This is a genomic window from Pantoea sp. E2023-21 (assembly GCF_051302795.1).
Classification (GTDB): Bacteria; Pseudomonadota; Gammaproteobacteria; order Enterobacterales; family Enterobacteriaceae; genus Pantoea; species Pantoea ludwigii_A.
Map to the genome: position 1 here is coordinate 1887848 of NZ_CP195344.1, position 115343 is coordinate 2003190.

109 protein-coding genes and 3 tRNA genes (1 of these 112 cut by a window edge) are annotated in these 115343 nt (G+C 54.5%); 33 read left to right on the forward strand and 79 right to left on the reverse strand.

Going from position 1 to position 115343, the window contains the following annotated elements:
* The 3 genes in view from nrdA to yfaE are tightly spaced (at most 53 nt apart) and all read left to right on the forward strand, a layout consistent with a single transcriptional unit that may run on beyond the window.
* Positions 1–1648: the 3' portion of a class 1a ribonucleoside-diphosphate reductase subunit alpha gene (gene nrdA / locus ACRQ84_RS08890; protein ID WP_064739317.1), read on the forward strand. The gene continues 638 nt to the left of window position 1, outside the view; the window shows 1648 of its 2286 coding nt (coding positions 639–2286); its start codon lies off the left edge, out of view; its stop codon occupies positions 1646–1648.
* 53 nt (positions 1649–1701) lie between these two features.
* Positions 1702–2832: a class Ia ribonucleoside-diphosphate reductase subunit beta gene (gene nrdB / locus ACRQ84_RS08895; RefSeq protein ID WP_483817788.1), complete on the forward strand. Its 1131-nt coding sequence runs from the start codon at positions 1702–1704 to the stop codon at positions 2830–2832.
* A gap of 2 nt (positions 2833–2834) precedes the next feature.
* The gene (gene yfaE, locus ACRQ84_RS08900) at positions 2835–3095 is read left to right on the forward strand and encodes a class I ribonucleotide reductase maintenance protein YfaE (protein ID WP_064739319.1); all 261 of its coding nucleotides are present in this window, start codon (positions 2835–2837) and stop codon (positions 3093–3095) included.
* 37 nt (positions 3096–3132) lie between these two features.
* On the opposite strand, the gene ACRQ84_RS08905 is transcribed toward yfaE, so the two are convergent.
* Positions 3133–4329 carry a nicotinamide mononucleotide deamidase-related protein YfaY gene (locus ACRQ84_RS08905; RefSeq protein ID WP_064739320.1) on the reverse strand — a complete coding sequence of 399 codons (1197 nt, stop codon included), beginning with the start codon at positions 4327–4329 and terminating at the stop codon, positions 3133–3135.
* 144 nt (positions 4330–4473) lie between these two features.
* A complete protein-coding gene (gene elaB / locus ACRQ84_RS08910) occupies positions 4474–4782 on the reverse strand; it encodes a stress response protein ElaB (RefSeq protein WP_007889349.1) in 309 nt (102 codons plus the stop codon).
* 306 nt (positions 4783–5088) lie between these two features.
* On the opposite strand from elaB, the gene ACRQ84_RS08915 reads away from it, so the two are divergent.
* Positions 5089–6747: a glucan biosynthesis protein D gene (locus ACRQ84_RS08915; protein ID WP_483817789.1), complete on the forward strand. Its 1659-nt coding sequence runs from the start codon at positions 5089–5091 to the stop codon at positions 6745–6747.
* A 28-nt stretch (positions 6748–6775) separates the two neighbouring features.
* Here the strand turns inward: ACRQ84_RS08915 and ACRQ84_RS08920 are convergent, their stop codons facing one another.
* The 16 genes from ACRQ84_RS08920 to lrhA form a co-directional block, all read right to left on the reverse strand.
* Positions 6776–7228 (reverse strand): GNAT family N-acetyltransferase, encoded by a 453-nt coding sequence (locus tag ACRQ84_RS08920; RefSeq protein ID WP_483817790.1) that lies wholly within the window; start codon positions 7226–7228, stop codon positions 6776–6778.
* 113 nt (positions 7229–7341) lie between these two features.
* Positions 7342–8688 carry an HdeD family acid-resistance protein gene (locus ACRQ84_RS08925; protein WP_483817791.1) on the reverse strand — a complete coding sequence of 449 codons (1347 nt, stop codon included), beginning with the start codon at positions 8686–8688 and terminating at the stop codon, positions 7342–7344.
* Positions 8689–8807: 119 nt separating this feature from the next.
* Positions 8808–10265 (reverse strand): NADH-quinone oxidoreductase subunit NuoN, encoded by a 1458-nt coding sequence (nuoN, locus tag ACRQ84_RS08930; RefSeq protein WP_064739324.1) that lies wholly within the window; start codon positions 10263–10265, stop codon positions 8808–8810.
* Positions 10266–10271: 6 nt separating this feature from the next.
* Complete coding sequence (gene nuoM, locus ACRQ84_RS08935) at positions 10272–11792, reverse strand: NADH-quinone oxidoreductase subunit M (protein WP_176971191.1); 1521 nt, start codon at positions 11790–11792, stop codon at positions 10272–10274.
* 84 nt (positions 11793–11876) lie between these two features.
* Positions 11877–13712, reverse strand: coding sequence for an NADH-quinone oxidoreductase subunit L (nuoL, locus tag ACRQ84_RS08940; protein WP_064739326.1), 1836 nt, complete (start codon positions 13710–13712; stop codon positions 11877–11879).
* Entirely contained in the window at positions 13709–14011 is a 303-nt protein-coding gene (gene nuoK, locus ACRQ84_RS08945) for an NADH-quinone oxidoreductase subunit NuoK (protein WP_007889334.1), read from the reverse strand. The genes nuoL and nuoK overlap by 4 nt, the downstream gene beginning before the upstream one ends.
* Positions 14008–14559, reverse strand: coding sequence for an NADH-quinone oxidoreductase subunit J (gene nuoJ / locus ACRQ84_RS08950; protein ID WP_064739327.1), 552 nt, complete (start codon positions 14557–14559; stop codon positions 14008–14010). Before nuoJ ends, nuoK begins: the two co-directional genes overlap by 4 nt.
* A 10-nt stretch (positions 14560–14569) precedes the next feature.
* The gene (nuoI, locus tag ACRQ84_RS08955) at positions 14570–15112 is read right to left on the reverse strand and encodes an NADH-quinone oxidoreductase subunit NuoI (protein WP_007889332.1); all 543 of its coding nucleotides are present in this window, start codon (positions 15110–15112) and stop codon (positions 14570–14572) included.
* Positions 15113–15123: 11 nt separating this feature from the next.
* Complete coding sequence (nuoH, locus tag ACRQ84_RS08960) at positions 15124–16101, reverse strand: NADH-quinone oxidoreductase subunit NuoH (protein ID WP_008105140.1); 978 nt, start codon at positions 16099–16101, stop codon at positions 15124–15126.
* Positions 16098–18821: an NADH-quinone oxidoreductase subunit NuoG gene (gene nuoG, locus ACRQ84_RS08965; protein WP_483817792.1), complete on the reverse strand. Its 2724-nt coding sequence runs from the start codon at positions 18819–18821 to the stop codon at positions 16098–16100. The genes nuoH and nuoG overlap by 4 nt, the downstream gene beginning before the upstream one ends.
* A gap of 102 nt (positions 18822–18923) precedes the next feature.
* Positions 18924–20264: an NADH-quinone oxidoreductase subunit NuoF gene (gene nuoF, locus ACRQ84_RS08970; protein WP_196762349.1), complete on the reverse strand. Its 1341-nt coding sequence runs from the start codon at positions 20262–20264 to the stop codon at positions 18924–18926.
* Positions 20265–20266: 2 nt separating this feature from the next.
* Entirely contained in the window at positions 20267–20782 is a 516-nt protein-coding gene (nuoE, locus tag ACRQ84_RS08975) for an NADH-quinone oxidoreductase subunit NuoE (RefSeq protein ID WP_064739330.1), read from the reverse strand.
* A gap of 2 nt (positions 20783–20784) precedes the next feature.
* Complete coding sequence (gene nuoC / locus ACRQ84_RS08980) at positions 20785–22584, reverse strand: NADH-quinone oxidoreductase subunit C/D (RefSeq protein ID WP_007889320.1); 1800 nt, start codon at positions 22582–22584, stop codon at positions 20785–20787.
* Between the two features lie 116 nt (positions 22585–22700).
* The gene (locus tag ACRQ84_RS08985) at positions 22701–23381 is read right to left on the reverse strand and encodes a NuoB/complex I 20 kDa subunit family protein (protein ID WP_007889318.1); all 681 of its coding nucleotides are present in this window, start codon (positions 23379–23381) and stop codon (positions 22701–22703) included.
* Between the two features lie 15 nt (positions 23382–23396).
* Entirely contained in the window at positions 23397–23840 is a 444-nt protein-coding gene (locus tag ACRQ84_RS08990) for an NADH-quinone oxidoreductase subunit A (RefSeq protein ID WP_064739331.1), read from the reverse strand.
* Positions 23841–24501: 661 nt separating this feature from the next.
* Positions 24502–25425 (reverse strand): transcriptional regulator LrhA, encoded by a 924-nt coding sequence (gene lrhA, locus ACRQ84_RS08995; RefSeq protein WP_007889314.1) that lies wholly within the window; start codon positions 25423–25425, stop codon positions 24502–24504.
* A 967-nt stretch (positions 25426–26392) separates the two neighbouring features.
* Here lrhA and ACRQ84_RS09000 point away from each other — a divergent pair.
* A complete protein-coding gene (locus ACRQ84_RS09000) occupies positions 26393–27610 on the forward strand; it encodes a pyridoxal phosphate-dependent aminotransferase (RefSeq protein ID WP_064739332.1) in 1218 nt (405 codons plus the stop codon).
* Between the two features lie 122 nt (positions 27611–27732).
* Positions 27733–28332 (forward strand): 5'-deoxynucleotidase, encoded by a 600-nt coding sequence (yfbR, locus tag ACRQ84_RS09005; RefSeq protein WP_064739333.1) that lies wholly within the window; start codon positions 27733–27735, stop codon positions 28330–28332.
* A 27-nt stretch (positions 28333–28359) separates the two neighbouring features.
* On the opposite strand, the gene ACRQ84_RS09010 is transcribed toward yfbR, so the two are convergent.
* From ACRQ84_RS09010 to yfbV, 3 genes are all read right to left on the reverse strand, one after another.
* Complete coding sequence (locus ACRQ84_RS09010) at positions 28360–29019, reverse strand: sugar phosphatase (protein WP_483817793.1); 660 nt, start codon at positions 29017–29019, stop codon at positions 28360–28362.
* A 14-nt stretch (positions 29020–29033) separates the two neighbouring features.
* On the reverse strand, positions 29034–29528 hold the full coding sequence (locus ACRQ84_RS09015) for a YfbU family protein (protein WP_064739335.1): 495 nt from the start codon (positions 29526–29528) through the stop codon (positions 29034–29036).
* Positions 29529–29679: 151 nt separating this feature from the next.
* Complete coding sequence (yfbV, locus tag ACRQ84_RS09020) at positions 29680–30132, reverse strand: terminus macrodomain insulation protein YfbV (protein WP_064739336.1); 453 nt, start codon at positions 30130–30132, stop codon at positions 29680–29682.
* 338 nt (positions 30133–30470) lie between these two features.
* Here yfbV and ackA point away from each other — a divergent pair, with 338 nt between their 5' ends.
* Positions 30471–31673 carry an acetate kinase gene (gene ackA, locus ACRQ84_RS09025; RefSeq protein WP_064739337.1) on the forward strand — a complete coding sequence of 401 codons (1203 nt, stop codon included), beginning with the start codon at positions 30471–30473 and terminating at the stop codon, positions 31671–31673.
* Between the two features lie 73 nt (positions 31674–31746).
* Positions 31747–33891 carry a phosphate acetyltransferase gene (gene pta / locus ACRQ84_RS09030; protein ID WP_483817794.1) on the forward strand — a complete coding sequence of 715 codons (2145 nt, stop codon included), beginning with the start codon at positions 31747–31749 and terminating at the stop codon, positions 33889–33891.
* Positions 33892–33951: 60 nt separating this feature from the next.
* Here the strand turns inward: pta and yfcD are convergent, their stop codons facing one another.
* Together yfcD and yfcF are read right to left on the reverse strand one after the other, a co-directional pair.
* Positions 33952–34497 (reverse strand): NUDIX hydrolase YfcD, encoded by a 546-nt coding sequence (yfcD, locus tag ACRQ84_RS09035; RefSeq protein ID WP_007889295.1) that lies wholly within the window; start codon positions 34495–34497, stop codon positions 33952–33954.
* Positions 34498–34607: 110 nt separating this feature from the next.
* Positions 34608–35249 carry a glutathione transferase gene (gene yfcF / locus ACRQ84_RS09040; protein WP_483817795.1) on the reverse strand — a complete coding sequence of 214 codons (642 nt, stop codon included), beginning with the start codon at positions 35247–35249 and terminating at the stop codon, positions 34608–34610.
* Positions 35250–35453: 204 nt separating this feature from the next.
* Between yfcF and ACRQ84_RS09045 the strand changes: the two genes are divergently transcribed.
* Positions 35454–36350, forward strand: a complete 897-nt coding sequence (locus tag ACRQ84_RS09045) for a TIGR01777 family oxidoreductase (protein ID WP_483817796.1) — start codon at positions 35454–35456, stop codon at positions 36348–36350.
* Positions 36351–36392: 42 nt separating this feature from the next.
* On the opposite strand, the gene ACRQ84_RS09050 is transcribed toward ACRQ84_RS09045, so the two are convergent.
* From ACRQ84_RS09050 to dalD, 3 genes are read right to left on the reverse strand one after another with little or no spacing between them, the layout of a single operon-like run.
* Positions 36393–37673 carry an MFS transporter gene (locus ACRQ84_RS09050; protein ID WP_064739668.1) on the reverse strand — a complete coding sequence of 427 codons (1281 nt, stop codon included), beginning with the start codon at positions 37671–37673 and terminating at the stop codon, positions 36393–36395.
* 22 nt (positions 37674–37695) lie between these two features.
* On the reverse strand, positions 37696–39165 hold the full coding sequence (xylB, locus tag ACRQ84_RS09055) for a xylulokinase (RefSeq protein WP_483817797.1): 1470 nt from the start codon (positions 39163–39165) through the stop codon (positions 37696–37698).
* 10 nt (positions 39166–39175) lie between these two features.
* Entirely contained in the window at positions 39176–40570 is a 1395-nt protein-coding gene (gene dalD, locus ACRQ84_RS09060; RefSeq protein ID WP_483817798.1) for a D-arabinitol 4-dehydrogenase, read from the reverse strand.
* 195 nt (positions 40571–40765) lie between these two features.
* Here dalD and ACRQ84_RS09065 point away from each other — a divergent pair, with 195 nt between their 5' ends.
* Entirely contained in the window at positions 40766–41713 is a 948-nt protein-coding gene (locus tag ACRQ84_RS09065; protein WP_064739342.1) for a sugar-binding transcriptional regulator, read from the forward strand.
* A 147-nt stretch (positions 41714–41860) separates the two neighbouring features.
* Here the strand turns inward: ACRQ84_RS09065 and hisP are convergent, their stop codons facing one another.
* The 15 genes from hisP to ACRQ84_RS09140 all read right to left on the reverse strand — a co-directional run bounded on the left by hisP (position 41861) and on the right by ACRQ84_RS09140 (position 56062).
* Positions 41861–42634, reverse strand: a complete 774-nt coding sequence (gene hisP / locus ACRQ84_RS09070; RefSeq protein WP_483817799.1) for a histidine ABC transporter ATP-binding protein HisP — start codon at positions 42632–42634, stop codon at positions 41861–41863.
* Positions 42635–42642: 8 nt separating this feature from the next.
* Complete coding sequence (locus tag ACRQ84_RS09075; protein WP_008105190.1) at positions 42643–43359, reverse strand: ABC transporter permease; 717 nt, start codon at positions 43357–43359, stop codon at positions 42643–42645.
* Positions 43356–44042: a histidine ABC transporter permease HisQ gene (locus ACRQ84_RS09080; RefSeq protein ID WP_483817800.1), complete on the reverse strand. Its 687-nt coding sequence runs from the start codon at positions 44040–44042 to the stop codon at positions 43356–43358. The genes ACRQ84_RS09075 and ACRQ84_RS09080 overlap by 4 nt, the downstream gene beginning before the upstream one ends.
* 192 nt (positions 44043–44234) lie before the next feature.
* Complete coding sequence (argT, locus tag ACRQ84_RS09085) at positions 44235–45017, reverse strand: lysine/arginine/ornithine ABC transporter substrate-binding protein ArgT (protein WP_064739345.1); 783 nt, start codon at positions 45015–45017, stop codon at positions 44235–44237.
* Between the two features lie 278 nt (positions 45018–45295).
* The gene (locus ACRQ84_RS09090) at positions 45296–45865 is read right to left on the reverse strand and encodes a UbiX family flavin prenyltransferase (RefSeq protein ID WP_064739670.1); all 570 of its coding nucleotides are present in this window, start codon (positions 45863–45865) and stop codon (positions 45296–45298) included.
* Between the two features lie 116 nt (positions 45866–45981).
* Positions 45982–47499 carry an amidophosphoribosyltransferase gene (gene purF, locus ACRQ84_RS09095; protein WP_064739346.1) on the reverse strand — a complete coding sequence of 506 codons (1518 nt, stop codon included), beginning with the start codon at positions 47497–47499 and terminating at the stop codon, positions 45982–45984.
* Between the two features lie 36 nt (positions 47500–47535).
* Positions 47536–48021, reverse strand: coding sequence for a colicin V production protein (gene cvpA, locus ACRQ84_RS09100; RefSeq protein WP_064739347.1), 486 nt, complete (start codon positions 48019–48021; stop codon positions 47536–47538).
* A gap of 250 nt (positions 48022–48271) precedes the next feature.
* Positions 48272–49021, reverse strand: coding sequence for a cell division protein DedD (dedD, locus tag ACRQ84_RS09105; protein ID WP_483817801.1), 750 nt, complete (start codon positions 49019–49021; stop codon positions 48272–48274).
* On the reverse strand, positions 49011–50276 hold the full coding sequence (gene folC, locus ACRQ84_RS09110; protein ID WP_483817802.1) for a bifunctional tetrahydrofolate synthase/dihydrofolate synthase: 1266 nt from the start codon (positions 50274–50276) through the stop codon (positions 49011–49013). Before folC ends, dedD begins: the two co-directional genes overlap by 11 nt.
* Positions 50277–50460: 184 nt before the next feature.
* Positions 50461–51369: an acetyl-CoA carboxylase, carboxyltransferase subunit beta gene (accD, locus tag ACRQ84_RS09115; RefSeq protein ID WP_007889268.1), complete on the reverse strand. Its 909-nt coding sequence runs from the start codon at positions 51367–51369 to the stop codon at positions 50461–50463.
* Positions 51370–51501: 132 nt separating this feature from the next.
* Positions 51502–52155 carry a DedA family protein gene (locus tag ACRQ84_RS09120; RefSeq protein ID WP_064739350.1) on the reverse strand — a complete coding sequence of 218 codons (654 nt, stop codon included), beginning with the start codon at positions 52153–52155 and terminating at the stop codon, positions 51502–51504.
* A gap of 26 nt (positions 52156–52181) precedes the next feature.
* Positions 52182–52988: a tRNA pseudouridine(38-40) synthase TruA gene (truA, locus tag ACRQ84_RS09125; protein ID WP_483817803.1), complete on the reverse strand. Its 807-nt coding sequence runs from the start codon at positions 52986–52988 to the stop codon at positions 52182–52184.
* Entirely contained in the window at positions 52988–53998 is a 1011-nt protein-coding gene (locus ACRQ84_RS09130) for an aspartate-semialdehyde dehydrogenase (RefSeq protein WP_483817804.1), read from the reverse strand. The genes truA and ACRQ84_RS09130 overlap by 1 nt, the downstream gene beginning before the upstream one ends.
* 101 nt (positions 53999–54099) lie before the next feature.
* The gene (pdxB, locus tag ACRQ84_RS09135) at positions 54100–55224 is read right to left on the reverse strand and encodes a 4-phosphoerythronate dehydrogenase PdxB (RefSeq protein WP_483817805.1); all 1125 of its coding nucleotides are present in this window, start codon (positions 55222–55224) and stop codon (positions 54100–54102) included.
* A gap of 58 nt (positions 55225–55282) precedes the next feature.
* A complete protein-coding gene (locus ACRQ84_RS09140) occupies positions 55283–56062 on the reverse strand; it encodes an AraC family transcriptional regulator (RefSeq protein WP_483817806.1) in 780 nt (259 codons plus the stop codon).
* A 94-nt stretch (positions 56063–56156) separates the two neighbouring features.
* On the opposite strand from ACRQ84_RS09140, the gene ACRQ84_RS09145 reads away from it, so the two are divergent.
* Together ACRQ84_RS09145 and flk are read left to right on the forward strand one after the other, a co-directional pair.
* A complete protein-coding gene (locus ACRQ84_RS09145; protein WP_483817807.1) occupies positions 56157–57062 on the forward strand; it encodes a DMT family transporter in 906 nt (301 codons plus the stop codon).
* Positions 57063–57174: 112 nt separating this feature from the next.
* Positions 57175–58206, forward strand: coding sequence for a flagella biosynthesis regulator Flk (gene flk / locus ACRQ84_RS09150; protein WP_064739356.1), 1032 nt, complete (start codon positions 57175–57177; stop codon positions 58204–58206).
* Here flk and ACRQ84_RS09155 read toward each other — a convergent pair.
* Complete coding sequence (locus tag ACRQ84_RS09155) at positions 58203–58646, reverse strand: rhodanese-like domain-containing protein (RefSeq protein ID WP_483817808.1); 444 nt, start codon at positions 58644–58646, stop codon at positions 58203–58205. The genes flk and ACRQ84_RS09155 overlap by 4 nt on opposite strands.
* Positions 58647–58732: 86 nt before the next feature.
* Here ACRQ84_RS09155 and ACRQ84_RS09160 point away from each other — a divergent pair, with 86 nt between their 5' ends.
* Positions 58733–60169, forward strand: coding sequence for a MocR-like pyridoxine biosynthesis transcription factor PdxR (locus tag ACRQ84_RS09160; RefSeq protein WP_483817809.1), 1437 nt, complete (start codon positions 58733–58735; stop codon positions 60167–60169).
* On the opposite strand, the gene ACRQ84_RS09165 is transcribed toward ACRQ84_RS09160, so the two are convergent.
* Positions 60132–61313 carry an MFS transporter gene (locus ACRQ84_RS09165; protein ID WP_483817810.1) on the reverse strand — a complete coding sequence of 394 codons (1182 nt, stop codon included), beginning with the start codon at positions 61311–61313 and terminating at the stop codon, positions 60132–60134. The genes ACRQ84_RS09160 and ACRQ84_RS09165 overlap by 38 nt on opposite strands.
* Before the next feature lie 216 nt (positions 61314–61529).
* On the reverse strand, positions 61530–62750 hold the full coding sequence (fabB, locus tag ACRQ84_RS09170; protein WP_064739360.1) for a beta-ketoacyl-ACP synthase I: 1221 nt from the start codon (positions 62748–62750) through the stop codon (positions 61530–61532).
* Positions 62751–62904: 154 nt separating this feature from the next.
* Between fabB and mnmC the strand changes: the two genes are divergently transcribed.
* The gene (mnmC, locus tag ACRQ84_RS09175) at positions 62905–64917 is read left to right on the forward strand and encodes a bifunctional tRNA (5-methylaminomethyl-2-thiouridine)(34)-methyltransferase MnmC2/FAD-dependent 5-carboxymethylaminomethyl-2-thiouridine(34) oxidoreductase MnmC1 (protein ID WP_483817811.1); all 2013 of its coding nucleotides are present in this window, start codon (positions 62905–62907) and stop codon (positions 64915–64917) included.
* Positions 64918–64946: 29 nt separating this feature from the next.
* Here the strand turns inward: mnmC and ACRQ84_RS09180 are convergent, their stop codons facing one another.
* The 6 genes from ACRQ84_RS09180 to prmB all read right to left on the reverse strand — a co-directional run bounded on the left by ACRQ84_RS09180 (position 64947) and on the right by prmB (position 69700).
* Positions 64947–65228 (reverse strand): YfcL family protein, encoded by a 282-nt coding sequence (locus ACRQ84_RS09180; RefSeq protein WP_008101252.1) that lies wholly within the window; start codon positions 65226–65228, stop codon positions 64947–64949.
* 30 nt (positions 65229–65258) lie between these two features.
* Positions 65259–65804: an elongation factor P hydroxylase gene (locus ACRQ84_RS09185; protein ID WP_483817812.1), complete on the reverse strand. Its 546-nt coding sequence runs from the start codon at positions 65802–65804 to the stop codon at positions 65259–65261.
* A 67-nt stretch (positions 65805–65871) separates the two neighbouring features.
* Positions 65872–66669, reverse strand: coding sequence for a sulfite exporter TauE/SafE family protein (locus ACRQ84_RS09190; RefSeq protein WP_064739671.1), 798 nt, complete (start codon positions 66667–66669; stop codon positions 65872–65874).
* A 133-nt stretch (positions 66670–66802) separates the two neighbouring features.
* Complete coding sequence (mepA, locus tag ACRQ84_RS09195) at positions 66803–67627, reverse strand: penicillin-insensitive murein endopeptidase (protein ID WP_483817908.1); 825 nt, start codon at positions 67625–67627, stop codon at positions 66803–66805.
* Positions 67628–67635: 8 nt separating this feature from the next.
* Positions 67636–68721 (reverse strand): chorismate synthase, encoded by a 1086-nt coding sequence (gene aroC, locus ACRQ84_RS09200; RefSeq protein ID WP_064739363.1) that lies wholly within the window; start codon positions 68719–68721, stop codon positions 67636–67638.
* 46 nt (positions 68722–68767) lie between these two features.
* On the reverse strand, positions 68768–69700 hold the full coding sequence (gene prmB, locus ACRQ84_RS09205; protein ID WP_483817813.1) for a 50S ribosomal protein L3 N(5)-glutamine methyltransferase: 933 nt from the start codon (positions 69698–69700) through the stop codon (positions 68768–68770).
* A 158-nt stretch (positions 69701–69858) separates the two neighbouring features.
* Between prmB and smrB the strand changes: the two genes are divergently transcribed.
* On the forward strand, positions 69859–70407 hold the full coding sequence (smrB, locus tag ACRQ84_RS09210; protein WP_483817814.1) for an endonuclease SmrB: 549 nt from the start codon (positions 69859–69861) through the stop codon (positions 70405–70407).
* Positions 70408–70563: 156 nt separating this feature from the next.
* Here the strand turns inward: smrB and sixA are convergent, their stop codons facing one another.
* From sixA to ACRQ84_RS09230, 4 genes are all read right to left on the reverse strand, one after another.
* Positions 70564–71046: a phosphohistidine phosphatase SixA gene (sixA, locus tag ACRQ84_RS09215; protein WP_483817815.1), complete on the reverse strand. Its 483-nt coding sequence runs from the start codon at positions 71044–71046 to the stop codon at positions 70564–70566.
* Positions 71047–71241: 195 nt separating this feature from the next.
* Entirely contained in the window at positions 71242–73371 is a 2130-nt protein-coding gene (gene fadJ / locus ACRQ84_RS09220) for a fatty acid oxidation complex subunit alpha FadJ (protein WP_483817816.1), read from the reverse strand.
* Entirely contained in the window at positions 73371–74681 is a 1311-nt protein-coding gene (fadI, locus tag ACRQ84_RS09225; protein ID WP_483817817.1) for an acetyl-CoA C-acyltransferase FadI, read from the reverse strand. Before fadI ends, fadJ begins: the two co-directional genes overlap by 1 nt.
* A gap of 166 nt (positions 74682–74847) precedes the next feature.
* Positions 74848–75144, reverse strand: coding sequence for a YfcZ/YiiS family protein (locus ACRQ84_RS09230; RefSeq protein WP_073991668.1), 297 nt, complete (start codon positions 75142–75144; stop codon positions 74848–74850).
* A 359-nt stretch (positions 75145–75503) separates the two neighbouring features.
* Between ACRQ84_RS09230 and fadL the strand changes: the two genes are divergently transcribed.
* Entirely contained in the window at positions 75504–76787 is a 1284-nt protein-coding gene (fadL, locus tag ACRQ84_RS09235; RefSeq protein ID WP_064739368.1) for a long-chain fatty acid transporter FadL, read from the forward strand.
* A 50-nt stretch (positions 76788–76837) separates the two neighbouring features.
* Here fadL and mlaA read toward each other — a convergent pair whose 3' ends face one another.
* Genes mlaA through ccmA form a run of 10 tightly spaced genes read right to left on the reverse strand, consistent with a single transcriptional unit; the run spans position 76838 to position 84597 of the window.
* On the reverse strand, positions 76838–77605 hold the full coding sequence (gene mlaA / locus ACRQ84_RS09240; protein ID WP_064739369.1) for a phospholipid-binding lipoprotein MlaA: 768 nt from the start codon (positions 77603–77605) through the stop codon (positions 76838–76840).
* 35 nt (positions 77606–77640) lie between these two features.
* The gene (gene ccmI, locus ACRQ84_RS09245) at positions 77641–78852 is read right to left on the reverse strand and encodes a c-type cytochrome biogenesis protein CcmI (protein ID WP_483817818.1); all 1212 of its coding nucleotides are present in this window, start codon (positions 78850–78852) and stop codon (positions 77641–77643) included.
* Positions 78852–79307 (reverse strand): cytochrome c-type biogenesis protein, encoded by a 456-nt coding sequence (locus tag ACRQ84_RS09250; protein WP_483817819.1) that lies wholly within the window; start codon positions 79305–79307, stop codon positions 78852–78854. The genes ccmI and ACRQ84_RS09250 overlap by 1 nt, the downstream gene beginning before the upstream one ends.
* Positions 79304–79861 carry a DsbE family thiol:disulfide interchange protein gene (locus ACRQ84_RS09255; protein ID WP_483817820.1) on the reverse strand — a complete coding sequence of 186 codons (558 nt, stop codon included), beginning with the start codon at positions 79859–79861 and terminating at the stop codon, positions 79304–79306. The genes ACRQ84_RS09250 and ACRQ84_RS09255 overlap by 4 nt, the downstream gene beginning before the upstream one ends.
* The gene (locus ACRQ84_RS09260) at positions 79858–81816 is read right to left on the reverse strand and encodes a heme lyase CcmF/NrfE family subunit (RefSeq protein ID WP_483817821.1); all 1959 of its coding nucleotides are present in this window, start codon (positions 81814–81816) and stop codon (positions 79858–79860) included. Before ACRQ84_RS09260 ends, ACRQ84_RS09255 begins: the two co-directional genes overlap by 4 nt.
* The gene (gene ccmE, locus ACRQ84_RS09265) at positions 81813–82298 is read right to left on the reverse strand and encodes a cytochrome c maturation protein CcmE (protein WP_483817822.1); all 486 of its coding nucleotides are present in this window, start codon (positions 82296–82298) and stop codon (positions 81813–81815) included. Before ccmE ends, ACRQ84_RS09260 begins: the two co-directional genes overlap by 4 nt.
* Entirely contained in the window at positions 82295–82528 is a 234-nt protein-coding gene (ccmD, locus tag ACRQ84_RS09270) for a heme exporter protein CcmD (RefSeq protein WP_064739375.1), read from the reverse strand. The genes ccmE and ccmD overlap by 4 nt, the downstream gene beginning before the upstream one ends.
* Positions 82525–83265, reverse strand: a complete 741-nt coding sequence (locus ACRQ84_RS09275) for a heme ABC transporter permease (protein WP_483817823.1) — start codon at positions 83263–83265, stop codon at positions 82525–82527. The genes ccmD and ACRQ84_RS09275 overlap by 4 nt, the downstream gene beginning before the upstream one ends.
* 58 nt (positions 83266–83323) lie before the next feature.
* On the reverse strand, positions 83324–83983 hold the full coding sequence (gene ccmB, locus ACRQ84_RS09280) for a heme exporter protein CcmB (protein WP_008101298.1): 660 nt from the start codon (positions 83981–83983) through the stop codon (positions 83324–83326).
* Positions 83983–84597: a cytochrome c biogenesis heme-transporting ATPase CcmA gene (gene ccmA / locus ACRQ84_RS09285; RefSeq protein ID WP_483817824.1), complete on the reverse strand. Its 615-nt coding sequence runs from the start codon at positions 84595–84597 to the stop codon at positions 83983–83985. Before ccmA ends, ccmB begins: the two co-directional genes overlap by 1 nt.
* A gap of 243 nt (positions 84598–84840) precedes the next feature.
* Between ccmA and ACRQ84_RS09290 the strand changes: the two genes are divergently transcribed.
* Both ACRQ84_RS09290 and ACRQ84_RS09295 read left to right on the forward strand, forming a co-directional pair.
* On the forward strand, positions 84841–85761 hold the full coding sequence (locus tag ACRQ84_RS09290) for a formate/nitrite transporter family protein (RefSeq protein WP_064739377.1): 921 nt from the start codon (positions 84841–84843) through the stop codon (positions 85759–85761).
* An 87-nt stretch (positions 85762–85848) separates the two neighbouring features.
* Positions 85849–85923 (forward strand) — tRNA-Arg (locus ACRQ84_RS09295).
* Positions 85924–85942: 19 nt separating this feature from the next.
* On the opposite strand, the gene ACRQ84_RS09300 is transcribed toward ACRQ84_RS09295, so the two are convergent.
* On the reverse strand, positions 85943–86194 hold the full coding sequence (locus tag ACRQ84_RS09300; RefSeq protein WP_483817825.1) for a hypothetical protein: 252 nt from the start codon (positions 86192–86194) through the stop codon (positions 85943–85945).
* A 186-nt stretch (positions 86195–86380) separates the two neighbouring features.
* Positions 86381–87250 carry a helix-turn-helix domain-containing protein gene (locus ACRQ84_RS09305; RefSeq protein WP_064739446.1) on the reverse strand — a complete coding sequence of 290 codons (870 nt, stop codon included), beginning with the start codon at positions 87248–87250 and terminating at the stop codon, positions 86381–86383.
* Positions 87251–87430: 180 nt separating this feature from the next.
* Between ACRQ84_RS09305 and ACRQ84_RS09310 the strand changes: the two genes are divergently transcribed.
* Complete coding sequence (locus ACRQ84_RS09310; RefSeq protein ID WP_483817826.1) at positions 87431–88330, forward strand: DMT family transporter; 900 nt, start codon at positions 87431–87433, stop codon at positions 88328–88330.
* A 38-nt stretch (positions 88331–88368) separates the two neighbouring features.
* Here the strand turns inward: ACRQ84_RS09310 and ACRQ84_RS09315 are convergent, their stop codons facing one another.
* Positions 88369–88608, reverse strand: a complete 240-nt coding sequence (locus ACRQ84_RS09315; RefSeq protein WP_007889156.1) for a hypothetical protein — start codon at positions 88606–88608, stop codon at positions 88369–88371.
* A gap of 269 nt (positions 88609–88877) precedes the next feature.
* Here ACRQ84_RS09315 and ACRQ84_RS09320 point away from each other — a divergent pair, with 269 nt between their 5' ends.
* Complete coding sequence (locus ACRQ84_RS09320; protein WP_483817827.1) at positions 88878–90095, forward strand: L-lactate MFS transporter; 1218 nt, start codon at positions 88878–88880, stop codon at positions 90093–90095.
* A 512-nt stretch (positions 90096–90607) separates the two neighbouring features.
* Here ACRQ84_RS09320 and ACRQ84_RS09325 read toward each other — a convergent pair.
* From ACRQ84_RS09325 to ACRQ84_RS09340, 4 genes are all read right to left on the reverse strand, one after another.
* Positions 90608–90889 (reverse strand): membrane lipoprotein lipid attachment site-containing protein, encoded by a 282-nt coding sequence (locus ACRQ84_RS09325; protein WP_064739449.1) that lies wholly within the window; start codon positions 90887–90889, stop codon positions 90608–90610.
* A 253-nt stretch (positions 90890–91142) separates the two neighbouring features.
* Positions 91143–91946 carry a hypothetical protein gene (locus ACRQ84_RS09330; RefSeq protein ID WP_483817828.1) on the reverse strand — a complete coding sequence of 268 codons (804 nt, stop codon included), beginning with the start codon at positions 91944–91946 and terminating at the stop codon, positions 91143–91145.
* Positions 91947–91955: 9 nt separating this feature from the next.
* Positions 91956–92408, reverse strand: coding sequence for a universal stress protein (locus ACRQ84_RS09335; RefSeq protein ID WP_064739451.1), 453 nt, complete (start codon positions 92406–92408; stop codon positions 91956–91958).
* 7 nt (positions 92409–92415) lie between these two features.
* Positions 92416–93201, reverse strand: a complete 786-nt coding sequence (locus ACRQ84_RS09340; RefSeq protein WP_483817829.1) for an IclR family transcriptional regulator — start codon at positions 93199–93201, stop codon at positions 92416–92418.
* A 150-nt stretch (positions 93202–93351) separates the two neighbouring features.
* Here ACRQ84_RS09340 and ACRQ84_RS09345 point away from each other — a divergent pair, with 150 nt between their 5' ends.
* The 3 genes from ACRQ84_RS09345 (at position 93352) to ypdK (ending at position 96261) form a co-directional block, all read left to right on the forward strand.
* Positions 93352–94953, forward strand: coding sequence for an MFS transporter (locus tag ACRQ84_RS09345; protein WP_483817830.1), 1602 nt, complete (start codon positions 93352–93354; stop codon positions 94951–94953).
* 5 nt (positions 94954–94958) lie between these two features.
* Entirely contained in the window at positions 94959–95987 is a 1029-nt protein-coding gene (locus ACRQ84_RS09350) for an HlyD family secretion protein (RefSeq protein WP_064739454.1), read from the forward strand.
* A gap of 202 nt (positions 95988–96189) precedes the next feature.
* Positions 96190–96261 (forward strand): membrane protein YpdK, encoded by a 72-nt coding sequence (gene ypdK, locus ACRQ84_RS09355; protein ID WP_099686956.1) that lies wholly within the window; start codon positions 96190–96192, stop codon positions 96259–96261.
* A 41-nt stretch (positions 96262–96302) separates the two neighbouring features.
* Here the strand turns inward: ypdK and alaC are convergent, their stop codons facing one another.
* Positions 96303–97541 carry an alanine transaminase gene (alaC, locus tag ACRQ84_RS09360; protein WP_064739455.1) on the reverse strand — a complete coding sequence of 413 codons (1239 nt, stop codon included), beginning with the start codon at positions 97539–97541 and terminating at the stop codon, positions 96303–96305.
* A 118-nt stretch (positions 97542–97659) separates the two neighbouring features.
* A complete protein-coding gene (locus ACRQ84_RS09365) occupies positions 97660–98184 on the reverse strand; it encodes a GNAT family N-acetyltransferase (protein WP_483817831.1) in 525 nt (174 codons plus the stop codon).
* A 316-nt stretch (positions 98185–98500) separates the two neighbouring features.
* Between ACRQ84_RS09365 and ACRQ84_RS09370 the strand changes: the two genes are divergently transcribed.
* Positions 98501–100192: a LytS/YhcK type 5TM receptor domain-containing protein gene (locus tag ACRQ84_RS09370; RefSeq protein ID WP_483817909.1), complete on the forward strand. Its 1692-nt coding sequence runs from the start codon at positions 98501–98503 to the stop codon at positions 100190–100192.
* Positions 100189–100914 carry a LytR/AlgR family response regulator transcription factor gene (locus ACRQ84_RS09375; RefSeq protein WP_483817832.1) on the forward strand — a complete coding sequence of 242 codons (726 nt, stop codon included), beginning with the start codon at positions 100189–100191 and terminating at the stop codon, positions 100912–100914. Before ACRQ84_RS09370 ends, ACRQ84_RS09375 begins: the two co-directional genes overlap by 4 nt.
* A gap of 31 nt (positions 100915–100945) precedes the next feature.
* On the opposite strand, the gene glk is transcribed toward ACRQ84_RS09375, so the two are convergent.
* Both glk and ACRQ84_RS09385 read right to left on the reverse strand, forming a co-directional pair.
* Positions 100946–101911 (reverse strand): glucokinase, encoded by a 966-nt coding sequence (gene glk / locus ACRQ84_RS09380; protein WP_483817833.1) that lies wholly within the window; start codon positions 101909–101911, stop codon positions 100946–100948.
* 160 nt (positions 101912–102071) lie between these two features.
* A complete protein-coding gene (locus ACRQ84_RS09385) occupies positions 102072–103724 on the reverse strand; it encodes a thiamine pyrophosphate-binding protein (protein ID WP_483817834.1) in 1653 nt (550 codons plus the stop codon).
* A gap of 214 nt (positions 103725–103938) precedes the next feature.
* Here ACRQ84_RS09385 and mgrA point away from each other — a divergent pair, with 214 nt between their 5' ends.
* Together mgrA and ACRQ84_RS09395 are read left to right on the forward strand one after the other, a co-directional pair.
* Positions 103939–104928 carry an L-glyceraldehyde 3-phosphate reductase gene (gene mgrA, locus ACRQ84_RS09390; protein ID WP_483817835.1) on the forward strand — a complete coding sequence of 330 codons (990 nt, stop codon included), beginning with the start codon at positions 103939–103941 and terminating at the stop codon, positions 104926–104928.
* 159 nt (positions 104929–105087) lie between these two features.
* The gene (locus ACRQ84_RS09395) at positions 105088–105444 is read left to right on the forward strand and encodes a DUF2502 domain-containing protein (RefSeq protein ID WP_064739462.1); all 357 of its coding nucleotides are present in this window, start codon (positions 105088–105090) and stop codon (positions 105442–105444) included.
* A 45-nt stretch (positions 105445–105489) separates the two neighbouring features.
* Here the strand turns inward: ACRQ84_RS09395 and ACRQ84_RS09400 are convergent, their stop codons facing one another.
* On the reverse strand, positions 105490–106731 hold the full coding sequence (locus ACRQ84_RS09400) for an Nramp family divalent metal transporter (RefSeq protein WP_064739463.1): 1242 nt from the start codon (positions 106729–106731) through the stop codon (positions 105490–105492).
* 369 nt (positions 106732–107100) lie between these two features.
* Between ACRQ84_RS09400 and ACRQ84_RS09405 the strand changes: the two genes are divergently transcribed.
* The 4 genes from ACRQ84_RS09405 to ACRQ84_RS09420 all read left to right on the forward strand — a co-directional run bounded on the left by ACRQ84_RS09405 (position 107101) and on the right by ACRQ84_RS09420 (position 111777).
* The gene (locus tag ACRQ84_RS09405) at positions 107101–108291 is read left to right on the forward strand and encodes a NupC/NupG family nucleoside CNT transporter (RefSeq protein WP_064739464.1); all 1191 of its coding nucleotides are present in this window, start codon (positions 107101–107103) and stop codon (positions 108289–108291) included.
* Between the two features lie 192 nt (positions 108292–108483).
* Entirely contained in the window at positions 108484–109572 is a 1089-nt protein-coding gene (locus tag ACRQ84_RS09410; RefSeq protein WP_483817836.1) for an LLM class flavin-dependent oxidoreductase, read from the forward strand.
* A gap of 5 nt (positions 109573–109577) precedes the next feature.
* On the forward strand, positions 109578–110168 hold the full coding sequence (locus tag ACRQ84_RS09415; protein ID WP_483817837.1) for a cysteine dioxygenase family protein: 591 nt from the start codon (positions 109578–109580) through the stop codon (positions 110166–110168).
* Positions 110161–111777 carry a rhodanese homology domain-containing protein gene (locus ACRQ84_RS09420; RefSeq protein WP_483817838.1) on the forward strand — a complete coding sequence of 539 codons (1617 nt, stop codon included), beginning with the start codon at positions 110161–110163 and terminating at the stop codon, positions 111775–111777. The genes ACRQ84_RS09415 and ACRQ84_RS09420 overlap by 8 nt, the downstream gene beginning before the upstream one ends.
* Positions 111778–111922: 145 nt before the next feature.
* On the opposite strand, the gene ACRQ84_RS09425 is transcribed toward ACRQ84_RS09420, so the two are convergent.
* Together ACRQ84_RS09425 and ACRQ84_RS09430 are read right to left on the reverse strand one after the other, a co-directional pair.
* Positions 111923–111998, reverse strand: a tRNA-Ala gene (locus ACRQ84_RS09425).
* Positions 111999–112043: 45 nt separating this feature from the next.
* Positions 112044–112119: transfer RNA gene (locus ACRQ84_RS09430), tRNA-Ala, on the reverse strand.
* A 363-nt stretch (positions 112120–112482) separates the two neighbouring features.
* Here ACRQ84_RS09430 and ACRQ84_RS09435 point away from each other — a divergent pair.
* Both ACRQ84_RS09435 and ACRQ84_RS09440 read left to right on the forward strand, forming a co-directional pair.
* A complete protein-coding gene (locus tag ACRQ84_RS09435; protein ID WP_483817839.1) occupies positions 112483–113271 on the forward strand; it encodes a formate/nitrite transporter family protein in 789 nt (262 codons plus the stop codon).
* 111 nt (positions 113272–113382) lie between these two features.
* Positions 113383–113736 carry a YfeC-like transcriptional regulator gene (locus ACRQ84_RS09440; RefSeq protein ID WP_064739469.1) on the forward strand — a complete coding sequence of 118 codons (354 nt, stop codon included), beginning with the start codon at positions 113383–113385 and terminating at the stop codon, positions 113734–113736.
* A 35-nt stretch (positions 113737–113771) separates the two neighbouring features.
* Here the strand turns inward: ACRQ84_RS09440 and gltX are convergent, their stop codons facing one another.
* Positions 113772–115193 carry a glutamate--tRNA ligase gene (gene gltX / locus ACRQ84_RS09445; RefSeq protein ID WP_064739470.1) on the reverse strand — a complete coding sequence of 474 codons (1422 nt, stop codon included), beginning with the start codon at positions 115191–115193 and terminating at the stop codon, positions 113772–113774.
* Between the last annotated feature and the right edge of the window lie 150 nt (positions 115194–115343).

A 115343-nucleotide genomic window follows, 5' to 3' on the forward strand; every position in this document is an offset into this window, starting at 1 on the left:
CGGCGTGCGTACCCCAACGCGTCAGTTCAGCTCTTGCGTATTGATCGAGTGTGGCGACAGCCTCGACTCCATCAATGCTACCTCCAGCGCCATTGTGAAATACGTTTCTCAGCGCGCCGGTATCGGCATCAACGCTGGCCGCATTCGTGCGCTGGGTAGCCCAATCCGCGGTGGCGAAGCGTTCCACACCGGCTGTATTCCGTTCTACAAACATTTCCAGACCGCGGTGAAGTCCTGCTCGCAGGGCGGCGTGCGTGGCGGTGCAGCGACGCTGTTTTACCCAATGTGGCATCTGGAAGTAGAAAGCCTGCTGGTGCTGAAAAATAACCGTGGTGTTGAAGGCAACCGCGTGCGTCACATGGATTACGGCGTACAGATCAACAAGCTGATGTACACGCGCTTGTTAAAAGGTGAAGACATCACCCTGTTCAGCCCGTCTGACGTGCCTGGCCTGTACGATGCGTTCTTCGCCGATCAGGACGAGTTCGAGCGTCTGTACACCAAATACGAGAAAGACGACAGCATTCGCAAGCAGCGCGTGAAAGCGGTTGAGCTGTTCTCACTGATGATGCAGGAACGTGCATCAACTGGCCGTATTTACATCCAGAACGTCGATCACTGCAACACCCATAGCCCGTTCGATCCAAGCATCGCACCGGTTCGCCAGTCGAACCTGTGCCTTGAGATTGCACTGCCGACCAAACCGCTGAATGACGTCAATGACGAAAGCGGCGAAATCGCCCTGTGTACGCTGTCGGCCTTCAACCTGGGCGCGATTAACAGCCTCGACGATTTGGACGAACTGGCGACCCTCGCAGTGCGTGCACTTGATGCGCTGCTGGATTACCAGGATTATCCAATCCCGGCAGCACAACGTGGCGCCATGGGCCGCCGTACGCTGGGTATTGGCGTAATCAACTACGCCTACTACCTGGCGAAAAATGGTGTGCGCTACTCCGATGGCAGCGCAAACAACCTGACGCACAAAACCTTCGAAGCCATTCAGTTCTATCTGCTGAAAGCCTCGAATGAATTGGCGAAAGAGCAAGGTGCGTGCCCGTGGTTCAAAGAGACCACTTACTCGCAGGGCATTCTGCCGATCGATACCTACAAAAAAGATCTCGACGCGGTGTGCAACGAGCCGCTGCATCTGGATTGGGAAGGTCTGCGTGAGTCCATCACTACGCACGGTCTGCGCAACTCCACGCTCTCTGCGCTGATGCCGTCTGAAACCTCTTCGCAGATTTCGAACGCCACCAACGGTATTGAGCCGCCGCGCGGACATATCAGCATCAAAGCATCAAAAGACGGCATTCTGCGTCAAGTGGTGCCAGAGTATGAGCGTCTGAAAGATCAGTACGAACTGCTGTGGGAAATGCCATCTAACGACGGTTATCTGCAGCTGGTTGGCGTGATGCAAAAGTTCATCGATCAGGCGATTTCGTCGAACACCAACTACGATCCGAGCCGCTTTGCCAATGGCAAAGTGCCGATGAAACAGTTGCTGAAAGACCTGCTGACCGCTTACAAGTTCGGCGTAAAAACCCTGTACTATCAAAACACCCGCGACGGTGCGGAAGATGTACAGGACGATCTGGCGCCTTCCATTCAGGATGATGGCTGCGAAAGCGGCGCATGTAAGATCTAATCTCATCTTGTCAGGGCCGGCAGTGGTCGGCCCTCTTCACATTTGGACTCAAAATGGCTTACACCACATTCTCGCAGAACAAAAATGACCAGCTGAAAGAGCCGATGTTCTTTGGCCAGTCCGTTAACGTTGCCCGTTTCGATCAGCAGAAATATGACATCTTTGAAAAGCTGATTGAGAAGCAGCTCTCCTTCTTCTGGCGTCCGGAAGAAGTCGACGTCTCGCGCGATCGTATTGATTACCAGGCGCTGCCGGAGCATGAAAAGCACATCTTCATCAGCAACCTGAAGTATCAAACGTTGCTGGACTCGATTCAGGGCCGTAGCCCGAACGTGGCGCTGCTGCCGCTGATTTCCATCCCTGAGCTGGAAACCTGGATTGAAACCTGGGCGTTCTCTGAGACCATTCACTCGCGCTCTTACACGCACATCATCCGTAACATCGTGAACGATCCGGCGGTGGTGTTTGACGATATCGTCACCAACGAGCAGATTCTGGCGCGTGCGGAAGATATCTCGAAGTACTACGATGACCTGATCGAGATGACCAGCTACTGGCATCTGCTGGGCGAAGGCACGCATCAGGTGAACGGTAAAACGGTCACCGTTAGCCTGCGCGATCTGAAAAAGCAGCTCTATATCTGCCTGATGAGCGTCAATGCGCTGGAAGCGATTCGTTTCTACGTCAGCTTCGCCTGTTCATTTGCCTTCGCCGAACGCGAGCTGATGGAAGGTAACGCCAAAATCATCAAGCTGATTGCCCGTGATGAAGCGCTGCATCTGACCGGCACTCAGCACATGCTGAACCTGCTGCGCACCGGTGAAGACGATCCGGAGATGAAAGCGATTGCCGCAGAGTGCCGCGATGAATGCTACGATCTGTTCAAGAAAGCTGCCGAGCAGGAAAAAGAGTGGGCAGAATATCTGTTCAGCGGCGGCTCAATGATTGGTCTGAACAAAGACATTCTGTGCCAGTACATCGAGTACATCACCAATATCCGTATGCAGGCGGTGGGTCTTGACCTGCCGTTCCAGACGCGTTCGAACCCAATTCCATGGATCAACTCGTGGCTGGTGTCGGACAACGTGCAGGTTGCACCACAGGAAGTTGAAGTGAGCTCGTATCTGGTCGGTCAGATTGATTCTGAAGTGGGCGAAGACGATTTCGACGGCTTCCAGCTGTAAGCATGAGTCGCTCTGTTATTATTCTGCGCAGCTCCGGCTCCCGACTGGAATGCGCAGAAGATCACCCCAATCTGCTGGCGACGCTGGAAGCCAATAATCTGTGCGTGGAGTTTCAGTGTCGCGAAGGCTACTGCGGCTCTTGCCGCATGCGTTTGCTGAAAGGCGAAGTGGCTTATGCGGAAACACCGTTGGCGTTTGTGCAGCAAGGTGAAATTTTGCCGTGCTGCTGTCGCGCCAAAGGGGAGATTGAAATCGAGTTGTGATTGAGCAGGTCGCCATGACTGGCGACCTTACAGCGCGTTAGTTTTTGACTGTTTCGATAATATCTATCCAGCCGTGTCCGGTGCTGACTTCGCTGCCGTGCAGCCAGCGACGCAGCATGTTCATTGCCATCATCGCCACGACTTTCTGCCGCGTTTCCACATTATGTCGACCATGCGTGAACTTCACGCGCTGGCCCCAACTGGCTTCCGGCGTATGTAGCGCAATCGACACTTCGCCTTCCACTAAATTTCCCACCGACAATGCCAGCGCTGCGCCCTGCTGCTTCGCCCAGTCACGCGTGCGGGCAACCTGTGCTTCCAGTTCTTCAGACTGCGGCGGCAGAATCTCCGCCTTGCTGAGCGCCACATCCGCTGCGGCCAGCTGCCAGTTAAGCAATCCGGCGGTAAACTGCTCGCTCAGTGCCAAACGTAAACCACGATCCTGCAACTCGCGCGCCAGCAGCGCAGGTAAACCTTCAGTGCCTTCAAAGATGGTGCATTCAGCCAGTAACAGTTTTACCTGCTGCCACACTTGCTCCATCGCCACGCGCTGGCGCGCGGGTCCAGTGAGCTTGATTTCAATGATCGGCATCGATGAGCGATAGCCCATCACCACCCCTTCGGGCAGCGGTAACGGCTCCAGCTCGGCGGCAATATCACTTTCTCCGCGACCAAAAGTGGTGAGACGCAAACACAATGGCGGTTCCGGCAGTTCAAAGCGAGCTTTGAGGCGCGGAATGATCTCCTGCTCCACCATTACTTTGAATTCCGACGGTACGCCCGGCGTGAAGAAAATCCAACAGCGATTGAGCTGCATAGCGAAGCCGCACGCGGTGCCGACAGGATTATCCAGCATCTCAGCAATGGCGGGGATTTCTGCCTGCTTGCGATTGCTCGGTGCCATGACGCGTCCACGACTGGCGAACCAGGCTTCCATTTTTTCCAGCCAGGCGTGTTGGATAACCAGTTCGCAGCCGCTGGCATTCGCAGCGGCCTGCGCGCTGAGATCGTCGCTGGTTGGTCCTAAACCACCATTTACAATTAGCACGTCAGCAATCTGGCTGCGGCTCTGCAGCGCCTCCACCAGCGAGGTCATTGCGTCGCCCACGGTGCTACGGCTGGTCATCGGTAAACCGTGCTGGAACAGCACATCGGCAAGCCAGGCGGCATTAGTATCAACAATCTGCCCATGTAACACTTCATCGCCCGTTGAGAGCATTTCTACACGTATCACGTTGCGTTCTCCTTTTCCCTGTCGCATTACTGTAGGAAGCGCGCAGGCGAAACACAATCGCGGATGATGCGAAACAGGAATTAGCGGGGAATTAACGGTAGGAAAACAAGAATCGGGCGCGAAGCAAGTCGCGCCCGTTGGAACTTAACGTCGTGCCAGCAGTAAACCTACAAACAGGCCAGCGGCGGCACCGATGCCAATCCCCTGCCACGGTTTTTCATGCACATAATCATCGGCGCGATAGGCCGCATTTTTGGCACGATAGTAATAACTGTCTGACGCCTGGCTAACGCGAGATTTCACGTCTTCCAGCGCTTGTTCAGCTTTGAGTTTCAGTTCGATGTATTTCTGATCGGCCGGATCGCCTGACGCGCGTAATACTTCTTCCAGCGTTTCGGTCAGCAGCGCCAGGTCGTCATCAAGGCGTGTTTCAAATTGGTCTGAAGATGACACTATGTAGTTCCTCCATGTTCCTAACTCGTTGTGATTTAACTATAGTCATAAATTCCAATTTTGCTGGGCGGCGAGCGCCAGGATTTAACCGAGTTTGGATCATCTCATTGCAAAGTTATGTCATCAGCGGCGTGGCGGCGCGAAATCTGCTTCGCTTATTTGATTAATCTGATAAATTTTCCACAGACTGAATTTTTCATTTTCGCGACTGTCGTAACCCCCTGTAGCCTGACGCTCAGCGTCACATGTGTGAAGTACGCACGACAGTCACAATACACCCGAGCAGCTAAGGATTAGATTTCCGGCATGAATCGTAGAAAATTTATGAAAGCGTCCATGGCCCTCTCCGCGGTTAGCGGCATGACGGGTCTCTCCACGCTGTTTGCACAATCCGCCTGGGCCGATGATGGCATCGCCGACGGTACCGCGGTACGCTTCGATTTCGATTCATTGAAAAAGAAAGCGTCCGCCCTGGCAAAACAGCCCTGGGGCGGCGCACCCGGCCCCTTGCCCGACACCCTGGCCAATCTCACGCCTCAGGCCTATAACGAAATTCAGTACGACGCCAATCACTCGCTGTGGAACAACATCGCCGATCGCGAGCTGGATGTGCAGTTCTTCCACGTCGGTATGGGCTTTAAGCGCCGCATCCGCATGTTCTCGGTCGATGCCGCTAGCCGTGAAGCGCGTGAAATCCACTTCCGTCCTGAACTGTTCAACTACCACAACGCCAACGTTGATACCAAGCAGCTGGTCGGTAAAACCGATCTCGGCTTTGCCGGGTTCCGTGCGTTCAAGAAGCCGGAACTGGCGCGTCGCGATATCGTCTCCTTCCTCGGTGCCAGCTATTTCCGTGCGGTCGATGAGACCTTCCAGTACGGCCTCTCCGCACGTGGCGTGGCGGTAAATACTTTCAGTAACGGCAAAGAAGAGTTTCCGGACTTCACCGCGTTCTGGTTCGAAACGCCACAAGCCGATGACACCACTTTTGTGGTGTATGCCCTGTTAGATGGTGCGAGCATCACCGGAGCTTACAAGTTCACCATCCACTGCGAAGAAAAACGCGTAGTGATGGAAGTAGAAAACCACCTGTTTGCACGAAACGAAATCCGCCAGCTTGGCATCGCGCCGATGACCAGTATGTTCAGCTGTGGCACCAATGAGCGTCGCATGTGCAACACCTATCATCCGCAAATTCACGACTCCGACCGTCTGGCGATGTGGACCGGTGAAGGTGAATGGATTGCGCGTCCGCTGAACAACCCGCAGCGCTTACAGTTCAACGCCTATAAGGACGAGAACCCGCGCGGTTTTGGCCTGTTGCAGTTGGACCATGATTTTAAGAATTACCAGGATGTGATTGGCTGGTACGACAAACGTCCTAGCCTGTGGGTGGAGCCGATTGGGAAATGGGGCAAAGGCGCCATTAACGTGATGGAGATTCCAACCACCGGTGAAACGCTGGATAACGTGGTGTGCTTCTGGCAGCCGTCTGAACCGGTGAAAGCCGGCAGCGAGTTCAACTTCCAATACAAACTCTACTGGAGCCAGTTACCGCCAGTGCGCAGTGGTTTGGCGCGTGTTGATGCCACGCGCACCGGTATTGGTGGCTTCCCGGAAGGTTGGGCGCCAGGCGAGCATTTCCCGGATACATGGTGCCGTCGCTTTGCCATTGATTTTGTTGGTGGCGATCTGAAAGCGGCGGCATCGAAAGGTATTGAACCGGTCATTACCGTTTCTGAAGGTACCTTCAAGCAGGTTGAGATTCTCTACGTCGAGCCACTGAACGGTTACCGTATCCTGTTTGACTGGTATCCGAACAGTGACTCGACCAAGCCGGTTGATATGCGCCTGTTCTTGCGGACCAAAGATGAGACGCTGAGTGAAACCTGGCTCTATCAGTACTTCCCGCCGCCGCCGGATCAGCGTAAATACGTTGATGACCGGCAGATGACGCCGGGCTAATGATAACGGCGAGGAGCGATCCTCGCCGTTATGCTTTCTGCATGCCGATGTGGGGAATATCATCTTCCATATACACGTCGGTCACCGCTTTAAAGCCTAGTCGTCCATAGAAACCTTCCAGATGCGCCTGCGCAGAGAGATAGATCGCGCGCTGCGGCCAATAATTCTCACAGCTCTCCAGCGCCTTCTCCATCAAACGGTATCCCAGTTTCAAACCCCGCGCTTCTTCAGAGACGATGACACGACCAATCAATACCGGCGCGGAATCTAACGCAGGGGTTAGCACGCGCGCATAGGCCAGCAGCTTACCATCGAGAAATCCGAGAATGTGGCGGTTATCGGCGGCTAAATCCTGACCATCGATGTCCTGATACGGACAGTTTTGTTCCACGATGAAAACATGATTACGCAACGCCAGCAGAGTATACAGCTGCTGTGCCGTCAGTTCGCTGTGGTGGCAATCAAGCCAAAGCATTTCCATGGTGCTTCCTTGTCTGAGCGAAAAAAGTGAATTCCGCCAGCGTATCACAGCGACTTTACTAAACGCAGTGCCATGCAAGTCTGCACCCCCTGAACGTGACGCGCTTTACACTCTTATTTCACAATACTGCGCGATGGGGCGCGCTTTTGCTGCCACAGCTCATGGCGCAATCGCAGACTTTGCCACAAGCGCAGCGGCCAAAGCTGACTCGATTGGGGTTCAATCACCCGCTTTAACAGCCAGACATAATCCAGCGCTAACCCTGGCGTCCACGTCATCTCTTCCGCCCTGCCGCGAATCACGCCAAGCAACCAAAAGTTGGGATCGATGAACAGGCGCAGGCCGGCAAAAGGCTGCTGTGCCAAAATCCCCTCTATCGCCACATCCAGCGCCTGGATCATGGTAGATGAGCAGTTGCGTGCCGTGAGGTTGTAGGTGCTGTCAGTGCGATAGCTGTGCCAGTAATTTTCCAGCGCTACCCGATTGTAGCGAGCAAATGTGATCTGCTTATCAGGCGCGCACCAATCTGCCACTTCCTCCGCCAGCGACGGCAAAAAACGCCCGGCAACATCGTTATTCTCACCCGAACGCAGAATGGCGCGGAAATTACCGGAATCACGGTCAATGTTATCCAGCGGATAATGGCTGATGTAAATATCACTCCCGACCTCCAGCGCCGCGTGTCCGGTCGATACCACACCATTGTTATCAACCGCAGCGATGTAGCGATTGATCAAGGGATAGCGTTCGCGCACCACGCAGGCGCCGACCGGCGTCCAGATATATACCGTCATCGGAATTGCGGCCAAATCCTGCGGAAACGGTGGATGCGCATAGTGACTGCTGTGCCAGCGACGTAATCCTGCCGCCTTGAACAGTGGCAGCGCAGTTACCGAACTGTCATCAGTTAACAGACGTGCCTGACGTGCCATGAGAAGCAGATTACTGCCGATGCTCAGCAGCAATAAGGCGAAACAGAGCGGTACCGCAATATGATGATGAAATGGCCAGTTGCTGATGATCAACATACTCAGAGCGAGCTCCACAATGCCGGTGAAGCAGTGCTTGCGCCAGCGTACGCCGCGTAACACCCAAGCCGCCGAGATGCGAAACAGGCCATCAAACAGGAACATCAAACCAAATAACACCGCCGAGACATCGTTATTGTCAGCGGGGATGTTAAATATCAGGAAGGCGATGAAGAGAAAACCCAGCGCTTTCATCAGAGTTAACCAGTCAATACGCAGCTCTTTACTGATGGCGAAGAACAGTTGCACCACGCCTTCCACCACAAACAGGATGGCGAGCATATCCAGCGGTACCGACAACACGCCGTCGCTGCCAATATCATAAAGTATTGATGCCGAGAGAAGGATCAGCGCCAAACCGCCGAGCGCGAGCCAATACCAGCGGCGGCGCAGCACCTGAGCGCCGGTAAGCAGGAAGATCAGTTTGATCATGTCGCCTCTGCGGGGGAATAAACACTGCTTAAAAATTAGCAACGTCCACAGAGATTGTCAGATTTCAGGCAAAAAAAATCAGGCCCGAAGGCCTGATTCAGTGAGGACATGAGTTTGACTTACATCAGCGGCTGAGCCATCTGCACCAGTGTAATCAGCGGCTGCGGATAAACACCGAGCAGCAGCACCAGAATTGCAGAGATCAGCACCACAACGCCGCCCGCCGTAAACGCCCAATTGGCTTGCGTATCGCGGTTGTGCAGTTCCGGCGGGCTGAGATACAGACTCACCGTCACGCGCAGATAGTAGTAAAGACCAATCGCACTACCCGCTACCACCGCGCCACTCAACCACCACAGATGTGCGTTCACACTCGAGGCAATAACGTAGAACTTACCGATGAAACCGAGCGTCATGGGGATACCCGCCAGTGACAACATCATCACCGTCATTACCGCAGACAGAATCGGACGATGCCAGAACAAACCGCGATAGGAATACAGGGTATCGGCATCCGGACCGCGATATGGGCTCGACATCAGACTCACCACGCCGAACGCGCCAAGGCTGCTGAACAGGTAACCGGCCAGATAAACGCCTGCGGTTTCCAATGACAGCTGATGGGTTTTCACCGCAATCAACGCCACGAGCAAATAACCAAGGTGCGCGATAGACGAGTAACCGAGCAGACGCTTGATGTTGCTCTGGGAAATCGCCATCAGGTTACCGAACAGAATCGACGCGAAGGCAATGACACCCAGCACGGTACGAACGGCTTCGCTGTCAGTGACAGGCGCGTACATGAAGAGGCGCATAATCACGCCAAAGATGGCGATCTTGCTGGCGGTGGCCAGGAAGGTTGAAACCGGCGCAGGTGCACCCTGGTAAACGTCTGGCGTCCACAGGTGGAAAGGTACCAGCGACAGTTTAAAGCCCAGACCGATAATCATCATGCCCAGACCCAGCAGCAACAGCGGCTCCTGAATCATGCTGTCACTCAGGCTTTTGCCTAACTGCACAAAGCTCAGGCTACCCGAGTCTGCATAAATCAGCGCGATACCAAACAGCAGGAATGATGACGCTGCAGCCGACAGAATGGTGTATTTCAGTGACGCTTCCAGCGAACGTTTCTGGCGGAAGGCATAACCAATCAAACCAAACAGCGGCAGTGACAGCAGTTCGATACCGATGAACAGCGCCGCCAGATGGTTGGCGCTCGCCAGCACGATCCCACCGAGTGCCGCAATCAGCACCAGCAGATAAAACTCATCTTTGTTGTCCGGGAAACCGGCCAGCCACGGATAAGCGAAGGTGCAGGTGGCTAAACTCGCCAACACCACCAGCGCGGTGTAGAACATCGAATAGCCATCAACGCGCAGCAGCGGCGTAACATCCATCGCCCCCGCCTGGCCGACAAACCACAGAGAGAACAGCGCAATGTTAAGTCCGATCACGGTCAGCGTGGCATTAACAAAGTGATTGCGTCGCCACGCAATGGACAGCATCACCACCACCACCGTCAATCCGACGATCAACAGCGGCAGTAACGCGATCAGATGTTGAGGAGTTATTGTCATGGCGAATTACGGCCTTGTAGTTGAAATTGAAGCGGTAAACCACTGCTGAATATTGCTCATCGCAGCATGGGATGTGTCGAGGATCGGTTGAGGATAAATCCCCAACAGCACCAGCAACACCACCAATACGCCGATAGTCAGGAACTCACGCGGTGACATGCCTGGCAGCGGATCTTTCGACTTTGCTTCGCCGAAGTAAGCGCGCTGCATCATGATCAGGGAGTAAACCGAAGCAAACACCAGACCAAAGGTCGCAATAACGATAATCACCGGCACCACCTGGAAGCTGCCGGTCAGAATCATGAATTCGCCAACAAAGTTACCGGTGCCTGGCATACCGAGGTTCGCAACCGCAAAGAACAGCGACAGACCCGGAATCCATTTGATCCGTGACCACAAACCGCCCATCTGGCGAAGGTCACGCGTATGCAGACGCTCATACAACTGGCCACATAAGATGAACAGAGCCGCCGCAGAAAGGCCGTGTGCAATCATCTGAATCACCGCGCCCTGGAATGCAAGCTGGCTACCGGTGTAGATGGCGATCAGCACAAAGCCCATGTGCGACACTGAGGTGTAAGCAATCAGACGCTTGATATCGGTTTGCGAGAATGCCATCCACGCACCGTAGAAGATGCCGAGGATACCCAACCACATGGCAATCGGTGCGAACTCTGCCGATGCATTCGGGAACAGCGGCAGGCTAAAGCGCAGCAGACCATAGGCCGCCGTTTTCAACAAGATACCGGCGAGGTCAACCGAACCCGCAGTAGGTGCCTGACTGTGTGCGTCGGGCAACCAACCATGTAATGGCACCACCGGCATTTTAACCGCAAAGGCGATAAAGAAGCCGAGCATCAGCAAATATTCAACGGTGTGCGACATCGGCGTTTTCAGCAGTTCTTCGTAACTGAACGTCCACACGCCGGTGGCGTTGTAATGAACAAACACCAGCGCCAGAATCGACACCAACATGATCAGACCAGATGCCTGGGTGTAGATAAAGAACTTGGTCGCCGCACTGATACGTGTTTTACCGTCGGAGGCTTTGTGGCCCCACAGTGCGATGAGGAAGTACATCGGCACCAACATCATTTCCCAGAAGAAGAAGAACAGGAACATATCGATGGAGAGGAACACGCCAATCACACCACCGAGAATCCACATCAGGTTGAGGTGGAAGAAGCCCTGATACTTCTCAATTTCGTTCCAGGAACACAGAACCGCCATCAGGCCGAGCAGACCGGTCAACACCACCATCAGCAGCGACAGACCATCAATTGCCAGATGGAAGTTGATACCAAAACGCGGAATCCACGGTACTGAGAACGTCGATTGCCATTGCGGAATGCCCGCAGCCTGCGTCAGTGAATAGCCTCCCTGCAACCACAGTTGCAGGCCAAGCGCCAGCGTCAGGCCCATGGTGATCATGGCAATCCAGCGCGGTACCTTTGCGCCGAGGCGCTCTGCCAGCCAGCAGAGTAAGCCCCCAACGAAGGGGATAATTATTAGCCAAGGTAATAACACGGCAAACTTCCCTTTTTATTGCCTTACTTCAGGCAATTTTTGACATTCTAATTGGGCGAGCGAACCCGCCCCGCTCATCAATCTTTAAATCACCAGCAGCAGCGCCAGCACCACAACCGCGCCAACACTCATCGAAGCCACGTACCAGCGCAAATAGCCGTTTTCGCTCACCACCAAACCTTTGTTACCAATGCGCGACAGCAGCGCAGGCAAGTTCATCAGTGAGTTAAGCGGATCGCGCTTCAGTAACCAGGCAATGCCGAGATAAGGTTTTACAAACACCTTGTCATACAGCCAGTCGAAGCCCCAAGCCGCGAACCACCATGTACCGAAGAAACGACCCGGCGCGCTGTTGGCAATGCTGGTCACCAGCTGACGCTTACCCAGCCACAGCGCTGCAGCAATCAGGATACCGACAATAGCAACCACGCCTGAGGTGATTTCCAGCATCACTTTGCCGCCTTCACCAAACTCGTTCTGTGGCAATACGCCCGCCAGAGGAGGCGTAATCAGCGCACCAATAAAGGTGGAAAGCACCATCAGAACAATCAGCGGCAGGTGATGCGTAATGCCTTTACCGGCATGAGCATGAATTTTCTCTTCACCGTGGAACACGATAAAGATCATGCGGAAGGTGTAGATCGAGGTAAGGAATGCACCTACCAGACCCGCCACCATCAGATTGATGTGACCATTCGCCAGCGCACCAAACAGGATTTCATCTTTACTGTAGAAACCTGCGGTGATCAGCGGTAATGCTGCCAGCGCGGCGCCACCCACCAGGAAACAGACATAAACCAGCGGGATACTCTTACGTAGTCCGCCCATTTTGAAGATGTTCTGCTCATGATGGCAGGCCAGAATTACCGAGCCTGAAGAGAGGAACAGCAAGGCTTTGAAGAATGCATGCGTCATCAGGTGGAAAATCGCCGCGTCCCATGCCTGCACGCCGAGTGCGAGGAACATGTAGCCGATCTGGCTCATGGTTGAGTAAGCCAGCACGCGCTTGATGTCGGTTTGTACTAGCGCAGCAAAGCCTGCCAGCACCAAGGTAACCGCACCAATGATACCGACCAGATGCAGCACTTCCGGCGTTAACAGGAACAGACCGTGCGTGCGTGCAATCAGGTAAACACCGGCGGTCACCATGGTCGCGGCGTGAATCAGTGCCGAAACCGGTGTTGGACCCGCCATCGCATCCGCCAGCCAGGTTTGTAACGGCAGCTGAGCAGATTTACCGACCGCACCACCCAACAGCATCAGGGTTGCCCACTGCAGCATATGGTTGTCAGCGGCAAAGTGCGCAGGCGCCAGTTCAACCAGTTCGCGGAAGTTCAGCGTGCCCAGTTCGTTGTAAAGGATGAACAAGGCGAACGCGAGGAACACGTCACCAACGCGGGTGATGATGAAAGCTTTCATCGCCGCTTTGCCGTTATCTGGATTGCTGTAGTAGAAGCCGATCAGCAGATAAGAGCACAGGCCCACGCCTTCCCAGCCGAGATACATCAGCATCAGGTTATCGGCCAGCACCAACACCACCATGCTCGCAATGAACAGGTTGGTATAAGCGAAGAAGCGTGAATACCCTTCTTCACCACGCATGTACCATGAAGCGAACATGTGGATGAAGAAACCGACACCGGTCACCACTGACAGCATGGTCAGTGAAAGACCGTCCAGCACCAGATTCACTTTGATATCAAAATTGCCGACGTGAATCCAGGTCCACAGCGCTTGCGTGAACGGCTGCTGGCCTTGGTTGAAGAAGTCGAAACCGGCGTAGATCGTTGTTAATGCAGCCAGACCTACCGAGCCCATGCCGACCGCTGCCGACAGGTTCTCCGACCAGCGGCCGCGTGAAAACGCTAATAGCAGGAAGCCAATCAGCGGAAATAATACGGTTAAATAGAGAAGATTCATCCGCGCATCTCGCTCACTGTGTCAATGTTCAGCGTCTGACGACGACGATAGAGCTGGAGCAACAGCGCCAGACCGATACTCGCTTCCGCCGCCGCAAGGCTGATCGCCAGAATGTACATCACCTGGCCGTCAGCTTGTCCCCAATAGCTGCCCGCTACCACCAGCGCTAAAGCAGAGGCATTGATCATGATTTCCAGACCAATCAGCATAAACAGAATGTTACGACGCAGCACCACGGAGGTCAGGCCGAGAACAAACAGCACAGCGGCCAGCATCAGGCCGTGTTGTAACGGGATCATGCGTGATCCTCCTTATTCGCTTGCGCATCAGCTTGACGATTGCTCAGCACTTCGCCGTGACGATCTTCACGTCCAATATGGAAGGCCACTACCAGACCAGCGAGCAGCAGCATCGATGCCAGCTCAACCGCCAGAACATAAGGACCAAATAAGCTGATACCGACCGCCTTGGCATCGATGACGGTGCCATCAATGCCCTGATCTTGCGCGGTGCTGATGGCGTAAATCATGATTGCCAGCAGCAGTAAAGAAACGATGCCCGGACCAATCCACAGCGATGGTTTCAGCCACTCGCGTTCTTGATCCTGCTGGGTTTTCCCCAGGTTCAGCATCATCACCACGAAAACGAACAGCACCATGATGGCGCCAGCGTAGACGATGATTTCCAGTGCGCCAGCAAAATAGGCGCCCATTGAGAAGAACACGCCTGCAATCGACAGTAGCGACACAATCAGGTACAGCAGCGCATGTACCGGATTGGTGTGCGTGATGACGCGCAGAGTCGTCAACACTGCCACCAGTCCGCAAAGATAAAACGCAAATTCCATACCTGGCTCCTTAAGGTAACAACCCTTTGACGTCGATCGGCTTGGCTTCGTTTTCCGCTTCGCCCTTCTCTTTTCCGTCGATCGCCATACCAGCCATACGATAGAAGTTGTACTCCGGATATTTACCCGGACCGGAAATCAGCAGGTCTTCTTTCTCATACACCAGATCCTGACGCTTAAACTCACCCAGTTCGAAATCGGGAGTAAGCTGAATCGCGGTCGTTGGGCAAGCCTCTTCACACAGGCCGCAGAAGATGCAGCGTGAGAAGTTGATGCGGAAAAACTCCGGATACCAACGTCCATCTTGCGTCTCGGCTTTCTGCAGTGAGATACAGCCAACCGGACATGCGACTGCACACAAGTTACAGGCCACACAACGTTCCGCGCCGTCCGGATCGCGCGTCAGCACGATACGGCCACGGTAACGCGGCGGCAGATAAACCGGCTCTTCCGGATACATTTGGGTTTCGCGCTTGGCGAAGGCATGCATGCCTATCATCCAGATACTGCGCACTGTCGTGCCGAAGCCAACGACAATATCTTTTAAAGTCATCTCAATGTCCCTTACTGCGCGGTGTACAGAATCACTGCGGCGGTCGCCAGCAGGTTCAACAGCGTCAACGGCAGACACACTTTCCAGCCGAACGACAGCACCTGGTCATAGCGTGGACGCGGCAGCGCAGCACGAATCAGGATAAACATCACCATAAAGAACGCTGTTTTCAGAGCGAACCAGATGAATGGCGGCAGGAATGGACCGTGCCAGCCACCGAAGAACAGCGTAACGATCAGCGCTGACACGGTGGTGATCGCCACGTATTCACCGACGAAGAACAGGCCGAATTTCATACCGGCATATTCGATGTGATAACCGTCCGCCAGTTCCTGTTCTGCTTCTGGTTGGTCAAACGGGTGACGGTGACATACCGCAACACCTGCGATGCAGAAGGTGAGGAAGCCGAAGAACTGAGGAATGATGTTCCACAGATGCGCCTGGCTTTCGACGATGGCATTCATGTTGAACGAGCCGGCCTGCGCCACCACGCCCATCAGTGACAAACCAAGGAACACTTCGTAGCTCAGCGTCTGAGCCGACGCACGCATCGCACCCAACAGTGAGTATTTGTTGTTACTCGACCAGCCAGCGAACAGCACCGCATACACCGCAAGACCCGCCATCATCAGGAAGAACAGCAGACCAATGTTCAGGTCAGTAACCATCCACGTTGGCGAAACCGGTACAATGGCGAAGGCCAGCAACAGCGATACAAAGGCAATAACCGGTGCCAGCGTAAAGATGAAGCGGTCGGTAAACGGCGGAACCCAGTCCTCTTTAAAGAACATTTTGATCATGTCGGCAGCCAGCTGCAGCGAGCCGCCCCAACCAACACGGTTCGGTCCATAACGGTTCTGCCATAAGCCGAGCAGACGACGCTCGGCGAAGCTCATGAAAGCACCGCAACCCACAACCACCAATAAGATGACCAGTGCTTTGCCGATGTTGATCAGGATTTCAATAACGTCCGGTGTCAGCCAACTCATTGCGCGGCCTCCTGCAGTTTGTCAATTTGCGCACCTGAGAGGAACGGCGGCACGCCCGGCATGCCGAGCGGTAAACCCACCTGCCCTGCTTGCAGCGACGCAGAGAAACGTACCGGCAGGCGCAGTGTTTCGCCCGCACAGACCAGCTCAACAGAAGAACCGTTATTGACGCCCAGTTTCTCAGCATCTGCCGGGTTAATCACCAGCGTGGCCGGTGACATGCGTTTCTGGAAGGTGGTTGAACGCTGAGTCATCTCCTCGCTACCAAACAGTTGATAGTAAGGTGCGACGCGCCACTGGCTGCCCTCAACAAAGCTTTCCGGGATGGCGGTAAACCATGGCAGTGAGCGATCGCTGGCTTCAAACAGACGCACGCCTGGATCACCATGACGCAGTTTGCCGCCCACTTCAGCCTGGAACTTGTTCCATGCCTGCGGTGAGTTCCAGCCTGGCGCCCAGGCAAATGGGATCTGTGAACGCGGTGCGCTTGGTTGGTTGTTACCTTCCATGGAGAAGGCAAACATGGTGTCTTTATCTTGCGGCTGACGCGGTTCATGCACGCTGATGTTGGCACGCATCGCGGTACGGCCACTGTTTCGGTGCGGTGAACGCGCCAGTTTTTGTCCACGAATACGGAAGCTCGCGTCTGGCGCGGCATCTTTAATGCCTTTCAACTGTGGCAGCGCCGCAACGGTGGCATCAATCACATGATCGAGCTGCGTCCAGTCGATGTGACGGCTTTCAACCGCGCTGTGCAGCGAACGCAGCCAGCGCCAGCTCTCCAGCATCACCACGCTGTCGTCGTAGTAAGACGGATCGTAAACCTGGAAGAAGCGCTGCGCGCGGCCTTCGTGGTTAATCGAGGTGCCATCACTCTCCGCGAAACTGGCGGTGGAGAGAACCAAACCGGCTTTTTCCAGCGTTGCGGTACGTTGATGATCGACCACAATCACGTTGGCGGTAGTATCCAATGCCGCATCCACGTTGGCTTTTGGCGCATGACGATAGAGATCGTTTTCCAGCACCACCAGCGCATCGGCTTCGCCTTTGCTCAGCTGTTCCAACGCGCTATCCAGCGATTGACCGCCCATCAGGCCGAGGCCAAAGCTGTTCGCCGCACCCGCGAGGAAGGTAATACCCACATCGGCACCGCGCGCTTTCAGGGCTTTCGCCACGTTGGCTGCCGCTTCAATCATCGCGATGCTACCGGAATGGGTACCGGAGATAATCAGCGGTTTTTTCGCCCCCGCCAACGCCTGAACGACCACATCAACCTTGCCGTTCAGTTTGCTGTCGAAGCCGCTTACTGCCGGCGCGCTTTCATCCAGTGCATTAGCAATGGCGAAGCCGAGACGCGCCTGATCTTCCACCGGTGCGCGATAGCTCCACGCAGCAATATCATCGAGTCGGGTTTCATCCACGTTCGTCACGAACAGCGGGTGCTTGGCATGCTGACCGATGTTGAGGATGGCCGCGATCTGCCAGTCAGCCACTTTCTGCGCTGCGGCCATCTCGCGTGCTTTGCCTTTGACTGCCTGACGCACAGACAGCGCCACGCGCGCGCCAACCTGAGTCAAATCTTCACCCAGTACCAGCACCGCATCATAGCTTTCAATTTCGCGCAGTGATGGCGTGTAAATGCCGCCGTCCTGCAAGACTTTCAGCATCAACTCCACGCGGGCCTGTTCACTTGCTGGCATACCGGTGGAGAAGTTTGCAGCGCCGACCAGTTCACGCAACGCGAAGTTGCTTTCAATACTGGCACGCGGAGAACCGATACCGATCACTTTTTTCGCCCGACGCAGCACATCCGCCGCCGCATTCACCGCTTGTTCAGCATTCAGGCTGACCCAATCATTGCCGCGTTGCTGGACTGGATGGCGTGGACGATCTTTGCGGTTAACGTAGCCGTAACCAAAACGACCGCGATCGCACAGGAAATAGTGGTTCACGCTGCCGTTATAACGGTTTTCGATACGACGCAATTCGCCGTAGCGCTCGCCTGGGCTGGTGTTGCAACCCACGCTGCACTGCTGACAGATGCTTGGCGCAAACTGCATATCCCATTTACGGTTATAACGTTCGGAGTGCGTTTTATCAGTAAATACGCCGGTCGGACAGATTTCCACCAGGTTACCGGAGAATTCGCTTTCCAGCGTGCCATCTTCCGGACGACCAAAGTAGACGTTGTCGTGAGCGCCATAGACGCCGAGATCTTTGCCATCGGCATAATCTTTGTAGTAACGCACGCAGCGATAACAGGCGATACAACGGTTCATTTCATGAGAAATGAACGGGCCGAGATCCTGGTTCTGGTGGGTACGCTTAGTGAAGCGATAACGACGGAAACTGTGTCCGGTCATTACCGTCATGTCTTGCAGGTGGCAGTTGCCGCCCTCTTCACACACTGGGCAATCGTGCGGGTGGTTGGTCATCAGCCATTCCACCACGCTTTCACGAAACTCTTTCGCTTCGCCATCGTCGATGGAAATAAAGGTGCCGTCTGACGCTGGTGTCATGCAGGACATGACAAGGCGACCGCGGGTATCTTCGGCATTCTGGAATTGCTTCACCGCGCACTGGCGGCAGGCCCCTACGCTTCCCAGCGCCGGATGCCAGCAAAAATAAGGAATATCAAGGCCCAGAGAGAGACACGCCTGTAACAGGTTGTCCGCTCCGTTCACATCATATTCTTTACCGTCTACATGGATTGTAGCCATAGTGAACATGCTTCCGTAAGGCTCGCCCTAAGACGAGCGTTAAACATCTAATTCTTTCTTCACGCTAATACGCGCGAGGCGAGTTCCGTGTACGGCGGCTGATTACCAGCGCGCTTTCAGCAGGTTCGGCTGAATACCACCGATGGCTCGGGTATTACCAAACACCTGCGGCGCAATGCCGGCTTCAAACTCTTCACGGAAATATTTAATCGCGCTCTGCAATGGCTCGACGGCACCCGGTGCGTGGGCACAGAAGGTTTTGCCTGGTCCAAGCTGGCGGCAGAGTTGCTGCAGGGTTTCGATATCACCCGGCTGACCTTTCTTCTGCTCCAGCGCACGCAGGATCTTCACGCTCCATGGCAATCCATCACGGCACGGCGTACACCAGCCGCAGGATTCGCGCGCAAAGAACTCTTCCAGGTTACGCACCAGCGAAACCATATTGATTTCGTGATCGACCGCCATCGCCAGCGCGGTACCTAAACGGCTGCCGGCTTTGCCGATGCTGGCAAATTCCATTGGCAGATCGAGATGCTGATCGGTGAGGAAGTCGGTTCCTGCGCCGCCTGGCTGCCAGGCTTTGAACTTCAAACCATCGCGCATGCCACCGGCATAATCCTCGAGGATTTCACGAGCCGTGGTACCGAAAGGCAGTTCCCAGACGCCGGGATTTTTCACGCGGCCGGAAAAACCCATCATCTTGGTGCCGGTGTCTTCGCTGGTAGAGATGTTTTTGTACCAATCAACGCCGTTAAGGAAAATAGCTGGCACGTTCGACAGCGTTTCCACGTTGTTGACGCAAGTTGGCTTGCCCCACACGCCGGCACTGGCCGGGAATGGCGGCTTAGAGCGCGGGTTAGCGCGGCGACCTTCCAGCGAGTTGATCAGTGCTGTCTCTTCGCCGCAGATATAACGACCTGCACCGGTGTGAACGATCAGTTCAAAATCAAAACCGGTGCCGAGAATATTTTTGCCGAGGTAGCCCGCTTCGGTGGCTTCAGCAATCGCGCGACGCAGATTCACTGCCGCTTCGATGTACTCACCACGTAAGAAGATGTAGCCACGATAAGCTTTCAATGCGAACGCACTGATCAACATGCCTTCCACCAGTTGGTGCGGCAGTTGTTCCATCAGCAAGCGGTCTTTGTAGGTGCCCGGTTCCATCTCATCGGCGTTACACAGCAGGTAACGGATGTTCATGGATTCGTCTTTCGGCATCAGACTCCACTTCAGGCCGGTGTTAAAGCCCGCACCACCGCGACCTTTCAGACCAGAATCTTTTACCGCCGCGACGATTTCGTCCTGACTGAAGTCTTTCAGCGCTTTTTCTGCACCGACATAACCGTTTTTACTGCGATATTCATCGATCCAGATTGGCTGCTTGTCGTCACGGAGACGCCAGGTCAAGGGATGCGTTTCGGCAGAGCGAATGATCTGTTTAATGGTCATTGATACTGCTCCAGCAAGTTGCCGATGCCTTCTGGCGTCAGATGAACGTGAGTATCTTCATCCACCATCATGGTTGGCCCTTTATCGCAGTTACCGAGGCAGCAGGTTGGCAGCAACGTAAAGCGTCCATCCGCCGTGGTTTGGCCTGGCTTGATGTTCAGCTTCTGCTCCAGCGCAGCCTGAATGCCCTGATAACCGGTGATGTGACACACCACGCTGTCACAGTAGCGAATGACGTGACGGCCCACCGGCGTGCGATAGATTTGGCTATAGAAAGTAGCCACGCCCTCAACATCACTGGCTGGAATACCCAGAACGTCAGCGATAGCGTGAATTGCACCATCGGGCACCCAGCCACGCTGTTTTTGCACGATCTTCAACGCTTCGATCGAAGCGGCGCGTGCATCTTCATAATGGTGTTTTTCGTGCTCGATAGCGTGATGTTCAACCTCGCTCAGCACGAAGACCTCAGTTGGGTCGATAGTGTGAATAGCAATCTTTTGATCGTGCATAATTAGCGGTCCACGTCTGACATAACAAAATCGATACTACCGAGGTAAACGATCAAGTCGGATACCAGGCTGCCGCGGATCACCGATGGGATCTGCTGCAGGTGCGGGAAGCTCGGCGTACGCACGCGGGTGCGGTAGCTCATGGTGCTGCCATCGCTGGTCAGGTAGTAACTGTTAATCCCTTTGGTCGCCTCAATCATCTGGAAGGATTCGTTAGCCGGCATGACCGGACCCCACGAAACCTGCAGGAAGTGAGTGATCAGCGTTTCGATGTGCTGCAGCGTGCGCTCTTTCGGCGGCGGCGTGGTCAGCGGGTGATCGGCTTTGAACGGGCCTTCAGGCATGTTGTTCAGACACTGTTCCAGAATGCGCAGTGACTGCCACATCTCTTCCATTTTCAACTGAACGCGGGTGTACGCATCGCTGATGCCAGCGCCAACCGGGATTTCGAAATCAAAGTTCTCGTAACCTGAATACGGGCGCCATTTACGCACGTCAAAATCTAAACCGGTGGCACGCAGACCTGCGCCGGTGGTGCCCCACGCCAGCGCTTCATCCATATTGTACGCAGCAACGCCTTGCGAACGGCCCATCAACACGGTATTGCGCAGTGCGGCTTTGTCATACTCTTTAAGACGCTTCGGCATCCAGTCGAGGAAATCGCGCAACAGACGTTCCCAGCCTTTCGGCAGATCATGCGCTACGCCGCCGATGCGGAACCATGCCGGATGCATACGAAAACCGGTAATCGCTTCAACCACGTCATAGATTTTCTGACGATCGGTAAAGGCGAAGAACACCGGCGTCATCGCACCGACGTCCTGAATAAAGGTGGAGATGTAAAGCAGGTGACTATTGATGCGGAACAGCTCGGACAGCATCACGCGGATGACATTCACGCGATCCGGTACGGTAATGCCAGCCAGCTTTTCTACCGCCAGCACGTACGGCATTTCGTTCACGCAGCCGCCGAGATATTCGATGCGGTCGGTATACGGAATGTAACTGTGCCAGGATTGGCGCTCGCCCATCTTCTCAGCACCACGATGGTGATAGCCGACATCCGGCACGCAATCGACGATCTCTTCGCCATCTAGCTGCAGAATGATGCGGAAGGCACCGTGCGCAGACGGGTGATTTGGACCCAGGTTAAGGAACATGAAGTCTTCGTTGGTGGTGCTGCGCTTCATGCCCCAGTCTTCAGGTTTGAAGGTCAGCGCCTCCATCTCCAGATCTTCTTTCTGCTTGGTCAACTCAAAGGGATCGAACTCGGTGGCGCGTGCTGGGTAATCTTTACGCAGCGGATGACCTTCCCACGTCTGTGGCATCATGATGCGCGTCAGATGTGGGTGACCATTAAACGTGATACCAAACATCTCCCAAGTCTCGCGCTCATACCAGTTGGCGTTGGCGAAAATTTTGGTGATGGTTGGCACATTCAGATCGTTTTCAGACAATGCGACCTTGAGCATGATGTCGCGGTTGCGTTCAATCGAAAGCAGGTGATAGAAAACGGAAAAATCCGCAGCGGGCAAACCGGCGCGGTTAGTACGTAAGCGCTCATCAAAACCATGTAAGTCATAGAGCATGACATACGGTTTTGGCAGCTTGCGCAGGAATTCAACGATTTCTAAAAGTTGTTCACGCTTCACCCAGACGACCGGAATGCCGGTGCGGGTGGCCTGAACGGTAAAGGCATCTGGCCCAAAACGGTTACGCAGCTCGCCGACCACTGGGTCATCCAGATGATCGCGGGTTTGCCATGAAGGCTGTGCGAGATCTTGCGTGGTTAAATCAGTCATACGTTACTCACCATTCCGGCCTGTAATCAGGCGCTCAAAAGAAGGCGTCAGGATGGCGGCGCACATTAAATTGTGGTGTTCTGCTGCGGCCGTGGCTCCATCCGTGTACGGGAAGCTTATACTTCGTCTGGCGTTCTCAGATTGGTGACGGCAATACGCTCGCCACGTTTTCTTTCGCGCTCTGGCTGCATATTGGCGCGATAAACACCCTGGTCACCAACAACCCACGACAGCGGACGACGCTCTTTGCCAATCGATTCACGTAACAGCAGCAGTGCCTGCATATACGCTTCTGGACGCGGCGGACAGCCCGGAATGTAAACGTCAACCGGCAGGAATTTATCCACGCCCTGCACCACAGAGTAGATGTCGTACATGCCACCCGAGTTAGCGCAAGCGCCCATGGAAATCACCCATTTCGGCTCCAGCATCTGATCATATAAACGCTGAATAACCGGCGCCATTTTGGTAAACGGCGTTCCGGCAATCACCATGAAGTCAGCCTGACGTGGCGAGGCGCGCATAACTTCAGCACCAAAACGTGCCACGTCATGCACAGCGGTGAAGGATGTGGTCATTTCCACGTAGCAACAGGAAAGGCCGAAGTTATACGGCCAAAGAGAGTTTTTACGACCCCAGTTCACCATGTCATGCAGGGCGTGTTCGAGCTTGCCCATGTAAACGCTACGGTGAACATGTTGCTCCAGCGGATCAGTAACAATTTCCTGTTTCTGCAGAGGATAACGATCATTATCGCCGCCCCCGTTCGGGTCTACGCGTGTCAGCGTGTAGTCCATCTTATTGCCTCGCTTTTACTGCTTATGAGGGTTGGTGTGGCTGTGACTGACCGGGATAGATTTGACCACTACGCGACGACGCGCAGGAGCCCAATCCAGCGCACCAATGCGCACCAGATAAACCAGGCCTGCCAAGAGCACCAAAATGAAAATTGCGGCTTCGACAAAACCGACCCAACCGCTTTCGCGAATGGAAGTCGACCATGCGTATAAATAGAGGGCTTCAACGTCAAATATGACGAAGAACATCGCAACCAGATAGAATTTTGCAGAGAGGCGAATATGCGTGTCACCGACCGACTCAATACCTGATTCGAACGGTGTGTCTTTGTGCCGCGCACGTGCACGACCACCTAAAAGCCAGCCACCGGTCAACATAAAGGCACATAGGCCGAATGCGATCACGATAAAAACAATAAATGCCCAGTGATGAGCGATCACTTCTGTAGTTGTCGACATACTCTTTGCTTACTCATCAAAAGTGGTGATGGCATCCTGCACTGTTGCAGCAAACACACCACATCGATTCAAGGGAAGGATAAAAAACCTTATAAATTTTGCTGTCATTAGCAATAAAGCAGCAATTTTATAGGGGTTTTTACTCCTTTCTATAACCTTTTGTCAACTTTGACAAAAGTATCCAAACATTATTTTACAGCTGCATCATATTATTAACATTCAACCCCATAAGCGCCAGCTAAATCGCTTCAGTTTGTGAGGTTAATTTTAGTGTAGCGGGTATTCACATGCATGGATCGTGCATTTAACAATCATATTTTGACAGGTCTCGTCCGAGATTCCCCCCCCCTTATCAGGGGTATTTTTTTGATCTAAAGCACAGAACTGGGTTTTATGCTGCAAAAAACAGCGGAATGGACAGGCAAATGCCCTGGGAAAGTTGGCACGAATTGATAAAAACATTCCATGCCGGATAAAAATGGAACAAATTTCATTTTTAAGAATGCGAGTGAAATCTTTTTTAGAAAATCACGTCAGAAAAGGCCAGTTAAGTACCAAAAAAAAAGCCTTAGCAGGCTATCACCACGCTAAGGCTCATTTTTGTCTATTTTAACAATTAACTGATATTCCATTCGCGAGGAATTACCAGCAACTGTAATCCCTACTCTTCATCATCCAGCAACAGTGTACCGTCTGGATTTGCACTCAGGTTGTAAGGATCATTGGTGGACTGCATGGCGTTGAAAATGGCCAACGCCAGTTCGTTATCGCTATCCGGATTGCGGCACAGCAGATACTGAGTGTCAGGCAGGACAGGCAAACCTTCTGCCGCTCCCATAACACGCAGTTCTGGACTCATCATTTCCACTGGACGCGCGGTCACACCCAAACCAGCCTTAACCGCCGCACGGACTGCTGCCAGCGTGGAGGCAACATACGAGATGCGCCATGGAATCCCAGCCTCATTGAGGTGATCGATTGCCATATCGCGATACGGACTTGGCTCATCCAGCAGAACCAACGGAATGGCTTCTCCGCGCTGGAAAATATAATCCGCCGCGCAGTACCACAATGTTGGAGAAGTACGCAGTACCTGATGGGTAAAGTTTCCAGGACTGGACGTAGTCACTACCAGATCAACTTCACCTTGATTCAGCATTTCCATCATGAACGGGTTGCGCTTGACACGAACATCAATGGCCAGCTTCGGATAAACCGACGTTACGCGATTAAGCAGGAACGGCAGAATAGTATCTGAGGTATCATCTGAGGCGCCAATGGTCAGAACGCCCTGGATGTTGCTGTACATTAAAGAGGTGCAAGCTTCGTCATTAAAACGAAGGATTTTCCTGGCGTAACCCAGCAGTTGAATGCCATGCTCCGTCAGCAATTTATTACGTCCATGTCTGGCAAACAGCTCTTTACCTACCAATTGTTCCAGACGTTGCATCTGCTGGCTCACTGCTGACTGCGTTCTGCATACGGCGGCAGCGGCTGCTGCAAAAGTATTCAGATCGGCAACGGCAACAAATGTACGCAGCAGATCGAGGTCGAGATTCAGTATCGGACGATTTGCATTAGTCATGTTTTTTCTTCACTTATAAGATTTTTTAAAACTACTACCCTGGTGTATTACCCGACTTATCAAAGAGATAAGAGGCAATGGTGCTTAATGACAGCCCTGTGTGGAGCTGCCATAAAAAATTTTGTCAGGCGGATGCCGACGATCGCACCACTCTGATATCAGAGCAGCGTCGTCATTATAGACAGCAGAACTTCTGGGCAGAAAACGTAAGTCGTACAGGTGCTGGAAGCTGCGTAGTTGTCTATATATCCCGCGTAAAGTCCCTGCGGGTTAAAAAGAAATAACATCATGTTATGTAGATGCGAAGCGATAAAGTGCATCAAATAATAAATTATACTTAATCATTTTTACGCTATAAATGGAAATGTTTTTGTTCAAAACATCGCAATTTTTGACCAAAAGCCTTTTCGCACACATCCTGCCATAACACTGCTCTTTTTTTAAGCCCCCCAGGTTCTGAATCTTAAACCTCTGCGTTAAAGTTACAGCACAAATGCTATTTTACGCGTGTTTAACACCGGGTTAGCTCTGATGATGGTGCTTAATCCTGCCGTCAAAAAGTGAATGAGAATGAACTGTATTTAGTAACGCCAGCCAGAGCTTAAACACCACTGAACATTTATTCGCCATATAACAAGTTTCATTTAACTATTTCATTAGGTCGCTAATCTATTTTTAGGCCAATAGTCCCTGAAAAATTTCTGAATAGTCATCGCTCTCCATGGAAGAGGGCTTTTACACCCCAAATCCATCTTACCAGTGTTTAATCTCATCATTTTTCACATTAGTGGGTTAATGAACCAGATTAGTGGGATTTCAATGGTTTTTACGCCATGTGACGCTGGAAAAAATGGCAAACGCGCCAAAACCAAGCGCCGCCCTTCTTTTGTTAAGATGAGAAGAGTAAATTGGGCAAGTTTGATTTTCGGTGGCAGGTTAAAGGACTCTGCCCATAAAGGCGGTAACGATGAATTTTCAAATTGATAAATCCGGCAAGCTGGAAAATGTGTGTTATGACATCCGCGGGCCGGTACTGAAAGAAGCTAAACGTCTCGAAGAAGAAGGTAATAAAGTTCTCAAGCTGAATATCGGCAACCCTGCCCCGTTTGGTTTTGAAGCGCCTGATGAAATTCTGGTAGATGTCATTCGTAACCTGCCGAGCTCGCAGGGTTATTGCGACTCAAAAGGGCTGTATTCAGCGCGTAAAGCGATCATGCAGCATTATCAGGCACGTGACATGCGCGATGTGACCGTTGAAGACATCTATATTGGCAACGGTGTATCGGAACTGATTGTGCAAGCGATGCAGGCCCTGCTCAACAGCGGCGATGAAATGCTGGTGCCCGCACCTGATTATCCGTTATGGACGGCCGCAGTTTCATTGTCGAGCGGCAAAGCGGTGCACTATCTTTGTGATGAGTCAGCGGGTTGGTTCCCTGATCTGGATGATATTCGTAGCAAGATCACGCCGCGAACGCGTGGCATTGTCATCATTAACCCAAATAACCCGACAGGCGCGGTTTACAGCAAAGCGTTGCTGCTAGAGATTGTTGAAATTGCGCGCCAGCACAATCTGATCATTTTCGCCGATGAAATCTACGACAAGATTCTCTACGACGAAGCGCAGCACCATTCAATTGCAGCACTGGCACCCGATCTGTTAACCGTAACCTTTAACGGCTTGTCTAAGACCTACCGTGTGGCGGGCTTCCGTCAGGGCTGGATGGTGCTGAACGGTCCAAAGAAACATGCGAAAGGTTATATTGAAGGGCTTGAGATGCTGGCGTCAATGCGCCTCTGCGCCAACGTTCCGGCGCAACATGCTATTCAGACAGCGCTCGGGGGCTATCAAAGCATCAGCGAATTCATTGCGCCCGGCGGGCGGTTGTATGAACAACGTCAGCGTGCGTGGGAATTGATTAACGATATTCCTGGCGTCAGTTGTGTGAAGCCACAAGGTGCGTTGTACATGTTCCCGCGCATTGATGCCAAGAAATTCAACATCTTTGACGATCAGAAGATGGTGCTGGATTTCCTGTTGCAAGAGAAAGTACTGCTGGTTCAAGGTACCGCTTTCAACTGGCCGTGGCCGGATCACGTGCGCATCGTGACGCTGCCGCGCGTGGACGATTTGGAAATGGCCGTCAGCAAGTTTGGTCGTTTCTTGCAAGGGTATCGCCAGTAATATGTGACACCTGTATATCCGTCGTCATTCAAGTCCCCTCGTGGGGACTTGAATTATTTAGGGTATAGTTACCGTATTTCGGGGAGAGTTCACTCTCTCTGCCATGCGCACAGGAACCGTCCATGACTCGTAGCCATTTTTTTGCCCACCTTTCCCGTCTCAAACTGATCAATCGCTGGCCATTGATGCGCAATGTGCGCACCGAAAATGTCTCCGAACACAGCTTGCAGGTTGCGATGGTTGCCCACGCCTTAGCCATCATTAAAAACAAAAAATTTAATGGCAACCTGAACGCCGAGCGCATCGCCATGCTGGCGCTGTATCACGATGCCAGCGAAGTGCTGACTGGAGATTTGCCCACGCCAGTGAAGTACTATAATGCGCAGATCGCGCATGAATACAAAAAAATTGAGAAGATTGCGCAGCAGAAACTCATCGATATGCTGCCCCCCGAATTGCAGGATGCTTATCGCCCATTGATTGATGAACATTTGCACACTGAGAGTGAGCAATCCGTGGTGAAACAAGCAGATGCACTCTGCGCCTATGTGAAGTGTCTGGAAGAGCTATCGGCGGGCAATAACGAGTTTTTGCTGGCCAAAGCGCGTCTGGAAAAAACCCTGTCGCAGCGGCGATCGCCGGAGATGGATTATTTTGTCGAGGTATTTATTCCCAGCTTTAGCCTGTCGCTCGATGAGATTTCACAAGATACACCGCTATAAAAAAACGGGCCATATTGGCCCGTTACTTCATTCAGTAATAGAGAGCGTAAATTCGCCATCACTCTCTTTCCTCACCATTACAGGTTCGAGCGTAGCCACGCAGAAGGTCACTTCATTGAGGCGCGGCGCATCGGCAGGCGCGTTCATCGCAATCACTGCACTGCCAGCATCCAAACCTGAAAGTATGCCCGCAGGTGCATCCTCCACCACGACGCACTGCGTTGCTGAAAGCCCTAACCGTTCGGCACCCAACAGATAAGGCTCTGGATTCGGCTTACCGTGCTTAATGTTCTCAGCAGTAATAAATACGTCTGGCATCGGTAGATTGGCTGCTTTGTGGCGTGCGTGAGCGACCGGAATCGAACCTGAAGTCACAATAGCCCACGGGATCTGCAACTCGTTCAACGTGTTCAGTAACGCTAACGCACCGGGAATAGCCTGGACGCCTTGCGTGTCTTCCGCTTCTAAGCGTTCAAGCCAGAGAAATTCCGCCTGGATCGCTTCTTCCGATTGTCCTGCCATAAAATGGCGCAGCGAATTTATAGCAGGCTTCCCATGTATATAGCTCAGCACCTCTTCAGCCGAAAAGCCGTGACGCTCGCCCCACAGTGACCATGCGCGAACCACTGCCGGCAGTGAATCTACCAATGTGCCGTCTAAATCAAACAGAAAACCCTTGTACTTCACGCGTCGCTCCTTATTCAGGCATTGATAATCTGCGCGATTTCATTCGCGCTAAGATGATATTGACGCGGACAAGTGTGCCACACCGTTAGCATGCGTTGGTATTTTTCCCACATCGGCGTTTGGGCATTAAAGCCGTGCGTGCCGGAATCAAAGTGGGTATAGCGCCCTTCAACATTCACCATAAAGCGCACATAACCGAGATAACGTGCTTCAGTCGCGGCATCAAAGCCAAGAAAAGCCAGGCGACGTTCGTCAAGGGAGCTGGCATCTTTGAGATTCGACCAGGAAACATGTAGTGCGTGATGCATTTCCATAATATCGATGAGCAGGCGACAAGTCGCTTCGGTAAGCTCGCCAAATTCCTTATCCAGTTCACGTAACTGTAAGCCATAGCCGCGTTCAATGATGGTTTGATAACGACGATAGCGCTCAGCGTTATCGGGTTCGAGCATTGCCATCATTTTGTATTGATTGGAGAGGATGAGTCGTTGTGCGTGGGTCATTTCCATGGTTTGCTCCCGGACCTGAGCGGCCGCTTAAGATTTAAACAATGTAGAAATGATTACACAAGTTAAGTGATGCGTATCTGCCCGCATCACTTTTCTTTGATTTGAACCGGGATTTGGCTCAAATTCTCTGGCAGGTAAAAGCGTTAGCGGATCAAAGATCGTCGAGGAAAGTACGATCAAGCTGTTTAAAAGCGCGCTTTAATACATCGGCGAGCGACTGATACGTCGGCTTACCATCGACAGGAGCAATCGCCTGCCCCGCCTCTTCCAGTTTGGTACGCACTTCATGGAACCACTGCAGCAGCGTCGGCGGCAACGGCGTCACGGAACGTTTACCCAACCACCACAAACCTTGCATTGGCAGGCTGCAAGCAAACAACGCGGTGGCTATTGCTGGGCCAAGTTGTCCACCCAATGCGATTTGCCATGTAAGGGTGAAAATCGCCAGCGGCGGCATAAAACGAATGGCAAAGCGGGTTGCATTTACCACACGATTTTCGGGAAACACCGGCGCCAGGCGCTTGTCTGCAGGCCAGGTCTTCATGTATCGCTGTCCGCGCTGGAACAATCTGAACCAACCGGGATTGTCTGTCTCATTCGCCATGATAGACCTCAACTAAATCTGCAATATTTAAAATAAACCGATAACTACACAACTTTACGTGACATCCTTCAAAAGTTTTTGTCTTTGCGGGTGACAGTGAGTATTCTGACGCCGTTTCAATGACACTACCGGAAGCTTTAGTTCAATAAAAGAGCGGCCAGAGCCATGTTTTACTAAGTGCTTATCAAAAATAAGCGTAAAATCACCAAAATTTTTTGCAAGTCAGTGAGTTTTTGACTAGCACATGATGTTTATCATTAACCTACCAGCTTTCATGGGCTACGCTGTTAGTCTGATTGCGTTTTTTTTAGCCACTATTTAACCAAATAGGTACTTCCATGTCGACGAAGTTAGTTCTGGTTCTGAACTGCGGCAGTTCTTCACTTAAGTTTGCCATCATCAACCCTGTTACCGGTGACGAATACCTGTCCGGTTTGGCTGAGTGTTTCCATTTACCGGAAGCACGCATTAAGTGGAAACTGGATGGCAGTAAACAAGAAGCACAGCTTGGTGCGGGTGCGGCACACAGCGAAGCACTGAACTTCATGGTTAAAACTATTCTGGCACAAAAACCAGAGCTTTCGGCACAAATCGCTGCAATTGGTCATCGTATCGTTCACGGCGGCGAACAGCTGACTAAATCGGTCATTATCGACGAGTCGGTTATTCAGGGCATCAAAGATGCGTCTTCCTTTGCGCCACTGCACAATCCTGCACATCTGATCGGTATAGATGAAGCGCTGAAAAACTTCCCGCATCTTTCTGATAAAAATGTGGCGGTTTTTGACACGGCGTTCCATCAGACAATGCCGGAAGAGTCATATCTCTATGCTCTGCCGTACAAACTGTATAAAGAACACGGCGTTCGTCGCTACGGCGCACACGGCACCAGCCACTTCTATGTGACGCAGGAAGCCGCCAAAATGCTGAACAAGCCCGTTAGCGAATTGAACATCATCACTTGTCACCTCGGCAATGGCGGTTCAGTCTCCGCTATCCGCAACGGTCAATGTGTTGATACGTCAATGGGCTTAACGCCATTAGAAGGTCTGGTCATGGGCACCCGCAGCGGTGACATTGATCCTGCCATCATCTTCTTCCTGCATGACGCGTTGGGCATGAGCGTTGACGCCATTAACAAACTGCTGACCAAAGAGTCTGGTCTGTTGGGTCTGACTGAAGTCACCAGCGACTGCCGTTATGTTGAAGACAACTACGCCACCAAAGACGATGCCAAGCGTGCAATGGACGTCTTCTGCCACCGCCTGGCGAAGTATATCGGCAGCTACACTGCGCTGATGGAAGGTCGTCTGGATGCCGTGGTATTCACCGGTGGTATCGGTGAGAACGCCGCGATGGTGCGCGAACTGGCACTGCAGAAACTGGGCCTGCTTGGCTTTGACGTTGATCACGAGCGCAACCTGGCAGCACGCTTCGGCAAATCCGGCTTCATCAATAAGGAAGGCACTCGCCCGGCCGTGGTGATCCCAACCAACGAAGAGTTGGTGATTGCTCAAGACGCCGCGCGTCTCACCGCTTAAAAACACTTCTCTCCGTCAGCTTAGGCTGACGGAGTTGTTTTAGACAGTCTGCAACACCTGAGAGGTTTCTATCGTGTCACGTACAATTATGCTCATTCCTACCGGCACTAGCGTCGGCTTGACCAGCGTCAGCCTTGGCGTGATCCGTGCCATGGAGCGCAAAGGCGTGCGCCTGAGCGTATTCAAGCCTATTGCCCAGCCACGTGCGGGCGGCGATGCGCCAGACCAAACCACCAGCATTATCCGTAAAAGCTCCGCGATTCCTGCTGCAGAACCACTGCAGATGTCACGCGTTGAGTCGCTGCTGGGCTCTAACCAGCAAGACGTGCTGATGGAAGAGATCATTGCCAACTACCACGCGAACGCAAAAGACGCCGAAGTGGTACTGGTTGAAGGACTGGTACCCACGCGCAAACATCAGTTTGCTTCCGCGCTGAACTATGAAATCGCTAAAACCCTGAACGCCGAAATCGTCTTCGTGATGGCGCTAGGCAACGATTCTCCGGCGCAGCTGAAAGAGCGTATCGAACTGTCGCAGAGCAGCTTCGGCGGCAGCAAGAACAAAAACATCACTGGCGTGATCATCAACAAACTGAATGCGCCGGTGGATGAGCAAGGCCGTACGCGCCCGGATCTGTCAGAGATTTTTGATGACTCCTCTAAAGCCAGCATCGCCAACATTGATCCTAAGCAGCTGTTTGCCAACAGCCCGCTGCCGGTGCTGGGTTGTGTGCCATGGAGCTTTGACCTGATCGCCACCCGCGCCATCGACATGTGTCGCCACCTGAATGCCGACATCATTAACGAAGGTGAGATCCAGACGCGTCGTGTGAAATCGGTGACCTTCTGTGCACGTAGCATTCCACATATGCTGGAGCACTTCCGTCCGGGTTCACTGCTGGTCACTTCCGCCGATCGTCCTGATGTACTGGTCGCCGCTTGTCTGGCCGCAATGAACGGCGTGGAAATCGGTGCGGTGTTATTGACCGGTGGTTATCAAATTGAAGCGCCGATTGCGCGCCTGTGCGAACGTGCGTTCCAGACCGGTTTACCGGTATTCATGGTGAAAACTAACACCTGGCAGACGTCGCTGAGCCTGCAGAGTTTCAACCTTGAAGTCCCTACTGACGATACGCAGCGCATTGAGAAAGTGCAGGAGTACGTTGCCAGCTTCATCAATGAAGATTGGGTTGAATCACTGACCGCAACGTCTGAGCGCAGCCGTCGTCTCTCTCCACCTGCATTCCGCTACCAGCTTACCGAGCTGGCGCGCAAAGCCGGCAAACGTATCGTGCTGCCAGAAGGCGACGAACCGCGTACCGTCAAAGCGGCGGCGATTTGCGCCGAACGCGGCATCGCCACCTGCGTACTGCTGGGCAACCCGGACGAGATTCAGCGTGTTGCTGCGGCCCAGGGTGTTGAACTGGGTAAAGGCATCGTGATCGTTGACCCAGAAGTGGTACGTGAAAATTATGTGCCACGTCTGGTTGAGCTGCGTAAGAGCAAAGGCATGACCGAAGTGGTCGCGCAGGAGCAGCTGGAAGATAACGTGGTGCTCGGCACCATGATGCTGGAGAGTGGCGAAGTTGACGGCCTGGTATCCGGCGCGGTTCACACTACTGCGAACACCATTCGCCCGCCGCTGCAGTTGATCAAAACCGCGCCAAACAGCTCACTGGTCTCTTCCGTGTTCTTCATGCTGCTGCCTGAGCAGGTTCTGGTGTATGGCGACTGCGCCATCAACCCGGATCCGAACCCGGAACAGCTGGCAGAAATCGCGATTCAGTCGGCCGATTCAGCCAAAGCCTTCGGTATCGATCCACGTGTGGCGATGATCTCCTACTCAACCGGTAATTCGGGTGCCGGTAGCGACGTTGAGAAAGTGCGTGAAGCAACGCGCATCGCTCAGGAAAAACGTCCTGATCTGGTAATCGATGGTCCGTTGCAGTACGACGCCGCGATCATGGAAGACGTTGCGAAATCCAAAGCGCCAAACTCGGCGGTTGCCGGTCGCGCTACCGTGTTCATCTTCCCGGATCTGAACACCGGCAACACCACCTACAAAGCGGTACAGCGTTCTGCCGACCTGATCTCCATCGGACCGATGCTGCAAGGCATGCGTAAGCCGGTGAATGACTTGTCGCGCGGCGCACTGGTTGATGACATTGTCTACACCATTGCCCTGACGGCGATTCAGTCGCAGCAAGCAGAAGGTTAATCCCTCTCGCTAAAAGCAAAAAGGCGCCAATTGGCGCCTTTATTACAGCTGCAGCGGGATTTACGCTTCGCTGCTCTGCTTACGACGTGCGGCATCGCTGTTACGGCTCAGCCACAACGACAGCGCTTTAAGCGAATCATCGGTAAACTCATCGCAGCGCGCAGTAATCTCTTCCGGCGTCATCCAAAAGATCTCATCTACTTCCTCTTCCTGCATTGCGAACGGGCCATGTGAGACGCAGCTGAACAACCCGCCCCATACGCGGCAATGCTGATCTTCGAAGTAGAACTGTCCGTGTTCGGCGAACGGAACGGCAGCGATACCTAATTCCTCTTCCGCTTCACGACGAGCAGATTCCAGCAGGTCTTCCCCGCTCTGCACTACGCCACCGGCAGTGGCATCAAGCATACCCGGCATGAAGTCTTTAATTTCAGTACGACGCTGCACCAGAATTTTGCCCATGCCATCATGCACCACAATATAGGTGGCGCGATGACGCAGACACTGCGCACGCATCTGCGCACGGCTGGCCTGCGCAATGACTTCGTTCTCTTCGTTAACGATATCAACCCACTCGATACCGTCACCTGCCGTTTGATCCACCATCCGTAACCCTTTTCTGTTTTCGGCGTGCCCAGCACGCGCCTGTTGTCATGCTTTATTAGAATCTGCCGTAAGGTAAAGCGTTCTTTTCGCCATCGCAAGGCGCATCGTGCTCAGCGTGTTTTACCGGATTCCGCTAACCAGAGTTGCACCGAAGCACGCTGCCACTGGAACTCAGCATAATGTTGCAGTTTCACCGGAAGCGCATCACCGTGCAGCGCGAGACGATTGATCATCACGGCTAAATCGGTATCCGCAATCGACCATTCGCCAAACAGGTTTTGCTGTCCATCGGGTAACAGTCGCTGCACCGCCGAAACCAGTTTGCTGGCGGCCTGCTCACCCGCTGGCGTGAGCGCTGCAAAGCGTTCTCCGGCAAACAGCACTTCGGTAGGACGCTCAGAACGCAGCGCCATTAAATCGCTGCGCAGCCACGCCTGTACTTCGCGCGCATGCGCACGTTTCTCGCGGTCGCGGGGATACAGTCGCTCGAACTCTGGCGCCGGGAAACGCTCTTCCAGATACTCGGCAATCGCTGAAGATTCCGTCAGCACCACATCATCAATTTGCAGTGTAGGCACGCGGCAGGTTAGAGACAGCGCGCGGTAATCATCATGCCACTGCGCGTTTTGTGATAAATCGACGCGTTTAAGCGTGAAGGGAATGCCCTTCTCGGTTAGCGCAACATAAACCGACATGGCGTAAGGGCTGAAAAAGCAAGAATCTGACCACAACGTAATGGATGGATAATTCATTGGCTGCCTCAGGAAAGCGTCAGGTGTGCATCATGTTTACCGATTTTTATTTGCTAAGGCAATGGTGCGCTGGTCGGATCTTTACCCGCTAAGGCCAGCGCTGACTACGCCTTTTTATTCATAAGCGTAAGCCCTGTCACGCTGCAAGCACGCTTCTCTTCTATGCTCAATCTGAGCAGATAAAAAATGACAAGGAGGCTCAACATGCATTTACTTATCACCGGCGGTACCGGCCTGATTGGCCGCCATCTGATCCCGCGCTTATTGCAACTCGGGCATCAGGTGAGCGTCGTCACGCGCGATGTCGCTGCGGCACGCGAGAAGCTCGACGCCAATGTGGCGCTGTGGTCCGGCATCAATCAGCAAACCGATTTAAATGGCATTGATGGGGTGATCAATCTCGCGGGCGAACCGATCGCGGATAAACGCTGGACCGAACAACAGAAACAGCGACTCTGCGAAAGTCGCTGGCAAATTACCGAGCAGCTGGTATCGCTGATTCACGCCAGCAGCCAACCACCACAGTTTTTGATTTCCGGCTCGGCTACCGGTTTTTACGGCGATACCGGCGATCTGGTGCTGACCGAAGACGATCCTGGGCACGATGAATTTACCCATGCGTTGTGTGCACGCTGGGAGCAACTGGCATTAACAGCGCAAAGCGATCGTACACGCGTTTGCCTGCTGCGCACCGGCGTGGTGCTGGCAAAGGAAGGCGGCGCGTTATCGAAGATGAAGCTGCCGTTTAAGCTTGGCGTAGGCGGCCCGATTGGCAGCGGTAAACAGTATTTACCGTGGATTCACCTCGACGATTTGGTTAACGCGATACTGTGGTTAATCGATCATTCTGAACTGCGCGGCCCGTTCAACATGGTTGCGCCCTACGCGGTCCGCAATGAACAGTTTGCCGCCACGCTCGGGCATGTGATGCATCGTCCGGCCTTTATGCGCACGCCCGCCAGCGCCATCAAGCTGATGATGGGCGAATCAGCGGTGTTGGTGCTCGGCGGCCAACATGTGTTGCCAAAGCGGTTAGAAGAGTCAGGGTTTGGTTTTCGCTGGTACGATTTAGAAGAAGCGTTGCGGGATGTCGCCGGTTAGCCAGGTCGTTGTAGGGTCGCCATTTATGGCGACCTGGCTCCATTAACTCCGCTGTTGCGCGACACGTGATTTCAACTCAACCGGTTCGCGAGTCTTTCCCGGCTGCGGCACGCGAATGATAAAGGTCAGCACCCCCGCAAAGAGATACAATCCGGTATACGCCCACACCACGCCTACAATATCGAAAAACGGCAGCATCACCGAAGCGATAGCGGGCGCAACAAAGTTACTCAACCCGGCCGACAGGTTGTAAATCGACACGGCCGCCCCTTTGTGATGTGGCTCCAGCGTCGGGAATACGGCGGTCATTGGCACAAAGGCCGCGACAAAAATCCCCAACATCACTGCAGGAATCAGCGCCACCCAGAAGTTATGTCCGGCATACAGCGGCAGGTAATAAAATGCCAGGCTGGAGATCGCCATGCCGAGGCAGCCAAACCAGCGCACCTGACGAATCCAACCCAGCTTCTCGCCCGTTATGCCCCAGAAGATGTTGGTAAAAATGGTGACGAAGAAAAACACCGCCCAGATTTGCAGCCACTCGGAAAGGGTGAAACCAAGACGATCAACGAACAGCAGTGGCATGATGATGGCAAAACCAAACAACGACAGCGTATTAATGATGCGAATCAAACAGGCATAAAACACGTGCTGATTGGTAAACAGAATGGTCACTGCCCGCGACATCTCCGTCATTTTGTCACGCAGCGGCAAATTGACGCGCGACCGGTCAACCGGCACATGGCGCAAACTGAAATAGGCCAGCACACCACCGCACGCCACCCAAATGATCGCCAGCCACAGCGTACCGGTTTCACCGAGCATCGGGATAGTGAGACTCGGCAAATAACTGCCGACCACGCCGATTCCAACCGAATACATCGCCCAAAACCAACCGGTAGCGGCCGCCAGTTTTTCGCGCGGTAGTACCTGCACCAGCATCATCATGAATGAATAGATAAATAGCGGATACGCCAGGCCGCGAATACCGTAAAACAGCACCATCAGCGGATAGTTACGCATTCCCAGGCCAAGCGACATAAACAGCGTGTGCATGACGATCCACAGTACGAAGCCAATCATCATCGCGCGCTGCGGTGTTATCAGTTCCGCCACCACGCCCGATGCCCACGCTGCCAGCGCCGCCGCCAATCCGTAGAAAGTAAACACCACCGCAGACTGCGCCGGGGTGAAGCCCATATCGGTAATATGGCGCGACAGGAATGCCATTTCGAAGCCGTCGCCTGCCATAAAAATAGCGATAGCGAGGAAGCCCCAAAACATCTTTTTCGGCAAGCCAAACCAGTAATCATTTGATTGCATCTCAATCATCCTCTGTTTGGAATTATTGGGGCAGCAGCGCGCGTGCCTGTTGCTGTTGCGCATAGAGCGCGCGGAACAGCTGCAATCGCTGTTGCAGCACGGCGCCGCGTGCGGCATCCGGCTGATAACGCGCCTGTAGCGGCGGTTTAAGACATACTTCATTTTCTGCGCCGCCAGCGGCCAGCCACGCCAGACGCGCGGCACCCAAGGCGCCCGAGGCGCTGGCAGGATGCGTGACGATCGGCAGCTGAAGCACATCAGCAATCAGCTGCGCCCACAGCGTGCTGCGCGCCCCGCCGCCGGTCAGACTGCACTGCCGAATCTGCCGCTGTGCATCACCGAGCACCGCGAAACCATCAGCCAGACCAAAAGCCACGCCCTCAATTACCGCATAGCCAAGTAGCGCACGCGGCGTTTCGTGGCGCAGATTAAAGAAAGAGCCCGAAGCATCAGGATCGTTGTGTGGCGTGCGTTCGCCGGAGAGATACGGCAGGAAAACTGGCGCATAGCGTCGCTGTTCCTCGCTGAGTTGCGCCATCTCATCCATTAGCTGGCTTTCCGTAACAGACAGTAAATTGCACAGCCAGCGCAGGCAGCTGGCGGCACTGAGCATCACACTCATCTGATGCCAGCGTCCGGGCAAAGCGTGGCAGAAGGCGTGAACGCCCGATTGCGGATCGGCCCGTAAACGATCGTTAACCACGAATATCACGCCAGAAGTACCGAGTGAGATAAAGGCATCGCCCGGATTGACCGCGCCGACGCCCACCGCCGAGGCCGCATTATCGCCGCCGCCGCCCGCCACGCTAACCGACGCCGATAAACCCCAGAGAGTTGCCAGCTCGCTCTTGAGCGTGGCGCTCACTGCGCTGCCCTCGACCAAATCCGGCATGTGGGCGCGCGTCAGTCCGGTGATGGCTAACAGTTCGTCGGACCAGTCGCGCTGTGCCACGTCAAGCCACAGCGTGCCCGCCGCATCAGAAGGTTCACTGACAAACTGTCCGGTCAGGCGCCAGCGCAGGTAATCTTTTGGCAACAGCACTTTGTCGATGCGCTGGAAAATCTCCGGCTCATGTTCCGCCACCCAACGCAGTTTTGGCGCGGTAAAGCCTGGCATGATCATGTTGCCACTTAGCTGCATCATTTCCGGATGTTGCGCACTGAGCGCTGCACATTGTGGTGCGCTGCGCGTGTCATTCCACAGGATGCATGGACGCAGCACTTCGCCTTGCGCATCCAGCAATACCGCACCGTGCATTTGCCCTGACAAACCGATGGCACGGATCTCACGCCAGGCCTGTGCGTCCTGCTGGCGCAATTCGGCGAGGACGTCACCGCACGCTTGCCACCAGCGCTCGGGATCCTGTTCAGCCCAGTGCGCATGCGGACGCTGTACATTAAGCGTGGCGTGATGGGAGGCAACAATATCGCCCTGTGCGTTGATGATCAGCGCTTTGAGTTCCGAGGTGCCAATATCAATTCCAAGATACATGATGCGCTCCTTACACCGCGGCCAGCGTGCGTTCCGGCTGTTTCAGCCACTGCTGCAGGTCTGCTACGGTGCGCGTCATCAGCGCATGAAACGCCTTGTCCTGTGCCAGTTCGCCAAACAGCGCACTATCGCTCAGGAAAGCGGTAAGTGCATCGGGACGGCTAAACTGCTGACGCAACGCATCCGTCTGCAACACGCCATCCTGATAGGTGTAAGGCAGGTCATCATTAGCCCAACGTTGCAGGAACAGGAAGAACAGCGCAGGCAGCACGGCAGTCGCCGCCGGTTCTGCCCCGCGCTGATAGCATTCGCACAGCGTTGGCGTCACCATGCCGGGGATTTTCGACAAACCGTCCGCGCCAACACGCTGATTGGTGTCTTTGATAAAGGGATTGCTGAAACGCGCCAGAACCACATCGCGATAGTCGGCCAAATCCAGCGGGCTTGGCGACAGCGATGGCATCACATCCTGTGTCACGTAGTCATAAGCTAATTGATAAATCGCCGGCTGACGCGTGCTGTCATCAATGTGATTGAGACCAATCAGCGTGCCTGCCCAGGCAATTGCCGCATGCGTGGCGTTGAGAATGCGAATTTTCGCCTCTTCCCACGGCAATACCGATTCCACCAGCTCAACGCCAACCTTCTCCAACTGCGGGCGACCGGCAATGAAGTCATCTTCAATCACCCATTGAATAAAGGATTCGGCCATTACCGCCGCACCATCATCTTTACCCGTGGCGGCTTTGACGCGCTCAGCCACCTCGGCGGTTGGCCGCGGCGTAATGCGATCCACCATGGTGTTTGGCGACGTAGTATTTTCTCGCACCCAACTCGCTAATGCGTTGTCGCCTTTGGCCGTAAGAAACGTGAGGAAGCCTTGACGGAAGCGTTCGCCGTTATGGCGCAGGTTGTCACAGTTGAGCAGCGTGACAGGCGCACCACCGTTGGCCAGGCGGTGCATGAGAATGCGCGCCAGTGCGCCATAAATCGTGCGGATGTCGCCGTTTATATCGGCCTGCACATCAGGCTGCGTGAGGTCGAGTTCGAAATTAGGCGTTAAATAGTAACCGGCTTCGGTGACGGTAAAACCTATCACGCGGGTTTCACTTTTCGCCCCCTGCTCAACCAGCGCGCTGATGTCGCTGTCCCACGGCAGAATTTTGCGCAGTGAAGTGATGGTTTCGTAATCACGTTCGCCTTCTGGTGTCACCGTCTCCAGCACATATTCGCCATTTTGCGCAGCAAGTTGTTTCAGCAGCGGTGCCGCATCGTTACGGATATTACCCAGCGCAATGCTCCAGCTCTCATCGCCCTGCTCGCGCAATTTATGCAGATACCACGCCTGATGCGCTCGGTGGAAAGAACCTGCGCCGATATGCATCCACACTGATTGATTGGTCATCTTCGCCTCAAAATAAACATTTGCCAAAGTTAAGGGCATTTGCCCGATTTCATTTAGCATAGTGCGTGCGACGTCGATCGTTCTGCGAGCCAAATCACAATTAATACTTTTGCTCAATTTTAGGGCTTTTGCTCAATTAGCACATGTTCCGCATATCGCGTTAACATGGCGCACCGGTTTTGACGGAACAGCGCGATGAGCAGAGAAGAGAAAAAACAAGAACTGGCAGCACGTGCGGCCTGGATGTATTACGTGGCGGGCGTGACGCAGCAGGAGATTGCACGCGCATTAGGATTGTCACGTCAGGTGGCGCAGCGTTTAGTCTCCAGCGCGCGTGAAATGGGCATGGTGAGCGTAAAGATTGATCATCCGGTGACCCATTGTTTGCATCTGGCGAGCGACGTTCAGGAGAAGTTTGGCCTGCAACTATGCCGCGTGGTGCCTTCCGCCAACCTTGATGATGACGCCATCCAGCAGATGCTGGCGGTAGAAGGTGCGGCAGTAATGGCGCAATACATCAGCGAGGAGCAACCGCAGGTGTTTGGCATTGGTTCCGGTAAGACGCTGCGTTCGATGATTGATGCGCTTCCCTGGGTTGAACGACCGCAGCATCAGTGCGTTTCGATGATTGGCGCGATTGCGCGGGATGATTCGGGCACGCGCTACGATGTGCCACTGAAGATGGCGGAGAAGATGCAGGGCAAGTATTTCTTCATTCCTGCGCCACTGTATGCCGACACGCCGGAAGATAAAGCGATGTGGATTCAGCATCAGGTTTATCAGCGCGTGACGTTACGCGCGTTGCAGGCCCATGTCGCTTTCGTTGGCATCGGTGAAGTGCAGCCGGGCTGCCCGCTGCATGCCGAAGGTTTTATCACCGATGCGCAAGTTGCTGCGCTCAACGCACGCGGCGTGGTCGGCGAAATGCTCGGACACTTTTTCAATCAGCAAGGCGAACGCGTGTTGGGGGAAACCGATGAACTGCTGACGAGCGTGTTGCTCGAGAGCCAGACGCAACGCCAGATTATTGGCTTCGCCGGCAGCGAGCGTAAATATCCGGCGATCCGCGCGGCGCTGCAGGGCGGCTGGGTGTCAGGTTTGGTGACGGATGAGGATACGGCGCTGAAGTTGCTGCGGGAGTAAAATGTGCTGGCTGTCCCCCATCCCGGCCTTCCCCCGCCAGCGGGGGAAGGAGACGCTGCCACATGCAGCATCAGTACGCACATATTGCAGCATCTTCCTCCCCCATTTATGGGGGAGGACCGAGGTGGGGGACAGCGTGCACAGAAACTACTTCAACGATCCCTTTAAAAACTGCTGCAAGCGCGGGCTTTTCGGGTTTCCGAACAGCTCATCCGGCGTGCCCTGCTCTTCAATTTTGCCCTGATGCAGGAAGATCACGTGATTAGAGACGTGACGAGCAAACTCCATCTCGTGTGTTACCACCACCATGGTTTTGCCCTCTTCCGCTAGCTTCTGCATGATGCGCAGCACTTCGCCGACCAATTCTGGATCGAGCGCAGAAGTGGGTTCGTCAAACAGCAATACTTCTGGCTCCATCGCCAACGCACGCGCAATCGACACGCGCTGCTGCTGGCCACCAGAGAGATGCACTGGATACTTGGCGCGCGCCCGCGCATCAATGCCGACTTTATCCAGATACTTAATCGCACGCTCACGCGCTTCTGCCTTGCTCAATCCCAGCACCTGAATCGGTGCTTCGGTGACGTTATCCAGCACCGTCATGTGGCTCCACAGATTGAAGTGCTGAAATACCATGGTGAGGCGCGTGCGCAGCATACGCAGTTGCTCTTTGTTAGCGACTTTGAGTTGACCATCAGTGTCGCGCACCAAATTGATTTGCTGATTGTTAACCACAATCGTGCCTTCACTCGGTTTCTCGAGGAAGTTAATGCAGCGCAAGAAAGTACTTTTCCCGGAACCAGACGAGCCAATAATGCTGATCACATCGCCAGCATTAGCCTGCAGCGATACGCCTTTTAATACTTCATGTTCACCGTAACGTTTGTGCAGTTCGGTAACGCTTAATTTATTGTCAGCCATAGTGATACTCAATGCGATGAAGAAGGTTTTACGTGCGCCAGGAAGCGTTGTTCAGCCTTGCGGAACAAGCTTATCAGCCCGTAAGAGATAATCAGATACAGCACCGCAGCGATGCCGAACGCGGTAAACGGCTGATAGGTGGCCGAGTTGATATCGCGCGCGATTTTTAACAGGTCCGGCACGGTGGCGGTAAATGCCAGCGCGGTGGAGTGCAACATCAAAATCACTTCATTGCTGTACGCCGGCAGTGCGGTGCGCAGTGCCGAAGGCAGAATGATGCAGCGATACAATTTAAACGGCGAGAAGCCATAGGCGCGGGCCGCTTCGATTTCACCGTGCGGCACCGAGCGAATTGCACCGGCAAAGATTTCGGTGGTATAGGCGCAGGTATTCAGCGTGAACGCCAGCAGCGTACAGTTAAGCCCGCTGCGGAAGAAGGCGTTGAGCAGTTCAGTACCTTTCACCACTTCCAGCGTGTACATGCCAGAGTAGAACACCAGCAGCTGCACATACAGCGGCGTGCCGCGGAACACGTAGGTAAACAGCCATACCGGCGTAGAGATAAAGCGGTTGGAGGAGACGCGGGCAATCGCCAGCAGCACGGCAAGCGAACCGCCGATCACTACCGAGATGATCAATAACCACAGCGTAATCGCGATGCCGGTAAAACGGTAACCATCGGTCCAGAGCAGCTGTTTCCAATATTCCTGAATAATCTCAATCATAGCTCTGCCCTTTTCACACCCACCGTGTAGCGACGTTCAAGCCACCACAGCACGCCGTTCGACAGCGTGGTAAACACCAGATAAATCACACCCGCCACAATGGCGAAGTAGAACGGCTGCCAGGTGCTTTTTCCGGCCAGCTGCGTGGCTTTCACCACATCTTCCAGACCCAGCAGCGAGACCAGCGCCGTGGCTTTAAGAATAACCTGCCAGTTGTTGCCGATACCCGGCAGCGCAAAGCGCATCATGGCCGGGAACAGAATGCGACGGAAGGTTTGTAAGCCGGTAAAACCGAAAGCCGTTGCCGCTTCGATTTGCCCTTTTGGCACGGCGAGAAATGCGCCACGGAAGGTTTCAGTAAAGTAAGCGCCGTAGATAAAGCCGAGCGTAATGATACCGGCGACCATCGGGTCGATATCAAACTGTGCCAGTCCCAGCGCGTCGGTGATCATATTCAGGACGATCTGCAGACCGTAGAAGATCAGCAGCATCAATACTAAGTCGGGTACACCGCGAATTAAGGTGGTGTAGCCTTCAAACAGCATCGCCAGCGGGCGACTGCGGGAGAGTTTGGCGCCAGCGCCAATTAAGCCGAGCACCACTGCCAGCAACACCGAACTGAGCGCCAGCTCCAGCGTCACAAGGGTACCCTTGAGGATTACTTCGGAATAGCCATACAACATGATTCAATCCTGTCGTGAGGAAAATGTAAAATTACCGTCTAGTGCAAAAAACGGCACTGACCAAGACATTCGAGTCGCAGGAAGGCGGCAAGTGTATGAATTCCCGGGAGCTTACACAAGTAAGTGACCGGGATGAATACACGAAGCCAACGATCCTGCGGCTTAAAGGGCTAAAGTCAGGAGACAGAACTGTTAGTCGCCGTACACGTTAAAATCAAAATACTTCTTAGCAATCTTGTCGTAAGTGCCGTCTTTACGCATTTCGCCAAAGGCTTTATCAATCGCCGCCTTCAAGTCTGCGTCATCTTTACGCAAACCCATACCGGTACCGACACCAAAGATTTTGTCGTCCTTCACTGCTGGGCCCGCAAAAGCATATTTTGCGCCAACTGGCTGCTTCAGGAAGCCTTCGCTCGCCTGCACTTCATCCTGGAACGCGGCATCAATACGGCCGGCGTTCAAATCCTGATACACCAGATCCTGGTTAGCGTAAGGCGTAACGGTGACCCCTTTTGGCTGCCAGTACTCTTTTGCATAGGTTTCCTGCGTAGTGCCTTGCAGCAGACCAATATTTTTGCCTTTGAGCGATTCAATGGTTGGCTTCAGCGTGGAGCCTTTTGGCGCCACTAAGCGAGCATTCGCCGCGTAGAGTTTTTCAGAGAAGTTGATCTCTTCCTGACGCTTTTCGGTGATAGAGAGAGAAGAGATGATGGCGTCGATTTTCTTCGCTTTCAGCGACGGGATCAGCGCATCGAAATCACTTTCCACATAAGTACATTTAGTCTTGATACGCTTACAAATTTCGTTCGCCAGATCGATATCAAAGCCCACCAGCTGGCCTTGCGCGTTCTTAGATTCGAATGGCGGATAAGTCGGGTCAGTTCCGATGCGCAACGACTGCGGCACAGCGGCGAAGACACTCGCGCTGCTTGCCATTGCCAGCATCAGAGAAAGAGCCAAAACTCGCTTTTTCATAGGTAACCCTCAAGTGAAGTGCTTATTGTTATGTGGTGCGTGATGTGTTGGTTTGCGCTGTAAGATGTGCACATTTCATGCCAGTTCTGTGAATCGGCTAAACGCTGCGCAAGCGCACTAAATACTGCGCCCGTGAGCGGCGCAAGCACTTAGTTTGTGAGGGAAATATAACAGCGGTGTGAGGAAGAAAAAGCGACATTGTTAACTTTTGGTGCACAAGATGCACGAAGAGTGATCGCGCACGCGAATTTGCACACCAACAGTGCATTAATGCACCATTATGCGCCACTCCAGCGCGTGAAAAGATCTTCTGGCAGCTCAATATCGAACTGATCGAGCACGCGATTAACCGTTTGATCGACTAAATCGCCAATCGATTGGGGACGGTGATAGAACGCCGGCACCGGCGGCATAATCAGTGCACCTAGCTCAGCTGCCGTGGTCATCATGCGCAGATGTCCTAAATGCAGCGGCGTTTCGCGCACGCACAGCACCAGCTTACGCTGCTCTTTTAACACCACATCAGCGGCGCGGGTCAGCAAACTGTCGCTGTAACTGTGGACAATGCCTGAGAGCGTTTTCATGGAGCAAGGAGCAATCGCCATACCGAGGGTTTTGTAAGAACCGGATGAGATGCTGGCGGCGATATCGCGTACGTCATGCACCACATCGGCCATCGCTTGCACCTCACGCAGGCTGAAATCGGTCTCCAGCGCCAGCGTTTGCCGCGCCGCGGGACTGACCACCAAATGGGTTTCCACTTCCGCCAGCGGTTGCAGCACTTGCAACATGCGCACACCATAGATCGCGCCGCTGGCGCCGGAAATTCCAATGATCAGTCGTTTCATCATTTAGCCTTGCTCGTTCAGATTGCGGCAATGATAGCGGCTCGCTGAGCAAAAATACAAAAACAAACAGGGCGGGATTGCGCCCGCCCTGCTTTTACTCTGTCACCACGTTCGGCTTAGCCTTCGTTGTGCAGCTCCAGGCCTTCTACTTCTGTCTGACGCGCGATGGCTTTGGAATCGTCATTACGCAGCGACTGCAGATACTCAAGGTACTGTTGATCGACATCTTTAGTGACATAAATGCCGTTGAATACCGAGCACTCGAACTGGGCAATATCCGGATTCTCTTCGCGCACGGCTTCGATCAGATCGTCCAGATCCTGGAAAATCAACGCATCGGCTTTAATCAGCTGGCGAATCTCTTCCACTTCACGCCCGTGCGCAATCAGTTCCGTCGCGCTTGGCATGTCGATGCCGTAAACGTTCGGGAAACGAATTTCCGGTGCTGCTGAAGCCAGGTAAACCCGTTTCGCACCGGCTTCACGCGCCATTTCGATAATCTGTTCCGAAGTGGTGCCGCGCACGATGGAGTCATCCACCAGCAACACGTTCTTATCACGGAACTCAGCGCGGTTGGCGTTCAGCTTACGGCGTACCGCGCTGCGACGCAGCTGCTGGCCCGGCATAATGAAGGTACGGCCAACGTAGCGGTTTTTCACAAATCCCTGACGATACGGCTTGTCGAGGATACGCGCGATTTCCAGCGCGATATCGGTTGAAGTTTCCGGAATCGGAATCACCACATCGATATCCAGATCTTCCCACTCGCGGGCGATTTTATCGCCCAGCTTGGTGCCCATGCGCACGCGCGCGCTGTACACCGAAATTTTGTCGAGGAACGAATCCGGACGGGCAAAATAGACGTACTCGAACAGGCACGGGTTGGTTTTCGGGTTCTCCGCGCATTGACGCGTAGAGAGCTGGCCTTGCTCGGTGATGTACACCGCTTCACCTGGTGCCACGTCACGGATGAATTCGAAGCCCAGCGTATCCAGTGCGACGCTTTCCGACGCCACCATGTATTCAGTGCGGCCATCGGCGATCACGCGCTTGCCCAGCACGAGCGGACGAATACCGTTTGGATCGCGGAAGGCGACCATACCGTGTCCGATAATCATTGATACCACTGCGTAAGCGCCGCGCACCTGCTGATGCACCGCCGCCACCGCAGCAAAAATGTTGTCAGCTTCCAGCGGATAGTGCTGAAAACGGTCCAGCTCCTGCGCGAAGATGTTCAGCAGGATTTCGGAATCAGAGGTGGTATTAACGTGACGGCGACCCGTTTCGAACAGCTGTTTACGCAGTTCATGGGCGTTGGTCAGGTTGCCGTTATGCGCCAACGTGATGCCATAAGGGGAGTTCACGTAGAAAGGCTGCGCTTCAGAGGCGCTGGAGCTGCCTGCCGTTGGATAGCGCACGTGACCAATCCCGATGTTGCCCTGCAGACGCTGCATATGGCGTGCTTCGAACACATCGCTGACCAGACCGTTAGCTTTACGCAAACGGAAGCAGTTAATAGCATCGATGGTACAAATGCCGGCGGCATCCTGCCCGCGGTGCTGAAGCACCGTTAACGCGTCATAGATTGACTGGTTTACTGGCATGAAACCGGTGATACCAACAATACCGCACATATTGTCATTTCCTCATTAGCCGCACTCCCGATGGTGTCACCGGGGTAAAAAACTCGACGTGCTTTTCAGGTAATCGAAAAACCACCTGATGATGTAACTGAACTGGGGAATGAGTTGCGACTGTTGCCAGTCAGGACTTTTGGAAAAGCCGGTGAATGTATCGAGAAAGAACAGCATAGCAGACACGATCAGCACGCCACGCAACGCCCCGAAACAGACCCCCAACACCCTGTCGGTTCCCGACAAGCCAGTTTTTTCAACCAGCGAGCCGATCACATAGTTCACGATGGCACCCACAATCAGGGTGGCAACGAATAACACCGCGATAGCGATGCCGTTGCGAACCAGTTCGTCGTCAAAACCCGTAAACCAGACTGCAAGGTAGGCGTAATAATGACTGGCGACAAAAAACGCACATCCCCAGGTAACGAGAGATAAGGCTTCCCGGACAAACCCACGAATCAGGCTGACCAGAGCCGAAAAACCAACTACCGCAATAATGACGTAATCAATCCAGATCATGAACTCTTCCAGCCCAGTGCTATCGCACCCCTGCATCCAGTTCGGGGCGCATTCTAACAGAAAAAGAAAACGTTTGCGTAGGGTTTTCCGGTTCTGTTTCCGCAAAAAGGGCGATGAAAAAAACTTTCCTCGCCCTGTGTGTTATCAGCGATTTAATCCACTGATATTTAATAATTTTATTGCCGCGCTTCGCTACAAAATTTTTGTAAAGCCGCGCCTTTTTCTGCCATCGGCGCGGCTTATCAGCGCTTTATCGCGCGCTATACGGTTTCACCACGCCACCGAGGCCGGAGATACTTTGCAGTTCGCTCAGCGAACCTTGCAGCTTCGCTTTATTGGCATCCGGACCGACATAAATACGGGTGATTTGTCCCTGCACCGGCGTGGACGGCACGGTGAAGGCGCGATAACCAGAGAGACGCAGCTGCGCCACAATCTCGCTCACTTTTGCCGCGTTCTTCAACGCACCCAACTGCACAACAAATGCCTGACCGGCTGGCGCTGCGGGTTCGCTCTGCTTCGGCGTTTCCACCGGTTTAGGCTGTTCCACCAGCTTCGGCTGCTCAACCGGTTTCGGCTTCGGTTGCTCAACCGGTTTTGGCTTCGCTTGCTCAACCGGCTTCGGTTTCGGCTGCTCGACCGGTTTTGGCTTCGGCTGTTCAACCGGTTTCGGTTGGATTTGCTGATGCACCGGCGGCGGCGTTACCACGCTTGGCTCGCTATTCTGCGTCGGCTGGGCGCTGCCATTAGTGGCAGTTTTACCCCCGTTTTGACTCTGCGCCGCACCTGCCCCTTCTGGCGGCTGTGCGGGTAGAGGTTGGGTTACCGGCGGCACCATTTCGCTATCCTGCTGATCGTCCGGTTTTGGCACCAGCGGAATCGCCGCGAACTCTTCTTTATAATGCTTTTTCTTTCCGTCCAGCAGGCCGGGCAACACGATGACACCGATCGCCACCAGAATGACCGTACCGACTAAGCGATTTTGGAACTTACTTGCCACTGCCGTTCTCCGCTGCCATCGATTCCATAACCTGCGCTACGGTGTGAAAAGAGCCACACACCAGAATCACATCTTCGGGACGCGCCTGCTGACGCGCCGCTTGCCAGGCTGCATCAACGTTGCTGTAAGGCACGCCGCCATCCACATGCGCCAGCAGCTCATCGGCTGAGGCACCGCGTGGGCCATCAAGCGGCGCGCAATACCAGCGATCAACCTGCGGCGCCAGCGCCGCCAACGTGCCCGCGATATCTTTGTCGTGCAGCATGCCAACCACCGCATGCACTTCCCCGCTGTGCGCCTCTTCAGCCAGACGCGAAGCCAGATAGTAAGCGGCATGCGGATTGTGCGCCACATCGAGAATCACGCGCGGCGCTTCGCTGACGGTCTGGAAACGTCCCGGCAGAATAGCCAGCGGCAGATGCTGACGAATAATCGCTTCGCTTACCGTCAAACCTGACGCACGCAGCGCGGTAAGTGCGGTCGCAGCATTGGGTAACGGCACCTGCGGCAGCGGTAAATCACGCAGTTCACCGTGCGCATCCTGCAACGTCCAGCTGGCGCCGGTTTGCTGCCATTGCCAGTCGCGATTACGTTGCAGCAGCACGGCGCCCTTCTCAGCCGCGACCTGCGCGATGGTACCCGGCATGTCGGCTTCACCGACTACCGCCGGTTTACCTGCGCGGAACACCCCGGCTTTTTCCCGGCCGATGCTTTCACGATCCGGACCGAGCCAATCGGTGTGATCCAGCGCAATGCTGGTGATCACCGCCACATCGGCATCGACAATATTGGTTGCATCAAGACGTCCGCCAAGGCCGACTTCCAGTATCACCACATCAAGATTGGCCGCGCGGAACAGATTGAAAGCCGACAAGGTGCCGAACTCAAAGTAGGTCAGTGAAATGTCATCGCGTCCGGCTTCAATCGCGGCAAAACTGGCGCTGTGCTGCGCCTCATCCAGTTCTGCGCCCTGCACGCGTACGCGCTCGGTGTAACGTACCAGATGCGGCGAGCTGTAGACGCCCACGCGATAGCCCGCAGCAATCAGCAACGTTTCCAGCGTGCGGCAGGTCGTGCCTTTGCCGTTAGTGCCGGCGACGGTGAAGACAAAGGGAGCAGGTTTGAGCAGGTCGAGGCGAGCAGCGACGCGTTGAATACGATCCAGGCCTAATTCAATGGCCTGAGAATGCAGGTGCTCAAGATAATGAAGCCACGTGGCCAAAGGCGACGTGGCTTGAGGAAGAGAATTATCCATGTGTCCCGTTCTTAATAAATACACATCATCCTTCAAGCTGCAGCGGCGTTGGCTGCGTTCATTCACCCCGGTCACTTACCAAAGTCAGCTCCCGGGGATGCATTCACTTGCCGCCTTGCTGCAGCTCGAATGATGTCGTGTAGACGGTGCATTGGAGGAAAGGAAGATTCCTTTCCGTTGCCTGTCAGGCTTCGTTGCTCTCCGGCTCAGCCACATCAGGCTGATTACCATCCTGCAGCGGTGCTGGCAGGTTCATCATTTTCGCCAGCAGACTTGCCAGCTTAAAGCGCATTTCCGGGCGACGGATAATCATGTCGATCGCGCCTTTCTCAATCAGGAACTCGCTACGCTGGAAGCCCGGCGGCAGTTTTTCGCGCACGGTCTGCTCGATAACGCGTGGACCGGCAAAGCCGATCAGCGCTTTCGGTTCCGCCACGTTGAGGTCGCCCAACATCGCGAAGCTGGCTGACACGCCGCCCATGGTTGGGTCGGTCAGCACGGAGATGTACGGCAAGCCGCGCTCCTGCATTTTCGCCAGTGCCGCACTGGTTTTCGCCATTTGCATCAGCGACTGCAGCGCTTCCTGCATACGTGCACCGCCTGACGCGGAGAAGCAGATCAGTGGGCAGTTGTCTTCCAACGCCTGCTCAACGCCACGCACAAAGCGCGCGCCAACCACTGAACCCATTGAGCCGCCCATAAAGGAGAACTCAAAAGCCACAGCGACAATCGGCATACCGTGCAGCGTGCCTTTCATCGCCACCAGCGCGTCTTTCTCGCCGGTGTCTTTCTGTGCGGCGACCAAACGGTCTTTATACTTCTTCGAGTCGCGGAACTTCAGCAGATCCTTTGGTTCCAGCTCGCTACCCAGCTCAACCAGCGAACCTTCATCCAGCATGCTATGCAAACGCTCACGGGCGTGCATACGCATGTGATGGTCGCACTTCGGGCAGACTTCGAGGTTACGCTCCAGCTCGGCGCGGTACAGCACCTGTCCACAGCTATCGCACTTGGTCCACACCCCTTCCGGGATGCTGGCTTTGCGCGTTGGCGTGGCAGTGCTTTTATTCAGTATGCGTTCAATCCAGCTCATTGATGACCTTTCTATTTAATGCTGACCTGGTCCAGTCTTCTCATTGCTGCTGAAATCACCTTCAGCAGGCCGTAAATGTCGCTCATTAAACCACAACCCGTTCACGCTGTGGATAAAAATCTGGTTACGAGCTTACTGTGACTTCTGCTGGCGGCGATGACGCCACACTTCAATTACGCCTGGCAGTATAGAAACAATGATGATGCCGACGATCAGCAGCTTCAGGTTCTCCTGCACAATCGGCAAGTCGCCAAACAGATAACCGGCGTAAGAGAACAGCAGCACCCACAGCAGTGCGCCCGTCACGTTAAAGAGCGCGAAGTGGCGATAAGACATATGTCCCATCCCTGCCACGAAGGGGGCAAAGGTTCGCACGATTGGTACAAAGCGCGCAAGTATAATGGTTTTGCCGCCATGGCGGTCGTAGAACGCGTGGGTTTTATCGAGGTAACTGCGACGGAAAATTTTCGAGTTCGGATTACTGAACAGCTTCTCCCCGAACAAACGCCCAATGGTGTAGTTCACCGCATCCCCAAGGATGGCGGCAATCACTAACAGCGTCACCATCAGATGCACGTTGAGATCGTTACCCGGCAATGCCGCCAATGCACCGGCGACAAACAGCAGCGAATCACCTGGCAGGAACGGCGTCACCACTAAACCCGTTTCACAGAACAGAATCAGGAACAGAATGGCGTAAATCCAGATGCCGTACTGCGCCACCAGCTCGGCTAAATGCACATCAATATGCAGAATAAAATCGATCAAAAAATGGATGAACTCCATACGACTCCCGACATCCTAATTAACGGTTAATCCGCGAGGAACAACGGTCCCAACGCAGGCTGAGGTAAAGCAAAGTGGGATGGATAATCCACCGCCACCAGATAAAGCCCCTCGGCTTTGGCGGTCGCCGCCGCCAGCTTACGATCTTTGGCCGCGAGCAGCGTCGCCATCCACTCTTCCGGCTGATTGCCCGTGCCGATTTCCATCAGGCTACCGACAATATTACGTACCATATGATGCACAAACGCGTTGGCTTTGATATCCACCACCACATACGGTCCATGACGCGTGACGTTGAGATGCATCACGTTGCGCCACGGCGTACGTGACTGACACTGCACCGCGCGGAACGAGGTAAAGTCATTCTCGCCAATCAGCGCCTGCCCGGCGCGCTGCATCTTTTCCACATCCAGCGGATGATAATAATGGGTAATGCCATTCCCCAGAATTGCCGGACGCAGCCGGTGGTTGTAGATCACGTAGCGATAACGGCGCGCCGTGGCGCTAAAACGTGCATGGAACTCGTCCGGCACTGCTTTCACCCAACGCACCGCGATGTCATCGGGCAGATTGGCGTTAACGCCTAACGTCCAGGCCGCGTCGGCACGCGGCGAGGTGGTTTCAAAATGCACCACTTGCCCGGTGCCGTGCACGCCAGCATCGGTGCGGCCAGCGCAGAACACCACCACCGGGTGATCGGCGACCTTCGACAGCGCCTTCTCCAGCTTTTCCTGCACGCTGCGCACTTCATTTTGCCGCTGCCAGCCGTAATAACGGCTGCCATCGTATTCAATACCCAACGCCAGCTTAAGCGTTTTACCTTCAGGCAACATTAATAGAAATACTCCTGCACCAGCTTCTCGGCGGTTTTGACTGCCATCAGTGCGCCGCCGAAACGGATGTTGTCTGCCACTGACCAGAACTGCAGCAGCTCAGGAATGCCGTAATCATTGCGCACGCAGCCAATGCTCAGTACTTCACTGCCGGAGGCATCGCCTACTTGAGTAGGATAATCACTCTCCTCGCTCAGATTGATATCACCAGAGCGACCCAGTTCATCGCGCGCTTCTTCAGCTGACAACGGACGCAGATTTTCCACATGCACGATCTGCGCATTACCATAGAACACCGGCGCTTGAACGCTGCTCACCGCAATCGGCAAACCTTCATCCTGTAGCACCTTACGCACCTGCTCAACCACGCGGCGCTCACTCTCAACGCTGCCATTGCTGTCAGCCAGCAGCGGCAGAATGTTGAACGCCAGCTGGCGGCCAAAATAGTGCTGTTCAGCAGGCACGCCGTTCAACAAACGCGCGCTTTCACCGGCTAAACCGTCCACCGCGGCTTTACCGTGGCTGGAGGCCGCAATCAGGTTGGTCACCTGCAAACGGCTCAGGCCAGCCAGATCCACCAGCGGTTTGATCGCGCACAACAGTTGACTCACCAGGCTGTCGGCCACGGTGATAATGTTGCGATTACGGTAATCCGCCAGCACTTGCGGATTCACATCTGGCACCACCAGCGGCACGTCCGGTTCAAGCGCGAACAGATCGCTGCTATCAATCACCAGACAACCCTGGCTCGCGGCTTCTTCGGCATAGCGCGCCGAGGCTTCACGTCCGGCGGTGAAAAACGCTAACTGCACCTGCGTCCAGTCAAACTCGGCCGCATCCTGCACCAGCACGGTACGTCCCTCAAAACGTTTGTTCTCACCGGCACCGTTTTCACTCGCCAGCAGATACAACTCACCAACCGGGAACTGGCGTTCAGCCAGCAGTTCCAGTACAGCGTTCCCTACTGCGCCTGTTGCGCCCAGTAGCGCGATATTCCAGCCGTCAGACATGTTGGTTTACTCCAGACAATGACACAAAAACAGAAGGCGGTGTTTTCACCGCCCGAGATTTAGGATTTATCCCCGCACTATTGCAGGTGATTGAATTAACTTTACAAACTGGCACGGAAGCCGAGTTGATTGAGCATCGCCACCGTCTCAGCATCATCGCAGTTCACTTGCAGCGATGACCATTCGCGACGCTCTTCATATTGTTTGCGCAGACGATCAAACTCGCCCGGTTTTGCCGCCACCTTGCGCAGTGGCGCATCGTCGCGGCGCACATCATACACCAGATGCACTAAGCGTTTTAGCGTTGGCTGATCGAGTTTGCCGCGCAGGGTGATAGAACCAAATTCGGGCGCAGGTAACAGGCTTTCCAGTGCGACCTGCTGTGGCTGACCGATAAAATCGCACCAGGCTTCAAACACTTGGGTGGTACCGCGCGCTTTGCCTTCCAGCGTGTAACCCGCGATGTGCGCAGTGGCGATATCCACCTTATCCAGCAGATCGAGCGACAGGTCCGGTTCCGGCTCCCACACATCCAGCACCACGCTGAGATCGTGGCGCATCTTCAACACTTCCAGCAGCGCAGCGTTATCCACCACCGCACCGCGGCAGGCGTTGATCAAAATGGTGTTGGGTTTAAGCGCCATCAGCAGCGCCGCATCGGCCAGATGCCAGCTTTTATACCGGCCCTCTTTAAACAGCGGCGTGTGGAAGGTCAGGATGTCGGCCTGCGCCACCAGATCATCCAGTGAATGGAAGGTTTCCTGATCGCCACGATCGGCGCGCGGCGGATCGCACAGCAGCGTTTTCACGCCCCACGCTTCTAAACGCTTCTGCAGGCGGCCGCCCACATTGCCTACGCCAACAATGCCCACCGTGCGATCGCGCAGTTCAAAACCATCGCGCTCTGCCAGCAGCAGCAGCGAGGAGAACACATATTCCACTACCGCAATAGCGTTACAGCCCGGCGCTGCCGAGAAGCTGATGCCCGCCTCCGCCAGCGACGCATCATCGATATGATCAGTACCCGCTGTCGCAGTGCCGACAAACTTCACCGGCGTACCGGCCAGCAGCGCCGCATTCACCTTGGTAACGGAACGCACCATCAAGCCGCTGGCATCCTGCAGCTCTGCTTCCGGCAACGGGCGTCCTGGTACCGCCAACACATCACCGGTGCGGCTGAACAGTTCATGGGCATAGGGCATATTTTCATCGACGAGAATTTTCACTGCGGCGGTCCTGTCTGGTTGAAATCAACGGGGGCATATTTTGGCATAAAGCCGGGGATTAACCTAACCGACTGCGATAGCGATCGGGCGTGGTACCGGCCTGCTGCTGGAACATCACAATCAGCGCTGATGCCGAACTGTAACCCAACTCATGGGCGATGCCCTGCACGCTGCAACCCTGCTCCAATAATGCGATAGCGCGCAGAAAGCGTAAACGTTGCCGCCATTCGCTGAACGACATATTCAACTGCTGCTGACAGCGTCGCGCCAGCGTACGCTCAGTGGTGAACACGCGCTTCGCCCATTGTGCCAGCGTGGTGTTATCGCCGGGATGCGCTTCGAGGGCGCGCAGAATCGGCGCGAGAAATTTGTCGTCCGACATCGGCAAATAGCTGTTGTGCACTGGGGCCATACGCAGGCGATCAATTAAGACTTCACACATCCGCCAGTCGGCTTGAGTCTGCGGCTGCGCCAGCTCGCGGCGGGCAAAGTCATTCATGATGGCGTGCCCGATGGCATCGACATGTAATAAGCAGGCTTTATCGGGCAGGCCCGCACAGCGATCGGCGGCAAGATTGAAAGTACGGAAGCGCGCATCGTTATGGTTATAGCTGCTGTGACGATGCCCGGCAGGAATCCAGATCGGAATATCGGCGGGCGTCAGCAGACGTTCGCCTTCCACTTCCATCTCCAGCACGTGACGGGTGACGAAGATCACCTGGCCCCAATCATGTGCGTGCGCGAGATATTCGGTTTTGGCGTTGACCTCGTCGTAACGCATGAAGTAGCGCAATAAGGGCGCATCAATTGGCGGCTGGTATTCGACTTGAAGATTCATTCTGTCCGGTCACTAACGAATATTGTCCGATTTTAACTATCTACTTTAAACCGGTCAAACGTAAACTATTCGCGATTATTTGAGGAGCTGTATCATGAATTTACTGTTTCCGCTGATCGCGGTGCTGATTTGGTCGATCAACACTATCGTCAGCAAACTCTCGGCGGGAAGTATCGATCCTGCGGCGATCTCCTTTTATCGCTGGCTACTGGCGCTGGTGGTGCTGGCACCGTTCTGCCTGCCAGGCGTGTGGCGTCATCGTCACACCATTAAAACGAACGGCTGGCGGCTGCTGATTCTCGGCTTGCTCGGCATGGTGCTGTATCAAAGCCTTGCCTATTACGCGGCGCACAGCGTTTCCGCAGTGATGATGGGTATCCTCGGCGCGACCATTCCGCTGCTGACCATTCTGCTCAGCCTTATTGTGCTGCGCCTCGCGCCAACACGCGGCATCCTGATTGGCGGCGCACTGTCGTTCGCCGGTTTGGTATGGCTGGTGAGCGAAGGCAACCCGGCGCAGTTGCTGAACCAACGCCTTGGCAATGGCGAATTGATGATGCTGGCGGCATCAACTTCTTACGCCTTGTACGGCGTGCTGACCAAGCGCTGGGCAATTCCGCTGCCGACCTGGCAAAGCCTGTATGTGCAGATTTTCTTTGGCGTGCTGCTGTTGCTGCCCGGCTTCCTGCGCGCACCGGATGTCACGTTGAACCTGCACAATCTGCCGCTGGTGCTGTATGCCGGACTGTTTGCGTCGATTATTGCGCCGTTTCTGTGGATCCTTGGCGTGCAGCGCCTGGGTGCCAGCACCACCAGCATCTTTATGAATTTCGTACCGGCATTTACTGCCATTATTGCCGTGATGTTCCTGCATGAGCAGTTGCATGCCTATCACTTGATTGGTGGCGGCATGACGTTAGTCGGCGTTATTCTGGCGCAACGTCTGAAAACCCCGTTACGCAAGCCGCGCAATGTCACCCTTCCCGATCCCGCTGCCTGAGTTTATTCTCCGGAAAGGCCGCAGCCCCCGTGGATTTCCTGGGGGCTTTTGCTATCATGTGGCCTCTTTTTTCCGGCGCACCCGGATCTGACCCGTTTTCAAGGATTCCGCCATGCAACCTCTCAGCGGTCCCGGTGTGCCCGCGGGCGATCGTTCCCCTTTATCTCAGGCTACTGGCCCGACGCGTCCTGGTGGTCCAGTTGGTGAGCAGCCGCTATCGCCTGCCCAGCGCACCACGCTGGAACGTCTGATTGTACGCATCATGTCGTTAAGTACCCTGAAAGCGCCCGAACTGTGGGCTGGCGTGCGTCATGAAGTCGGTGTGAAAAGTGAAGCTGAGCTGCAATCGCGCCACTTCCCGGCGGCGGAACAGCATCTCAATGGTCGCTTAACCCAGGTGCAAAACAGTCTCGCCACGCGCCAGTTGCTACAACAGCTGCTGGAGAAACTGCCGCAGGGCAATAATCGCCAGGCGGTGAGTGATTTTATTCGTCAGCAGTTTAACCAAACGGTGTTGAGCGCGTTGTCACAGGATCAGCTGCGTCAGGTGCTGACGATGCTGCAGAACGGCCAGATAGCGATCCCGCAGCCGCAGCAAACGCGCGTTTCCGATCGCAGTTTGTTGCCGGCAGAGCAGCAATCGCTCAACCAGCAGGTCACGCGGCTTGCTGCCACCACCGGTGAATCCCCAGTGAAACTGCTGACTGATACGCTGAAGCTGGTGAACCTGAAAAGTGGCGATCCAATTCCCTCACGCCACTTCCCGCTGCTGACGCAATATTTGCAGGTTCGTCAGACGTTGGGCCAACACAGCGCGCCAACTTTGCAAATGCTGGAAAACTCGCTGAAGCAGCCACTTACGCATGATGAGCAGCGACTGCTGGAAGATTACAGCCAACAGCGCTTCCAGGCGCTGCCGAATACGGTGCTGACGCCCGCGCAGACGCAGGATCTGCTGAATCTGCTGTTTAGCCGCCGTGCCGAGAAATTGCACGAACAGCCGCTGGCGGAGAGTGCAATTCGCCCGCAGCCGATTTGGTCGCCGTTTATTCAGATGCTGCCGCCGCCGCTGGCTCAGCGCCCGGCACTGACGCTGATAGGCGCGCTTTTCGTGTTCATCTTCCTGCTGTGGCTGTTTATCTAACAGCCGCAGTGTGCAGCGGGCGTGGCGAGTGGCCATTCACCCGCTGCCGCGCCCCACGCCATTGGATGACCATCGCGCTTCCAGAAATCCAGTCCGCCAATTAACTCCTTCACCTGAAACCCCAGCGACGCCAGTTTGAGCGCGGCTTTGGTTGAACCGTTACAGCCGATGCCGTCGCAATAGGTGATGTAAACGTTGCTGCGATCGAGATGTGCAGTGGATTCCACATTCATGCTGCGATGGGGAAATGAGAGGGCACCGCAGATATGTCCGGCCTGATAAACCTCTTCAGAACGTGCATCGATCACCGTAATCGCCGAAACTCCCTGCGCCAGATCTGCCGCGAGATCCCACGCATCGGTGTAGTAGGTCAGTTTATGTTGCAGATAAGCCAGGCTTTCGCTGGCACAGGCTGGGGCAAATTTTAACACCGCTGACATCGTATTCTCCTGTTGTGATTTCCCCCAAGTTTACGGCAAAGTGGTCTGCATGCTGATACCACTTTCCATCGAGTGATAAGACCAATATGAGCACCTCGTTTCTCGCGCTGTTTAGCCATCAAACCCAGGGCGGTTTGCGTGAGCGGCTGTGCAATACTTTGCGTCAGGCGATCGCTGATGGGCATTTGCGGCATGAGCAAAAATTGCCGTCCAGTCGCCAGTTAGCAACGGACTTATCGCTGTCGCGCGTCACGGTTGAGGCGGCTTATGCGCAATTAGAGAGCGAAGGTTATCTGCAGCGTCACGGTGGGCGCGGTACTTTTGTCTCGATTCGCATGGCGTTACCCACGCAGAAAAGCCGCATCGACCGCTCGCCACTCTTTTCCCTGCGTGGTCAACAGGTGCTGGCAACCGGCGGCTGTCAGGATCCGCCGTTTCCACATGCCTTTGCCGCCGGTTCGCCAGAACTGCGCGCGTTCCCGCATACGCAGTGGCGCCGCATCAGCAATCAGATGCAACGCACGCTTGGCAGTAAAGTGATGGGCTATGGCGATCCGCTTGGGCTGCCGTCGCTGCGGCAAGCGGTAGCGGATTATCTGGCGCTATCGCGCGGCGTCCGCTGTTCGGCGGATCAGGTGGTGATGCTCACCAGCTCGCAGCAGGCGCTGCAATTGCTGGCGCTGATGTTCCTTGATGCATGTGACGACGTCTGGCTGGAAGAACCCGGTTATCCCGGTGCGCGCAACGCGTTTCTGGCGGCCGGCGCACGCTGTCACGCCATGCCGCTGGATGCGGAAGGCGCCGCGCCACTCAGCGGCAGCGCGAAATTGGTGTATCTGACGCCCGCACATCATTATCCGACCGGCACGCCAATGAGCCTGGCGCGCCGTCTACAGTGGCTGGCGTGGGCGCGGCAACATGATAGCTGGCTGATTGAAGATGATTACGACAGCGAATTTCATTACGACGATCGCCCCGCTCCGGCGCTACAAGGATTGGAAGCAGATGGTCGGGTAATTTATCTCGGCACCTTTTCCAAAACATTATTCCCGTCGCTGCGGCTGGCGTGGATGGTGGTACCGCCGCAGCTGGTTGAGCCATTGGGACGCGCGCGTAGCGTAATGGATGGTCACAGCGCATTGCTGCCGCAGGCGATTACGGCAGAGTTTCTGCAACAAGGCCATTTCGCCAGCCATTTGCGCTTGATGCGCCAACTGTATCGCAGTCGTCGTGATTGCTTGCTTGAACAACTCAACACGCGACTGCAACCCTGGCTGCAAGCGCTGCCGGCGGCGGGAGGCTTACAGTTAACGGTGCAGCTAATGCACGGCGATGAAGCGCGCTTAACCGAACAGGCTAAATCCATGGGATTGTTACTGCCGCGGCTGTCGCCGCTTTATGCCGGTGCGGTCCAGCAACCGGGCTGGCTACTGGGCTTTGCGGCGCTAACCCCGGGTGAGATTGTCAGCGCCTGCGATAAGTTGGTTACGCTGTTGTCGCCGCCCGCGCAAACGTCCAGGTGACCAGAATGCCCAGCGCAGCGCAGCAGGCACCCGCGACATACACCGAGCCGTAACCCAGCGCTGTCGCCAGTAAACCGGTCAACGGGCCGCTGGCACCGTACGCAATATCCTGAAACGCAGAGAAGCCGCCGAGCGCGGTGCCGCGAATCTGCGGCGATACACGCTTGATCACCTCGACGCCCAGCGCCGGGAAGATCAGCGAGCAACCGCAGCCGGTCAAAGCCGCGCCAATTAGTGCCATGCCGCTGGAACTGGCAAACGCCAGCAGCAGCAGACCGACGGCTTCGACCAGCAGGGACACCATCGCCACTTTTATGCCCCCGTGACGATCCGGCAAGCCACCAAAGAATACGCGCACCAGCACAAACGCACAGCCGAACGCGGTCAGCGCGAACCCCGCATTGCCCCAGTTTTCTGCGGCAAAGTAGAGCGAGGTAAAGGTGCCAATAACGGCAAAACCGGTACCCTGCAGTGCCAACGCCAGTCCCGGCTGGAAGATGGTTTTCACCACGCTAAGCAGCGATGGGCGCTCGCCGCCAACCACCGGCACTTTACGGATCCAGCCATTAATCGCCAGCGACAGCAGCGGCAACAGCAGCGCAACCGCGCCGAGGGCCGCAAAACCGCCGTGCTGGTTAATCAGCAAGCCAAGTGGTGCGCCCGCCGCCAGCGATCCATAAATCGCCATGCCGTTCCATGACATCACTAAACCGGATCGTTTGCTGCCCACCAGACCCATGCCCCAGGTCAGATTGCCGGTGAGCAGCAAGCTTTCACCAAACCCTAACAACAGGCGCCCTACCGCCAGTAAAGCAAATTTCGTCCAGGGTGAAACCGGCAGTAACGCCGCCGCCAGATAAGCGATGCCCACCAACGCGATGGCAAGCATGCCGTGTTGTGTGGTGAGTTTCGCACCGTGCTGATCGGCACGTCGCCCGGCAAAGCTGCGCGTCAGCAGCGTGGCAAAAAACTGGATTCCTACCGCTACACCAACCATCAGATTGCTCATGCCGAGTTCCTGATGGACATACAGCGGGATGACCGGCAGCGCCAAACCTGCGGTGAGGTAGGTGAGGAAGACGGCAAATGAGGTGCAGGCTAACGGCAAAACGGATTGCGTCTGCGTTTCGGCAGTCGTGGCCATGGTGATGCGAACTCCTTGTCATAACCAGACTCACGCTTGCTGCGGTAACAGAAACGGGACATTTGGTTCATGTTATCAGGAAATGATAATTTTATTTCGGATGGAGAGAGTGTAGGCAAGCCGCAGGCTGATTGTCAAAAACAACAAGGGCCGGATAACCGGCCCTTTGCATCAGGTGGTCGCCATAAATGGCGCCCCTACGAAAGCATAACGCAATTACGCTGGCAGCTTACGCATGGTTAACGTGGCGTTGGTGCCACCGAAACCGAAGCTGTTCGACATCACGGTGGTCAGCGCTTTTTCAGTCGGCTTGGTCACGATGTTCAGACCTTTACCCGCTTCATCCAGCTCTTCCACGTTGATGCTTGGCGCGATGAAACCGTGCTCCAGCATCAGCAAGGTGTAGATCGCTTCCTGCACGCCTGCCGCACCCAGTGAGTGACCGGTCATGGCTTTGGTAGCAGAAATGGCCGGTGAATGGTCGCCGAACACTTCACGAATCGCGCCCAACTCTTTCGCATCACCAACTGGCGTAGAGGTACCGTGCGTGTTGAGGTAATCGATGGGGGTATCCAGATCTTGCATCGCCATCTTCATGCAGCGCACTGCGCCTTCGCCTGAAGGCGCAACCATATCTGCGCCATCTGACGTTGCACCGTAACCGACGATTTCGGCGTAGATATGTGCGCCACGTGCCAGAGCGTGCTCCAGCTCTTCAACCACCACCATACCGCCGCCGCCTGCAATGACGAAACCGTCACGGTTGGTATCGTAAGTACGTGAGGCTTTTTCTGGCGTTTCGTTGTATTTGGTCGACAGTGCGCCCATGGCATCGAACTCACAGGCCATTTCCCAGCTCAGCTCTTCGCCGCCGCCAGCAAATACGATGTCCTGTTTGCCCAGCTGAATCTGCTCGACCGCGTTTCCGATACAGTGTGCAGAGGTGGCACACGCTGAACTGATGGAGTAGTTCACGCCGTGGATTTTGAACGGGGTTGCCAGGCAAGCCGAAACGCCTGAACCCATCGCTTTGGTCACCACATAAGGACCCACCGCTTTCAGGCCGCGTGGGCTACGCATGGCGTCAGCACCAAACACCTGATAACGCGGAGAACCGCCGCCAGAACCGGCAATCAGGCCAACACGTGGGTTTTGCTGATACTGCTCGTCAGTCAGGCCCGAATCTTTGATCGCTTCGGCCATTGAAAGGTAGGCATAAATAGAGGCATCACTCATAAAACGCACGATTTTGCGATCGATGAGCCCGTTGGTATCCAGTTTGACGTTGCCCCATACATGGCTGCGCATACCGGCATCTCTCATCTCTTCTGAGAAAGTAATACCGGAACGGCCTTCACGCAGAGAAGCCAGCACTTCTTGCTGGTTATTACCAATGCTGGAAACAATACCCAGGCCCGTAATCACTGCACGTTTCATTCAATAATCCTCGTTCCACATATTTGGATGACGTGCACTCTAGCGTACAGTTGTAAGCCGAACAAGTCCGATCAGCCATTTCGTTTTGTAAATTTGCGTCATGTGACGTCTGTCGCTAAACTCGCGCCACTGCCTGAAATATGAGCCTTTCCCCGTGAAATTAACCCCGGTTGAACATGCCCAAATAAACTGGAATGAACAGGGTACACCTGTGTCCCGAGCGTTCGACGACGTCTATTTCTCCAACGACAATGGACTGGAGGAAACGCGCTATGTGTTCCTCGATGGCAACCATATTCCGCACCGTTTTGCCGATCATTCGCGCGATTCATTTATTGTCGCTGAGAGCGGTTTTGGGACTGGTCTGAACTTTCTTACCCTGTGGCAAGCCTTCGATCGCTTCCGAAATGAGCAACCCAACGCCGCTTTGCAGCGCCTGCACTTTATCAGCTGCGAAAAATTCCCGCTGACGCACGCCGATCTGATCGCCGCGCATGCCCATTGGCCGGAGCTACAGCCTTGGGCTGAACAGCTGCAACAGCAGTGGCCGCAAGCGTTACCGGGCTGTCAGCGCCTGCTATTTAACGGCGGTGAAGTGACGCTGGACCTCTGGCTTGGTGATATTAACGCGTTAATTCACACCTTTGATGACAGTCTCAATCGTCAGGTAGATGCGTGGTTCCTTGATGGTTTCGCACCCGCCAAAAATCCGGAGATGTGGACGCCAGCGCTGTTCGCCGCAATGGCACGCCTCGCCCGTCCTGGTGGCACGCTGGCAACCTTTACTGCATCCGGTTTTGTACGCCGAGGCTTGCAGGACGCCGGTTTCAGCATGCAGAAGCGCAAGGGATTTGGTCATAAGCGTGAAATGCTGGTTGGTTCGCTTGAGCACGCGGTTGCATTGCCGCACAGCCAGCCGTGGTATGCGCGCCCGCCGGCGAGCAGCCAGGATGTGGCACTGATTGGCGGCGGCGTTGCCAGCGCAGTATTAGCACTGGCGCTGCTGCGACGCGGCTGGCGCGTGACACTCTATTGTGCCGATGATGCACCCGCGCTGGGTGCTTCCGGTAACCGTCAGGGCGCGCTTTATCCGCTGCTAAATCAGCATGATCCGGCGCTGGCGACCTTCTTCCCAGCGGCTTTTGGCTTTGCCCGACGTCTGTACGATCGGCTGCCAGTGGAGTTTGAGCACAGTTGGAGCGGCGTGTTGCAACTGGGTTGGGATGGCAAAAGCGCGGACAAAATCGCGCAGATGCTCAACATGGAACTGCCGCACGACATCGCGTACGGCGTTAATAAAGAAGAAGCACAGCAGCTGGCGGGTGTCGACCTCGACGTCGGCGGCATTTTCTATCCGCAAGGCGGATGGCTGTCGCCTTCACAGCTGACCAGCAATCTGTTGGAATACGCGCAATCGCTGGGATTACGCCTTCACTGGCTGCATCGCGTCACACAGCTAACGCGTAATGAAGAGCATTGGACCCTGCACTTTAGCGAGCAACCGCCGGTGCAGCATCAACAAGTGGTGTTGGCGAATGGCCATGCCTTGCTGGAAATCGAGCAGAGCAAAACGCTGCCGGTGTATGCGGTGGCAGGACAAGTGAGCCACGTGCCGACCAATCCGGCGTTAGGTGCGCTGCGCACCGTGCTGTGCTACGACGGCTATCTCACTCCGGTCAGCCCGAATTTCGCCACCCATTGCATCGGCGCCAGTTATCATCGCGGCGATACTGCGACGGATTTCCGTGCCGACGATCAGCAGGAGAATCGTCAGCGGCTGATTCATTGTCTGCCGGAGAGCCAATGGCCGCAGCAGGTTGATGTGTCAGATAACCAGGCGCGCAACGGGGTGCGCTGTGCCACGCGCGATCACCTACCGATGAGCGGCAGCGCGCCAGATTATGAAGCAACGCTTACGCACTATGCCGATTTGCCGGAGCAACGCATGCGCGGCGCTGACGTTGCCGATGCGCCAGTACATCAAGCTTTATTTGTGTTGGGCGCGTTAGGATCGCGGGGTTTGTGCAGCGCACCGTTGGCGGCCGAAGTATTGGCGGCGCAGATGAGCGGCGAACCACAGCCGCTGGATGCAGCCACGCTGGCGGCGATGAATCCGAATCGCTATTGGGTACGAAAACTGCTGAAGGGAAAAAAAGCGGGTCGATAATCTGCGGGGCGAGCGATCGCCCCGAGCGGTTAAGCGGTTTGACGAGCCTGCAAGAACAGATTGTCCCACATGCCTGTTACCAGCGCCTGATCGCGTGGCGACAGTTCACCGGCTGCAATGGCTTTTTGCAAGCTGTTGGTGACATGAGTTTGCAGCGCTTCCGGCGTGTGTTCACCGCTTAGCTCAATCTCCGCCACTGCCAGGGTCAGATGACCACGCAGATAGCCGCCTGCAAACAGCTCGTCATCGCTGGCGTGGTCGACCATGTCATCAATCAGGGCCAGAATGCGGGTTTCAAATTCTACGATCATCTCTTCCTCTCTTCTTATAACCTTCGCGGATTATAGATCTTCCGGCCAAGGGAATTGTGCCGCCGTCAGTGGCGGCGTGCCGTAATAAGTCGTCAGTGCATCAATGAAACGGGCTGGTCGTGTCGGAATCCCCTGATCCAGATACGTCATCACCTGTGCATGAACTTTACGCTGAAACGCGATGCGATCTGGCTCACAATCGCCTTCGAGATTGTCACAACTTACGTTGAAGGGAAAGCCCGCCGCAACGCAGAACAACCACTCCAGCGCCTGCGGTTTTACCTCAACCGATTCGAACTGGCTCTGCGTTTGTGCATCGCGTCCGTCCGGGCAATACCAATAACCAAAATCCACCAGCTTGCGGCGCGCTTCCCCGGCAATGCACCAGTGGGAAATTTCATGCAGTCCGCTGGCGTAGTAGCCGTGCGCGAACACCACGCGATTCCACGGTGAGGTTTCATCCGCTGGAAGATAAATAGGTTCGTCGTCGCCTTTAATTAGACGGGTCTGAAAATCGTCAACGAAGCAGCCATCAAAGATGGCAATCAATTGATCGTAATGGTGTGTTGTACTCATAATTTTTAATCTTTAAAAAAAACCGGCGCTATTGTCGCATTGGCAGCCGGTCTTGACGAGTGTTGGATTACAGCGTTGCCAGCCAGGCCATCAATTCCCCGCCGTGACTGTCCCATAACAATTTGGCGCTCATCACCGCAGAAACGGTCACCACCATGGGGCGAATCAGTTTCTGACCGCGGCTCAGCACCAGCTTGGCACCAAGGCGTGCGCCGATAACGGCGCCGAGCAGCATAATCGCTCCGGTGCCCCACACCACTTTTCCGCCGAACATAAAAAACAGCAAACTGCCAAAATTCGAGGTGAAATTTAGGATTTTGGCGTGGGCGGTGGCTTTCGCCAGATTGAAGCCGCACAGCGTCACGAACGCCAACGCATAGAATGAGCCGGCGCCGGGACCAAAGAAGCCGTCGTAGAAACCGACGCAGCCACCGCCCACCAGCGCATAGGGTAAACCGTGCAGACGACGTTCGCGATCCGCTTCACCCAAACGCGGCATCAGCAGGAACCACAAGCCGATACAGATCAGCAGCAGCGGTAAGATTTGGCGCAGCACATCCGCTTGTAAGTGCTGGATTAGAAGGGTGCCGGCTATCGCGCCGAGGAAGGTCATGGCGATATTCAGCCACTGCTCGCTCAGATTCACCGCACCGCGACGGATAAAATAGAGGCTGGCGGAGAAGGATCCGCCGACCGACTGCAGCTTATTGGTGGCTAACGCCTGTGCAGGCGACAGCCCGGCAGCCAGTAATGAAGGCACGGTGAGCAAGCCACCGCCTCCGGCAATGGAGTCGATAAATGCCGCCAGCATCGCCACAAAAAACAGCACGCCAATGACCAGCGGGCTGACAACAAAAAGATCCATTTTATTCCTCAAATAACCGCGATCTTTTGAGCTGCAGCTGCGTTGACTGCGCTCGCCCACTCCAGTCACTTACTTAAGTAAGCTCCTGGAGATGAACGAACTTGCCGCCTTGCCGCAACTCAAATTCTCACGGTTATAACAAATGGCGGTCTAATAATGCCTGGCAGGAAGACGGTAGCGGCGGCGGCGTTTTTTTCACCGGCGGCGTACTGCCTGGTTTTTTTGGCAGGAACCAGCTGTCCAGCTCGGCACCACAGCCATCGCCCGCAGGTTGAGGTGCCTGATCTTCACACTCCAGACTGCCTGCTGGGCAACGCAAACGCACATGCATGTGCGCGCGATGGGCAAACCACGGACGCACTTTATTCAGCCATGCGCGATCGCTACCAGCATCAGCACACAGCTGTCTTTTAATCGCCGGATTAACAAAAATACGTGTCACTTCATCATCTTTCGCCGCCAGCTTAATCAGGCTATCAATTTGCGGCTGCCAGTGACGCGCAATCACCTGCTTATCATCGGCAGCAACCAGATCGAGCGGCTGCGGCTTGAGCAATTGTTGCGCCGTCCAGCGGGTTTTTGGCAATTGGAGCCAGATATCAACATCCAAACCGGTTTGATGGCTGGCGTGGCCACTGCTAAAACGGCCACCCGCCGCCATGCCCATATCGCCAATCAACACTTGTCCCAGCTGAAGCTGATGAACCTGGGTGCTGAGACGCTGAATAAAAGCGATCAAATCAGGATGACCGAAGTAGCGGCGCTGATCCTGACGCATCACCTGATAATTCGGTGAGTTAAGCGGCAGCTGCTGCGCGCCCACAATACAGCCGTTGGCGAAGCCGCCAATCGACTGCGGGCTTCCGGCAATGGGCTGATGGATTTGCTGCCACGGCGTAGCGGCAACGGCCGCCGCACTGCATAACAGCGCGGCACAGGTGATAAGCAGACGGCGCATCATCCGGCTTACCAGCGTGGAACGCTGCTGCTGACGTCACCGTTTTGCGCGCGCTGGCGCAGCAGATGATCCATCAACACAATGGCCATCATCGCCTCGGCAATCGGCACGGCGCGGATGCCCACGCAAGGATCGTGACGACCTTTGGTGATCATCTCCACTTCAGCGCCGTCGCGCGTAATGGTGTTACCCGGCACGGTGATGCTGGAGGTCGGTTTCATCGCCAGGTTGGCGCTGATGGTTTGGCCACTACTGATGCCACCCAAAATACCGCCCGCGTGGTTGCTCTGGAAACCGTTGGCGCGAATTTCATCGCGATGCTGGCTGCCGCGCTGGCTGACCACGGCGAAACCGTCGCCGATCTCCACGCCTTTCACTGCGTTGATGCTCATTAGCGCATGTGCCAAATCGGCATCCAGACGATCAAACACCGGCTCACCCAAGCCCGGCGGCACGTTCTCTGCCAGCACGGTGACTTTGGCGCCGATGGAATCGCCCTCTTTTTTCAGGCCGCGCATCAGTTCATCCAGCGCTTCCAGCTTAGAGGCATCCGGGCAGAAGAACGGGTTCTCTTCCACAATGCTCCAGTCTTTCAATTCGCAGGCCACGTCGCCAATCTGTGCCAGATAGCCGCGCACCACGATGCCGTGTTTCATCTGCAAATACTTCTTGGCAATCGCACCTGCCGCCACGCGCATGGCGGTTTCACGCGCAGACGAGCGTCCGCCGCCGCGATAGTCACGCAGACCGTACTTCTGCTCGTAGGTGTAGTCGGCATGGCCAGGACGGAACAGATCTTTGATCGCGCCGTAATCCTGTGAACGCTGGTCAGTGTTCTCAATTAACAGACCGATTGACGTTCCCGTTGTGACGCCCTCAAACACGCCGGACAAAATTTTCACCTGATCCGGCTCACGGCGCTGCGTGGTGTAGCGCGAAGTGCCAGGACGACGACGATCGAGATCGTGTTGAATGTCGGCTTCCGTTAGTGGAATGCCGGGCGGCACACCATCAACGATGCAGCCCAACGCAATACCATGCGACTCGCCAAAAGTGGTTACGCGAAAAACTTGTCCGATGCTGTTTCCGGCCATGCTGGTTCCTTGTTGCGATGTTGCGGGCGAGCGCTCGCCCTCTTATTTAGTCTTTGTAAAATGAGAAGTGATGCTGTGCCGCGACGATTTGCTCGCGCGTCAGCATAAACACGCCGTCACCGCCGTTATCAAACTCCAGCCAGGTAAACAGCACGTCTGGATACTGATCGATCATATGCACCATGCTGTTACCGACTTCGCAAATCAGCACGCCTTGCTCGGTGAGGTAATCGGGGGCACAGGCCAGAATGCGGCGTACCAGTTTCAGGCCGTCGCTGCCCGCTGCCAGACCGAGTTCCGGCTCGTGGCGGTATTCATTCGGCAGATCGTCCATATCTTCCGCATCCACGTAAGGGGGATTGGTGACGATCAAATCGTATTTCACCGGCGGCAAGTTGCGGAACAGATCGGCGCGGATTGGCGTAACGTGGTTCAGCAGCCCATGCTCTTCGATGTTTTGCTCGGCAACAGCCAGCGCATCGGTGGAGATATCCACCGCATCCACTTCCGCTTCCGGGAAGGCATATGCGCAGGCAATGGCGATGCAGCCGCTGCCGGTACACATATCGAGAATGTGATTAGGCGCATCGCTGATCAAACCGGCAAAACGGTTCTCAATCAGTTCACCAATCGGTGAACGCGGTACTAACACGCGTTCATCAACGTAAAATTCGTGGCCGCAGAACCAGGCTTTATTGGTGAGATAAGCCACTGGAATGCGCTCGTTGACGCGGCGAATCACGCGCTCAACAATGCGATGACGCTCGCTGGCAGTGAGGCGCGCATTGCGCATATCTTCTGGAATATCCAGCGGCAGCCACAGCGTTGGCAGAACCAGTTGGACTGCTTCGTCCCAGGGATTATCCGTGCCGTGGCCGTACCAAATGCCTGCCGCCGAAAAGCGGCTGACAGCCCAGCGCAGCATGTCCTGAATGGTGTGCAGTTCATTCACTGCCTCATCGACGAAAATCTTGTCCACGTAGCCCTCCGCAGGCCATAAAATCAATCGGCCGATAGTGTGCCACGAAGCCGGGCAGAATTCAGCGCAGCGAGGCGAAAAAGCTGACATTTGTTAACGCTAACGGTTAAGGTATGCCACCGGCTGTTAACCAGCCTTTTCTGACCTATTACAGAGCCATGAGTAAGAAAACGCCGCTAAGCCAGGACGATCAGCAGATGTTCCGCCAGTTGATGAGTGGGACGCGCAAGTTGAAACAGGACACCATTGTGCACAAACCGGTGGTGAAAACGCGTGAACTGCCGTTAAAACGCCTGATTTCAGAACAAGCCGATAACAGCCATTACTTCTCTGACGAGTTTCAGCCACTGTTGTCCAGCGAAGGACCGATGCGTTACGTGCGTGCTGACGTCAGCCATTACGAGCAGAAAAAATTGCGTCGCGGCGATTACACGCCAGAAATTTTTCTCGATCTGCACGGCTTAACGCAGATGCAGGCCAAGCAGGAGCTCGGCGCGCTTATCGCCGCCTGTCGCCGTGAGCATCTGTTCTGCGCCAGCGTAATGACAGGACACGGTAAACATATCCTCAAGCAGCAGACGCCGCTGTGGCTGGCACAGCATCCGCATGTGATGGCGTTTCATCAGGCACCGAAAATGTTTGGCGGCGACGCCGCGCTGCTGGTGTTGATAGAAGTGGAAGAGTGGCAACCGCCAGAACTGCCTTAATATGGCATCCAGCCAAAGTACATCCCCAGGATGCTGATTTTAGTCAGTGACTGGGTGAGCAAGTGCAGCCAACGCACCTGCAGCTTGAAGTATGGCGGCTAGAAAAGGAAAGGGCCGCGTTTGCGGCCCACTGAGAGAGTATAAATCTCAGAGAAATTAGATTGCTTTGGCCAGTTTTGATGGGCTGACCTGCCACTCCAGCTTGCCTTCGCAGGCATCTGCATCAAAGTTCACGCAGGCTATTGCTGAAGTCGCGAACATCGGCGGCGCTTCCTGCGGGCAGAGTTCAGACACCAGATATCCCACCAGCGGCAGATGCGAAATCACCAGCGCCGACTTGATCCCTTTTTGTGCCAGCGCCTGCAGATAACAGGCCACCATGCCCGGATCGCCGCCCGGCGTGAGTTCCGGTAACACATCCTGCCCTTCCGGCAGCTTCAAGGTTTCGCGCACCGTTGCGAGCGTTTGCTCGGCACGCAGATAGGGACTGACTAATACCCGATCGATATCTGGCGTTTTGCCGTTGAGCCAGCTCGCCATCGCTCTCGATTCATCACAGCCACAGAGTGTGAGAGGTCGAACAGAATCACTCGCTGCTTCCAGAGCTGCGTCGCCATGACGCATGATAAAAACTTGCATAAAGCACCGCTGTTGTTTGTCGATATCGCCCGGTACCACAGCACCAGACGCTTCATTCTGCGAATGAACGGTGTGTTTTACCCCAATGGCTTCAGTATAGTCAACCGGTTGTTTATTAAATAAGCAAATCTCAGAATGGTGCCGCGCTTACCGCTGCGCGGCTCTCTGACTAACCCGCTGAATCTCTGTGCCTATTCACGATTGTGCTGAAGTGTAAAAATTCGTTTGCTCTTCTGACATTGCGATCAGCGCCTCACTCGGCGTAAAACGATCGCCGTGCTGCTGCATTAATGACCTTAATGCGTTGACGATATCGCCAATGCCTCGCTGATCCATATAGCGAAACGGACCGCCAAGGAACGGTGGGAAACCGATGCCAAATACCGCCGCGATATCACCATCACGCGCGCTGCGGATTACCGCTTCATCCAGGCAGCGTGCCGCTTCGTTCAGCATCATCAACACGCAGCGCTCGGCGATCTGCACTTCACTCTGCTTCGCCTGCGGTTTGATGTTCAACAACGTGTAGAGGGACGCATCAGCTTTACGCCTGCCCGGCCAGCGCGAGCGATGATAAAGATAGAAACCTTGGTGGTTTTTGCGCCCTTTTCTACCGTCGGCCAGAATTGCGTTCGCGGCTGGGGGTGCACTGAAACGTGAACCGTAAGCCTGTTCGAGAATCGGGCTGATTTTGCTACCGACATCAATTCCCACTTCGTCAAGCAGCTGCAACGGTCCAACCGGGAAACCGAATTTCACTAAAGCGCGATCGATATGCTCAATCGGCTCACCTTCCTGCAAGCAGTGCATCGCTTCATTTATATAAGGCGCGAGAATGCGGTTAACGTAAAAGCCGGGACGATCCGCCACGACGACGGCAGTTTTGCCCTGCTGACGTGCCAACTGCACCGTATTCGCCAGCGTTTGCGCCGAGGTATTGGCATGAGGAATGACCTCCACCAACGGCATTTTGTCCACCGGGCTGAAGTAGTGCAGCCCGATAATATTTTCCGGTCGCTGCGCGTTAGCGGCAATCTCCGCAATCGGCAGTGACGAGGTATTGGAGGCGAAAATGGTATGCGGCTGGCAATGGCTTTCGATTTCGTTGACCATCTGCTGCTTGAGCGCCAGATCCTCAAATACCGCTTCAATCACCAGATCGCGCTGACTAAACCCTTGATAATCGATGCCGCCGCTGATGCGCGCCATCTGTTGCTGACGTTCGGCCGCCTTTAGCTGGCGCCGCTTCACCTTGTTGCTCAGTAGATCCCAGCTGTATTGCAGCGCATGATTCACGCCGTTGAGATTGATGTCTTTAATGCGCACCGGCAAACCGGCTTTCAGCGCGGTGACGCTGGCGATGCCGCCACCCATCAACCCGCCGCCGAGCACGCCAATCTGCTTCAGCGCTTGCGGCTCAACACTGGCCATCGCCTCTTTCTTTAAAGCGGTTGAGGCGAAGAACAGGCTGCGCAACGCCGCCGATTCTGGTGTCATCGCCAATTGGCCAAAGGCGCGCGCTTCCGCTTCGTGCCCGGCGCTGCTGCCCTGCTCCAGACCCATGCGCACCACGTCAAGAATACGCTCGGCCGCAGGATAGTTACCCTGGGTTTTGCTGTGGGTTTGACGCCGCGCCAGCGAAAACAGCACCTGACGCGCAATCGGCCCCTGCAGTAAGCGATCGCGGCGCGATAGCTCCCGGCGTGCGCCTTTTCCTTTATGTACGCGTGCAATCGCCGTTTCCAGCAGAATCGATTGCGGCACCGCGTCATCCACAATCCCGAGCTTGAGCGCCTGCTTAGCACGCAGCTGTTTACCGGTGAGGATCAGCGGCAGCGCCTGCTGCACGCCAATCAGGCGCGGCAACCGTTGCGTACCGCCGGACCCCGGCAGCAGACCGAGTTGTACCTCCGGCAAACCGAGACGCGTTTTGTCATCCAACGAACAGATGCGAGCATCACAGGCCAGCGCCAGTTCCAGACCGCCGCCAAGACAGGCACCGTGAATCGCTGCCACGACAGGAAACGGCAGCGCAGCAATCATCGCCATCACCTCTTGTCCCTGTTTTGCCAGCGCCTCCGCTTCTTGCGCCGTTTTGCAGTTGGCGATCATGCTAATATCTGCTCCGGCAACAAAGTTGTCCGGTTTACCGGAGATCAACACTAATCCGACCAAATCCTTATGGCTGCGCGCTTGATCCAGCACCGCTTTAATCTGCGGCACAAACTCGGCCTTCAACGTGTTCATCTTCTCGCCCGGTACGTCGAGGGTGATCACACCAACATGGTCGAGACGCATATGTAAATGAAAGGCAGATTCGCTCATTATTCGGCCTCCAGAACCATTGCCGTGCCCAAGCCTCCCGCCGCGCAGGCGGTGACCAATCCTAAACCGCCGCCGCGCCGCCGCAGTTCCTGCAACGTTTGCGTGATCATGCGTGCGCCGGTGGCGGCAAACGGATGTCCATAAGCAATCGATCCGCCGAGCACGTTAAAGCGTTCTTCATTGACTTCGCCCAGCGCATGAGGACGATTTAACACCTCGCGCGCAAAACGTTCATCGCGGAACATTTTTAAGTTCGCTAAGGTCTGTGCGGCAAAGGCTTCATGCATATCAATCAGCGTCAGATCGTTAAGCGTGATGCCGGCGCGATCCAGTGCCAGCGGTGAGGCGTAAGCGGGACCCAACAGCATGTCCTGCCAGACATCAATCGCGGTAAAAGCGTAGCTACGCAGATAGCCCAAAGGTTGAATGCCAAGCTCACGCGCGCGCCCTTCGCGCATCAGGATCACTGCCGCGGCGCCATCGGTCAGCGGCGTGCTGTTGGCGGCGGTCACTGAACCGTGGCGGCGATCAAATGCCGGACGCAGTTTAGCGTAATCGGCAGCGCTGGCGTTGAAGCGGATATTGTTGTCCTGCTCGATAGGTGCTTTCCACGGCGGGACAAACGCTGGCATGACTTCCTGCGTTAGTACGCCCGATTGCCAGGCGCGCGCAGCATGCTGGTGCGAACGCAGCGCTAACCCGTCTTGCTGCTCACGTGTGATGCCGTGACTTTTCGCCATCTGCTCGGCGGTATCGCCCATGCGCAACCCGGTGGAATACTCCGCGACTGCCGGTGGCACCGGCATCAGATCGCGGGGGCGTAAACGACGCAGGATGCTGAGTTTTTGGCTGAAGCTGCGAGCTTTATTCAGATCCACCAGCGCACGCGCCAGGGTTTTACTGACGCCAATCGGCAGCACTGACGATGAGTCCGCGCCGCCCGCAATACCGGCATCAATGGTGCCTGCCATCAGGCTTTCCGCCACGTTTGCCACCGCCTGAAAGCTGGTGGCACAGGCGCGACTCACGCTGTACGCATCGGTATGCACGCTTAGTCCGCTGCTCAGGACAATTTCACGCGCAATGTTGGGCGCTTCCGGCATCTGTACCACCTGACCAAACACCAGTTGGTCGATGACGTCGACCGGTAATTCGCTGCGCGCCATCAGTTCGCTGATCACCATGCGGCCCAACTCCAGTGCGGGAATGCCGTGAAAATCGGTCGCTTGACGGGCAAAAGGGGTTCGTAATCCGTGGGTTATGGCGATACGTTCGCCCTGACGCGTCAGCAGCGGCTGCGCTTTGCTCATTGCAATCACCTGTAATTTTCGACCGGGGCATCATTGCCAAACAGGTCTGACCTGATCATCAGTGTTAACTAAGTGTTGCTAAGTAGCCAATAACCAGAGGAAAAAAGTGCGAGGGAATACACGAAAAAGAGTTAACGCTGCCGAAGGGAGTTCGGCAGCGGCGGGATTAACGTAAGCCGAGCTGGAAAATCAGGGTTTCAGCCTGGCAGGCAAAGGTGAAGTCGATAGTCAGGCGCACAGCGTCGCCTTCATTGGCAAAATCCGCGCGAATTTCGCAAGGATCGGATTCCACCTGACGCGCGCGTTCAGTCAAATGCGCCAGCATCGCATCCGCCGCATGACGATCGGCAAATACACCCGACCAGCTTGCGGTGCAATCGGTGTTATCCATAACGGTACCCACATCTACACAGCAACAGGCCGCCGTTTCGTTAGCACTACACTTTTTAATGGCATCAGTCATGGTTTTCTCCTGACGATAAATTCAACATGATCGGATCATTTTCTGCCGCAAAGTGTACGCCTGCTGCGTTTTCACATCTACGATCACGCCGCTAAGTGACGAATATCACAATAAAAATTGATCCAGAACATAATTGAAAGCGCTGTCGTCAGTGAATCGCTAAGATTTTGTTAAGCAGATCTGATTTTATCAATCAAATTGGAAATATCTCAAAAACATTATTGCAACAAATACACAGGTCGGACCTATACTCGTCGCACTGGTCTGATATGTGGTTTTGCCATCAGTCCCTACAATTCGCCGCTCTTTGTTACGCGACGTAACAACGTTAAATAATAAATCTAGATGAGGTTGTGGTCATGAACCATAAAAACCTGTTTGCAAAGTCAGCTGTGGCAGCTGCAGTAACGCTCGTCTGTTCTCATGTTTACGCCGCGGGCTTTCAACTTAATGAATTCTCAGCAATTGGTTTAGGTCGTGCTTATTCCGGTGAGGGTGCGATGGGTGATACCGCCGCCTCTGCCAGCCGCAACCCGGCAACCATGGCGTTAATGGATCGCCCCTCTTTCTCCATCGGCGCGGTGTATATTGATCCTGAAGTGGATATCAGCGGTCAGAGCCCATCTGGTCGCAGCCTTGATTCAAAAAATATTGCCCCAAACCAGTGGATTCCCAATATCCACTATGTACAGCCGATTAACGATCAATGGTGGATTGGCGCTTCAGCCACCTCGAATTATGGTCTGGCAACCGAATTTAATGATGGTTATACCGCGGGCGGTTACGGCGGCAAAACCGACCTGATGACCGGTAATTTTAATGTCAGCACGGCTTATCGACTGAATGAACACTTCAGTTTCGGTATCGGATTTGATGCGGTCTACGCCAAAGCGAAAATTGAGCGTTATGCCGGTGAAGCAGGTGCAGTAGCTGGATTACCCGCCGATACCCAGATTGCGCATTTAAAAGGTGATGAGTGGGGCTACGGCTGGAACGCCGGCATCCTGTACGAAGTGGATAAAGACAACCGCTTTGGCTTTACCTACCGTTCAGAAGTCAAAGTGGACTTTGACGGTGACTATAAGAGCAACATCCCCACCGCCTTTAATGGTACGCCACAGGCACTTGCTTTAGGTCTGCCTTACGGCACAAGCGGCACCACTATCCCGGGTTCTCTGACCTTAAATCTGCCTGAGATGTGGGAAGTTTCCGGTTGGCATAAAGTTGCGCCACAATGGGCCGTGCACTATAGCCTGGCGTACACCAGTTGGAGTCAGTTCCAGGAACTTAAAGCCACCGGCAGCAATGGCCAGACGCTGTTCTACAAGGATGAAGGCTTCCACGATGCCTATCGAATTGCGTTGGGTACAACGTACTTCTATGACGATAACTGGACCTTCCGCAGCGGTATCGCCTTTGATGACAGCCCGGTTCCGGCCGATAAGCGCTCTATCTCCATCCCGGATCAGGATCGCCTGTGGTTGAGCGCCGGTGCGTCATACGCGTTTAATGAAGATGCATCTGTAGACGTGGGTGTTTCTTACATGCATGGCCAAAAAGTTACCGTCAAAGAAGGCCCCTATACCTTTAACTCAGAAGGTAAAGCCTGGCTGTACGGCGCGAACTTCAACTATAAGTTCTGATGTCTTGCTAGACGTGAAAAAAACGGCGACTGTTATGTCGCCGTTTTCTTTTATTGGGAATCGATATCCTTGAGATCATCCTGAATCGCACTGGCATTCGGATTATCTTCCGGCTTCAGCTTACCGCCGTTGGCGATAAAGTCATGCCGCTGGAAGTAGGCATTACGAATAAAGGCGTAAGGATCTTGCTGCTGGCGCAGGATGGCATCGGAATCCAGCAATTGCGCACGCGTTTCAATACCTTCCAGCGTCCATTTACCCACCGAGATCGGCCAGCTCAACCAGCTGAGAACCGGATAGAGGGTATCGACGAAATCACCGCCATCTTCACGAACGGTGAAACTACCGTAAGCCGGTAATTCAACATACGGGCCGTAACCGACGCCGTAACGTCCCAGCGTGCTACCAAAACGATGCGGCACTTCACGCGCCAGCTCCGGATTGGCTTTGCCCGCCACGTCGATAAAACCACCCAGCCCTAACACGGTGTTCAGGAAGAAGCGGGTGAAGTGGACGCCGGCCTGGCGAGGTTCACCCACCAGGATGGCGTTGACCATGCTGGCAGGCTCTTCAAGGTTACCGAGCACATTGCTGATACCGCTGCGTGCCGGCACCGGCACATAATCACGCCAGGCTACCGCCACCGGGCGCAGAACATACGGATCCAACACGTTGTAGTTGAAGTTAAACATCGTGCGGTTAAAGCCTTCCAGCGGATCGCTGCGCTGCGCAGGTTCCGTATTGTCGGCCGGTTTTGAGCTGGCGCAACCCACCAACAGTAAACTGGCTAACGCCAAACCGGTCAGGCGGTTATTCATTCTTCTCTCCCTGTGCGGAACAGTAAGGTATCGCTTCAGGGCTGCTGTTGATTAATTTCCACAGCCAGCTGCTGATGACCATTCCAGGGTGTGACCGCGCTTAAACCAAACCAGTCGCCAGACTGAGGATTGGCACTGCCGTCGCGCGAAATGCGCACCCTGACCTGCACCTGATGCTGCGCCGAAAGCAGGCGATCGGGCATCATGGCATTGCTGTCATCCAGCGTAAGCGATAACGGGAAGTGGCTCAGCGGTAAACGCTTCACAGCCACAGGCACCGGTGAAACACCGTCAGACACAGAAATATACAACAGTCCGCCTTGCGGTAACATTTTTTCTGCCTGTGGCGTCAAACTCACCGTCAATGCCAGGTTGCTATTTTGCTGTCCCGCGGCGGTTTTCGCTTGTTCAATACTGCGTTCGATCATGGTGATGCGGCGATCGCCTGCCGGTAACAGTTTCAACATCACCTGCCAGGCACCAATTGCTTCATTGTACTGCTGCTGTTCAAAAGCATTAAACGCCAGCAGACTCAGCGTGCGCACATCGCTGTGATCGCGTTTGAGCAGCTCTTTCAGCAATACGTTGGCCTGACGATTATCCTGCGGATCGCTGGAACGCGTTAGCACCTCGGCGTAATCCTGCTGCAGTTCGATATTGTCTGGCGCCAGCTGCAGCGCATGTTCAAACGCCTGGCTGGCATCGGTGGCGTTATTCAGCACCATGCCTAAGCGGCCCAGCATCGCCCAATCGTTGAGGTTAGTAGCGTCGTTCTGCAGCGAGTTACGCAGACCAAGCTGCAGACGCGCCAGCTCTTCCATGGTCAGCGGTTGAGCTTTGGGATCCATCACGCGCGCACGTAACGCAGGATATTCCTGCTGTACGCTGACAAATGCGGTCTGCTGCGCGAGTCCGCCGGTTTTCAGATACATGCCAACCGACACCACCACCAACACAATTACGCCTGGCAGTAATACCCAGCGGCTGCTGCGATGAAGGGTAGCGGCATCCTGCTGCGGCACATCGGTTAACAGCGTTTGTTGCAGCTCGCGCACCATTTCCGGGCGTTCAGCCACTACGCCCTCTTCTTCATCACGTTCCAGCTCGCGCAGGCGTTGCTGGTAGAAATGGGTGTTGAGACGATCGCGATCGCCACTGCTGGCCTCGCGCTGACGCCAGCCGGCACGCAGAAACAGCGCGATGGCCGCCAGCAGTAAAATAATCAGGGTAATCCAGAATCCAGTCATTACGGCTTCCCGTCACGCTTGAGTAACGCCGCAAGGCGCTGTTGTTCACTATCGTCCAGTTCGCTACGCGCTCTACCGCGACGATTGCGCAGAATAATGATCAGCGCCCCCAGCACCACAAATAGCGCTGGCCCCACCCACAAAATCAGCGTGGAAGGGGTTACCGGCGGCTCATAGGTCACAAAGTTGCCATAACGCGCCACCATGTAATCGATGATTTGCTGACGATTTTCACCCTGCTTCATCAGCTCGTAGACTTTGAGACGCATGTCTGCGGCGATCATCGCATTGGAATCGGCAATGCTGTTGTTCTGGCATTTTGGGCAACGCAGCGATGCTGTGAGATCGCGGTATTGCTCTTCCTGCTGCACCGAATCGAACTGATAGGTATCAATCGCCGCCCACAGGCTGGTGCTGAGCAGAATGCCCGCAAAGAGGAGAAGCAGCCGTTTCATACGCCCGCCTCCTTGTTGTATTTATCCCACAGCGGTTTCACTTCTTCGCGCCAGACGCGATCGTTCATGTCGCCAGCGTGGCGATAGCGAATAATGCCTTTGCCATCGATCAGGAAGGTTTCCGGGGCGCCGTAAACGCCGAGATCCAGACCGAGCATGCCGTTACCGTCATACAGGCTGAGCGCATATGGATTGCCCAGCGTGTTCAGCCAGGTCACGGCTTTGTTGCGATCGTCTTTATAATTCAGGCCAACCACACGAATGCCTTTTTCCGCCAGCGTGTTGAGATATTGATGCTCAGCGCGGCAGGTCGGGCACCATGTTGCCCAGACATTCAGCAGAATCGGCTTGCCGTCGGTCAGAACATGTTGATCGTAAATTTTGCCCGGCTGATCGAGCGCTTCAAGTTTAAACACCGGCACCGGCTTGCCGATCAGCGCCGACTCAAGACGCGTCGGATCATCGCCGTTGGCGTTGCGCGACAGCTGCCACAGCAGCGCCACCGCTAATAACAGAAAAAGAACTAACGGGATAAACAGAATTTTTTTGTTCATGCCAGCTCCTCGCGCTCTTCTTTTTTACGTGAGCGATAGCGCGGATCGAACAGGCAGAATAAACCGCCCACCGCCATAAACACGCCGCCGTACCAGATCCAGCGCACAAACGGTTTGTAGTAAATACGCACCGCCCAGGAACCATCATCCAGCTCTTCACCGAGTGCCGCATAAAGATCGCGGGTGAAACCGCCGCTGATCGCTGCTTCCGTCATCATGGTGCGTGCTGCTGCATAGAAGCGTTTCTCCGCCTGCATCACCGCTTCCAGTTTGCCGTCACGCGTCACTTCGATTACCGCCACGCCGCCGCTGTAGTTCGGCCCTTGCAGGTTACGTACGCCATGGAAAGTGAAATGATAATTGTGGATATCGACGCTATCGCCCGCCTTCATACGGACATCACGCTCAACGCTATATTGGGTACTAAAGGCGATCCCGACAACGGTCACCGCCACGCCAAGATGGCCCAGCACCATGCCCCAATGGCTGCGCGAAAGATGACGTAAACCTTTGAAGAAGGAGTGACGATGGGTGGCGCGCTCGTGCAGTTCCATCAGCGTCAGCATGATCACCCAAATCGACATCAGCAGGCCGATTACCGTCATGGCCTCAATACGATCCTGCAGCACCCACGGTAGCGCGATTGACAGAATCAGCGTCACCAGCAGGCCAACACCAAGGCGTTTCCACAGCTTTTGCGGCTGATCGCGACGCCAGCGCACCAGCGGGCCAATGCCGAGCATCAGCGCGAACGGTGCCATCAGCCAGGTAAACATAGTATTAAAGAAGGGTTCACCCACCGAGATGCTGCCGAGACCCAGCTGTTTATGCACCAGCGGCAGCAGCGTACCGAGCAATACCACCAGCATCGCGGCAATCAGCAGCACGTTGTTACCCAGCAGGAAGGATTCGCGTGACCAGGCTTCGCTCTGCACGCGACTGCGCACCTGGCCGCCTTTCAGCGCATACAGCAGCAGTGAACTGCCAATCACAATCACCAGGAAGGCGAGAATAAACATACCGCGCGCCGGATCTGACGCGAATGAATGCACTGAAACCAGCACGCCGGAGCGCACGAGGAAGGTGCCAAGCAGACTTAACGAGAACGCGGTAATCGCCAGCAATACCGTCCACGACTTAAAGCTGCCGCGCTTTTCCGTCACCGCCAGCGAGTGCATCAGCGCTGTGCCAGCCAGCCACGGCATAAAGGAGGCGTTTTCGACCGGATCCCAGAACCACCAGCCGCCCCAGCCAAGCTCGTAATACGCCCACGCCGAACCGAGCACTATCCCGATAGTCAGGAACACCCACGCGGCGGTAGTCCAGGGACGTGACCAGCGCGCCCATGCGGTATCCAGACGTCCGGCCATCAGCGAGGCAATGGCAAACGCAAACGCCACCGAGAAGCCAACGTAACCCATGTATAACAGCGGCGGATGGAAGATCAGACCGATATCCTGCAGCATTGGATTCAGGTCACGCCCGTCAATCGGGAAGTTTGGCAAGGTGCGGGTAAACGGGTTCGAGGTGAGGATGATAAACAGCAGGAAGCCGAGGTTAATCATGCCCATCACCGCCAGCACGCGCGCCAGCGCATCCTGCGGCATTCCGCGACTGAAGATCGCCACCGCTAACGTCCAGGTGCTGAGCAGCAGCACCCACAACAGCAGTGAACCTTCGTGTGCGCCCCAGGTGGCCGCGACACGATAGTAAACCGGCAGCAAGGTGTTGGAGTTGGTTGCGACATAGCCGACGGTGAAATCATTCACTACAAAGGCGTGTACCAACACCAGGAAAGAGGCGGCGACACAGACAAACATGCCCCACGTCAGTGGACGCGCCATCGCCATCAAACGCGCATCCTGACGTGCCGCGCCCCACAGCGGATAAACACTCAACAGTAGCGCCAATCCCAGCGCCAGACACAGCAAGAAGCTACCAATTTCCGGCATCATGATTGCGCACCCGACTGCTGATAAGCGGACGTTGGTCCTGTGTGATTCTTCTTCATCGCATCTTCAATTTCAGGTGGCGTATATTTTTCATCGTGCTTCGCCAGCACTTCTTTGGCGTTCACCAGATTGCCTTCCTCAAGCACGCCTTGCGCGACGACGCCCTGCCCTACACGGAACAGGTCTGGCAGAATACCTTCGTAGGTGACACTGACCACGCCGTTGGCGTCATACAGTTTGAAAGAAACGGCGAGGGTTTTCGGATCGCGCTTGACGCTGCCCGGCATCACCATGCCGCCAATGCGCAAGCGCTGGCCCGGCTCAGGCTTCTGATGATCTTCGCCCTTGCCGTTCAAAATTTCACTTGGGGTATAAAACAGGTCGATGTTGGAACGCAGCGCGTACATCACCAGCGCGGTCGCCAGGCCAAGCCCGATCAACACCGCGACCGCCACATACAGACGGTTACGACGACGGATATTCACACGGATTCTCCCGCTGCTTCACTGGCAGCTTTTTTCGATTTAGCCGCGCGAATACGGCTCTCTCTCGACTGACGCTGACGAATTTCCGCCAGCAGACGGCGGCGGAACAGCACAGTGTGCAGCACCAGACCCAATAAGGGGATCAACGTGAGGATGACGGCGAGCCAGACGTAAAAGGCATAGCCGCCCATGGCAAAGAAATCGCTCCACGATGCAAAGGCTGGCGTCATGATTTGCGTCCTCCCTGTGCAACATCAATCGCCCACGGACGATGGCGCTCGGTAAACAGAATCAGGTTACGCAAACGCATTAAGGTCAGCGCGCCGAACACCAGCAAGTAGCCGATAATCGACCAGCGCAGCGGTGTGCGCATGCTCGGATCAATGGCCTGTTGCAGAATACCTGATGAACCTTGATGCAGCGTGTTCCACCACTGCACCGAGAAGTGAATGATCGGCAGATTGACTAAGCCCACCAGAATCAAAATCCCGGCAGCGCGACCGGCAGTGCGGCGATCGTCAAAGGAGTGATAGAGGGCGATAACGCCCATATAAAGGAACAGCAACACCAACTCCGATGTCAGGCGCGCATCCCAGATCCACCAGGTCCCCCACATTGGTTTGCCCCAGGCCGAACCGGTGATCAGCGCGATAAAAGTGAACACCGCGCCAATCGGCGCCATCGCGGCTGAAACCAGATCGGCCATCTTCATTTGCCACACCAGACCGATAAACGCGGCAATCGCCATTGATGCATATACACCCATTGACCACATCGCCGCAGGCACGTGAATGTACATAATTCGGAAGCTGTTGCCCTGCTGATAATCCGCCGGTGCAAAGCCGAAGCCCCACACCCAACCAAGTAACAGCGTGCCAACGCCCAGCACCGCGAACCAGGGAATCACGCGCCCGCATAGCTGGTAAAGCCGTTCAGGCTTTGCCCACTGGTGTAACCATTTCCACATTTTTGCATCGCTCACAATAAACAGAATTCAGGTTTCGGCCGCTCTGGGGCGACACGAATTAATGCAGACTGATACGCAAGGCTGCAGCCGTCGCAAACGGCGACAGCGTTGCGCTTACGGCCAGCATCGCGCCAAGAATCGCCAGATAACCACCGATCGGCAATCCCATCCCGGCGGCATCAATCGCCGCGCTGGCGAATATCAACACCGGTATCGACAACGGCAATACCAGCAAACTCAGTAATACGCCGCCGCGCCGCAGCCCAACGGTCAATCCAGTCCCAATCGCGCCGAGAAAACTCAGCGTTGGTGTGCCCAGCAGAAGCGTCAATGCCATCGCGCGCCAGCCGGCAAAATCCAGCGACAACAACAAGGCCGCCAGCGGCGACAATAAAATCAGCGGCAGCCCGGTAATCAGCCAGTGCGCAATTACTTTACCCAGCACGGTGACCGGCAGCGGCGTTGGCAACAGAAGTAGTTGCTCAAGCGAACCATCAAGAAAATCGTCACGAAACAGCCGTTCCAATGCCAGCAATGAGGCCAGCAACGCGGCAACCCACGCCACACCCGGCGCAATGCGCGCCAGCTGTTGCGGCTCCGGTCCGATACCTAACGGAAACAGCGTGATAACAATCAGGAAAAACCACAGCGGATTGATCACTTCCGCGCCGCTGCGAAAGGCAATTTTTAATTCACGCTGAATGACCCGGCCTAACATCAAGCCCACTCCGAAGTAAGACGAATTTTACGCACGCGAGAACGGTGGTCGGGCAGATCCTGATGCGTGGTCAAAATCACCGCTCCGCCGTTATCGGCATGCGCGGCAAATCGCGCCATTAATTGTTCCACACCGCCTTTATCGATAGCGGTCAAGGGTTCATCGAGGATCCATACGGACGCCGGGCTGAGCCACAGTCGGGCTAATGCCACGCGGCGTTGTTGTCCCGCAGAGAGTTGCGCCACTGGCACCTCTTCAAAACCCAGCAGGTCTACCTGCTCAAGTGCAGCAAAAATCGCGTCTTCATTGCTGCTGCCGTGCCAGAAATGCAGATTCTCTAACGGCGAGAGTACGGATTTAACGCCCGGGTGATGGCCGAGATAGAGCAGGTTTTGTTGCCATATTTCGCGCTGTTGGCGAATAGGTTGTGTTTGCCACAGCACGTCGCCCTCTTCCGCCCGGCTTAATCCCGCCAACAGGCGCAACAGCGAGGTTTTCCCGGCACCGTTAGGCCCTTCAATCTGCACAATGTCACCCGGTTGCACACAGAAGCTCAACCCATGAAACAGAGTTCGCTCATCACGAACGCATGAGAGATTAATGACTTCGAGCATAGAAGGGAGAATCACAGCAATGAATGAGGCGGCGATAATACCACAATGAATCTGTGGGCCGAAGTCTGTGAGCCAGCCTGCACTTACCCCAAATGGGGTATTCGTGCGCATCAGATCAAGGAATTGCTCAAAAAACCATCTCAGTTAAAATTTCGTTACTCTTAATTTGAATCCTCGTAACAAATTGACCTTGCTAAAACCAGCTACGCTTATTACGCATTGGCATTATCACCAGAGGAAAACATGAAACAATCACCATCGATTTCAAAGAGTGACAACGATGTAGAGAGTGATGAGAAGGATCAGGGCAAGGAGATCGAAGTTGATGAAGACGCCCTGCCCTCGCAGGCTGCGGCGATTCACGAGGAGATTCGTCACGACGGAGAAAAGGAGTTAGAGCGCGACGGTATGGCGCTGCTTTGGTCAGCAGTTGCCGCCGGACTGTCGATGAGCGCATCGCTCATGGCGAAAGGCATTTTTCAGGTCCATCTGAAAGGCGTGCCGGGGGCGTTTTTACTGGAGAATTTGGGTTATACGTTTGGCTTTGTCATTGTGATTATGGCGCGCCAGCAATTGTTTACTGAAAACACCGTCACCGCCGTTTTACCAGTGATGCACAAACCCACCGCCAGCAACTTTGCGCTGCTGTTACGTTTATGGTGTGTGGTGCTGCTCGGCAATCTGATTGGGACCGCGCTAGGTGCATTAGCCTTCAATCATATGCCGATTTTCGACGATGCTACGCGTCAGGCGTTTACCGCCATCAGTGAAAAAGTGATGGTGAACTCACCGAGTGAAATGTTCGCTAATGCCGTGATCTCCGGCTGGATTATCGCCACCATGGTATGGATGTTCCCGTATGCGGGCGCGGCGAAAATCGTGGTGATTGTGATGATGACCTGGCTGGTGGCGTTAGGCGATTTGGCACATATCGTGGTCGGTTCGGTCGAAGTGCTGTATCTGGTGTTTGCGGGTACGCTGCCGTGGTACGAATTCTTCTGGCCATTTGCTCTGCCTACGCTGCTGGGCAACATCACAGGCGGTACGCTGATTTTCGCCCTGATTAGCCATGCTCAGATCCGTAATGATATGAGTGAAGCGGCGAAAGCCAAAGCGCGGGCCGAGCAGAAGCGGAAAGAGAAGCTGAATCAAAAACAGCGCTGAGGTTGGTCTTAAATTGCTGATAGATTGAGCAAACAACCGCTGCATAGTTAAAATCAGGCGCGCAGTGCGCTATACTGCGCGCCCGGCGTCTCCTTAGTTAAATGGATATAACGAGCCCCTCCTAAGGGCTAGTTGCAGGTTCGATTCCTGCAGGGGACACCAGATTTTACTCTTTTGCTGCTTAAAACAGCCACCTCGCCAGACCCAGCGTCACGCCTGCAGTACTCATCATGCCAGCAACTATCCATTTCGTCTGTTTGCTCAATTCCTGATGAATTTTTCCTATATCCTGATGCACTTTGCCGATCTCCTGGTAAAGATCGCTTTTGGTGACGTAATTGGATTTGATAAACGCAATGTCCGTCTTCATTAAAGCCATGTCTGTTTTGATTTTGAGGATATCCGCTTCCAGCTTAGAAACGCGCTTTTCCATTATTACGCCCTCGTGTAACTTATCATTTTAATCAATGTGATACCTTCAATTTCCTGCAAAGCATCCTACGCTAAAACGAATAAAAAACAGGCGTCACAACGTTTGAAAATGCATAATTGGGAGATGGGTTCAGAAAAAAAGACGGGTTGTTGCGGACAATTACAACGCTTACGAGTGAGATCGTCATTAGCCCTGATCTTGTCGCCATGCTGAGGGCGTTACACCATGCAGTTGACGGAAGCGGTTACTGAAGTGGCTGGAAGAGTGAAAACCGCAGCGCAGTGCGATTTCGGTGAGCGGCAAACGGCTGAATTTCAGCAACTGCAGCGCAGCATCCATGCGGCGGCGCATCACATATTGATGCGGTGCCTCGCCCACACTGCTACGGAACATGCGTGCAAAATGGTATTCGCTCAGCGCCGCTTCGGCTGCCAGTTGCGCCAGCGTTAACGGTTGATCGAGCTGCGCATCAATATACGCCATTACGCGCCGCAACACGGCGGGTGCCAGACCGCCACGCACCTGCGGCGCGTGCCATTGCACATCACTGTAGCGTTGCAACAGATGCGTCACCAGTAATGTTGACGCACTGCTAAGCATCAATTGGTTCGCCGGCTGTTGCCAGTCGCTACTTAGCAAGAAGTGGCGATAGAGTTGCGTAATGCGGTCATCCGCAGAAAAGATCTTTTCATGCAGATTGAGCCGCGATGGACTGCGATCCCAGATCTGTTCGCCCAGATGGCGCAGATGTTCATCGGTGCAATAAAGATGCACAAACCATAAATCAGCACGAATATCCCACACCGACTCTACGCCGCTGGGCATCAGGCAAAAACGATCCGGGCCGCCGCCGTTGCGCCAGCCATGCGGGGTTTTATGCCAGGTTTCATAGCCGTCGGCGGTATATAGGCTCAACGTGTGGTGATTGCTGAGGTTGGTGACGCGATCGCCGCTGTTAAACCAGGCCGCCAGTTTAATGCCGCTCGACAACTGCACGCTGTCGCGCAGTTGCGCTTTGTGGCGCTGTAGCATGTTGAAAGTCTGGTAATCGGCCATGATTCATATCACTCGAAATTCATTAGTGCTCAGTGTACGGATCTCAGCGGACAGAAAACAGGTCACAGCGGGACGCAAAAGGAAAAAGCGCAAGATTTTGCAATTGCCGCGCAAAAGCGTGCAAGCGGCGCATGGCTATTCACGCCACACTGCGAGCCAGATTGTGTCGGAGAGCGCGTTATGAATGTGATGTTATACCTTGCCGTAGTAATGATTTGGGGCACCACCTGGATCGCCATTTTCCTGCAGCAGGAAGCGGCTGATACGCCAGTTTTGGTGGCGGTTTTCTGGCGTTTCTTACTGGCATCACTGGTGATGCTTGTCATCCTTAGACTGCTGCGCAGGCTGCGAGCGCTGGATAAGCGCGATCATCTGTTTTGCCTGCTGCAGGGCTGCTGCGTGTTTGGTTTCAACTTTGTCTGCTTCTATCATGCTGCCGCGTGGATTAGCAGCGGGCTGGAGTCGGTGATTTTCTCGATGGCCGTGCTTTATAACGCGCTTAACAGCTGGATTTTCTTCCGTCAGCGTCCATCGTTTCGCCTGTTACCGGCCGCCATACTTGGCCTTGGCGGCATTGTCGCGCTGTTCTGGAACGATATTCAGGCTGCGCATCCTGCGCCGCAATTGTTGTGGGGCGTTGGCCTGAGCGCGCTCGGCACCTTAGGCTTCTCCTTTGGCAATATGATTTCACTGCGCCACCAGCGTCGTCAGCGTGATGTATTGACCACGAACAGCTACGCCATGCTGTATGGCGCATTGGTGATGGCCGCACTGGCCTTGCTTAATGGCGATGCACTCGCGCCAGCCCTGAATATTCAGTGGTTAGGCGCCATGAGCTACCTGGCGATATTGGGTTCGGTAGTGGGATTTGGTGCCTATTTCACGCTGGTGGGACGTATTGGTGCCAGTCAGGCCGCTTACAGTACTTTGCTGTTTCCGTTGGTGGCACTTACGCTCTCCACGCTTTACGAAGGTTATCAGTGGCACAGTAATGCGATTGTGGGTTTGGTGATGATTCTGACGGGAAATATGGTGATGTTTGTCCGCTGGCCGACAATGGGCCATTTGCGTACGGCCTAAATAACCAGAGCGGGCATTGCGCCCGCTCTTTTGCTCCTCTAGCGCCAGCCCTGAACGCCGATATTGAGCTGGTGAGGTTTAGTTATGGCTTTTCTGGCAATCCAGTAAAGCAGGACGCGTTCATCATCTTTGTCGCGGTCGGCCATTGCCAGTAATTTCAGCGACAACGTGGATTTGTTCACTGGTTGATGCTCATCGCTTAACTCGATCACCGCCTGACCGATAATGCAGCAAACCTCATCCTCGCTTGACGCGGATTCATATGCTCGGTCTTTCATATTTCCTCCTCTTGAATGAATTATAAGCCTGGCAAACATCCCCAACTTTGCAGGCAATAAGGCGCGATCGATACAAGTGGTTACACATGGTTACCCATAGCAACCGCCAGGGTTAAAATGACATCACTCGCTGTCATCACAATGTCATTCATGCCCAGTTCGCTGCATTTCATTCCGTTGTCCCGTCGATTCACGCCCTCGCTTCCCCCGCACGCGCGAGAGCCACTTATTATCTCCACAGATTCCGCTTTCTCGAGTGAGAGATAAAAATGAAAACAGTAGCCACGGCGAATGACCAACGTACCCGCATACTTACCCTTATTGGCACCATCATCACGCAGTTTGCTCTAGGCTCGGTTTATACCTGGAGCCTGTTTAACGGCCCGCTGGCGAACAAGCTGGATGCGCCCATCAGTGAAGTGGCTTTCTCGTTCGGTTTACTTAGTCTTGGACTGGCAATCGCATCATCGCTTGCCGGGAAATTGCAGGAGCGCTTTGGTGTGCGCAACGTCACCATCGGCGCGGGCATTCTGATGGCGGTAGGTTTCTGGCTGACCGCCCATGCCGACAATCTGATGATGCTGTACCTCAGCGCGGGGATTCTGGTGGGTCTGGCCGATGGTGCCGGTTATCTGATGACGCTCTCTAACTGCGTGAAGTGGTTCCCGGAGCGTAAAGGACTAATTTCGGCCTGCTCCATCGGCGCTTACGGTTTAGGTAGCCTCGGCTTCAAATTTATTTGCGGCGCCCTGCTCAGCGCACAAGGTCTGGAGAACACCTTCATGATCTGGGGCGTATTGGCGATGAGCATGATCATCGTGGGCGCTTTGCTGATGCGTGATGCCCCGATACAAAAGAGCGGCGGCAATGCGCAACGTGAGGCGAAAGATTACACGCTGGCACAATCGGTGCGTTTACCGCAGTACTGGATGCTGGCGCTGATGTTCCTTACTGCCTGCATGAGCGGCCTGTACGTGATTGGCGTGGCGAAGGATATTGGCGAAGGCATGGTTCATCTTAGCGCGCAGACAGCAGCCAATGCGGTGACGGTGATTGCGATTGCCAACCTCAGCGGCCGCCTTATTCTTGGCGTGCTGTCTGATAAAATGGCGCGTATCCGCGTCATCACGCTGGCGCAAATTGTCTCGCTAATGGGGATGAGCATTTTGCTGTTTATTCACATGAACGAAGCAAGCTTCTTCCTCTCCTTAGCCTGCGTCGCATTCAGCTTTGGTGGCACCATCACCGTGTTCCCGTCGCTGGTCAGCGATTTCTTCGGCCTGAACAATCTGACCAAAAACTATGGCCTGATTTACCTCGGTTTCGGCATCGGCAGCGTGCTGGGTTCGCTGGTCGCGTCTACTTTTGGCGGCTTCACTGTGACGTTCAGCCTGATTATGACCTTGCTGGTGATTTCACTGGTGCTATCACTGAGCATCCGTCTGCCACATCGCCAAAACGTGGCTGAACCTTTACTGCATAATTAAAGCAACGTGGATGCCGCATTAATGCGCGGCATCCCTTTTCTCCATACTTTATTCACAATACGCTTTTAATTGAGAACCGCTATTATTAAGCTTTGCCTTTCAGAGTAATCGCGTTAATATAGTCAGGCATTCAGCTTATTCTGATTGGCATATTTTACTCCCCGCCTTTTTTAGCATTTAATTGACATACTCCGTAATACATTCTGCAATAACTCTACATTTCCTGCATCTTCACTCCACTATTCCCCTGTAATCTGGCGTCATTGGAACAGAGGAGGACTCTCCATGAAGAAGCTTATTAAGGTTGCATCGGTTGTAGCCATTATGACGATGTTGAGTGGCTGTATTATCGATCACCATCGTGGAGGCGGCGGCCCGGGTTGGGGCCATCATGGTGGCGGAGGCTGGCATCATGGGCATGGCGGTTATGGACACCGCAGATAGTTGGGCAAAGCACACACAGCAAATAATAAGAAAGTAACAAGGGCGGGAATTTATCCCGCCCTATTTTTTTAGCTTTTAACTGCGTAATTACATTGGTACCAGGCTTTTTTTAATCCAGGCAAATTGCTGTTTTGCGACGGCAGCGATTCCACCTTATCAAATCCACGCTGACTGCAATAATTCGCAAGGTCGATCTCCATGGCGTCTTTATTCAACGTTTGCGGATCGTAACGATACTGCACGGTATTTGAGCGGGTATCTTCATCAACGCGCTCAAATCCCCCCGGTTTACTGACGCTACAACCCGCCAGCATAAATAGCGCCAATGCGCTAATAAGCATTTTATTCATTAGTGTTTCCTCTCAAGCATTGCAGTCTAAAATGCAATGCCGCGCTTATCTATAGGAATGAAGCGCGAAATGTCTGCATATTGAAAAGCTTTTACCAATTAAATCGATAAAACCAAACGGTTTCCCTTATCAAATCTGCGGTGCGATGATGCCTCCAGACAAAACGAAGTCTGCACCACACCAGGTGAGTTAATAAGAAAATAGATCGATAAGTGACCTTCATGCCCGCGCTGAGCGGGCTTTTTTTCGCCCGCTACCCGGTAAGGCTGACCATCTTACGTAAAAGATTGGCTGCTTGTTTATCAGGCAATGCGAGAATGCCGCTGTAGAGGTCAATTGACATCGCGCACATTGCGCTGCGATCAACGGCGGTGTCTGCCGGCATATTCAGCTGTTGCAGCCGATCGCCCCACTTGCTATACAGCTTTTCCACCACACTTTGCAGATCGCGCTGCGCCGCAGTTTGATCCAACGGCAGTTCCTTACCGGTACTCTGCTGCAGCAGCGTTTCGAGTGCCTCGGCATCGCGCTGATTCAATTCCGGTGACAATACCTGTTGCAGGTTGACGCCACCATTCACCTGCGGGTAGAGGAAACGGAAGCAGCGCTGCGGTTCCTGCTGCTGCAACGCCCGCATTTCCTCTACCGATACGCGCACATAGTTGAGAATTGCCGCATCCGGAGTGCGCGTGAGCCGTTTATTCACAAAATCCATCAGCCAGCCACGCATATCACCCAGCGCCTGATCGGCGGGAACGCCTTCCAGCCGTTTATGCAGCAGTTCGCGATTGAGCAACTGCCACAGCACAGGCTCCTGAATTTTTAACAGGCGATAGCCGGGCGCGAGGCTGAGCTGGGTTGTCACCTCTTCCACCAGCGCCTGACGCTCCTGACGCGGATGCAGCCAACTGAACCACAGAATATTCGCCAGCATCAGCGGCAACAGAAACAGCAACACGCCTTGCCACAGTCGTAATGAAGTGGTGCGCACCAGCAGAATAATAATGATCGCCAGCAGCGCGAACGCCGCTAGCGTAATCGGAAAAAGCGAGAGCATCGAGCGGGGTTAATCCTTACGTACATCTATTAAAACGGGGCAATTGGCGCGTTCAATCACTGTCGCGCTGACTGAACCTTTTAACAGTCGGTTAAACGGTGACAGATGACGGCGTCCCATGATGATCATACTGGCTTTCAGACTGGCAGATTGTGCGACGATAGTTTCCGCCGCTTCACCCGCCAGAATCAATCCCTTCGCCGTTATGCCTGCGCGTAGCAATGGTGCCAGCGCATGACGCACCACCATTTCAGCGGTGTTCTGCTCATCTTTCGCCAAGACAAAATCATCTGGATCTTCCCCGGCATCAATCTCAATCGGTTGATTGCAGGAAGAGTATGCCGGATCAACGCAGCACAGCACCGTGACCTCCGCCTTATGCGCCAGCGCCTGTTCAATGGTTAACGCAATCACTTTTTCCGCCACCGGTGAGTTATCGATGGCCATCAGCAAGGTTTTCATCAGTTGGTTATCCTTCCACAGCGGTCATTTTGCCAATTTCACGAATCAAGGCATCTTTGCACTTGATGATTTGCTCCCGATAGTGCGCTTCCTGCTTATGAAAACGCGCCGTCGGCACCAGTAATGAGATGGAGAAGCGACCAAACAGCGTATCGATGGCCACCGCCATGGTTGAAATGCCCTCCAGCGTCTCACCGCGATCAATCGCCAATCCGCTGGCGCGCACTTCGGCTATCAGCTCCAGCAATTGTGGCAGCGTTTTCACCGTCATTTCGGTCAACTCTTTATAGGCTTCGCCCACCATCACGCGCACATCGTCATCGCTTTCCAGCGCCAGCAAAGCACGTCCACCGGACGTGCTGTAAAGCGGCAGATTCAATCCGATGCGCGGCACCACGCGCAGTTCGCGCGACGCCACCACATAATGCACGATCGCCAACTGCGTCCCGCTGGCACGCGCCAGCGATACGGTTTCATTGATTTCGCCGGAGAGCTGTTCGAGATAAGGACGCACGATTTCCACCACGTCGCTGTGCACGCTGGAGATCAGTTTGAGCAGCGCCGGACCAAGGCGTAAACCGCCCGCGCCGCTGCTGCGCACCAGCTGTGCACTGTCCAGCGCCGCAATGATGCGCTGGACCGTTGAACGCGGCAGATCCACCACCTGGGCAATTTCACCCAAACTCATGCCGCCAGGATGTTCACCCAGCGCATTCAGAATTTTTGCCGCACGCGCGATGACTTGAATGCCACCCGCTTTTTCATCCTCACGGCTTGAGGGAAGTTCAACCATGATGCGTTCCTTTTTGGCCTGCCCTACTTTAGCGCGAATGATCGCACTTTTACACCCTGTATCACATTGCAATACAGTATATCGATATGTAAGATGCCATCTGTATCACATCGCAATACACTGCATCAACAATATAACGAGAAGCCTGCTATGAATGCCCAGCCCATTGCGGCCCCGGCACCCCATCCGTTTACTCTGCGCCTCGCGCTAGGACTGGTTGGCGTGTTAATCGCCGCGCTTACGTCGGGATTAAACGATCGCGTCACTGATATCGCGTTAGCGGATATCCGCGCCGCCATCGGTATCAGTTACGATCAAGGTAGCTGGATCATCTCTGCTTATCAGGCCGCTGAAGTAGCAGCAATGATGATCGCGCCATGGTTCGCCGTGACCTTTTCCCTGCGCCGCTTTGCACTCATCGTCTCCGCCGGTTTTATGCTGAGCGGCTTGCTGCTGCCGCTGATGCCCAATGCCACGCTATTTATCGCTCTGCGCGTGGTGCAGGGATTGTTTGGCGGTGCGCTGCCACCGATGCTGATGACCGTTGCGCTGCGCTTTCTACCGCCACCGATGAAATTATACGGTTTAGCCGGTTATGCGCTGACCGCGACCTTTGGTCCAAATATGGCCGCCTCGCTGGCGGCGTTCTGGACCGATGAGGTCAGCTGGCTGTTTGTCTTCTGGCAAGTGGTGCCCACCATGCTGATTGCCATGCTACTGATCGGCTGGGGTTTGCCGCAGGATCCGCTGCGCCTTGAACGGTTTAAGCAGATCGATCTGTTCGGCATGTTAACCGGCTGTTCCGGTATGGCGCTGCTGATTCTGGCGCTGACGCAGGGCGAGCGTCTTGACTGGCTCGAATCATCGTTATTCTGCGGCCTATTATTCAGCGCGCTGGCGTTGCTGACTGTGTTCTTTATTAATGAATGGTTTCACCCGCTGCCGCTGTTCAAGTTGCAGATGCTGGGACGACGCAATCTCGCGCATGGTTTGCTGGTGCTGGCGGGCGTGCTGATTCTGTCGCTCTCAGGTTCGGCGCTGCCGTCGGCCTATCTGGCACAGGTGCAAGGTTTCCGCACGCTGCAGTTCGCCCCGCTGGCGTTGACTATTGGCTTGCCGCAGTTGCTGATCGCGCCTTTTGTCGCCGCGCTGCTGAATATTCGCTGGGTAGATTGCCGTTGGATGTTAACGGCGGGTGTGGCGCTGCTGGTCACGTCCTGCTTGATGGGTATGCATATCACCACCGATTGGGCGCGGCAGAATTTCTGGCTAATTCAGATTCTGCAGGCGTTCGGTCAGCCGATGGTGATTTTGCCGGTGCTGATGAGCGCCACCAGCGTAGTCGCGCCGCCGGAAGGCCCGTTTGCCTCGGCGATGTTCAATACCGTACGCGGTTTTTCCAGCATCGCTGCCAGCACGCTGGTTGAATGGTTTATCAGCCACCGGGAGAAATTCCATTCCAACGTGTTAGTCGATAGCGCCGCCAGCCGTGCGTGGTTGATGACCGCACCGAACAGCGCGCAATCCAGCAGCAGCTTGCCGTTGCTGCCCGACGGCAGCGCCAGCAGTGCGGAAAACCTCAGCGGCTTCGCCACCTTGCTAAAACATCAGGCGATGGTGCTGAGCCTGAGTGATTGCTACCAAATGCTGATTGCCTTCGCCGCCCTGCTTTTATTGTTAACCGTCTGGCTGCCGAAGCGTGTCTGGCCACCACAAACTCTGATTCAACCTGTTACGACGACGTCGAGATAATTGATATGCAAGCTTTTGCTCTGAAAAGAACGGTGCTGTTGAGCGCCTTATTACTGGTGTTATTAGCGATGGCCTTTTTTGTCTGGTCATCAATGACCAGCAACGATCATCGCACCACTGATGCGTATGTGAATGCTGATTACACCTTGGTCGCGCCGAAAGTTTCCGGCTACATCGCCAGCGTCAACGTGCAGGATAACCAGCGCGTAAAGGCCGGTGAATTGCTGGCCACGCTCGACGATCGTGATTACCGTGTGGCGCTTGAAACCGCGCAGGCCAATCTGCAGGTTAGCGAGGCGAAACGCCTGAGCAGCCAGGCGCAGCTGGAACAGCAGCAATCTACTATCGATCAGGCGAAAGCCACGTTAGCAGCGAGCCAGGCTTCTGCGCAGTACGCCGGACAGAGCGCCGCGCGTTACAACCAGCTGTATAAAAGTGGCACCATCGCGGCGGACGATCAGCAAAAAGCCAACTCGACGCAGCGTTCGGCTTCTGCCACCGTACGTCAGAGCGAAGCGGCACTGGCTTCCGCCGTCAAGCAAGTGGGCGTGCTGCAAGCTGCGGTGCGTCAGGCCGCCGCCGATGTCGCTGCCGCGCAGGCCAGCGTCGATCAGGCGCAGCTTAATCTTTCCTATACGCGCATCGTGGCACCGGTGGATGGCATGGTTGGTCAGCGTTCCGTGCGCCTCGGCGCCTACGTCAGCGCGGGGACGCGTTTGCTGGCGGTGGTGCCGCTGCAGCAAACTTATATCACCGCTAATTATCTGGAAACGCAGTTGGCGGATGTGCAACAAGGGCAGAAAGTGAGCGTGAGAGTTGATGCTTTGCCGGGCAAGGTGTTTAGCGGTCACGTAGACAGCATTGCCCCAGCGACTGGGGCGACCTTTTCCGCCATTTCACCTGACAACGCCACCGGCAATTACACCAAAGTGGTACAGCGTTTACCGGTGAAAATTGTGCTGGATACCAACCAGCCAGATCTGGCTAAACTGCGCGTGGGCATGTCAGCAATACCGGAAATTGAGACCCGCTGAAAATGTGAGCAATATCCCAGAAGCGACCTATTTATTTTTGGGACAAATCCGCGTAAATTAGCGCTCGATCCTGTTCTGGGCTTGCCTGGAGCGACCTGAGAAGAAAGCGTGTAGCGGTGATGAACTCCACCTTTCTCTTATTCTGTTCGGGTTACGCGGGTTTGGGATCGCCCGCCGGGTAACCGCTCAGAGGAGTTGTTTTGTGAGATACGCGTTGATGGGAATTTCTTTCTTCCTGTTGCTTTGGGTCGGTACCTTTGTACTGATGCTGTAGATCCGCCAGGCGGGGCGACAGTCAGTCGCCCCACTTAATGGTTATTCCTCTTCTTCTTCCAGCGCTTTCACTGTTCCCGGCAAAATGCCATCGGCACGGAACATCGCTTTGATCCCGCGTACCGCCTGACGAATACGATCGCTGTTTTCAATCAGCGCGAAACGCACATGGGTATCCCCGTAATCACCAAAACCAATGCCCGGCGATACACACACTTTGGCTTCCTGCATCAGTAATTTGGCGAACTCCAGCGAGCCAAGATGCGCGTAGTGATCGGGGATTTTCGCCCAGACGTACATTGACGCCTTCGGCAGATCAACCATCCATCCCGCCTCATGCAAGCCTTTCACCAGCACATCACGGCGACGTTTGTACTGCTCAGCGATATCGCGCACGCACTGTTGATCACCTTCCAGCGCAGCAATCGCCGCCACCTGCAACGGTGTAAACGTGCCGTAATCGTGATAACTCTTGATACGCGCCAGCGCGGACACCAGCTCTTTGTTACCGACCATAAAGCCGATGCGCCAGCCCGCCATGTTGTAGCTTTTCGACAGGGTAAAGAATTCCACCGCCACATCGCGCGCGCCCGGCACCTGCATAATCGACGGTGCTTTCCAGCCATCGTACGTGATGTCGGCGTAGGCGAGATCGTGGATCACCAGCACATTGTACTGCTTGGCCAGCGCGATGACGCGTTCGAAGAAATCGAGCTCAACGCATTGCGCCGTCGGGTTCGACGGGAAGCCGAGAATCATCATTTTCGGTTTTGGATAGCTTTCGCGAATCGCTCGCTCTAACTCGTTGAAAAAATCAACGCCCGCCACCAGCGGTACAGAACGCACCTGCGCACCAGCAATCACCGCGCCGTAGATGTGAATCGGATAGCTGGGATTGGGCACCAGCACGGTGTCGCCGTGATCGAGCGTGGCCAGCATTAAGTGGGCCAACCCCTCTTTGGAGCCGATGGTGACAATCGCTTCCGATTCGGGATCGATTTCTACCTGATAACGGTCTGCGTACCAGCGCGAAATCGCGCGACGCAAACGGGGAATGCCTTTCGAAGTTGAATAACCGTGTGTGTCTTCGCGCTGCGCCACCTGGCAGAGTTTTTCAACGATATGCGGCGGTGTGGGGCCATCCGGATTTCCCATCGAAAAATCGATGATGTCTTCGCCGCGTCGACGCGCAGCCATCTTCAATTCAGCGGTAATGTTAAAAACATACGGGGGAAGGCGTTCAATACGCGAGAAACGACGGGGTGTGCTGTTATCAGCCATGATGTCCTCTGGTTTACGTAAGCGCCCGGACCGTCCGAGCGACGTGGGTCACTGTGGTGACCGCATCAAGAACATAACGCGCTGATAACAAGATTGTCGAGAGCGGAATAAAATAATTTTAATTATTTGGATTCAGGCGGCCAAACACCCAATCGCTTACCCATTGGCCCTTTAGCAGATAATTATCCCGTAGTGTGCCCTCAAGGGCGAAACCATTTTTCTCCAGAATGCGGCGCGATGGCCAATTTCCCTCGATCACCATCGCTTTCAGCTTGTGAAATTCTGCCTGCAGCAAAAACGTGCAGAGCGCCTCGAGCGCTTCACTGCCATAACCCAAGCCGGTAAACGCCGCGCGCAGCATGTAACCCACTTCGGCCTGCCGATACGGATGCCATTCGGCGCTGCAGCCAAACAGGCCAATCGGTTCGCCGGTTTCCCGAATGCGCGCCACCAGACACAGCATATGGAAGCTGCTCGCCTGCCACGGTGCCAGACGCTCGGTAAAGCGTTGGCGGATATCGTTTTCATCCGGGATTTCACTGACCCACGTCATGGTTACGGCGTCCTGATGCACCGCTTTGAAAATCTGCCAGTCTTCAGGTTGAAGCCGACTGAGGGACAAACGCGGGGTGAGTAATTGCATGGCTGAGCTCCGATTTTTTAAACGGCAACATAGCAAACCGGGTTAGCGACAACCAGCGATTGGCGCACGGTTTGGCTAATCCTCTTTTTAGCACTCAAGCTTTCCTCTTTTTGCCGAGGTTGCCTGGTCGCCATGAATGGCGACCCTACGGACTGGGGCATGTAGGGGCGCCATTCATGGCGACCGAACCGATTAAATTGATCCCGGCTACGAGAAAGGCCTGTAGATCGCAGTAGCGCTGGCGGATCGCGATCACATTTTTTATCATGTCCTCCCTTTCCTTGCCTGAGAGATGCCCTTGCCTTCCCACTTCGACATGCTGCTGGCGGTATTTGACCGCGCGGCGCTGATGCTGATTTGCCTGTTCTTCCTCACTCGCACGCGGGTTTTTCGTCAACTGCTGCAAAAAGATGAGCATTCGGTACGCGAAAAGGTGGTGGTGACGGCGATTTTCTCGCTATTTGCTCTGTTCAGTACCTGGTCAGGCATTAACGTCGACGGTTCGCTGCTCAATGTGCGTGTGATTGCAGTGATGTCCGGCGGTATTCTTTTTGGTCCGTGGGTCGGCATCGCCACCGGTGTGATTGCCGGTTTGCACCGCTATCTGATTGATATGGATGGCGTCACGGCCGTGCCCTGCTTAATCACCAGTATCATCGCCGGCATCGCTTCGGGCATGATTAATCGCAGGGTGAGCAAAGAGCAACGCTGGCGCGCCGGTATTCTCGGCGGTATGTTGTGCGAAAGCCTGACCATGCTGCTGATTGTGCTGTGGGCCAAGCCGATGGGGCTTGGGTTGGCGATTGTTTCCGAGATTGCGCTTCCCATGATTTTGGGCGCCTCAAGTATCGGTTTGATCGTGCTGCTGGTGCAAAGCGTCGAGGGCGAAAAAGAGGCGATTGCGGCGCGTCAGGCCAAGCTGGCGCTGGAAATCGCTAACAAAACGTTGCCGCTATTTCGCCAGGTTGATAGCCAGTCGCTGCATAAAGTGTGTGACATCATCCGCACCGACATTCACGCCGACGCGGTCGCCATCACTAACAACAAGCAAATCCTCGCCTACGTCGGTTACGGCGAGCAAAACTATCACAACGGCGATGATGCCATCAGCCCGACGACCGCGCAGTCAATCGCCAGCGGCAAGATCATCATTAAGAACAATGATGAGGCGCATCGCACCAAAGATATTCACTCCATGTTGGTTATTCCCCTTTGGGAAAAAGGGGAAGTGACCGGCACGCTAAAAATCTATTATCGTCGCGCACATCGCATCACCGGTTCGTTAAAAGAGATGGCAATTGGTCTGTCGCAAATTATCTCAACGCAGCTGGAAGTCTCGCGAGCTGAGCAGTTACGTGAGATGGCGAACAAGGCTGAGTTGCGCGCGCTGCAAAGCAAAATTAACCCGCATTTCCTGTTTAACGCCCTCAATGCTATCTCCTCCTCGATTCGCCTTAATCCAGACACCGCGCGCCAGTTGGTGATCAATCTGTCGCGTTACCTGCGCTATAACCTCGAACTCAACGATGATGAGCTTATCGACATCAAGAAAGAGTTATGGCAGGTGAAAGATTACATCGCGATTGAGCAGGCGCGTTTCGGCGACAAGCTCTCGATGATTTACGACGTGGATGAAGATCTGCACTTCACGCTGCCCAGCCTGCTCATTCAGCCGCTGGTGGAGAATGCCATTGTGCACGGTATTCAGCCCTGTCGCGGCAAAGGCGTGGTGACGCTGAGCGTAAAAGATTTAGGCGATCGCGTGCGCGTGGCGGTGCGTGATACCGGCGACGGCATCAGCGACGATGTGATAAGCCGCGTGGCACGTAATGAGATGCCCGGCAACAAAATTGGTCTGTTGAATGTGCATCATCGGGTGAAATTGCTCTCCGGCCAGGGCCTGATTATCACCCGTTATCATCCCGGCACCGAAATCGCCTTTACTCTAAGCAAGAATGGTCAGCAACTGTCTGTGCCGCTGCGCCACACCACGGAAACCGCTACGTGAAAGCCATCATCGTTGAAGACGAGTTTCTCGCCCAGCAAGAGTTAAGCTGGATGATCCAGCAACATAGCCAAATCAGCGTTGAGGCCTGCTTTGATGATGGGCTGGAGGTGCTGAAATATCTGCAAAACCATCGTGTTGATGTCATTTTCCTCGACATTAACATTCCGTCCCTGGATGGCATGCTGCTGGCACAGAATATCAATCAGTTTGCCCATAAGCCGTTAATTGTGTTTATCACCGCGTGGAAAGAGCATGCGGTTGAGGCGTTTGAGCTGGATGCGTTTGACTACATTCTTAAGCCGTATCATGAATCGCGCATTATGACGATGCTGCAGAAACTGGAAGCCAGCGCCCAGCAGCAGTCGCAACCGCATAATGCTTCCGCGGGTTCACCGCTGACCGTCAATTTAGTGAAAGATGAGCGCATTATCGTCACCGATATCAACGAGATCTATTATGTTGAAGCGCATGAGAAATTGACGTTTGTCTATACGCGGCGTGAAGCCTATGTCATGTCGATGGTGATCAGTGAGTTTTGCAGTCGTTTGCCAGAGCAGCTGTTCTTCCGCTGCCATCGTTCATATTGCGTTAACCTGAGCAAGATTCGTGAAATAGAACCCTGGTTCAACAATACCTATCTGGTGAAATTGCGCGATTTAGATGTGCAGGTGCCGGTGAGTCGCAGCAAGGTGAAAGCCTTTCGGCTGTTGATGAGGTTATAAGGCGAACGGCGGACGCCGCTCGCCAACAGACTTAAATTTCGCGGCCCAGCACCTGACGCAGATGCGCACCAGCGCCCAGCAAGCCCGGCTGATCGTGGGTGATCATATAGACCGGAATATCGACCAGATAATCGCGGAAGCGGCCTTTATCTTCAAACGCTGCGCGGAAACCGGACGCTTTGAAGAAGTCGAGGAAGCGTGGCACGATGCCGCCAGCGATATAAACGCCGCCAAAGGTGCCAAGATTCAGCGCCAGGTTGCCACCGAAACGGCCCATGATGACGCAGAAGAGTGACAGTGCGCGACGGCAATCAATACACGTGTCTTTCAGCGCACGCTCAGAGACATCCTTTGGCTTCAGGTTTTCTGGCTCACGCTCATCAGACTTGACGATGGCACGATAAAGATTCACCAACCCCGCACCGGATAACACGCGTTCAGCCGAAACGTGGCCGATCTCAGCACGCAGCACCTCGAGAATCTCACCCTCTTCTTCGCTGTTTGGCGCGAAGTCAACGTGACCGCCCTCGCCCGGCAAGCTAATCCAGCGCTTATCGACATGAACTAAGTGGCTCACGCCAAGGCCAGTGCCGGCACCATAAATTGCAATAGGTTTACCTTCAACCGCTGTTTTACCGCCAAACTGAATCACTTCATTTTCGCTCAGCATCGGAATGGCCATTGAAACCGCGGTGAAATCATTGATGATTTCAAGGCTTTCAAAAGCCAGATGCTCTTTCATCGCTTTAGTCGAAAAGGCCCAATCGTGGTTGGTCATTTCCACCCAGTCACCAGTGATGGGACAGGCGATAGCGATACAGGCGTGTTTGATGTCCTGCTTTTGCTCGTCGAGATAATGACGAATCACCGCTTCGAGATTGTCGTAGTCTGATGTTGAGAAGGTTTGGGCTTGCGAGATAGCACCGTTTTCTACCTCACACAATGCGAGACGGGCATTGGTACCGCCCACATCGCCGACCAGGGCGTATATTGTCATTCTTCTGCTGCTCCGCTTGGGCCATAAACAATTGCAGGACACTATAAAAGCCTGCCAATAAAACAACAACGCCCACCTGCTTGATGGGCGTAATCCATTCAAAGATGCTGCACAGCCTACCGATCGACTGCATCACTGCACAGCGGCAACTTTCCGAAATTTAGCCACGATTACGCTGATGCAGTGCGGCGGTGACCTTACGCAGCAACGGCGGCAAGTCCTGTTTGTCCATTACCACTTCCACCAGCGACAAACGCCGATTCAGCATTAATTGCTCCATTACCGCCGCCAGTTGCACGGTTTCGCTGATGCGCCAGCTCTGCGCCGCGCACTGCTGGCTCATCGCCTGCGGCAACGCGGTCCAGTTCCACTGCGCAATATCGTTGTAACGTTGCTCAGCACCGTGAATCGCGCGCTCAACGGTGTAGCCATCATTATTAATCAGAAAGATGATCGGCTGCTGGCCGTCGCGTAGCATTGAACCCAACTCCTGAATCGTCAGCTGCGCAGAGCCATCGCCAATGATCAGGATGACCCGACGATCGGGCTGCGCGGTCTGCGCACCAAAGGTGGCGGGTAAAGTATAGCCAATTGATCCCCACAACGGTTGCACCAGCAATTGTGCGTCCTGCGGTAAACGCAGCGCGGCCGCACCAAAGGCCGCAGTGCCTTGATCGGCAAGGATAATATCACCCGGCCGCAGGAAGCGCTGCATCGCCTGCCAAAATGCCTGCTGACTGATTACCGCCGCAGCAGTTTGCTCACTTTTTTCGCACTCAGCTTCCTCTGCTAGCCGCCAGTGTGCGCAGTGACGCTGATAAATCGGCATCAGCACCTCCAGCGCCTGTTGCAGGTTCAGCGGAGCAAACACCTCGCCCGCCACCGTGGCCTGAAACGGCTGCAGGTCGATGACGCGTTCGGCAGGCAGATGCTGTGTGAAGCCTGCGGTTAAGGTATCGGTAAATCGCACGCCAACGCACAAGGTAACGTCAGTATCTTCAATCGCCTGGCGCACCGCGTCGCTACTGCCCTCCGCCGCGTAAGTGCCGACGTAACCCGGCTGCTGCTCGTTCAGAACGCCTTTCCCCATTAATAAGGTGGCGGCAGGAATCGCGCGCAGCTGACGCAGCGCCGCAAGCTGTGGCTGCAATTGCCAGCGTGAGGCAAGAAAATCCGCCAATAGCGCCACGCGCTGCGCCGGTGCAAGCAGACGTTCAGCCGCATCGGCAAAAGCCGCAGCGACCTGATGATGATGATCTGGCACTGAGACAGCTTCGGCAGGCATGACAACCTCAGCCGCCGCCACATCCACCGCCAGCAGCAAGTAGCCTGGGCGATGTTGTTTCAGCGCCTCGCTGATAACGCGGTCGATCTCGGTCACCGCGTTTTCCGCCGTCAATACTGCCGATGCCACACTCACTTCCTGCGCCATACGCAGAAAGTGACCAAAATCGCCGTCGCCTAGCGAATGGTGTACGCAATCACCCTGCTGCTGCGCCTGACTGGCGGGCGCGCCGACAATGTGAATCACCGGCACATATTCGGCATAGCTGCCAGCGATGCCGTTGATAGCACTGAGCTCGCCGACGCCAAACGTGGTCAGCAGTGCCGCCGCGCCGTTGCAGCGGCCATAACCATCTGCCGCATAGGCCGCATTCAATTCATTGGCACACCCCACCCATGCAATGTCGGGATGCGCAATCACGCTGTCGAGGAATTGCAGGTTGTAATCACCCGGCACGCCAAACAAATGACGAATGCCGGCTTGATTTAATCGGTGCAGTAAATAATCGCCAACGCTAAGGGTTTTCATCGGTAGCTCCTTGTTAAGGGGATGATCAGGAGTATTAGCGATGTGGCTGAATTGGCGAGATTTTCACCATTGTGGCGTGGTGAAACGTGGCAAGCATACGTTACGACGACAGATAATTCTGTAAGTTGCGATCTTCGGCCCGTTTCGCCTTAGTGTAAACGCATACACTGCTAAGCTGATGTCACTTTCTCCCCTCTTGAGACAGGAACGCTGCATGACTGCTTTTCCCCATCCCGAACGTTATCAACAGATGCAATATCGTCGCAGTGGCCGTAGCGGTCTAAAGTTACCGGCGATTTCGCTGGGTTTGTGGCATAACTTTGGCGACAGTACACGCGTCGATAACAGCCGTGAACTGCTGCGCCACGCCTTTGATCGCGGCATTACTCACTTCGATCTCGCGAATAATTACGGTCCGCCACCGGGATCGGCAGAATCTAATTTTGGTCGCATTCTGCGTGAAGATTTCCATGGATTGCGCGATGAGTTAGTGATTTCGACTAAAGCCGGCTACACCATGTGGGACGGCCCGTACGGCGATTGGGGTTCACGTAAGTACCTGATTTCCAGTCTCGATCAAAGTCTAAAGCGGATGGGCCTGGAATACGTCGATATCTTCTATCATCATCGTCCCGATCCCGAAACGCCGCTGGAAGAGACCATGCGCGCGCTGGATCAGGTGGTGCGTCAGGGTAAGGCGCTGTATGCCGCCATCTCAAACTACCCGACAGACAAAGCCGCCGAAGCGATTGCGATTCTGCGCGACCTCGGCACGCCATGCCTGATCCATCAGCCGCGTTATTCGATGTTTGAACGTACGCCAGAGCAGGGTTTGCTGGATGTGCTGGGCGACAATGGCGTCGGTTGCATCGCCTTCTCGCCGCTGGCGGGTGGCGTGTTAACCGATCGTTACTTGCAGGGCATTCCAGAGGATTCCCGCATCGCCAGCGGCAGTAAGTTCCTGAATGAAGCCCAGTTGACCCAAGAGAAGATGGAAAAAGTACGTCAGTTGCAGGCGATCGCTCAACAGCGCGGCCAGAAGCTGGCGCAGATGGCGCTGAGCTGGGTGCTGCGCGATGCGCGTGTCACCTCGGTGCTGATTGGTGCCAGTAAAACTGCGCAGATTGATGATGCGGTTGAGATGTTGAGCCAGCCGGTGCTGGGCCAGGACGAGATCGACGCTATCCACGCTATCTTGATGTAAGCGTTTACCCGCCCGGCATTTGTCGGGCGTTTTCCGCAGCAGAAAATTCTCAATTCAGATTTCCCTCAGCGTTTTAAGACTGATTCTCAAGGCTTACCTGGTCCGATGTGGCACACTAGCGCCACGGTGGCAGCTATAAGCTACTGAAAAGGAGAAGTTATGAAACGTGCAATTTTGTTCGCCGCCTTGCTGGCGACTTTATCCCCGTTGGCTATCAGCACAGCACAAGCCGACAGTGCCACCATCAATTTGGGTCCGGGCGTTACGCTGCATCTCGGCGATCGCGATCGTCGCGGTAATTACTGGGACGGCGGACGCTGGCGCGAGCCACGCTGGTGGAACGATCGTTATCAGTACAACGACAACCGTTGGTGGCGCCATGAAGAGTGGAAACGTCATCGTGCCTATGAACGTGAGCGCGAACGTCGCTGGCATGAACGCGAACGTCGTGAACATCATCGGCACGACCATCGTCATGATGATCGTCGTGGTCATCGCGATCACCATCATCACTAAACAAAAAAGCCCGCTCACTGGCGGGCTTTTTGTTTGATAACGCCGTTACCAGCCCAGCGCTTCACCCACCAGCAAGTAGAGATTAAGGCCGATCACCAGCACCACAATCAGCCGACCCGCGTTTTGCATCAGGCGCGAGTTCACCATCTCATCCCCCATCAATTCCCGGTTGCCGGTAAATGACAACAGCGGAATCAGCGCCAGTGCGATACCAAAACTCAGCAACACCTGACTCATCACCAGAATCCGCGTCGGATCCCAGCCGGCCCAGATCACAATAAAGGACGGCAACATGGTGATGGTGCGACGGAACCACAGCGGAATATGGAAGCGGATAAAGCCCTGCATCACCACTTGTCCCGCCAGCGTACCGACCACAGTAGAAGAGAGACCGGCAGCCACCAGACTCAAACCAAACACAATCGCAGCGGCCTGGCCCAGCAGCGGTTGCAGCGTTAAATACGCCTGATCGAGATCGACAATTTTGGAATGGCCGCTGAAGTGAAACGCCGCAGCTGCCGTGGCCATCATCGCCAGATTAACAAACCCGGCGATGGTCATGGCGATCGCCACATCCAGCTTGGTTGAAGAGTAACGTTGCGCCTTGCTGCCTTTATTACCGTGCTGTGTCAGTGCGGAGTGCAGATAAATGACGTGCGGCATGATAGTGGCGCCTAACACGCCAGCGGCAAGGAATACCGCATCCGACGTCGGCAGCGATGGCAGCGCCATGCCGACCACCAGCTCACTCACTTTCGGCTGGGAGAAAAACAGCTCAACAATATAAGCCGCCGCCACGAACAGCAGCAGTCCGCCAATCACCAGCTCCAGCGGCTTCTGTCCGCGACTTTGCAGCATCAAAATCAGGTAGGTCGCGATGCCGGTTAGCACCGCGCCCTGCAACAGCGAGATGCCGAGCAGCAGTTTAAAGCCAAGCGCTGCGCCAATAAATTCAGCGAGATCGGTGGCCATGGCGATGATTTCCGCCTGCACCCAATAAAACCACACCGCCGGCCGCGGGAAGCGATCGCGGATGTGTTCCGCAAGATTTTTGCCGGTCGCAATACCCAGCTTGGCGGACATCAGCTGAATCAGCATCGCCATGATGTTGGCCCACACCACTACCCACAACAGCTTGTAGCCGTAGGCGGCGCCGGCCTGAATGTTGGTCGCGAAGTTGCCGGGATCGATATAGCCAATCGCCGCAATAAAGGCGGGCCCGAGCAGCGCGAGTTTGATCTTTCTGGCTCCGCGAGCGGCGCGCTCGGCGGTGCGACTTTCTAGCATAGTTTTACCCTGTCTTAACGCTTGTTGACCCGCTCAGCTTAAGGGGCATTCAAGGCAGATGAAATTTGGTTATAGTTATCGTATTAATAGATGGTGCTATGAAGTATAGCCATTGCTATACATTCCGGTAAAGCCAGTTCCTGCCAAAAATAAGTGCAACGCAAATGACTCTACTCTTGGGTCATTTTATAGACAATGTTTTTGTGGTTTTTTCTTGTGAATGCTTTGTAATAAGGTTGTGATCGGTCAGAGTTATCTGAGAAAAATCACGATAGCGAATACTTATAATGTGGTTTTGATCTCGTTTTTAAGTAACGCGTTACATAGAATACGCAACAAAATACAACCCTCCTCAAATTTGGAGCCGACATGTCCCATGTTTTGCATTTTCTTTTAGCACTAGTGGTGGTAGCGGTGCTGGCCTTGCTGGTCAGCAACGATCGTAAAAGCATCCGTCTTCGCTATATCGTTCAACTTCTGGTGATCGAAGTTCTGCTGGCCTGGTTCTTCCTGAACTCAACCGCTGGCCTCGGCTTCGTACAGGGCTTTGCCGGTTTGTTTGATCATCTGCTCAAATATGCTGCCGAAGGGACCAACTTCGTGTTCGGCAATATGAGTGAAAAAGGCCTCGCCTTCTTCTTCCTCAATGTTCTTTGCCCGATTGTCTTCATCTCCGCACTGATCGGTATTTTGCAGCACTTCCGCATCTTGCCATGGGTGATTCGCGGCATTGGTACCGTGCTGTCAAAAGTGAACGGTATGGGCAAACTGGAATCCTTTAACGCCGTGAGTTCTCTGATTTTGGGACAGTCAGAAAACTTTATCGCCTATAAGGATATCCTCGGCAAGATGTCACAGCGCCGCATGTACACCATGGCTGCGACCGCTATGTCGACTGTTTCTATGTCGATTGTCGGCGCCTACATGACCATGCTGCAGCCAAAATATGTGGTTGCCGCGCTAGTACTGAATATGTTCAGCACCTTTATTGTGCTGTCGCTGATCAACCCCTATCGCGTCGATAGCGAAGAAGATCTGCAACTGCAGGATCTGCATAAAGGCCAAAGCTTCTTCGAAATGCTGGGCGAATACATTCTCGCCGGTTTCAAAGTTGCCATTATCGTTGCCGCGATGCTGATTGGTTTCATCGCGCTGATTTCAGGTTTGAACGCACTGTTCGATCTGATTTTCGGCATCAGCTTCCAGGGCGTGCTGGGTTATGTGTTCTATCCATTTGCCTGGGTGATGGGCGTACCAGCGCACGAAGCGCTGCAAGTGGGCAGCATTATGGCAACTAAACTGGTTTCCAACGAATTCGTGGCGATGATGGATCTGCAGAAAATCGCCGGTCAGCTGTCGCCACACTCAGAAGGTATTCTCTCTGTGTTCCTCGTCTCCTTTGCTAACTTCTCCTCTATCGGGATTGTGGCGGGTGCGATTAAAGGTCTGCATGAAGAGCAAGGTAACGTGGTTTCGCGCTTCGGCCTGAAACTGCTGTACGGTTCAACGCTGGTGAGCGTGCTGTCAGCTGCTATCGCTGGTCTGGTGTTGGCCTTCTGATAAAGAGGGCGAGCTGCGGCTCGCCCTTCTCTTCTTAATTATTCCCATCGGTTCTATCCCGCATCGATTCTGCTTCTCCCCCGCTATCACCCGCTTCACCGTTAAACGCAAAACCTTTGCACAATATTGAATTTCCGTTCACACCACCTGCGCCCGTAGTTTTTCTCCATGACATCACTTCAGGAGAACCGCATGAGCATTCAATTCCTTGGCATGATCGGCCACCGCCTCGCCTCAGAAATCATTCCGGCCAGCGGCCCGCTGTTCGATAAAGATTACATTGCCCGGTTCGCACGCGCGCACCAAGAAGCCGGTTTTGATCGCATTCTGGTGGGCTATTGGTCGGATCAACCGGATGGCTTTCTGGTTACGGCCCACGCTGCGGCGCACACCTCAACGCTGAAGTTCTTGCTGGCACATCGCCCAGGCTTTGTCTCACCGACACTGGCGGCGCGCAAACTGGCTTCGCTTGATCACTTAACCGACGGCCGTTTAGCGGTGCATATCATCAGCGGCGGCAGCGATGTCGAGCAACGCCGCGACGGTGATTTCCTCAATAAAGCCGAGCGCTATGCACGTAGCGATGAGTTCCTCACCGTTTTGAAGCAGAGCCTGGAATCTTCACAACCGTACGATCATCAAGGCCGGTTTTATCAGGCCGAACAGGCATTCTCAGCCATCAAACCGTTACAGAAAAAACTGCCGATCTACTTTGGTGGATCGTCGCAGGAAGCGATTGATGTCGCGGCCCGTCATGCCGATGTGTTTGCTTTATGGGGCGAGCCGCTGAAAGGCGCGGAAGAGACGGTACGCAATGTGCGTGCCGCCGCCGCTCAGCAGGGTCGCGAAATCAACTTCAACATCTCGTTCCGGCCGATTCTGGGCAAAACGGAAAAAGAAGCATGGGAACGCGCTGAACACATTCGCGCCACAGCCGAGAAACAGCTTAACGAAAGCGGCTTTGCTTTTGGTAAGGCTAAGCCGCAAAGCGTCGGTGCACAGCGTTTACTTGCCGCCGCCAATGAAGGCGATCGTCTGGATAAAGTGTTGTGGACCGGCGTAGCAAAACTGGTTCAGGGCGGCTACAACTCCACAGCGCTGGTGGGAACACCGGAGCAAGTGTCCGATGCACTGCTGGAATATTATCGCCTTGGCATTCACAGCGTGCTGATTCGCGGCTTCGACCCACTTAATGATGCGGTGGAATATGGCCGCGAGCTGATTCCACTGACGCGCGAGAAAGTGGATGCGATCTCAGCCGCCGATAAAAGGAGCGCCTGAATCTCATGAGCCATTACCAGCACCATCGCCTGCGCGATTTTGTCGCCAATCTTGCCAACCTGCTGGATACGCAGCCGCAGGAAGCCACGGTTCTACGGCAAGGCAGCGAATGGCTTGGCGAGTTAATTCGTCACGACGACTGGCTGGACGACGCCTTCACCCAGCCCCATCCGGAACATTATCAACAATATCTGCTGCACGCCGATGCACAGCAGCGTTTCTCCGTGGTGAGCTTTGTGTGGGGACCTGGCCAGCATACGCCGATCCATGACCATCGCGTATGGGGATTGATCGGCATGCTGCGCGGTGCGGAAATTTCGCAATCGTGGCAGGCGGGCCCAAACGGACTGCAGCCTGAAGGCGCACCTGTACGGCTCGATCCTGGCAGCGTCGAAGCGGTTTCGCCGACGGTGGGCGACATTCATCGCGTCAGCAATGCCTATGACGACCGCATCTCCATCAGCATTCACGTTTATGGCGCCAACATTGGCGCGGTAAAACGCGCGGTCTACCGCGAAGATGGCAGCGAAAACGTGTTTATTTCGGGTTACAGCAACCGTTACTTACCGAACATTTGGGACCTTTCACATGACTAAACCGGTTTTCCCTTTACGCCAGGCGGCGGACATTATTCATGCCCTGCGTCAGCGGCAGGAAGTGGCAATTGTAGATGTGCGCGATGAAGCGCTGTTTGCTACTGCACATCCGCTGTTTGCGGTGAATATTCCGCTATCGAAACTGGAACTTGAGCTGTTGGATCGCATTCCGCAGCGCACCACCGCCATTACGCTGTATGACAACGGTGAAGGTCTGGTACAAACCGCTGCCGAGCGTATTGCCGCCTTGGGTTACACCAATGTCGCGCTGCTGGCAGATGATTTAGCGGGCTGGCAAGCGGCGGGCGGCGAACTGTTTATTGACGTCAACTCACCCAGCAAAGCGTTTGGCGAGCTGGTTGAGCATCACACTCACACACCGTCGTTGTCAGCGGATGAAGTCCATCAGCTGATTCACAGCGATGCTAACGTGGTAGTGCTTGATGCACGCCGTTTCGACGAGTATCAAACCATGAGCATTCCAGGCGCGACCAGCGTACCGGGCGGTGAACTGGTGCTGCGCGTGCGTGATATCGCCCCCTCACCGGAGACCACGGTGATTGTGAACTGTGCCGGACGCACGCGCAGCATCATTGGTACCCAATCACTGGTGAATGCTGGAATTCGCAATCCGGTATTCGCGCTGCGTAATGGCACCATCGGCTGGACGCTAGCCGGATATGCACTGGATAAAGGCCAGTCGCGCCGTTACGGCGAGACCAGCGAAACGGCTCAGCGTCAGGCGGCAAATCATGCGCGCAACATCGCCGATCGTGCAGGCGTAGAACGCATCCCACTCGCCACGCTTAAACGCTGGCAGCAGGAGTCGCGCACCACTTATCTGTTTGATGTGCGTGATGCAGAAGAGTACGCCGCCGGACATCTGCCGGGCAGTCGTCACGTCCCCGGAGGTCAGTTGGTGCAGGAAACCGATCATTACGCCAGCGTGCGTGGTGCGCGCATCGTGCTGATTGATAATGATGGCGTGCGCGCCAATATGACCGCCTCCTGGCTGGCACAGCTTGGCTGGCAGGTTTCAGTGCTGGAAGAGTTGCAGGCTAGCGATTTCAGTGAAACCGGTAACTGGAAGGCGCAAGTGCCGCAGATTACAGCCCCGGCGTTTGTATCGCCGCAACAGCTGGCGGAATGGCTGCAGGATGGCCATACGCAGGTGCTGGATTTCACCACCCACGCGAATCATCTCAACAGCCATATTCCGGGCGCGGCCTGGTTGCTGCGATCTACCCTTCTGCAGCAAGGCAAAGCGCTGTTGCCGGAGGCACGTCGCTATGTATTAACCTGCGGCAGCAGCCTGCTGGCCGGTTATGCGGTGGAACACGTGGCTGAGCTGACGGGCAAGCCGGTGTTTGTGCTGGAAGGGGGGAACGCGGCATGGCGCGGCGCGGGTTTACCTACGGAGCAAGGAGAGCAGCAACTGCTGTCACCGGCCATCGATCGTTATCGCCGCCCGTATGAAGGCACCGATATCGAACCCGGCGTAATGCAAGCTTATCTGGACTGGGAGTACGGTTTGGTGGCGCAGCTGGATCGCGATGGCACGCACAGTTTTCGAGTGCTGCAGTTACAGCCGCAGCTAGCAACCGTCTGATAAATAAAAATGCGCTGTTTACATTATTGGTAGCGGCGTAATTTATTGCACATTTGGAATTTGAAATAGCAAAACTGCGCAATGAATTGCACCGCTACAGGTTCTTTGTGGTGATTTTAAAATGCGTTCAGAACGAACAGAGATTTGGTGGAGATAAGCGGGATCGAACCGCTGACCTCTTGCATGCCATGCAAGCGCTCTCCCAGCTGAGCTATACCCCCACATCTGGAAATCATTTTTCGGTCAAACCTTGGGAAGGGTTTGTTTGGTGGAGATAAGCGGGATCGAACCGCTGACCTCTTGCATGCCATGCAAGCGCTCTCCCAGCTGAGCTATACCCCCGAACCGAAAAACTGCCGAGTAAACTCGACGGACGGGATAATATGAAACCGCCTCTTGAGTGTCAACGTCAAATTCTCGTTCTGTGTTTGATCGCTGAAAAAGGCGTCAACCCCGCATCAGTATGGCTTTTTTATCCACACCACATTGCGAATGACGACTCTTGATATGCGCCATCCCGCGTTGACTGCTCAAACTCCACCTCAACCGAGCGTTAACTCAAGGTTAAAGATGTTATTAACAGCCTTGTTTTCGTTAATGGTGCGTGTAAAACTTAGCGCGCTAATTAACCGGTCATCCTACCAGGGTGTTCTCTCAATGACCGGCCAGCAACGTCCCCATTAATCAATAAAAGAAAAGTGAACTATGTCGCTGCATACACCTAAAGAGATCGCTCAACTGGCGATTCAAGCTGGCGTGGCTAAAAGCCGCCTTCCTATTTCCACCCTGTTAATCCTCGGCTTTATGGCGGGTGCATTTATCGCCACAGGCTTCCTGCTCGATCTGCATGTTATTAACCAACTACCTGCTGAATGGGGTTCATTCGGCGTGCTACTGGGTGCTGCCGTCTTCCCGGTTGGTTTAATTTTGACGGTGTTAGCGGGCGGTGAACTGCTGACCGGCAATATGATGACAATGCCAATTGCCTGGTTTGCACACCGCATCAGTGGCTTTAGCGTGCTGCGTAACTGGTTTTGGGTTACCGTCGCCAATTTTATGGGCAGCGTTGCGGTAGCATGGTTTTTTGGTCATATGCTAGGCATGACCGAAGGCGATTTCTTAAAGAAAACCGTGGCGATTGCGCACGCGAAAGTCAATGCCGACTTCCTGCACGCCTTTATTTCCGGTGTGGGTTGCAACTGGCTGGTGTGCCTGGCGGTGTGGCTGGCCTTCGCCAGTAAAGATGTGGTGGGTAAAATCTTCGGTATGTGGTTCCCGGTGATGGCGTTTGTCGCGATTGGCTTCCAGCACGTTGTCGCCAACATGTTTATTGTCCCTGCAGCAATTTTTGCCGGCCAGATGAGCTGGGCGGAATTTGCGCCAAACGTGATTGCGGTATTCCTTGGTAATGGTGTTGGCGGTGCAATTTTTGTTGGTCTCACTTATTTTATTGCTTTTGGTTCAGAACAATCCGAAATAAGCGAAGCTAAATAACTAAATTATGCCATTTGCTGGAAAGCAGATGGCATTTTCTACCCAGGTTACTTTTCCCCGTTACGTTTTGTTGTAATATGTAGAACTAATGTATTTAACAGGGACAGCATCGTGAAAAAGGAATGGCTTACCCCGGAGGAGCTCGCGCTGGAGACGGGCTACAGTCGGCAAACGGTGAATAAATGGATCAAGCGGGAAAACTGGACAACCACGCCGAAGCCCGGTGTTCAGGGCGGTAAAGCACGATTGATACATATTGATGAGCGCGTTAAGAGCTTTGTTCAATCCACTCGACATGCGAACGAACCGACAGCTAATTACGGTGCACAGCAAAATACGTTACCTGCGTTATTAATAAATTCTGTCCAGCAAATGACAACGGCGGAGCAAGAGCAATTGGCGGCGTTATTATTGCGGGAGGGAATTCGAGGCGTACTGGAGAGACTGGGAATTCAGGAAGAATAAGAGAGCCGGAAGCAGATGCTTCCGGCTTTTTAATATTATGCGTTTGCTTCACGTTCAGCGATGAATGCCAGCGCTTTCTCAATACGCGCTACGCTACGGCTGCGGCCAATCGCTTCCACCGTCACGTCCAATGCGGGAGACTGACCTGAACCGGTCACGGCCACACGCAGCGGCATCCCGACTTTGCCCATGCCCAGCTCCAGCTCATCTGCGGCAGACTGAATGGCGTGATGCACATTTTCTGCATTCCACTCACTGTCGCTAATCGCAGCCAGCTTATCGCGCACCAACTCCAGCGGCTGACGCGCTACCGGACGCAGATGCTTCTTCGCCGCATCCGCATCAAAGGCTTCAAACTCTTCATAGAAGTAACGGCAAGATGCCGCAATCTCTACCAAGGTTTTGCAGCGCTCGCCCAGTAACGTGACCAGCTTAGCCAGTTCCGGGCCGGTGCGGGTATCAATCTTCTGCTGCTCAATGTGCCATTGCAACTGCGTCGCTACGTATTCCGGCGGCAGCGTATTAATGTAGTGATGATTCAGCCACTGCAGTTTTTCAGTATTGAAAGCACTGGCTGATTTGCTCACTGCATCAAGCGTAAACAGCTCTGCCATTTCCGCCACGCTGAAGATTTCCTGATCGCCGTGTGACCAGCCGAGGCGCACCAAATAGTTGAGCAGCGCTTCCGGCAGGTAACCGTCATCGCGATACTGCATGACACCCACAGCGCCATGACGCTTAGATAACTTCTTACTGTCATCACCCAGGATCATGGATACGTGTGCGTAGGTTGGTACTTCCGCACCGATCGCTTTAAGGATGTTGATCTGGCGTGGTGTGTTATTGATATGGTCTTCACCACGAATCACGTGGGTGATGCCCATATCCCAGTCATCTACTACAACGCAGAAGTTGTAGGTTGGCGAACCATCGGTACGACGAATGATCAGGTCATCCAGTTCCTGGTTACTGAATTCAATCGGACCACGAATCTGATCATCAAAGATGACAGAGCCGTCCTGCGGATTGCGGAAACGCACCACGCAAGGCTCATCAGCGGCGTGATGCTCATGGCTGTCACGGCAGCGGCCGTCGTAACGCGGCTTTTCGCCTTTCTCCATCTGCTCTTCACGCAGTGCATCAAGCCGTTCTTTACTGCAGTAGCATTTATAGGCCGTGCCCGCGACCAGCATGTCGTCAATCACCGCGTTGTAGCGATCAAAACGCTTAGTCTGATAATACGGACCTTCATCCCAGTTAAGGCTCAGCCAGTTCATACCATCCATAATGGCTTCGATGGCTTCCGGTGTGGAACGCTCCAGATCGGTATCTTCGATACGCAGAACAAATTCGCCCTTGTTATGACGAGCATAAAGCCAGGAGTAAAGAGCAGTACGAGCACCGCCTACGTGCAGATAGCCGGTTGGGCTGGGTGCGAAGCGAGTTTTGATTTTCATTCAGCATTGCCTTAAATGCGCAGGTTTCATTGTCTGGATGACAAAAAAACGGGTTAACGCGAAAAAACAGTGCGCACATTCTAGCAGGTGAGGCTGATTCCTCAATGATTGTCGCGGCGGCATCCCGGTTTGCTGTGCGCTTTTCTGCTA

Excerpts from the sequence above, each read along its gene's own strand:
- nrdB (WP_483817788.1), top strand. The coding sequence starts at position 1,702 with ATGGCTTACACCACATTCTCGCAGAACAAAAATGACCAGCTGAAAGAG.
- yfaE (WP_064739319.1), top strand. The coding sequence starts at position 2,835 with ATGAGTCGCTCTGTTATTATTCTGCGCAGCTCCGGCTCCCGACTGGAA.
- ACRQ84_RS08915 (WP_483817789.1), top strand. The coding sequence starts at position 5,089 with ATGAATCGTAGAAAATTTATGAAAGCGTCCATGGCCCTCTCCGCGGTT.
- ACRQ84_RS08920 (WP_483817790.1), bottom strand. The coding sequence starts at position 7,228 with ATGGAAATGCTTTGGCTTGATTGCCACCACAGCGAACTGACGGCACAG.
- ACRQ84_RS08925 (WP_483817791.1), bottom strand. The coding sequence starts at position 8,688 with ATGATCAAACTGATCTTCCTGCTTACCGGCGCTCAGGTGCTGCGCCGC.
- nuoN (WP_064739324.1), bottom strand. The coding sequence starts at position 10,265 with ATGACAATAACTCCTCAACATCTGATCGCGTTACTGCCGCTGTTGATC.
- nuoL (WP_064739326.1), bottom strand. The coding sequence starts at position 13,712 with ATGAATCTTCTCTATTTAACCGTATTATTTCCGCTGATTGGCTTCCTG.
- nuoK (WP_007889334.1), bottom strand. The coding sequence starts at position 14,011 with ATGATCCCGTTACAACACGGCCTGATGCTGGCCGCTGTGCTGTTTGTT.
- nuoJ (WP_064739327.1), bottom strand. The coding sequence starts at position 14,559 with ATGGAATTTGCGTTTTATCTTTGCGGACTGGTGGCAGTGTTGACGACT.
- nuoI (WP_007889332.1), bottom strand. The coding sequence starts at position 15,112 with ATGACTTTAAAAGATATTGTCGTTGGCTTCGGCACGACAGTGCGCAGT.
- nuoH (WP_008105140.1), bottom strand. The coding sequence starts at position 16,101 with ATGAGTTGGCTGACACCGGACGTTATTGAAATCCTGATCAACATCGGC.
- nuoG (WP_483817792.1), bottom strand. The coding sequence starts at position 18,821 with ATGGCTACAATCCATGTAGACGGTAAAGAATATGATGTGAACGGAGCG.
- nuoE (WP_064739330.1), bottom strand. The coding sequence starts at position 20,782 with ATGCACGATCAAAAGATTGCTATTCACACTATCGACCCAACTGAGGTC.
- nuoC (WP_007889320.1), bottom strand. The coding sequence starts at position 22,584 with ATGACTGATTTAACCACGCAAGATCTCGCACAGCCTTCATGGCAAACC.
- ACRQ84_RS08985 (WP_007889318.1), bottom strand. The coding sequence starts at position 23,381 with ATGGACTACACGCTGACACGCGTAGACCCGAACGGGGGCGGCGATAAT.
- ACRQ84_RS08990 (WP_064739331.1), bottom strand. The coding sequence starts at position 23,840 with ATGTCGACAACTACAGAAGTGATCGCTCATCACTGGGCATTTATTGTT.
- lrhA (WP_007889314.1), bottom strand. The coding sequence starts at position 25,425 with ATGACTAATGCAAATCGTCCGATACTGAATCTCGACCTCGATCTGCTG.
- ACRQ84_RS09000 (WP_064739332.1), top strand. The coding sequence starts at position 26,393 with ATGAATTTTCAAATTGATAAATCCGGCAAGCTGGAAAATGTGTGTTAT.
- yfbR (WP_064739333.1), top strand. The coding sequence starts at position 27,733 with ATGACTCGTAGCCATTTTTTTGCCCACCTTTCCCGTCTCAAACTGATC.
- ACRQ84_RS09015 (WP_064739335.1), bottom strand. The coding sequence starts at position 29,528 with ATGGAAATGACCCACGCACAACGACTCATCCTCTCCAATCAATACAAA.
- yfbV (WP_064739336.1), bottom strand. The coding sequence starts at position 30,132 with ATGGCGAATGAGACAGACAATCCCGGTTGGTTCAGATTGTTCCAGCGC.
- ackA (WP_064739337.1), top strand. The coding sequence starts at position 30,471 with ATGTCGACGAAGTTAGTTCTGGTTCTGAACTGCGGCAGTTCTTCACTT.
- yfcD (WP_007889295.1), bottom strand. The coding sequence starts at position 34,497 with ATGGTGGATCAAACGGCAGGTGACGGTATCGAGTGGGTTGATATCGTT.
- yfcF (WP_483817795.1), bottom strand. The coding sequence starts at position 35,249 with ATGAATTATCCATCCATTACGTTGTGGTCAGATTCTTGCTTTTTCAGC.
- ACRQ84_RS09045 (WP_483817796.1), top strand. The coding sequence starts at position 35,454 with ATGCATTTACTTATCACCGGCGGTACCGGCCTGATTGGCCGCCATCTG.
- ACRQ84_RS09050 (WP_064739668.1), bottom strand. The coding sequence starts at position 37,673 with ATGCAATCAAATGATTACTGGTTTGGCTTGCCGAAAAAGATGTTTTGG.
- xylB (WP_483817797.1), bottom strand. The coding sequence starts at position 39,165 with ATGTATCTTGGAATTGATATTGGCACCTCGGAACTCAAAGCGCTGATC.
- dalD (WP_483817798.1), bottom strand. The coding sequence starts at position 40,570 with ATGACCAATCAATCAGTGTGGATGCATATCGGCGCAGGTTCTTTCCAC.
- ACRQ84_RS09065 (WP_064739342.1), top strand. The coding sequence starts at position 40,766 with ATGAGCAGAGAAGAGAAAAAACAAGAACTGGCAGCACGTGCGGCCTGG.
- hisP (WP_483817799.1), bottom strand. The coding sequence starts at position 42,634 with ATGGCTGACAATAAATTAAGCGTTACCGAACTGCACAAACGTTACGGT.
- ACRQ84_RS09075 (WP_008105190.1), bottom strand. The coding sequence starts at position 43,359 with ATGATTGAGATTATTCAGGAATATTGGAAACAGCTGCTCTGGACCGAT.
- ACRQ84_RS09080 (WP_483817800.1), bottom strand. The coding sequence starts at position 44,042 with ATGTTGTATGGCTATTCCGAAGTAATCCTCAAGGGTACCCTTGTGACG.
- argT (WP_064739345.1), bottom strand. The coding sequence starts at position 45,017 with ATGAAAAAGCGAGTTTTGGCTCTTTCTCTGATGCTGGCAATGGCAAGC.
- ACRQ84_RS09090 (WP_064739670.1), bottom strand. The coding sequence starts at position 45,865 with ATGAAACGACTGATCATTGGAATTTCCGGCGCCAGCGGCGCGATCTAT.
- purF (WP_064739346.1), bottom strand. The coding sequence starts at position 47,499 with ATGTGCGGTATTGTTGGTATCACCGGTTTCATGCCAGTAAACCAGTCA.
- cvpA (WP_064739347.1), bottom strand. The coding sequence starts at position 48,021 with ATGATCTGGATTGATTACGTCATTATTGCGGTAGTTGGTTTTTCGGCT.
- folC (WP_483817802.1), bottom strand. The coding sequence starts at position 50,276 with ATGGATAATTCTCTTCCTCAAGCCACGTCGCCTTTGGCCACGTGGCTT.
- accD (WP_007889268.1), bottom strand. The coding sequence starts at position 51,369 with ATGAGCTGGATTGAACGCATACTGAATAAAAGCACTGCCACGCCAACG.
- ACRQ84_RS09120 (WP_064739350.1), bottom strand. The coding sequence starts at position 52,155 with ATGGAGTTCATCCATTTTTTGATCGATTTTATTCTGCATATTGATGTG.
- truA (WP_483817803.1), bottom strand. The coding sequence starts at position 52,988 with ATGTTGCCTGAAGGTAAAACGCTTAAGCTGGCGTTGGGTATTGAATAC.
- ACRQ84_RS09130 (WP_483817804.1), bottom strand. The coding sequence starts at position 53,998 with ATGTCTGACGGCTGGAATATCGCGCTACTGGGCGCAACAGGCGCAGTA.
- ACRQ84_RS09140 (WP_483817806.1), bottom strand. The coding sequence starts at position 56,062 with ATGAATCTTCAAGTCGAATACCAGCCGCCAATTGATGCGCCCTTATTG.
- ACRQ84_RS09145 (WP_483817807.1), top strand. The coding sequence starts at position 56,157 with ATGAATTTACTGTTTCCGCTGATCGCGGTGCTGATTTGGTCGATCAAC.
- flk (WP_064739356.1), top strand. The coding sequence starts at position 57,175 with ATGCAACCTCTCAGCGGTCCCGGTGTGCCCGCGGGCGATCGTTCCCCT.
- ACRQ84_RS09155 (WP_483817808.1), bottom strand. The coding sequence starts at position 58,646 with ATGTCAGCGGTGTTAAAATTTGCCCCAGCCTGTGCCAGCGAAAGCCTG.
- ACRQ84_RS09160 (WP_483817809.1), top strand. The coding sequence starts at position 58,733 with ATGAGCACCTCGTTTCTCGCGCTGTTTAGCCATCAAACCCAGGGCGGT.
- ACRQ84_RS09165 (WP_483817810.1), bottom strand. The coding sequence starts at position 61,313 with ATGGCCACGACTGCCGAAACGCAGACGCAATCCGTTTTGCCGTTAGCC.
- fabB (WP_064739360.1), bottom strand. The coding sequence starts at position 62,750 with ATGAAACGTGCAGTGATTACGGGCCTGGGTATTGTTTCCAGCATTGGT.
- ACRQ84_RS09180 (WP_008101252.1), bottom strand. The coding sequence starts at position 65,228 with ATGATCGTAGAATTTGAAACCCGCATTCTGGCCCTGATTGATGACATG.
- ACRQ84_RS09185 (WP_483817812.1), bottom strand. The coding sequence starts at position 65,804 with ATGAGTACAACACACCATTACGATCAATTGATTGCCATCTTTGATGGC.
- ACRQ84_RS09190 (WP_064739671.1), bottom strand. The coding sequence starts at position 66,669 with ATGGATCTTTTTGTTGTCAGCCCGCTGGTCATTGGCGTGCTGTTTTTT.
- mepA (WP_483817908.1), bottom strand. The coding sequence starts at position 67,627 with ATGCGCCGTCTGCTTATCACCTGTGCCGCGCTGTTATGCAGTGCGGCG.
- aroC (WP_064739363.1), bottom strand. The coding sequence starts at position 68,721 with ATGGCCGGAAACAGCATCGGACAAGTTTTTCGCGTAACCACTTTTGGC.
- smrB (WP_483817814.1), top strand. The coding sequence starts at position 69,859 with ATGAGTAAGAAAACGCCGCTAAGCCAGGACGATCAGCAGATGTTCCGC.
- sixA (WP_483817815.1), bottom strand. The coding sequence starts at position 71,046 with ATGCAAGTTTTTATCATGCGTCATGGCGACGCAGCTCTGGAAGCAGCG.
- fadJ (WP_483817816.1), bottom strand. The coding sequence starts at position 73,371 with ATGAGCGAATCTGCCTTTCATTTACATATGCGTCTCGACCATGTTGGT.
- fadI (WP_483817817.1), bottom strand. The coding sequence starts at position 74,681 with ATGAGCAAAGCGCAGCCGCTGCTGACGCGTCAGGGCGAACGTATCGCC.
- ACRQ84_RS09230 (WP_073991668.1), bottom strand. The coding sequence starts at position 75,144 with ATGACTGATGCCATTAAAAAGTGTAGTGCTAACGAAACGGCGGCCTGT.
- fadL (WP_064739368.1), top strand. The coding sequence starts at position 75,504 with ATGAACCATAAAAACCTGTTTGCAAAGTCAGCTGTGGCAGCTGCAGTA.
- mlaA (WP_064739369.1), bottom strand. The coding sequence starts at position 77,605 with ATGAATAACCGCCTGACCGGTTTGGCGTTAGCCAGTTTACTGTTGGTG.
- ccmI (WP_483817818.1), bottom strand. The coding sequence starts at position 78,852 with ATGACTGGATTCTGGATTACCCTGATTATTTTACTGCTGGCGGCCATC.
- ACRQ84_RS09250 (WP_483817819.1), bottom strand. The coding sequence starts at position 79,307 with ATGAAACGGCTGCTTCTCCTCTTTGCGGGCATTCTGCTCAGCACCAGC.
- ACRQ84_RS09255 (WP_483817820.1), bottom strand. The coding sequence starts at position 79,861 with ATGAACAAAAAAATTCTGTTTATCCCGTTAGTTCTTTTTCTGTTATTA.
- ACRQ84_RS09260 (WP_483817821.1), bottom strand. The coding sequence starts at position 81,816 with ATGATGCCGGAAATTGGTAGCTTCTTGCTGTGTCTGGCGCTGGGATTG.
- ccmD (WP_064739375.1), bottom strand. The coding sequence starts at position 82,528 with ATGACGCCAGCCTTTGCATCGTGGAGCGATTTCTTTGCCATGGGCGGC.
- ACRQ84_RS09275 (WP_483817823.1), bottom strand. The coding sequence starts at position 83,265 with ATGTGGAAATGGTTACACCAGTGGGCAAAGCCTGAACGGCTTTACCAG.
- ccmB (WP_008101298.1), bottom strand. The coding sequence starts at position 83,983 with ATGTTAGGCCGGGTCATTCAGCGTGAATTAAAAATTGCCTTTCGCAGC.
- ccmA (WP_483817824.1), bottom strand. The coding sequence starts at position 84,597 with ATGCTCGAAGTCATTAATCTCTCATGCGTTCGTGATGAGCGAACTCTG.
- ACRQ84_RS09290 (WP_064739377.1), top strand. The coding sequence starts at position 84,841 with ATGAAACAATCACCATCGATTTCAAAGAGTGACAACGATGTAGAGAGT.
- ACRQ84_RS09300 (WP_483817825.1), bottom strand. The coding sequence starts at position 86,194 with ATGGAAAAGCGCGTTTCTAAGCTGGAAGCGGATATCCTCAAAATCAAA.
- ACRQ84_RS09305 (WP_064739446.1), bottom strand. The coding sequence starts at position 87,250 with ATGGCCGATTACCAGACTTTCAACATGCTACAGCGCCACAAAGCGCAA.
- ACRQ84_RS09310 (WP_483817826.1), top strand. The coding sequence starts at position 87,431 with ATGAATGTGATGTTATACCTTGCCGTAGTAATGATTTGGGGCACCACC.
- ACRQ84_RS09315 (WP_007889156.1), bottom strand. The coding sequence starts at position 88,608 with ATGAAAGACCGAGCATATGAATCCGCGTCAAGCGAGGATGAGGTTTGC.
- ACRQ84_RS09320 (WP_483817827.1), top strand. The coding sequence starts at position 88,878 with ATGAAAACAGTAGCCACGGCGAATGACCAACGTACCCGCATACTTACC.
- ACRQ84_RS09325 (WP_064739449.1), bottom strand. The coding sequence starts at position 90,889 with ATGAATAAAATGCTTATTAGCGCATTGGCGCTATTTATGCTGGCGGGT.
- ACRQ84_RS09330 (WP_483817828.1), bottom strand. The coding sequence starts at position 91,946 with ATGCTCTCGCTTTTTCCGATTACGCTAGCGGCGTTCGCGCTGCTGGCG.
- ACRQ84_RS09335 (WP_064739451.1), bottom strand. The coding sequence starts at position 92,408 with ATGAAAACCTTGCTGATGGCCATCGATAACTCACCGGTGGCGGAAAAA.
- ACRQ84_RS09340 (WP_483817829.1), bottom strand. The coding sequence starts at position 93,201 with ATGGTTGAACTTCCCTCAAGCCGTGAGGATGAAAAAGCGGGTGGCATT.
- ACRQ84_RS09345 (WP_483817830.1), top strand. The coding sequence starts at position 93,352 with ATGAATGCCCAGCCCATTGCGGCCCCGGCACCCCATCCGTTTACTCTG.
- ACRQ84_RS09350 (WP_064739454.1), top strand. The coding sequence starts at position 94,959 with ATGCAAGCTTTTGCTCTGAAAAGAACGGTGCTGTTGAGCGCCTTATTA.
- alaC (WP_064739455.1), bottom strand. The coding sequence starts at position 97,541 with ATGGCTGATAACAGCACACCCCGTCGTTTCTCGCGTATTGAACGCCTT.
- ACRQ84_RS09365 (WP_483817831.1), bottom strand. The coding sequence starts at position 98,184 with ATGCAATTACTCACCCCGCGTTTGTCCCTCAGTCGGCTTCAACCTGAA.
- ACRQ84_RS09370 (WP_483817909.1), top strand. The coding sequence starts at position 98,501 with ATGCTGCTGGCGGTATTTGACCGCGCGGCGCTGATGCTGATTTGCCTG.
- glk (WP_483817833.1), bottom strand. The coding sequence starts at position 101,911 with ATGACAATATACGCCCTGGTCGGCGATGTGGGCGGTACCAATGCCCGT.
- ACRQ84_RS09385 (WP_483817834.1), bottom strand. The coding sequence starts at position 103,724 with ATGAAAACCCTTAGCGTTGGCGATTATTTACTGCACCGATTAAATCAA.
- mgrA (WP_483817835.1), top strand. The coding sequence starts at position 103,939 with ATGACTGCTTTTCCCCATCCCGAACGTTATCAACAGATGCAATATCGT.
- ACRQ84_RS09395 (WP_064739462.1), top strand. The coding sequence starts at position 105,088 with ATGAAACGTGCAATTTTGTTCGCCGCCTTGCTGGCGACTTTATCCCCG.
- ACRQ84_RS09400 (WP_064739463.1), bottom strand. The coding sequence starts at position 106,731 with ATGCTAGAAAGTCGCACCGCCGAGCGCGCCGCTCGCGGAGCCAGAAAG.
- ACRQ84_RS09405 (WP_064739464.1), top strand. The coding sequence starts at position 107,101 with ATGTCCCATGTTTTGCATTTTCTTTTAGCACTAGTGGTGGTAGCGGTG.
- ACRQ84_RS09410 (WP_483817836.1), top strand. The coding sequence starts at position 108,484 with ATGAGCATTCAATTCCTTGGCATGATCGGCCACCGCCTCGCCTCAGAA.
- ACRQ84_RS09415 (WP_483817837.1), top strand. The coding sequence starts at position 109,578 with ATGAGCCATTACCAGCACCATCGCCTGCGCGATTTTGTCGCCAATCTT.
- ACRQ84_RS09420 (WP_483817838.1), top strand. The coding sequence starts at position 110,161 with ATGACTAAACCGGTTTTCCCTTTACGCCAGGCGGCGGACATTATTCAT.
- ACRQ84_RS09435 (WP_483817839.1), top strand. The coding sequence starts at position 112,483 with ATGTCGCTGCATACACCTAAAGAGATCGCTCAACTGGCGATTCAAGCT.
- gltX (WP_064739470.1), bottom strand. The coding sequence starts at position 115,193 with ATGAAAATCAAAACTCGCTTCGCACCCAGCCCAACCGGCTATCTGCAC.